Here is a 115,343-nt window from a genome sequence, read left to right on the forward strand (position 1 = left end):
AGCCGCATCGGTACTCGAGGCCAGCGAAGATCAGACCCTCGCGATCAGCCTGGCCGAGCACCGCGCGCCCGCCCTACTCGATCAGCACGAACGGTTGATCGAGAACCTCGTCTCGGCGGGCGCCATGAAGCGACTGGAAGAATCTCTGCCCGACGCCAAGGCGCTGGCGGTCAGGGCGCGTGCCGGGCAGGGCCTACTCCGTCCGGAACTTGCTGTGCTGGTGGCGCAGTCGAAGAACGTGCTGACGGCGGAATTGGGGGCGTCGACCGTCCCGGACAATCAGATCTTCGCCGATCGTCTCCCGCAGTACTTCCCGCTCTCCGTCGTCGAGGCAGCACCGGACGCGGTCCGCGCACATCGGTTGGGCCGCGACATCATCATCACCTCGGTGGTCGACGAACTGGTCAACCGCGTCGGACCCGGCGTGCTGTTCCGGCTCGAGGAACACCTCGGAGTCCACAGTCCGGAAGCGGCTCTGGCCTACGCAGTGGTCAGCGAAGTGCTCGGCACCGAGGAACTTCGGCGCGAGATCTTGAACTCGGAGCTGCGCGCCACCGAGCAGTTGCAGGCTCTCGATCGCTTGCAGCAGTTGTTGGAATCCGAAATGAGCTGGGTGTTGCGTCGTCCGGGAGCAGCCGGCCGGTTCACCGTGAACCCGCGCGCCGACATCGATCGGTGGGCAGCCCCGGTGCGGGAACTCACCGACGGTTTGTCGGCCAGCGAGCGCATCGAGGCGTCTTTCGGAGCGCTCGCCCTGGCAGACATTGCACTGCAGGAGAATACGACGGCCGCGGCCGCAGCCGCGATCTATCGGGAACTCTCCGACGCTCTCGATCTGGGCGATGTTCTCGGGGGCGTCGACGTTGCCGTCGGTGCCTCGCATTGGGAGGTCATGGGCAGCGCTGCCGTCCACGCCAGGTTGACGGCGCGTTTCGCAGACCTCGTGTCCGGAGCGCTCGGAGAAGGTATTCCGGAGGTCGTCGAGCTGTGGACCGCCGCCAATCCGCAAGCGGTGCGCCGGTTCACGGCTTTGATGTCGAGTGTGAGCCGCAGTGGAGCGCTGGACACCGCCCGTCTCTGCACGGTCGACGCCGAACTCGAACTACTCGTCCGCGGTGCGTCGAGCTTCGCTTCGGTGCATGCGGAGGAGCGTTCAGCGGCCCTCCCAGGCGAGTAGCGATAGCAGTAGTTCGGCTCTGACCCTGGCCTGCCCGAGGTCGCATTGCAGCAGTTCCTCGATGCGTGCGATGCGGCCTCGGAGGGTGTGCCGATGAACACCGAGTTCGGCTGCGGCCGATTCCCATTGGCCGTTTGCCTCGAGATAGGCGCGCAAAGACGCGGCCAGTGCGGTTCCGTGTGCCTGGTCGTGTTCCGTCAACACCGGGATGGTGTCCGCAGCCATGGCGATCAATGCCTCACGGGCAGACTCGGATGCCAGAATCGTCGAACCACTAAGAGCGTCGAACTCGAGAATACGCGCCGTAGCCGTCGTGAGGTTGGCCGCGGCGCGGGCCTGGACGAGTGCGCGGGGTGCGTCGAGAAGACGGTGAGGGGTGCTGATTCCGGCACGCACCGTCTTCGCCTCGGTGGGGGAGAGCTGCGCCAGTAGTGTTTTGGCAGTGTCGATTGTGTCGGTTCCGCGAAGGAGGACGGTCAGCGAACCGTCCTCGGATTGCGCGAACAATGGCCGGCCTGCTCGCGCGAGAGCGTTGTCGAGTTCGCGAAGAACGGGGCCGAGTCCGGATCCGCGAACGTGGACGACACGGACGTTGCCGTGCGTGTCGCTCGCTTCGTCCAAGTACGACGGCACACCGTCCTCGGGGATTCGGCCGTCGAGTAAGAGCCCGAAAGCCATGGCGTTGAGTCGAGTTCGCTCGGCCCGTAGTCGAACCGGTTTCTCGAGTTCGAGAGTGAGCAGCGAGACCGCATGCCCGAGCAACACTCTGTCGATATTGCTCAGGGGCCCGGCGCCCGCCATGGCGAGGTAGCCGTGCCAACTGTCGGTGACGCCGACGGGGGACAGTGTCAGCGTCCGTTCGGGTGTGCTCTGCGAGATCGACGCCGGAGCGTTGGGATCGCGGGTGGTGGCCGCGACCGCGCGAACCTCGGTGATCAACGACTTCTGGTTTGCCGGATGCACCGCGGTGATCCGATCACCGACAAACGCCACCGAAGTTTTTGTGGCCGTGGCTAGTTCACGCACGATCGCCGACACGCCACCGCGCAGTGCAACGCGGGTGATGCGCGTCTGTACTTCTGCCGCGCGGAGTACCGATTCGTATTCCTGCTGGCTCAGACGGGTCATCACCGCGCGCGTGACTGCCGCGAACGGGGTCGTGAACGGCACTTCCAGCAGGGGGAGTCCGCGGCTGCGGGCGGCGGCAATCAGGTCTGTGGGCACACTCTCGTGGGAAAGGCCGGTCCCGAAACCCAGAGCCGATACTTCTGCGGCGGCCAGACGGTCGATGTACTCGCTGTAGTCGGTGGCGTCCGCGCCCACCAGTGCCAGCCCGGTGGTGAGCACCAATTCGCCGCCGGAAAGCCACGGGGTGGGGTCCGTCAGCTCTGTGGCCTGCGCAAACGTGACGGGGTGGGTGGCAGCTGCTCGGTCGGTGAGCAGAGCCAGCGAGAGGTGTTTCTGGCGCAAGAGCCACGAGATCGGAACCGTCACCTGATCAAGGCTAGCTGTCGTTGCCGATATGGAGTAGCCCTGGAGCTCCGGGTATCCATTTCGGCAGTGCTTGCGATGCTTCGCGCGTCGCATACTCGAATGCAATACACAACCGAGAGGGTGGTCACATGAGTGCAATCGAATACCGGCTTCCGCAGGAGCGTCGCATCGTCACGGAGTTCCCGGGCCCGCGCTCGGCTGCGCTCGCCGAACGCCGTAAGAAGGTCGTCGGCGCCGGCGTCGCATCCACCCTCCCGGTCTACGTCGCCGACGCAGACGGCGGAGTCATCGTCGACGTCGACGGCAACTCGCTGATCGACCTCGGTGCCGGTATCGCGGTGACCAGCGTCGGCGCTTCCAACCCGGCCGTCGTGTCCGCCGTTCAGGAACAGGTCGCGCACTTCACCCACACCTGTTTCATGGTCGCTCCGTACGAGGGCTACGTCGAGGTCGCCGAGCGTCTCGCCGAGCTCACCCCCGGTGACCACGAGAAGCGTTCCGTGCTGTTCAACTCCGGCGCAGAAGCCGTCGAGAACGCCGTCAAGATCGCCCGTCACGCAACCGGTCGCGACGCAGTCGTCGTCTTCGACCACGCGTACCACGGCCGCACCAACCTCACGATGGCACTGACCTCGAAGTCCATGCCGTACAAGAGCGGCTTCGGTCCGTTCGCCCCCGAGGTCTACCGCGTCCCGATGTCCTACCCGTACCGCGAGGGCCTCAATGTCGACGGCTCCAAGATCACCGGTGAGCAGGCCGCACAGCGCGCCATCACGATGATCGAGAAGCAGGTCGGCGCTGCCAACACCGCCGCCATCCTCATCGAGCCCATTCAGGGTGAGGGTGGATTCATCGTTCCCGCAGAAGGCTTCCTCCCGACGCTCGTCGCGTGGGCCAAGGAGAACGGCGTCGTCTTCATCGCCGACGAGGTTCAGGCAGGCTTCGCTCGTACCGGCGCCTGGTTCGCCAGCGATCACGAGGGCATCGTCCCCGACCTGGTCACGCTCGCCAAGGGCATCGCAGGCGGCATGCCGCTCGCCGCTGTCACGGGCCGCGCCGAGCTCATCGACGCTGTCCACCCCGGCGGCCTCGGTGGCACCTACGGCGGTAACCCCGTCGCCTGCGCCGCTGCATTGGCGTCCATCGACCAGATGCGTGAGCTCGACCTCTGTGGCCGCGCACGCACCATCGAGTCGACCGTCGTCGGCCGAATGAACGCACTGGCAAAGGAACTCGACGTCATCGGTGACGTTCGCGGTCGCGGCGCGATGCTCGCCATCGAGTTGGTCAAGCCCGGTGGGCAGGAGCCGGACGCAGACATCACCAAGAAGATCGCCGCCGAATGCCTCGCTGCCGGCGTCGTGATCCTCACCTGCGGTACCTACGGCAACGTCATCCGTCTGCTCCCGCCGCTGGTCATCTCCGAAGAGCTGCTCGACGACGCGTTGACCGTCCTCGAGACCGCTATCCGCACTGCAGCACAGGGGAACTGACATGTCCAACGTCTCGGATCTTCTCGACTCGGTACCCAAGGGTCTCTGGCTCGGCGGCAAGCTCGTCCCGGCCGAGAAGACCTTTGCGGTCTACAACCCGGCAACGGGTGAGGAACTCGCCCAGGTAGCCGACGCCACCGCTGCCGACGGTATCCGTGCGCTCGACCTCGCCGCTGCGGCGCAGGAAGACTGGGCGGCCACTCCGGCACGTGTACGCGGCGAGATTCTGCGCACCGCCTTCGAATTGCTGCACGCCCGCGCCGAGGACTTCGCGCTGATGATGACCCTGGAAATGGGTAAGTCGTTGGCAGAGAGCCGCGGTGAGGTCAACTACGGCGGCGAATTCCTGCGCTGGTTCAGCGAGGAAGCAGTACGCATCGGCGGACGTTTCACGCAGGCTCCGGCCGGCAACGGTCGCATCCTGGTCACCAAGGAAGCCGTCGGACCGGTCCTCGCGATCACCCCGTGGAACTTCCCGCTCGCCATGGGCACACGCAAGATCGGACCGGCGCTGGCTGCCGGTTGCACCATCATCGTCAAGCCCGCCGAGGACACGCCGCTGACCATGCAGCTCCTCGGTCAGGTGTTCGCCGATGCCGGTCTGCCCGACGGTGTGCTCTCGATCCTCCCGACGTCCGACGCGGCTTCCATCAGTGGACCGCTGATGGAAGATGCGCGTCTGCGCAAGGTCACCTTCACCGGCTCCACTGGCGTCGGAAAGTTGTTGGTGCGCAATGCTGCTGACAAGCTGCTCCGCACGTCGATGGAACTCGGTGGCAATGCGCCGTTCATCGTCTTCGACGACGCCGACATCGACGCAGCTGTCGACGGCGCAATGCTCGCGAAGATGCGCAACGGCGGCGAGGCCTGCACCGCGGCCAACCGCATCTACGTCGCCAACTCGGTGCGCGAAGAGTTCACCGACAAGTTCACCGCCAAGGTTGCGGCCTTGAAGGTGGGCGCCGGTGACGCCGAGGGCACCAACATCGGACCGCTGATCAACACCAAGCAGCTCGCAACCGTCACCGGACTCGTCGACGACGCCGTGTCCAAGGGTGCTCGCGTTCGCACCGGTGGATCGGCACCCGAAGGCCCCGGCTTCTTCTTCACCCCGACGGTCCTCGACCAGGTGCCCGCCGACGCGCGCCTGCTGAAGGAAGAGATCTTCGGACCCGTTGCGGCAGTGGTCGGTTTCGACACCGAAGACGAAGCGATCGCGGCTGCGAACAACACCGAGTACGGTCTCGTGGCGTACTTCTACACTCGCGACATCGACCGTGCGATGCGCGTCTCGGCCAAGCTGGACACCGGCATGGTGGGCGTCAACCGCGGCGCGATCTCCGATGCTGCCGCGCCGTTCGGTGGGGTGAAGGAATCGGGCTTCGGCCGTGAAGGCGGAACCGAGGGTATCGACGAGTATCTCGATACAAAGTACGTAGCGCTCTAACTTGCTGTGCGCCTTTATTAACCGCGGGCGGTTAATAAAGGCGCACAGTTGTCTATTGACCCAACGGAGTCGGGCGGTAGTACTTGCCCTCGTGGTAGAGCAGCGGTGCGGCAGCGGATTCGTCGTCTTCTTCGGCGTGAACCCGCGTGACGAGTCCGATGACCAACGTGTGATCGCCGACAGGGATCAGCTGGTCGACCTTGACGCGCATCCAGCTGGGGGTGCCGTGCAGCACCGGTTCCCCGGTGTCGAGCACTGCCCACAGTGACTCGTCTGCAAAACGCTGATCGGCACTACGCGCAAAGCGCTGGGCCAGATGCTGCTGATGTTCGCCGAGAAGGTGGATCACCAAGGACTCGGCTGCCTTGAGTGCATTGATGCTCGACGACGTCTCCGCGATGTTGAACGAGACGAGCGGCGGCTCGAGGGAGACGGACGAGAACGAGGTGGCGGTGAAACCCACCGGGCCGGTACCCGAATCGAGGGTCACGACGGTGACACCGGCGGGGTGGCGGCGAAGCGCAGCGCGGTAGTCACCGGCGCAGATGCCGGTGGACAACTCGGGCGTCGCTGCTACTTCGGGGACGTCGGGGGTGGTGTGGCTGGAAACGGCATTCGGCTTGTCAGACAACGGGAACTCTCCGGCTGGAACTCGAGGTGTGCGGTGTGGTCGAGGTGACTGCGCTCGGCATACACAGACAGGCGTCGGTGCGGCACAGATCTACGTGCCGTCGACGCCAGTGGTTGCCGGCCGGGGTCCTGGTTGCAGTGCACATGGTGCGTCCAAATATAGGTGGACGCACGTCTGAGTGGTTTCGGACCGGGTTGGCTGAAGTGCTTCAGTCCATGTCGACGGCGAGGCCGGCGGTGATTCGGAGGAGTTCGGAGTACGTCGTGCGAAAGACGGTGTTGGGGTGCCCGGCGGCTGCCCACAACTCGGGGTACTGCTCGAGGGCGGTATCGATGTACGTCGGCAGGTTGGTGGGATGCCCGAGCGGAGCGACCCCACCGATCGGCTGGCCCGTCGCGGACTTCGCCATCTCCAGCGTCGCCCGCGTGAGCTTGCCTTCGAGGCGTTCGCCGGTGGCCTTCAGATTCACCTGATGTGCGCCGGAGACCAGCAGCAGGACCGGATCGTCGTCGAGAAGGAACACCAGTGACTTGGTGATCGCGCCTACCTCCACCCCGACGGCCGCCGCTGCCTCGGCCGCGGTGTGCGTGGCGTCGGGCTGCGTGACGATGACGCCGTGGTGACCCCGCGAGATCAGTGTTTCGGCGACGTGCGAGGCGTTGGGGTGGAGGAGGCTCGTCATGAGTTCAGACTAGGACTAGTCGGCGTTCGCCACAGCTGGAGTCGGCGTCGTGTCGGTGGACTTTCGGTTACGACGGATCGTGAAGCCGAACAGCATGACCGCACCGATCAGCGCGTACAGGAACAGCGTCAGAGCAGGCTGGCCGACGCCGACGTTGTTGAAGTAGACGATGCTCCGGACGCCTTCGGTGCCGGCGCCGGGTGTGATCCACCGGCCGATGGCGGCGTAGAACGAGGGAATCACGTTGGAGCCGAATGCGCCTCCCGCACTGGGATTGCCGAGGATCACGAAGACGGCGATAGCCAGCGGGACTGCCAGAACGCCGATGGCGGCGCGCAATCCGAGTGTGAACATGGCGGTGCCGAACACCACGGCTGTTCCCAGGATCCAGAGCGGGAACCAGTGGCCGGCGAAGGTTCCGAGTACGTGTGAGGTGATGAGGGCGCCGAGGGCTCCCGAGATGATCGAGTAGATCGCGATCACGCCCGTGTGTGCGCTTGCCTGGCGGAGAGTCTTCGGCGCACCGATGAACAGTCCGATGGCTGCCGCGAGGAGATAGCCGCCGACGACCCAGCCGACCGAGAGGTAGAAGCCGGAGAGGCCGCGGTTGTCGTGGGCTCCGACGGGGATCTCGTCGCGGACGACGAACTGTCGGTCCTGTGTCGCCTCGACCTTCGTGAACACCGCTTCGAGTGACGTAGCGATGGAGCTGCCGCCCGCGCTCGCGGTGATCAGGGTGTCCGGTCCGGCCGGGTTGATGACAAACGCGCCCTGGATCTCGCGGTCGTTGATCATGCGGCGAGCGGTCGCCGTGCTGTCGACCACCTGAGCGTCGAGCGGGCTGCCGTCGATGGCGTTGAGTTTGTCGGCGATCTGCTGATCCATGCCGTCGGGTGTGCCCTGATCGGCGATGACCGCGATTTCGATGTCTCGCGGAGTCGGCTGATGGAAGGCGGCGACGTAGCTGAGGATGAAGCCCATCTGCAGCAGGAGCACGCCGACGAACAACGCGGCCATCACCTTGGGTGCGCCGTACTTCACGAGCAGATTGTCGTGGTGGTGTTCGTCGTGGGTGGAGCTGTTGTCTGGTGCGGCGTGTGCCGGATGCGTAGTGGTCACGAAAGAGTCCTGATCTTGTCGAAAGTAAAGAGCTTGTCAATACCCGAGGTATTGAATACTCTAGGTATCGTGACTGAATCTCGTCAACCGGACTGGACTCCGGTAACCCGCCCCGGACGTGACGTGGTGCGGCAAAGACTGCTCGACGCTGCGGCGGAAGAGTTTGCGGAGCGCGGATTCAGTGCTGCACGTCTCACTGAAGTTGCTCGCCGAGCGGGCTTCACCAAGGGGGCTGTCTACTCCAACTTCGAGTCGAAACAGGATCTGTTCGCCGAACTGTTCGCGCAACGGTCTCTCGAACTGGCCGGCCGGGTGCTCGCCGAGATTGCCGGGATGAACCCGTCCGACGCGGCGGGCAAAGGTGGCGAGGCCATTGCCACGTGGATGGTCGACGACCCGGGGTGGTCGCTTCTCGTCCTCGAATTCGGAGTGCTCGCCGGGCGTGATCCGCAGATCGCTCAGGCGTACTTACGTGAGCGTCGCCACTTGCGCAGCCAACTCGTGGAGTTGATCGGCGAACGTGCCCGTGAATGGGGAGTGGACGATTCCTTTGACGTGCGGACAACCGCAATCTCGTTGATGGCGTTGATATCCGGGCTCGTTCTCGAACACTCCGTGGATCCGGAAGAGGTTGATCAGAGTGTCATGGGTGCCGCCGTGACGGCACTCTTCGCCGGCGCCGTCGCACGGGCAGGATTGTCCGCCGTCTGAGTTGCTCGGTTGACAGGCAACAGATTTGAGAACTACCCTCTGGGTGCAGTACCTCGTTAGGTGAGGCTTCTGCACGAACACAGGCCACTGATCTCACGACGTCGAGAGACGCCCAAGGTTAGGACAGATCTCCCCGGCTTAAGGGGTGATCCAAAGTGGCTTCCCGTTCTTGATCGGGACACGTCGTGCAGTGCCAAAACTCGGACGTGGAGGTGTTTTCGCAGCTTGATGCCGGTTTCTTCCGGCGAAGGCGAGAGTACGTCGATATTCGGTTCTCCTGGCGTGTGCTGTGCGCATGTACTTGTGTGGCGTCATCGGACGCCCCGAACTTTCAGGAGGTGACCATCGTGGACGACCCGCCGAGTCGATATTCGACCCATCCTTCTGTTCTTGCCGACGATGCTCACCCCGGTCTTTTGCTCTTCAGTCACTGACTCTTTGCATCCTCGGCTTCATCTGCGCGGCTTTGCCGCGACCGCTGACGACTTCCATTGTCGCTCAGCGCATTCTGCTGCCCTCATGCACTGGCATGGTCCGGCGTGTTCGGGCAGCCGAGGAGATTCGTCATGTCATTTTCCGTTCTCGCATTGCGGCCACGGCCCACGAGAAACAGTGCACAACAAACACATTCAACAGTCCTGGCAAAGGAAAGCGCACAGGAATTGGTCGACTTCTCGGCCTCGGACACGCGCACCGTTCTCGCGGATCTGACCACGACGGCCAACGGCCTTCGTGACGATCAGATCGACGATCTTCGTCGGCAATACGGGCGCAACGATGTCCGCCACGACCGCCCGGCGCCGGCAATCGTGCAGTTCGCGGAAGCCTTCAAGAACCCGTTCATCCTGATCCTGGTATTCCTCGCCCTGATCATGGTCGGGACCGACGTGGTCTGGGCGGACCCCGAGGACGGTCCTTCCTACGAGGGCATCATCACTCTCGGGTTGATGATCTTTGTCAGTGTCTCACTGAGGTTCTGGCAGGAATACCGTTCGAGTCGCGCCGCCGAGGCGCTCAAGGCGATGGTTACGACGACCGTCGCGGCCACCCGCAAGATCAACAACACCGTGGTCACGGCTGAGATTCCGATCGAGCAGTTACTGCCGGGGGATGTAGTCCAGCTTGCCGCCGGCGACATGATCCCGGCCGATGTCCGCATCATCCGGGCCAAGGATCTACAGGTCAATCAGTCCATGCTCAGCGGTGAATCGATGCCGGCCGAGAAGTCGGCGGACCCGTCGTCGGGGATCGACGTCGATCGGCTGCTCGAAGCCGAGAACATCGGGTTCATGGGTACTTCCGTCGTGTCGGGCAGTGGCACCGCCGTTGCGGTACACACCGGCAAGCGGACCTACTTCGGTGCCATGACAGCACAATTGGCGTCCAAGCGACCCGAAACCAGCTTCGACGTCGGGGTGCGCAGCGTCAGCTATCTGCTGATCAAGTTCATGCTGATCATGGTTCCCGCGGTGTTCATCATCAACGGACTGACCAAGGACTGGAGCCAAGCACTACTCTTCGGCGTCGCCACCGCCGTGGGGTTGACTCCGGAAATGTTGCCGCTCATCGTGACGGCGAACCTGGCCAAGGGTGCGCTCCACATGTCGCGCAAGAAGGTGATCGTCAAGCAGATCAACGCGATTCAGAACTTCGGTGCCATGGACGTTCTGTGCACGGACAAGACCGGAACTCTCACCGAGGACCGCATCGTTCTCGGTGAGCATCTCGATACTGCCGGACGTAAGTCCGAGGACGTATTGCGGCTAGCGGCGGTCAATTCCGTGAATCAGACCGGATTGCGCAGTCTTCTCGACGACGCGGTGATCGAGGCCGCCGGTCCCGAAGTGGTCGAGGAGATCTCGCGTCGGCACGGGTTGGTGGACGAGATTCCCTTCGACTTCAAGCGCCGTCGACTCTCCGTGGTGGTCGACCACGGAGACGCCGATCTGATCGTAACCAAAGGTGCAGTGGAAGAGCTCCTTTCGGTCTGTGAATCGGTGGAACTCGACGGGGTGACCCACCAATTGACACCGGGATGGCTGGCCCGAGTCGACCGTCTGGTCGCGGAGCTGAACGGTCAAGGCAAGCGAGTGCTTGCGGTGGCAACCAAGACAGTCGTCGAAGAGCAGCGCCGCGAGTACTCGACGGCCGACGAAGAGGGCATGACCCTGGTCGGTCTGCTGGCATTCCTCGACCCGCCGAAGGAATCTGCGGCCGGGGCGATCGAAGCCCTCGCGAGCCACGGAGTCGCGGTCAAGGTAGTGACGGGTGACAACGAACTGGTCGCCGAAACCGTCTGCGCCAAAGTCGGTATCGACGTGGGGACCGTTGTATCCGGCGCAGAGATCGAAGCGTTGAGCGACGACGCCCTCGACGAGTTGGTGCAGCGGACAACCGTATTCGCGAAGACGGATCCGATGCAGAAGGCACGCATTGTCGAATCGCTGCGCCGGGTCGGCCACACGGTTGGTTTCCTTGGTGACGGTGTCAACGACGCACCCGCACTGCGGGCTGCGGACGTCGGCATCTCCGTCGACACAGCGGCGGACATCGCCCGCGAATCCGCGGACATCATCTTGCTGGAGAAGGACCTCGGCGTACTCGAACAAGGAGTCATCGAAGGGCGTCGTACCTTCGGAAACATCCAGAAGTACATCAAGATGACTGCGTCGTCGAACTTCGGGAACGTCTTCTCGGTGCTCGTCGCCAGTGCCCTGCTGCCGTTCATCCCCATGATTCCCGTAGTTCTGTTGTTGCAGAACCTGATCTACGATCTCTCGATGCTCACGATCCCGTGGGACCGTGTCGACGACGACTTCCTCGCCAAGCCCCGCAAGTGGGAGACCAAGAGCCTTCGCCGGTTCATGGTGTTCATCGGCCCGATCAGTTCGATCTTCGACATCTCGACGTTCGCGCTGATGTGGTTCGTGTTCGCCGCCAACTCTCCCGAGCATGCAGCGCTGTTCCAATCGGGTTGGTTCATCGAGTCATTGATCTCGCAGACGCTGATCGTTCACATGATCCGCACCCGCAAGATCCCGTTCATCCAGTCGCGTGCATCGCTGCCGGTACTGCTCAGCACGGGCGCTGCCTGCGTCTTCGCGCTGGTGTTCCCGTTCACGTCCTGGGGTCATTCCCTCGGGTTGGTTTCACTGCCGTGGAACTACTTCCCGTGGCTGGTCCTCACCCTCGGGGCATACTGCGTCGTCACGCAGGTGGCCAAGGGAATGTTCATTCGTCGATTCGCGACCTGGCTCTAGGAGTTCACCGTGGAAATCCACGTCATCCTTGTGCGGATAGCGCTCGGGCTCGTCCTCGGCGCTGCCGTCGGGATCGAAAGGCAATGGCGCGCAAGGATGGCGGGTCTGCGAACCAACGCGTTGGTGAGCTTGGGTGCGACGCTCTTCGTCATCATGGGCGCGTACGGGTTTCAGGGCCCGGACGCCGATCCGACGCGCGTCGCAGCGCAGATCGTCTCGGGGATCGGTTTCCTCGGTGCTGGAGTGATCATGAAGCAGGGTGCGTCGGTCACCGGCCTGAACACTGCCGCCACTCTGTGGGCCACGGCCGCCGTCGGCGCACTGGCCGGAGGCGGAATGTACTGGGTCGCGGTGTTCGGGGCCGGCGCAATCATGTTGGCGAACACGCTGTTGAGGCCGTTGGGTCGGATGATGGATCACCAGCCTGCCCGAACCGGACGCGAAGAACCACCCGCGGACTACACCTTCGAGGTGACCTGTCACGGCGACGCCGAAGCTCACATCAGAGGTCTTACCGTGCAGTCCATTTCGAGGCCCGAGTTTCAGCTCCGGTCAGTGCAGTCCTTCGACATCCCGGACAGCGACCGCGTGCGGGTGGTGGCCGAACTGGCTGCCGCGGAGCGCGACGACGGACTCCTGGAATCCGCCGTCAGCCGACTTAGCCTGGAACCGTTGGTGACTCACGTTCGGTGGGAGGTGGAACCGTCGAAGTAGATTCGGGGTCGCTGTCAGTCAGCGCGCATGTTCTTGCGGCGCAAGTGAGTTCCCCGGTGCAATGTTCGCGCAGTTGGACGGTGCAGGCTTGCCGTTCAAGCGGTCGTCGACCCAGCCGAGCGCACCGGGGAGCCAGAGCATGGCGCCGAGGAAGTGGCTGATGGTGTCGTACTGGTCGTACTGAATCGCCAGGCCGGCGTCGCAGTACTTGCGTGCGAGGGTGCGGACGTCGCCCGTGATCATCACGCCGTCTCCCGCTCCGACACCGGGGCCGCCGGGTTGGGTGCCCTCGATGGTGCCGTTGGCCGCCTGCGCGATGAACATCGGAATGGTCGGTGTCGCCGCGGTGCCCATGTTGATCTTGTTCACGACATCGACGTACTCGGGAACCGTATTGGGATCGGCGTACTCGGGTTTGACCAGATCCTGCCAGGTCAGTCCGGGATACTGTGCCAGCACATTGCCGATGGACGCGTCTTCGAGTCGAGCCATGACGTCGCGTCCACGGTCGCTGAGATACTTCCCGAAATCGATGTCGTACGAACGCGCAACGCCGACGACTGCCATGCCGACAACGCCGCCCCACCCGATGCTTCCGCTTGCGTAGCGAAGGTTGTTGGCCGGATTGACCAGCACGCCGCCCTGCGCGGCGCCGATCAAGTTGTCGTTGATCTCCGGTGCATATGCGGGAGCGAGTATCGAAGCCCAGTTGGTGGCGATCGCTCCGCCGGAGTAACCCATCAGCGCGATCTCTGCGTCGTCGGTGATTCCGGTTTCCGGGACATCGCGGGCGGCACGCAGAGCGTCGAGCGTCATCATCCCGTATTCGGGTCCGGCAGCGAAGTTTGCATCCGGGCCCTCGGTGTCCGGGACGACGATCGTGTAGCCCAATGCGAAGAGCGGCCCGAACAAGGCTGCCTCGATGGACGTGAAGGTACCGCCGATGTTGAAGTTGCGTCCGCTGGGAGTCCAGTCGCCGATCGGGGTGTTACCCGCGATGGCTCGCGACGGGCTGTCGTCGGGGTTCAGCGAATCGTAAAAGGACTGGTACGAAACAACTTTGTTCGGTTGGGCGTTGGCCGGGCGCAGGATCGAGGTGACGTTGGCGGACGGCTGTCCCAGGGCGTCGGTTGATCGGTAGAGAACCTGGACTGCCTGTATCGGGGTCGGGATGTTGAGCACGGTGTACGGCACGGTGCGAGTCTCGAGTACCGCACCCGGGGCGTACGACGAGAGGGGTGCCGCGCCGTCGTAGCTGTAGAAACCGTCATCGGGGGACTTGGCAAGGACTGGCTGCGCGAGCGCTACCGGTGCGCCGACGCCTGTCAGTGCAAGCGCGAGTACTCCGACAACTGCGCGAGATAAGACCCTTGACGACATACTCGTCCTCCACATTGGTGTGCCACGCCCCACCCTGAGATCGCGGTGTGACGACCACCATATATTACTCGCGGGTAATGTGGGGATCGGTCAGATCGGGCGCAGGCTCGAGGTCTCGGCGTAGGAAGATTTCGGAGGGCTCGGCTGGGAGTAACAGAACTCCCGCGTCGGTGTATCCCATTGCGCGATAGAAGTTCTGGGCTGATTCGTCGGCGAGTGTGGAGGTGAGGACCTGCGAGTGTCCCGCGCGGCTCATGCGTTTTTCCCAATCTGTGACCAAAGCGCGCCCGATGCCTTGGCCGCGGTTCGAAGACAGGACGGTCAGCATGTTCATGAACGGAATCTCGTCCCAGAACAAGCCCCAGCGCAGCCATCCGATTGGATTACCGTTGTCCTCGGCGATGAGTATCCGGCCGCGTTGGACCACTGACGCGAGTTCCTCGGCAGCGACGTGCGAGTCGTGCTCACGTAAGAACGGCAAGTCTGTCTGCGCTGCGACGCGAATGTTCACCACAGAAGTCAGTATCGCCGTTCAGTCGGAGTTGATGGCGTTCGGCTTGGACAGGTAGACGACTCCGGGGATGTGGCTGGGGTCCGGCGGCAATTGGGAGTAGCCCGCTCGGGTGTACAGGCGAATGTTCCGCAGGCTCCTGCTTCCGGTGAACAGCTCGAAACGTGTGATGTGCTCCGGAGCGTTCTGTTCCACGTGCTGCAAGAGGCGTCGGCCGAGGCCGTTGCCCGCCAAGTCCGGTGCCACCATGAGGCGACCGATCTGCCATGCGGTTCCGTCCGCGGTTCCTCGCACGGCCCCGACGAGCCGGCCGCCGCGTCGTGCGGTCCAGACAGTCGACTCCTGAACCCAGGCTCGGACTGTGGGTAGGTCCTCGTGGAGCGGGGGTATGTCCATGCTGTTGTTGGAGATTGCTTCCGAGACCCAGCAACAGCGTTGTAGAACAAGGATTTCCGCTGCGTCCTCGTCCGTTGCGCGCTCTATGACTATCTCGTTCATGGTTTCCCTTACGAATAGGTTTTTCGCATCCGCAGGGCAATTGTTCACCCGCAGGCTGAATTTGACGCGCGGCTGAACAATTGGCTGTGAATGCAGAGAGTTTCAATTCAGGCATAACAAACAAAACGCCCGCAACCAATTGGTCGCGGGCGTTTCGTGAAAAGAACGTCAGACAGTTGCCGGAGTGTTCTCGTCCAACTTCGGATCTTCGTTCGCGATTCGCTTGTTGCGAATGAGGCTGCTGATGAAAGCAGCGCCGATCAAGAAGACACCGACCAGGCCGGTGATGATCTCGTTGATGTGAACGCCGATGGACACCATCAAGATGACGGCCAGAGCGCCGATGGCCCAGTGCGCACCGTGCTCGAGGTAGACGTAATCGGAGAGCGTGCCCTTGCGGACCAGGAAGACCGTGATGGAACGGACGAACATCGCGCCGACGAAGCCGAGGCCGAGGGCGATGATGATCGGGTCTGCTGTGATGGCGAATGCGCCGATGACGCCGTCGAAGGAGAAGGACGCGTCGAGGACCTCGAGGTAGAGGAACAGGAAGAAGCCGGCCTTACCGGTCGCTTTCGCGAGCTGCGTGGGGCCGCCGGACTTGGTGGTTTCTTCCTCTTCGCCTTCTTCCGGCAGATTGAACAGTTCACCCAATCCGTTGACCGCGATGTAGGTGATCATGCCCAGAACGCCCGAGATCATGACGGTGGAGACCTTGTCGTCAGCAGCGAGGAAAGAACCACTGAGAACCAGGACGATGCCGGCCACGACGACGGAGAGCTGATCGAGCTTGCCGATGCGAGCGAGCGGCTTCTCCAGCCAGGACAGCCAGGTGATCTCACGCTCTTCGAAGATGAATCCGAGGAAGAGCATCAGCAGGAACATGCCACCGAAGGCAGCGATCTGCGGGTGAGCGTCGGTGAGGATGGTTTCGTAGCTCGGCTCGCCGTTGGCGAAGTACGCGGCGTCGTCCGCAGGCGGGTTCAGTGCGAGGTCGAGTGCAGCTACGGGTCCGAGACCGGATGCAGCCCAGACGATCACGAGCGGGAACACCAGACGCATACCGAAGACGGCGATGATGACGCCGATGGTGAGGAAGATCTTCTGCCAGAATTCACTCATTCTTTGCAGAACAGTGGCGTTGATGACGGCGTTGTCGAAGGAAAGCGAGATTTCCAGAATCGACAGGATGATGACGAGGAACAGTGCCTCGGGTCCGCCGTAGATGAACGCAACGATCATCGCGAGGATCGAAATTGCGATGGATAAACCGAATATTCGCAGTACCACGGAGCGTGGCCCTTTCTAGTTGGTCAATGCAGAGTGGTTACTGCAAGCGGTCTCTCACCGCATCCGAACGTGAAAACGGGGAGGGTTCCACAGACTACTGCGGAACCTTCCCCGAGTCAGCTCGTCGAGAGCGAAGATCAGACGTTGACGCCGTAATCGCGCGCGATGCCCGCGAGGCCGGACGCGTAGCCCTGGCCGATTGCGCGGAACTTCCACTCTGCACCGTTGCGGTACAGCTCACCGAAGACCATGGCGGTCTCGGTGGAAGCGTCCTCGGAGAGGTCGTAACGAGCGAGCTCGTTGCCGTTCGACTTGTCGACGACGCGGATGTACGCGTTGCGGACCTGGCCGAAGGACTGCGAGCGAGCTTCTGCGTCGTAGATCGAGACGGGGAAGACAACGCTCTCGACCTCGGCGGGAACCGCTGCGAGGTTCACGTCGATCTGCTCGTCGTCGCCTTCGCCTTCGCCGTCCGTGTTGTCACCCTTGTGCTCGATCGAGCCGTCGGGCGAACGGAGGTTGTTGAAGAAGATGAAGTGCTGGTCGGAGAGGACCTTCTTGTTCGAGCCTGCGCCGATTGCGCTGGCGTCGAGGTCGAAAGCAGCTCCGGTGGTGGAACGTGCGTCCCAGCCCAGGCCGACGACCACTGCAGTCAGGTTCGGGGCCTCCTTCGTGAGAGAGACATTGCCGCCTTTGGTCAAGCTGACGCCCATTCAGGGGTCCTTTCAAGAGGAGAGACAAGGCCCACTACGACGCGAAGTCGTCTTGGGAGTGTGTTTACCTCCACCACCCTAACCGCAGTTCCGGTGTGTTCGCCGTAACAGCAGAATTACGAACCGAGAAGCGAAGTGCTGGACCCGTAGGATTCAATCGTGGTGGGAAGATGGTCGGAGCGCTTCAATCGGGGGGCAAGAGTGGGGGAGTCGGTCAGTCGTGCGCGGGAGGCGCAGACGGCCATGGTTTCGGCGTTCCTCGACATGGACAAGCGGCAGACCATCGCGTCGGCAGCAGTCGACGCTTCCGCCGAGCTGTACCCCGAGCGAGGGCTGCGCGCTGCGTGGGAACCCGTTCGGGATCGGTGCTTCCAGGCTGCGTCGGACTACCTCGACACATCCGAGCGCTATGGCAACGATCAGGTACTTCACCAGAACCCGAACGGTGCTCGGGCGGCGTTCGAAAAGTCGGTAGCCGAACTCGTCGAGGCGGCGAAGGGCGTCGACGCCTTCTACAACGGGCATCGTGCGCACCTCGAGCAGGCGACGGTCACGATGTCCGCCATTCCCGTCCTCGGCCAGCAGGCCCGAACCCTGGCGAACGCCGTCCGGGAAAAACTGGCTGCCACCGATCAGCGCTATCGCGAGTACCCGTCGGTGGTGACGGCCTCCGAACACCTCGACGACGCGGTTGCAGCGCTCGACAATGCGCGCTCATCCGGTCGCGCCGACGCAGTCCGCACGCGGGCCGAGAGTGTCCGCGAAGCGGTATCGGCGCTCGAGGAAGCATTGGCAGAAGCCCCGTCGACCCAGCACCGTGCCGAGATGACGATTTCCTCGGTCTCGACCAGGTTGTCGGCAGTGCGCACTCGAGTGGACCGCCTGGATCCGGCGTACTCCGCATTGCTGCGCGAGTTCAACGCCGCGAGTTCCGCTGACCTCGTCGACAACAGCAGTCGCAGCCGAGCGCATATCGATCAGGCCGACATCGATCTCAAGGAAGCGAAGCAGTCGCTGGCTGCGGGAAACCCCGAACATGCACTGGCTTTGATGGCCGAAGCCCGCGTGCACCTCGCCGACGCCGAAGCGTGTGCCGACGCCGTGACGGACCGTCTCGCTACTCTGCGTGCAGTCCGGGCAGATCCGAGCCAAAAGGAACGTGAGGTTCGTTTCCGGCTGAAAGACGCCCAGATGTTCGCTGTTAACCAAGGGTTGGTGGCGGAGTGGGGCTCCGTACTCGATGCTCAACTAGCAAGGATCGAGCGAGCGAGTGCGTCACTGTCGGGAACTCATCCGGACTACTGGTCGTATGTATTACAGCTGGACTCGGTATCGACGTTCATCACCGAAGTTGTCGAGAAGATGCGGGCGCGAGCCGGCAAAAACTGAATGGTCGGGCCGATCGGGGGATCGGAGTTGCTCGACGCGTTGTCACAGGGGGTCGTTTCATGGACTTGATTGCGGTTACAGAGAGAAGAGAAATGCAGCACTTTCAACATCTCGAGGATGACGTGCGGGAGCAACTGTTCCTGCATGCGCCTCGATCGTTCGCGGATTCCGACGAGAGGGATCTGCTCGCGATTGCTCTGGGTGCAACTCTCTACGTTCCTGCCACCCGGGCCGGGTTGGCCGGCATCGTGTCCAAGCGTGCGTCCGAGGGCGTCAGCTCGATGGTGCTCGATCTCGAGGATGCCGTCGCCGATCACGAGGTCGAATCGGCGCGAGCGAACGCGGTCGAAGCTCTCGACAAGATCGCGTCCACCGACGCCGTCGGCATGCTGCTGTTCGTGCGGGTTCGTGAAGTCGCGGACATCCACAAGGTCGCCGCGTCGTTGACCGAGGGGCGCGCCGCGCTCACCGGGTTCGTAATCCCCAAGTTCGGCAGCGAGTCCGGCCCCGTGTTCCTCGACGCCGTCGCGGACGCATCCGAGTTGCTGGGCAAGCATCTCTACGCGATGCCGGTACTCGAATCACCCGCGCTTGTGCACCGCGATACTCGCGATCTCGAGTTGCGCACCATCAGTGGGATTCTCGCGCAACACCGCGATCGAATCCTTGCCGTCCGCATCGGCGCCACCGACATGTGCAGCACCTTCGGCATCCGTCGTGACCGCGATCTGACCATCTACGACGTGCGCGTGGTGGTCGACGTCATCGCCGACATCGTCAACTATCTCGGGCGCGCGGACGGTTCGGGTTTTGTCATCACCGGGCCCGTGTGGGAGTACTTCGCCGATCACGAACGCATGTTCCGGCCGATGCTGCGCGCCACCCCGTTCGAGGAACACGACGCCGTCCGGTTCCGTCAGCATCTCGTCAGCCGCGACCTCGACGGTCTGCTCCGTGAGATCGCGCTGGACCGAGCCAACGGAATCCAGGGCAAGACGGTCATCCACCCGTCGCACGTCGCAGCGGTCAATGCATTGTCCGCCGTCACGCACGAGGAATATCACGATGCCCTCGACATTCTCGGTGCCGACGCCGGGGGAGTTCAGGCGTCCGGCTACCGGAACAAGATGAACGAGATGAAGCCGCACCGCAATTGGGCCCATCAGACTGCGCTCCGAGCTCACGTGTTCGGTGTGACCAACAAGGGAATCACGTTCGTCGAGTTGCTGACGGCGTTGGTCGATCGATGACAGAGGTTGTCCAGTCCCGGGACGTTCCCTGGGCTACAGCAGAATTCGGCTTGGACCTCGTTCACGGTGATTCGTCGCTCGGGCATTCGGTGCCCGATCTGGTGATCCCGGGTCTTCGGCGGAATCCGCGTCGCGCTCACCTGCTGGTGTCCACTGTGCTGGGAAAGCACGTGCCCACCGAGCCGTCCGTGGTCATCGGTGCTGCCGACGACCTCGGCGATCTGGTGCGGACAACCCTCGGTGAGGGTGTCGACGTCGTCGTGCTCGGGTTTGCCGAAACCGCAACAGGTTTGGGGCATTGCGTTGCGGCCCGTCTGCGCGCTCACTGCTACCTGCACTCGACTCGTCGCGACGTACCAGGTGCTACGACGCTCGCCGGGTTCGAGGAGGGGCACTCGCACGCCACGAGCCATCTGATGCAGCCGACGTCCGCCGAACTGTTCGAGAACGACCTGCCTCTGGTCCTCGTCGACGACGAGATCTCCACCGGCGCCACCGCGATCGATGCCATCCGGGCGCTGCACGGGCAATGCCCGCGAAGCCGCTACGTCGTGGCCTCGCTGGTGGACATGAGAACCGAGGAACACCGAGTCGCCGGCGAAGCCGCGGCGGCAGAGTTGAATGTACGAATCGACTACGTCTCTCTCGCTTCGGGTTCGACGGTCCTGCCCGACGGCCTGACCGAGCGCGTCACGGCGCTGGATGCTCCGGATCTCAATCCGATCGGTGACCGCCGTGGCACGCTGGCACGGATCGATCTGCCGTGGCCGGCACATGTCCCCGACGGTGGCAGGCACGGCTTTCTCGATGGCGACACCGCGGCATTCGAGTCAGCCGTCGAGGCAGCGGTGTCCATTCTCAAATCGTCGATCGACGCGTCGCGTGCTGTGATCGTGATCGGTCACGAGGAGTTGATGTACCTGCCACTGCGCATCGCTGCGGGCTTGGAAAGCTCTGGGCGAGCAGTTCGTTACCAGACCACAACTCGCTCACCCGCGTACGTCGTCGACGTGCCGGGATACCCGCTGCGTCGCGGGTTCACCTTTCCGGCGCCCGAACTGGGTGAGAACGACCCTCGATACGTCTACAACGCGCAGTGGCCTGATGCGGCGGTCGACGCCCTTGCGTTGCTGGTCATCGACGAGCCCGCCGACACCGATCGGTTGACGGCGATGGACGGAGTGGTCGAGGTGTTGCGGAACTCCGGCACCGACGTCCTGGTCGCCACCGTTCGCGGGGCCGATCCGTCGGCGCTGCGAGATTCCAGAGCAGGGAGCTCGTCATGAACGAACCATTGGTCGGGCCCGAATTCGGTTCGTACGCGCCGGGCGAAGTGAAGTGGCTGCTCAAGGATCTCTCGCACGTGGATCTCGAAGCGGATGTATCCGTGCGCGAGAAGCGTATTCAGTCGGGTGAGGCGCACTATGCCGAGTCTCTCCCCATCGAGTACCAACCCGATCAGGCATACCGGGATCTTTTCGAGACGGTGCTCGCCGAGAGCGCTCCACGGTTGGCGCGCGCTGTCGGGACCGTGATGGACCTGGTCTTGGCCGAGCGGGGGAGTGACATCACGCTGGTCTCACTCGCCCGGGCCGGAACACCGATCGGGATTCTGATGCGGCGCTGGGCCCAGCAGACCCGCGGGTTGACGTTGCCGCACTATGCGGTGTCCATCGTCCGTGGCAAAGGAATCGATTCCGTCGCACTCGATTATCTTGCGCACCATCACGACTCGGAGAACGTCGTCTTCGTCGACGGCTGGACGGGCAAGGGCGCCATCGCCCGCGAACTCGACGCAGCGTTGACGGAGTACCACGAGGCAGGCGGAGCGAAGTTCGACTCCGATCTGGCTGTTCTCGCCGACCCCGGACACTGCGTGCGAACGTACGGGACCCGTGACGACTTCCTGATCGCGTCGGCGTGCCTCAATTCGACGGTGTCCGGCTTGGTCTCACGAACTGTCCTCAACGACACCCTCATCGGGCCCGGCGATTTCCACGGCGCCAAGTTCTACGCCGACCTCGCCGACGTCGACGTTTCCAACAGGTTGCTCGACGTGGTCTCGGCCGAGTTCGATTCGGTTCGCGGCGACGCAGCGGATTCTCTTGCTGCAGTGCTCGATTCCGATCGGACGCCGACCTGGGCCGGTTGGGAGTCGGTGGAGAAGGTGCAGGCCGAGTACGGGATCTCGACGGTCAACTTCGTCAAACCCGGTGTCGGAGAAACAACCAGGGTGCTGCTGCGCCGGCTTCCCTGGAAGGTTCTGGTGCGCGAACTCGAAGCCCCGGAGCACGCACACATCCGGTTGTTGGCACAGGCCCGTGGGGTCCCGGTCGAGGTCGTCCCGGATCTCGCCTACTCGTGTGTCGGCCTGATCAAGGACATCACGTGAGCCGTGTGGACACCGCTGCGTCCCAGGTCCTGATCGCCACGGATCTGGACCGCACGATGATCTATTCGCAGGCCGCGATCGGCGGCGATCCCAGTGGCTCCGACCTGGATTCGGCACCGAGCCCGCTGTGCGTCGAGTACTACAACGGCGGTCCGCTCTCGCACATGAGCGTCGAATCGATCGAACTGCTGACTGCGCTCAGCTCGCGGGTTCCGGTGATTCCGACAACGACCCGGACCATCGCACAGTTTCAGCGGATCGATCTCCCCGGCGGACCGTGGAAGTACGCGATCACGAGCAACGGCGGAAACATCCTGGTGGACGGCGAAGCCGATCGCGAGTGGCGAAACGAGATCGACCGTTCGACCCGCAAGGCCGGCGCCGAGTTGCCGCAGGTTCAGGCGGAACTGGAATCGCGCATCGACTCGAGTTGGGTCAGCTCCATTCGTGTTGCCGACGATCTGTTTCCGTACCTGGTCGTCGATCTGGCCGTGATGCCGAGTGAATTCGAGACCGAATGGAATCACTGGTGTGTGGCGCGGGGCTGGAACGTCTCTCGTCAAGGCCGGAAGATCTACACGATGCCCGACGCTGTCTCGAAGTCACGCGCGCTGGCAGAGGTGCGCCGCAGACTGGTCGAGTCGGGTGATCTGGATCAGTCCGCCGTCGTGATCTCGGCTGGTGACGGCGCATTGGATGCGGACATGCTCGAATACTCCGATTTCGCGATCAGGCCCAGGCACGGTGAGCTGGAAGAACTGAATTGGCAACGGCCGACCGTTACTGTGACAGAAAGGTCCGGTATCGCAGCGAGCGCGGAGATCTTGCGGTGGTTCTCTTCCGCGCTCGGGTAATACACGCTCTCTATGAAGGGGATTTAGTTGTCTGTATCGCTTGCCAAAGGGCAGAACGGCCCGTTGGACGTCTCGGATGTAGTTGTCTCGGTTCAGCTGGCTGCGGCCGCTGACCTGTCTGCACTCCTCGTGACGAGCAACGGAAAAGTTCGTTCCGACGCCGACTTCGTCTTCTTCAACCAGCCGACCGGACCCGGCGTGCAATTGGTACCCAACCCGGGTGGCATTGCCTCACTCCGAGTCTCACTCGCCGGCGTACCCGCCGATATCGAGCAGGTTCGCGCCGTCATCACGCTCGACGACGCTTCGTCGAACTTCGGGCGCACTGCTGCACCGACCGCTCGGGTCTCCGATGCGGCCGGGAACGTGTTGTACGAGTACGTGATCGACGGCCTCACCACCGAGTCCATCGTCATCGCGCTCGAGGTGTACCGACGCCAGGGTGCATGGAAGGTGCGCGCCGTCGGCCAGGGGTACGCGGGTGGATTTGCCGCGCTGGTCACCGATCATGGTGTGTCCGTCGACGATGCACCACCGCCGCCTCCCACTCCGGTCGCGGCTCCGGCGCCGATCACCCCGCCCTCGTCCGTCGCTCCTACACCGCCGGCGTACAACCAGCCGCCGCAGCAGCAGCCTTCGTACAACGCGCCGCCGGTTCCGCCGGCCCCGCCCGCGTACAACCAGCCGCCTGCCTACAACCAGGGACCGACGCCGCCGGCCTACCCACCGGCGCAGCAGCCTGCGTACAACCAGCAGCCGACGTACAACCAGGCACCCCCGGCGCCTCCCGTGCAGAACCAGCCGCCGGCGCAGCAGCCCGAGGTGAGCCTGGTCAAGGGACGCCCCGTCAGCCTGACCAAGGGCCAGAAGGTCACACTCCGCAAGGAGGGCGGCGTCGCGCTCACCATGATCCAGATGGGTCTGGGTTGGGATCCGATCAAGAAGAGCGGCCTGTTCGGAAGCCGTACCGCCGACGTCGACCTCGACGCTTCGGCACTCCTGTACGCCGACGGCAACCTCGTCGACGTCTGCTACTACGGTCAGTTGACGTCCAAGGACGGCTCGGTCCGTCACATGGGTGACAACCTGACCGGCGACGGAGACGGCGACGACGAGGTCATGCTCGTCGATCTGCAGCGGGTCCCGGCTCACGTGACCACCGTGATCTTCACCGTGACCTCGTACCGCGGACACACGTTCGAGCAGGTCTCCAACGCTTTCTGCCGTCTCGTGGACAGCACCACCAACTCCGAGCTCGCTCGATACACGCTCCAGGGCGGCATGGCTTTCACCGGAATGGTGATGGCAAAGGTGTACCGCGTGAACGGTGAATGGAAGCTGCAGGCCATCGGTGAAGGTATCCAGGCCAAGCACGCAGGAGAAGCTGCGCCGCAGCTGGGCCGTTTCCTCACTGCTTGAGTCGAGACTGCATAGTCGAGATGAATCCGGTTCGGCGGTAGGTGATTTCGATCGCCGTCCGTCGAACCGGACATCGTTTCCCCCTCTGTGCGTTAACCTCATGCGGCATGTCGAGCCGTCAGTCGAGCGGCCGTGCGCGAGAGGACTTGGCACAGTAGATGATCATTCGAGGGAAACTTCTCGGTCGGGCGGCGGCTGTCGCAGGCGTTGTGCTGGCGCTCGTGAGCACCGGGATCGCGCAGGCTTCGGTGCCGCAGTCGGAAACGCTGTCAGGTGTATCCGGCACCGGGATCAAGTACGTCGCCCTCGGTGACTCCCGCGCCTCCGGCCCAAGGCTGGAACCGATGTACCCCGACGCCTGTTCGCGTTCGTACGAGAACTTCGCGGGCAAGATCTCTCGGGCACTCGAGGTCGCGGAGTTCGCCGACGTCTCTTGCAGCGCGGCACGCGCCGAGAACATCATCGACACTCCACAGCTGATTCCGAACTACTGGCCTGTCCAACTCGATGCCGTTCACCCGGACACCGACCTGATCACCATCTCGATCGGCGGCAACGACTCCAACAGCATCTTCCTCGGTCCCCTGTGCGTCGCTCCGGGGCCAGGAACCGATCGTGGATGCCGGTACGACCCGCTCGCGAATTCCGTCGCCCAATCCGGAATCGACCGGGCTGCCGGAGAATTGGATCGCATCCTGACCGCGGTCACGCAGCGCGCGCCTAACGCTCGCATCTACCTGATCGGTGAGGGCGGCATGATCTCCTCTCGCGGATGCTGGCCGAACATCCCGTTCTCCGACGCCGACGCAGCCTGGTTCATGGACTATTTCGCGCGCTACAACACGAAGTTCGACGAGGTCGCCCACGCCCACGGTGTGCGCACCGTCGACATTGCGGCGGCGAGCATCGCCGGCGGGCACGATGCGTGCGCGAGTGCAGATCAGCGTTGGTTCGAAGGCCTGTTCTCGGAGTCGACGGCGCAGCGCTTGCACTTCACGGACGCCGGGATGACCGCGGTGGCCGATCTAGTGGTGGCGGACCTGCAAGGCTGACCGAGAGAGCCCGGTCATGGCATAGTTCGCTGCTGTGGGTATGACTTTTGTTCCCGGACAGAACGCGCCGCTGCAGGCGCCCGTGGTGACGTTTCGAGCCGAGAGCCAGACGCCGTTCGACGTGTCGGCGCTGGTAGCGGACGCGAACCTGCGGGCATTGACGTCCGCGGACTTCGTTTTCTACAACCAACCGTCCACCGCTGGAGTGCAACTCGACGAGAGTGGCATTCGGGTGGAACTCGATCGACTTCACCCCGATGCGGCGGCCGTGTTGTGCATCGTGAGCGTGGATCCGGCAGCGACGGCCGCGGGAGCCTTTCGCACGGCCGGGCTCTCCGCCACCCTGAGCGATCAATCCGGTTCGGTCCTGGCCGAATTCGCGATCCCCACCGCAGGTACCGAGACAGCGGTCATCTGCTGGGAGCTGTACCGAAAGTCCGGTGCCTGGAAGATCCGGGCCGTCGGGCAGGGCTATGCGGGTGGTCTGGCGGAACTGATCTCGGTGCACGGCGTCGAGGTGGACGACGAGCCGGCACAACCAGCCCCGACAGCCGCGCCCGCGTGGGACTCCGCGGTGGAGCCGTTGGAGGTGGGCCGCGGCCTCGAGCGCGCGTGGATGATCTTCGAGGATGCCTCACGATCTGCCGCTTCCTTCGTCTCCAGCAGCGAGTACGCGCTTGCCCGTTTGGACGAAGATCTGACCGCTGCCGTCGCAGATCCGTCGTTGCGGAACTCGGCAGCGGGAGTGGCGGCGCGCGATGCCGCACAGAAGCGTCACGACGACCTCGTCTCACTCGCGCGGGACAATCACGCCCGCGACAGCGCTCAGCTTGCGCACGAACTCGGCGTGATCGACGGCGTGCTCCCACGGTCGATGGCGTCGTGGAAGTCGGTATCCTGGGCGGGTACAACCGATCCGGCCCAGATCACAGCCGTCAGCGACGGAATGCGTCTGGGTGAGCTGTCGGCTCCGGACCGCGGCACGCTCACCGTTCCCTACTGCGTCCCGCTCCCACTGCGTCGGCCCATCTGGGTGGACAGTACGTCGAGCAAAGCAGCGCTCGGTCTGATCAGTGCCGTCACCGTGCGCGTCATGGCAGCAGGCCCGATGCCGCTACTCGACGTCGTCGACCTGACCGGCTCGCTCACGCCACTGACCGACCGACTGGCACCGATGCTCGCGGGGCCGGTCATCACCACTCACACCGAGATCTCAGCGCGTCTGCGGGCACTCGCCGAAGCCGTCGACATGGGCGAACTCGCGCGAATGAGTGGCGTCGCAGATGGCCCGAGTTCCCTACGACTGTTGATCCTCAGCGATTTCCCGCACGGATATTCCGCCGAAGACGCACAGACCATCATGTTCCTCGCCGAACGCGGACCGGGAATCGGTTTGTCGATACTGATTGTCGGAGAGGACGAGTCGAACTTCGCGGAAGAATCCGTCGCCGCGCTGTCCGAGGGGTGCCAACATCTTTCGGCAGCAGGGCAGACGGAGGTTCACGATCCGTGGACCCGCACGCAATGGCACTTCACCCCGGACGTGCTCGACCCGATCTCCGAGTCGCGAATTCTGGCAGTGTTCGACCGCACCTAGCGGCCGATGGCGGATTGCCGAGCACACAGGCAGAGTGGTGGTACGACCACGCGCGGTGTGTGGCGGCAATACTCGAGGAGACTCATGGCATTCTGGGATCAGTTGAAGGCTAAGGCTCAGGAGATGAACGGCCAGCTCAAGACAAAGACCAGCCAGTTCCAGAACAAGGAATTCAAGAACGCGAGCATGGCAATGTGCGCGTTGATCGCCGCCGCAGACGGTTCGATCGATCCGTCGGAGCGTCAGAAGACCGCCGCGCTGATCATGAGCAACGAGTCGCTCGCGGTCTTCCCGCCGGACGAGCTTCGTGAGCAGTTCGACTGGTACTGCAGCAAGCTGTCCTCGGACTACGAGTTCGGCAAGGTCGAGGCAACCGCGACCATCGCCAAGCTCAAGTCGAAGCAGGATCAGGCCCGCGCGGTCATCCAGATCGGCATCATCATCGGCGGCGCGGACGGCAACTTCGACGAGCACGAGCGCGGCGTCGTACGCGACATGTGTTTTGCCGTCGGAATCTCTCCGGCAGAATTCGATCTCTGATCGATTCAGGGTATGAAAGCGGGTGCGGCGCGAAAGCGCTGCACCCGCTTTTCTTTTCAGTACTCGGGATAACCGTCCTCGGGCCCGAGCATGCGCTCGATCCTCGTCCGCGTGATCTTGGCGAGCTCGTCGACGCAGACCTTGCGCTCGACGGACCGTTCGTTGGACATGCGCTGGCCGATGTTCTCGAGCAGGTCGTCGGCGTCATGGCCGTGCGAACACCACAGATACCGGAAGCCGAAGTTTCGCTCGTACTCCTCGCCGGCGCGATAGATGGTAGCCATGACGGCGTCGTCCGGAACCCAGATCGAGCATTGCTCGAGGTGGGACGGCACGCTGTTCTTGCGCACGCCGATCGGTGGATGGCATTGCAGGGCGCGTTCGACGTCGACGTCCGAGAGGTTGAGAATCGCGTCCTCGGCTCGCGAGAGGATCTCCGCGTGATCGGCGAACGGGCGTCCGTCGCTGACCCACCCGGCCCACGTCAGCGAGCAGCAGCACTCGAACAGTGCGTGAACCGCCTTCTGTCGCGGTAGTTCGTTGAAGCGCTCCAACCCGATCGATTGATGTAGCAGCATGTGACCTCCCGGCCCGTTGTGCCTTCAGGCGCGCTCGCCATGCCGCGCGGTAACCAGATGCGCGGCCACTTCGATAATTCACTGCTTCACCTGGGAAAGGAAGGTTTGCTCACCGAGTTTTCAGGTTCTTAACGCGGCGTAACGAGCTGACCCACACAACGCAGAAGCCCCACCGGCGACAACCGGCGAGGCTCCAGACCGGGAATCTCTAGAAGGAAAAACCCGATCATGACTGACGCTATTCGCCGGCGGGCCTATATCCAGCCAAGGCGCTCGCGATCGCCATTGCCCTCGGCATCACCGCCTGGCGCATTCGTACATTGCTTCGGCCATCACCGGGACCGGTTCTACGAGCCGCACTCGAGGATGCGTGGAAGACGAGATTGCGGCCACCCACTGCTCCAGGAAACAAACGACGATCATCCACATTTCGCCACCATCGCTGCGGACGAGCGGCATCGCGCAGATTGTTGCCGACTGCCGCATAGACGCCGTGCTCGACGACCCACGATTCGAGCAGCCCCTACTAGGCGTAGTGGTGCCTGTAGCGTCCATGCCATGGGCTCCCGAAATTCCCGGCGATGGGGATATGCGCTGACGGCATTGGCGGTCATCGCGGCCGGTATCTCGGTCTTCGGCCCACAGAGCTTTCCGGGGCGAGAGCCGACATTCACCGGGGCCACAGCCTGGAACATCGATCCCGACGGTACCATCACTGAGATTACGGATTCGGACCTCGTTGCCGAAACCACGTTCGAGGACCCGCCGCCGCTCCGGGCAAGCGCAGTCGTCCGTGAGTTCCACGCCGAGGAAGGCTGGGGTGTACTCGACGCAGCCGAAATTCCCGGCGGTTGTTGGGTGTTCTACTCCGAGATTGTGGCGACTGGGTACCGCGTCCTGACTCCAGGCCAGCTAGTGGACCTTGAATATGAGGACCTTGTTGCGCAGTACGGTTCCGACGCGCACCAGGATGGCTACCGTTATCGTGCTACGTCCGTCCATCCGTGAGCCGCGCTGGTCTGGTAACGCGGATTTGGACCGCTTTAGGTGTGCGAAGTGGAATACCGGGAGTGCACCGACGGCGGACTCAGACATCCAGCATTCAAAGGTTTGCGCTCGACAAGTCCGCTGACGAAGTCAACCCGCCGGGTCGTCACTGATTCAGTGCAACAGCACAATTGAGGAAGGTTCGTTGTGGACAATTGGTGGTTGTACTGGAGCCCGTTTCCTCAGCCTGTCCGTGAGTGGCTGTGGATGATCGTGCAACAGATTTGGTCTGGCTGAGACCGTAGACCGGCGAGACTGGTCAGGAAGTCGGCGGTATCTGGCTGACCAGTGATTCGTACGATCGCTCTATTGCTCTTAGGACTTCGGCCGGTTCGATGTATTGGTTCTTCTCACGCAGCGCGTATTCCAGTTCTTCGCCATCGCGAACGCTTTCAGGCACCAGCACGTGCCATTTGTACCCCCGGGGTTGCAACCGGACTCCGGCCTCCGCGAGGTAGGAGTTGACGTCGTCGTTGACCATCCGCAGGTCTTCTTCGGTGTATGGCTCGAACCAGACTTCCTCGGGTTCCCTGCTCGGGTCACCGCGAGTAACCCGTACGGGCGGGTGCGCGGATGCCGGATGCGGTGTCCTGTAGCACCTGCTTGGCCCCGCAACCCACGCGGTCAGCGCTCCGTGTCCATTCGAAATGACGCTGACGTAGCGACCCACAGGCAGGGCACTGGGCACCTGACCGTCGACCTCGGACAATGGATACTCGCTCCAGTACTGCGCCATGTCGTCCATTATCGTGCGCGAGCTGTGATTTCGGCATTAAGGGAGCAGACGCAGCAAGGTGCAACGGATGCAATTGTTCTCTGCCGGAGTTGAATTCCCTAAGGAAATGCCGTTCACGTTGCATGGTAGTTTTCGTCGATGGATTCCGTCTCCTTGGTCCGCGTGACCGAAGCACTGAACGCTGCATGGGGACCCGATACGTGCGCTCCAGAAGACATCGGGGATTGGTCGGAGGAGAATCCCGCGCGCGGGCAATGTGCGACTACTGCGGTGGTGGTGCACGACTATTTCGGTGGTGACCTGGTTCGCGGCGAGGTGCACGTTCGAGGTGAACGAGTGGACTTTCACTGGTGGAACCGGTTACCGGACGGGTCGGCGATTGATCTCACGCGTGAACAATTTTCGGTGCAGGAGAGCGTGATCGGTGGTGTCTATGTTCCGCGTCCGACGGGTTGGACGCGGCTCGATTATGAATACTCACTCCTCTCAGGCCGAGTCGCCGAACACTTGAAGCGCTCACCCACAACATTTTTGGCGTCACAGGGTTGAACCTCACTGCACCAGATCGTCCGCGCGATGTCCTTGTGGATCGGCGATGGCGGTGCGCTTGGTTGGTCATGCCTCTTCGTGCGCATTCGAGCCCGAAGACACCCATCAATCGTGCACCGTGCCGCATCAATGCCCTCACTACGCATTTCCAGCCACACCTTGTGCGCGCCGTAGACCGAATAGTTCTCGGTATGCACGGCTGACCTCGGCTGTAAGTTCTTCGTCGTGCACGGTCCGCTGGCCCCTCGACTGCAGGAGCGGCACCCGAAGATGGTCGAACCGGTGTACCGGCACCCCCGGTTCGCGCAGAATGGTAGTCGGCGTACACGCGGATGAATCCGGGGAGCGGTGCAATGATCCGACGACGGCTCGGCCAAGTATTGATGGTGATCGCGCTCGCCTCCGCGGCCGTTTCGACCGCGCCCGTCCACGCGCAGGAACCGTCGTCAATCACGACGCCGGGGACAGTGACCGCGGCAACTTCCCTGCCGCACTCCTTCTGGATTCCCGGCGCTGCCAACGCATCAAAGCTCACGTACTGGTCCACGGGACCGCTGAACCAGCCCGCGTTGAGTACGGGCGCGCTCTTCCTGCCCCCCGGCGATCCACCCGACGGCGGCTGGCCGGTCATCTCGTGGGCTCACGGCACTGTAGGTATTTCCGACCAGTGCGCTCCCACCGTGACCGGGACCGTCGGCAGTCCATACCTCACGAACTGGCTCTCGCAGGGCTACGCGATCGTTGCCACCGACTACGTGGGGCTCGGCACGCCGGGAATCCACGCGTACCTGGACGGACCGTCGGCGGCGCACAGCGTGATCGACATGGTGCGTGCCGCGCGTGCGGTCGAACCGTCGCTCTCACCGCGGTGGTCGGCACTCGGACAGTCTCAGGGCGGGCAGGCCGCTATGGTCACGGCAGCGATCGCCACACGGTACGCACCCGAATTGGACTATCGGGGCGCGGTCGCGACCGGGGCGCCGTCCAATCTGGAGAACCTTGCACCACTCGTGGGGCCGGACTTTCCCCGCTTGCCACTGACCGGCAGCACCGTGTTCGTCTCGTACCTCTTGGCCGGACTCCGGGCGGCGCGACCCGATCTCGACATCGATCGCTACCTGACACCACGCGGCACGGATGCCCTGGCCCGAGCCGAAACCGACTGCTACCAGGACATGGCATCGGGCCTCGGCGACGTCACGATCGGCGATCTGGTGAACCGGCCCCTCGACGATCCCGCGGTGCTGGCTGCTGCTCGCGCCATGCTGGAGATCCCGACGACCGGGTACGACCGGCCAGTGTTCCTCGGACAGGGGCTGACGGACGAGATGGTGCCGGCACCGCTGGCTTTGAAACTCGCGGCCGAACTCGCCGCCAACCGCCAGCCAGTTACATTCCGCACATATCCGACCGGTCATATCGAGACGATGCGGGCAGCGCTCCCCGAAAGCCTCTCCTTCGTCCGGAATCTCTTCCAGCCGTAGGTGAATCATGCGTTTCGTGAGAGCCCGTCCGACCCACTTTTCATCTTCTCAGCACCGTCAGGAGTGCGCGGCTGACCGAGGATCTGCCGAAGCCGAGCGTTGCAGCTATGGCGTCGAGGCTCTTGCCCCCGCCGCAGGTTGGACCGCCACCGAACATCGGGAGCGAGGCGCGTCAATAACCATAGACCTCAACATCGCATGTCCTGGGGGGCCGCGGATCTAGACACGTACAGCGTCCAGGCGATCGACTTCGACGTTACGGATCGCTTGGGTACACAGGAAGCTGAATCCAGCGGGCTGCCAGGGGTGTGGTTCAGCGGACTGGAGGTACAGCACGGAAATATCGCTACAGCCACCCTATCCGCGCATACTTGTGCACCGCCCCACCTCGCCGGTCTTCAGGAAGAATTCGACTGTTCGGAGGCCGTCGACGGCATCGATCCATTCCAGCCGCAGTGCGATGCGACCAGGCGAACCGACTTTGACCGTTCTGCTGAAATATTCTTCCTGGCAACAAAATTCGACTGAACCTGGTCAGGAGATGACCTCGATCGCTAGTCCTCGTCCTCGTACTCCGGTTCGGGCTCATCCGCCCATGCCTGATATCCCGGACTCTTCAGATGCAGGTGGATCGCACTGACACCCCGGTTCAGTGTGATGACCGCGTTCGGCAGATCCCACCGGATAGTTGCCTCAGGTTCGGCGCTCGTGGCTGTCCCCAGGAGTGCAGTTAGTGCCACATCGAGGTTCGTGAATCCTTCGACCAGCAACGGACGCACCACGGTCATGGGCGTAGCATCATCTGCCACGTCCGTGACTAAGATCGAGATCGAATCCATTCTGTGTTGCCGCCCGAACATGTTCGCCGTCGGCCGGCTGACATGAAAGTTCGTCCGAATCGAGCCGCCAGCATGCCTGAGTTCGACGAGGTCCCATCCAGCCTGTGCGCAGAATGGTTCCAGGTCATCGACGGCCCAGGTCGAGTCGAATTCTGCGGCGAGGCGGACGATCCGGGTGGCGCCCTCGATGTCGACGTGCATGCGTGGATGCTATCTGCGAGTGTCAATATGACCTGTACCTGGAACGGACGCTCCTAGGAATTACACGCTGTCAGAGAACTCGGCCGCCGCGGAGGTAAACCTGCGCTGAACGCCGAGGTCAGAGATCCCGCGCCGAGTGTCGCAGCGGCGAGAACGCCAGTGTGCCTGCTGCGATGGCGAACACGATGGTGACGCCGATCAGGGTGGGGCGTTCGCCGATCGCACCGACCAACAGGCCTGCTGTCACGGCACCGAGGGCGGCCATGGTGCGGTTGACGGAACGCCGGGCGGCATTCACGCGCCCGAGAAGCTCATCCGGAGTGAGCGCTTGCCAATAGCCCATCTCGTTCGCGTTCTCCGCGCCTGCTGCCAAGCCCTGCAGGCCAAGAGCTGCGAAGAGAAGGAGATGGCCAACAAGTGTGTCGGTCGCGAAGGTAACGAGAAGCCAGGTGAGGGGATACAGCGAGCGGGCGAGGATGACCGTTCGTCCTGGTCCGATTCGCGTGCCGATCGCATGTGCACTGGACGCTCCGAGGAGGCTTGCGACACCGAACGTCGTCAGAAGCAGGCCGTATGTGTAGGCGCTGAACCCGAGTGAGCGGAGGGCGAAGAGAGACAGCACAGTCAACGCGGCTCCGTTGGCGAGGAACCACACGTGTGTCGATATTGCGAGCGGGTTGAGAGTGCGGTGGCGGTAGGTGAATCTCAGACCCTCACGCACTTCGTTCATCAGGTTGCGGGAGCGAGAAGCGGGTCGCGGCTCGTCTACGTCGAGACCGTAATTGAGTGCGGCATCAGCGAGATAGCTGATTGCGTCGACGGCAATCACTACGGGAGCGCCGAGCAGGCCTACGAGTGCGCCCCCGACCGTTGGCCCCAATGTCGTTGCTGCTGCGTCGGCTTGGTCGAGTCGAGCGTTTGCTTTCACCAGTTGGCTGCGTGGAACCAGCCGGGGTAACAAGGACTGCATCGCAGCGAAGCCGAACACCGAGAAGGAGCCGAACAACAGCAACGCGATGACCAGGACCCAGATGTGCAGAAGGCCGGCGAGCCACAGAAGCGGAACAGTGCCGAGTGCTACCGCTCGACCGACGCTGGCCCACACTAGGATTGGCTTGCGCCGCCACCGATCGACGTAAACCCCCGCGAACAACCCGAGCACCGCATAAGGAATCAACTGAGCCGCGTTCACCACACCGACTTCGAAGGGCGTCGCGTCTAGAAGCTGCACTACCAAAATGGGCATCGCCACCGCTGTCACCGACGAGCCGGCCGAACTGATCACCGCGGCCGTGAGGAAGCGGCGAAATGATGAACGATTGACGGCCGGAGAAACCTCACTCATCGCTTCTACTCACGATGCCGCCACATGTCCGACTCCGCAGGTCCGTCCCATGAAGGGGACTGTAGTCGAGCACGCCCGATATGGTGCTGAGCCCGGGACGGTTGTTTGGCATTGCGAAGTTGACAGAAGTACTCGACATGGCGACAGGGGAGCGACTCTGCCGATTCGAGGGAAGGCATCACCATGATCGAAACATGCTCTCCCACAAGCATTTTCGTGATATACCGCACTGAAGAACGCAACGGGTACGAGAATGAGTGCTTCACCCATTACGTCCAAGGCATGTTCCACCGCTGGATGTCAGGGCGCCACAGGATCTTCGGCCCTTTTCCTCGCACGCCAAGCCGTCGCCAGCGGCACCGTCGAATGCGCATTGGCTGTCGGCTTCGAGCAGATGAAACCCGGCGCACTCAAGCGGGTCTGGGACGACCGCCCAGCGCCGATGTTCCGTTTCGACGATCTGATGACCGAGATCCAAGGCGTCCACGACGCGCCGCGCACAGCCCAGATGTTCTATCGGAACCATGTCGACAATGCGGTGGCAAGACCGTCCTCGGTGCCTGGTGGGCAGATCTGGTCGGCTGCGGCAAGCACAGAAGCAGGTGCGTGACCCATGGCCACGCCGTGAGCGGCCCAGTCCAGCATTTCCAGGTCGTTGATGCCGTCACCGACGGCTAGGGTCCGTGTTGCGGCGACGCCCAGGTCGATGCGCAGCCTTTCCAGCATCGCAGCCTTGCTTACGCCGGCTGCGGTCAAGTCGGCCAGTGGTTCGTTTTCGTAGCACAGGCTTCGAATGCCGGGGAGATCGAGAGCAGACAAGACTTCGGTCAGCTCCTGCCCACTGCGTCCAGGCCAGTGGATCGCCAGTCGGGTGGTCGGCGTGGTCGCAAGTTCGTCGATATCGACCAGCTCGACCTCGCCATGGTGCATATCCGCGTCGTCGACACGGCCGGTTGCTCTGACCCCGATGCCCGGGTTCTCGGCTACGAAGATCGCGCCGGGTAGTTGTTCGCGTAGTGCCGCGATGGGAGTGCGTAAATCGAAGACCACTTGCTCCGCGATTTTCCCGGTTGCGGCATCGATCAGCACGGCCCCGTTGGAACAGATCGCGAACCCCGTCATGATGTCGAGCTCGAGTAGGAACGGTCGTGTGGCGGGGGCGAGTCTGCCGGTGCACAGCACGACGTGGGCTCCGGATCGAACAGCTGCCCGCACAGCCGATCTCACTGCGATGCTGATCGTTTCGTGCGCGAGCGGATTCGTGTCCTCCGCGACGTGCAGGGTGCCGTCAATGTCGAGGGCAATCATCATCGGGTGGCCGGATTCGAAAACCAAGGGTCATCCTTCGATAGTGTCAACTCGACAAAATTCATCGCTACAGGTCGTCGGACACGATCAACGGTGCCCACTGTCGGATGTTCGTCGCCCTCGGATCGCTCGGTGCTGTGATGACCATTGCGATGGCGCTGCTGTTCGTTGCGGCCGTTGTTGCCGTCGTCGATCCAGGAGAAGCTCTGCTCGGCGTGGTCGGGCTGTGACTCTATTGCCGGACCAAGATGAAGGGCGACGGCGTATCCATGACCGAATCGCGGAAGTGCTGAACGTCGCTCGCAGTACGTTGTGCCGAAACCTGTAGTAGCAAAAGTGAATTCGCTATGTCATTGGAAATGTTGCGTCTTCGCCGGCACTGATGTCGCCGGTTCGGCCTCGATGGATGTGCTTCCTACACTTCGATGGGGCGATTCGGGTGTGGGCCTGTGGTTGGCGCGCTGATTTCTGTGCGCCATTGCCTCGACCGCGGTGAGTGGGTAACGCAGCTGTCTGTCGAAGTGGGAGAGGGGCAGCTGCGTCGCGGGTTGCAGATCGTCAAGCCGCGGCCCTCGACGGCTCGTTGCGGTAACGCGACAGCCGGCCGTCGGTTCCGGTAAGCCGCCAGGACCAGAGGGTGAGCCGGGTGCGCATTCCGTTGGCGTCGGCGAGGCTCCGGACGTCTGCGCAGGACTCTGCAAGGAGTCGCCGGAAATCGGGGTTGCGCATCGAATAGGTCTCGCGCAGAACATTGCGGGGGATACCCAGCAACGTCGCGTCCTGCCGGCTCGGGACGACGATGGACCAAAACCCTATGCGCATGACTACAGGCGTGGTGAGGCCGAGTGCGAGGCGGTTGAATCGGCTCATGCGCGGAGCGTGATGGCGCAACCATGCATGGGCGAACCCGATGTGACGTGCTTCCTCGGCGAGATGGATCTGCATGATGCGGTCGGTGAGCGGGTGAATGCCACCGCCGCGCATGATGCTCTTCTGGATGTGGTCGATCGGCTCCTCTCCAGCGAGGATGATCTGAAAGAAGAAACTGGGCCACAGCGATCCCAGCGAACCGACCAGGGGAAGGCCTTGACAAGCCACGTTGGGGCACCGTGGACCTCCGGAGCCACCCGGTTGGTGAACTCCTGAAACATCTGGATGTGGTGTGTCTCTTCGGTGAGTTCGTGCATGAAGTAGCGGAATTCGGGGTTCTCGTTCGCCAGGCCCATCAAGAACTGGGTACCGCCGAGAAGGAGCAGTTGCTCGAACTGGGAGCCGGTCTTTGTTATAGATGCGAGCCGAATCCGGGCAACCCGCCGTTGTTCCTGGGGTGAGAGCGCGCGGTACCAGTCGGTGTGGGACAAGGGGTCGACCGCGGGGAGTGTCCATCTTGGGTCGTCCGCGGGGGCGGCGAACTCGGGCGAATTCCAGGCGATGTCTTTGAACGCCTCGAAGTGGAGCCCTGTCGAGGATGCCTCGGACAGTGTGCGCAGAGTGTCGTGGTAATCGCGATGTTCGTTGACGGTATTGCGCCCCGGAGTTAACCGGACAGATGGCGTGTTACGCCGCGTGCGACGAAGTGTTAGGAACTGCATTTCGGGCTCCTTTGTGGCATCTATCTCAGATGTGCCCACAGTAAACTAAGTGTGACTGCGCGTCCACAGTAACTGTATGAGTCTGCACGTCCACGGGTAAGTCCGGAAGGGCGAAAGGGGCACTCAATATCGCACCATGCACGCGGCTCTCGGCATTTGATGGTGGTGTGGGTCCTGCTGTCGAGACGACGGCGCTGGACGTGGTCGACGTTAGTCCGTTGTGTGCATCTGCCGACCTATACGGTGGGATAGGTGCAGGACGAGGTTCTCGCGATCTCGTCACGGTCGGTGTCCCGCTTGATCGGGTCGGAACTCACCTCGCCGAACTCGCGTCCCTGCACCGCGACGACATCCGAGGCGGCGCAGACAGCTGATCATGTGGATCGGCCCGCACGTCTTTCGTCATGCGACGGGGATCCGATGGCCCGTGGTTTGTTGCTCGGATGGCGATCGGTAACAGTGGAAATATCTCACCGGTAACTTTCAAGTTGTGTCAGTTCTCTTTCTTAAGTGACTGTGTAACAACTAGTTTCGATGGAAGTCGCTATCTGAATTGAAATTCTGGGCGGAAATGCACGACGACCAATGGCTCTGGCAGGGGTAACTGTGCGCGTCACCGATGGCGACGGAACCAACAGCGTCGAGATCGACATGCTCGTGACCGCCGACGCCATCACCGAAGTGCCGTCGGTTGGCTGAGACTTGTTCAGTGCCGAGCCCTGCAAGAGCGGAGTTTGCGTCGGGCGCTCCCGGTAGATCGGCGGTGGCCTTCTTGGTGTGATCGCGCTCTATACGGCACTGGCTTTAGTGGTGGGTGTTGCTGTCGCGGCGCGCCGTCCTGTGGGCGGAAGGAAGAATCTGGCCGACGTGTTCGGCGGGACCGAGCATGAAGCGGTCCAAGCCGGAACGCGTTGGGCTGTAGACGAGGTGGGCGCCCCAAGTGTGCATCGCCACCGCTGTCACCGACGAGCCGGCCGAACTGATCACCGCGGCCGTGAGGAAGCGGCGAAACGGTGAACGATTGACTGTCGGAGAAACCTCGCACATTGCTTCTGCTCACGATGCCGCCACAAATCCGACTCCACAGGACCGTCCTATGAAGGGGACTGTAGTCGAGCACTCTCGATATCGGTGCTGAGCCCGAGACGGTTGTTTGGCATTGCGAAGTTGATGGAAACACACGTCATGGTGGCAGGGGAGCGACTCTACCGACTCGCGGGAAGGCATCACCACGACCGAAACAGCTGCTCCCACACGCTGTGTCGTGATACCCCGCACCGGAGAACGCGGTGGTACGAGAACGAGGACTTCACCCACTACATCCAAGACAACGGCGGCCGCTGCTGCCTGCGAGAACCGATGGTCCAGCCGGACGCGGAATGGCTCGCGAACAACATGAACAGCGCCACGGAGTCCGAAACGCTGTTTGGCAGGTCAAGCGGACTGCGCGTGTTGCACCCACGCAGCGGCGTGCTCGCGGCCGGTGTTTAGCAGGTGCGCCGGGTGGTCCAGCTCTCCGGACGCGGCGCCGATCACGTGGGTGATCCGCGCTGAACCGCGCGGATCTTGCCATGTTCAGGCCGACACTGCCTGAATTAATGCGTTAGAACATGATTCGAGACGGTTTGCATCGGAACGGAATTCGGCTCACCTGCTCGGCAGTCAGTAAAGAAATCTCGACAGAGGTCAAGGCGCAGGCATACTAAGAGCCATGAGCTACAACCTGGCGTTCTGGGCGGGAGGCGATGATCTCGACCTCTCCCACGCCTACGCGCGGCTAAACGACGAGCAGCACGTGAGCGGCGTCGATGCTGTAGACCGCGATTGCATCTTGCAGGCATTTGTGGAGGATCTCCCAGGTTGGGCGTGGGACGGGCAGTTCTTGCGCCCGCCAGGGACTGCCGCGGAGGGCACCCCAATGTTCGATGTGTACATCGGTGAGCAATTGATCGAGTTCATTGGCTACGGATTCCAAAGCGAGCATGCGAATGCGGTCATCGACGCGATGCGCCCCCTCGGCTACCGACTCTTCGATCCACAGGTCGGTGAACGGTTCGCCTGAGCCGCCATCGCGGGCAGCGCGCCAGCCGATGGCTTCTTTGATCGGCAACCGTGCCACCCGATGGCTTCTTTGATCGGCAAGGTCGGGCACGTCTGAGTACTTCGAGTTTGCAATCCAAGTGCGAAAAATGATTGCCGATAACCAACATATGGTAAATGCCATGCACTGCAACGAATTACAATCCCACGCAGGTCCTGCCGAGCGATGTCGCGCTCTACCAGAGCGACAGTGGGAGGCCTCCGTCCTCGGGCGCCTGAATACGTTGATCGATGGTATCGGCGTCTTCGTTTCGAGCGATTGTGGTTCGAATGGCGGCGGCAATGGCGCGAGTGCGACCTGCAGGTCCGCGAACATCGCCAAGTGCCCCCAAAAATGGGGGCACGGCACGAAGATTCTGAGCGAGCGCACGGTGCATGGTGGTGGCGAAAACACCAGGTTCAGGCCGTCAGATAGCTGAATTACCTGCTTCAGACATGCGAAGGCGGGTGTGCTGTGGAGAGAATCCGCGAGGGTCTTACGGTCATGCGCGGTATCCGGTGGCCATGTCCAGCCGAGTTCATCGCGGGTAAACGCTCCGAAGCTTCGAAGAAAGCAAGGACATTCCGAGAAACCTCCTTGCTGGACGGAACGCTTCTGTCCGCAATCCCGAAAACTGTGTCTTTCGAGACCGTTGCCCCATAGACGTCCTGGAAGTGGTCGGACACTTCCCCGGTGGTTATTCCTTTTGCGGACAAGGACAATACGATCTCGTCGATATCGGCCAGGCGGCGTTGTCGCTTCTTGACGATCTGCGGGGCGAACGAGGAATCGATGTCCCGCGGGACACCGATCTCCGCCGATCTCCACCGGTACAGTCTCGGTGAAGACCGTTTTCGACCGGTACCGTTTCGAGAGTTTGCCGCTGCCCCGGTCGGCCGAGTCGTGCCTGTCGTAGCCGAGGTGCTCGGTCATCTCCGCATCCAAAGCGAGGACATTCTTGGCGAGTTGATTGAGCAGCCCGTTCGGGCCCATCAACTCCACGCCGTGCTCCTTGGCTTGTGCCAGAAGTTGCTCGGCCAGCTGTTTCTGATCCACCTCGGCCGCCATGGGATCCAGTGTTTCGGTCATGATCGATCCTTCTCGCCTAGCTCAGCTCGGCGTGTCGAACCAAGACCGAATCAACCGTTTATCTGATAGTTCCGATGACATATTCAGGAGCCATGATCACGCGACGAGCAAGCGTTCGAGTACGCGCAGTGCCGCGGACGTGGAGTCGGTGTTCGCGTTGTGGGCGAGCACCCATCGGTCGACTTCCGTGAGGACGGCGATCAGTAGGTGTAGTTGAAGCTCCAGGGGGGTGTCGAGGTCAATCTGGCCGAGGTCGCGGCCTCTTTCGAGTGCGTGTGTGAGCCAGGTCGTTATCGAGTGGCGAAGAGCGTCGAGCGTGGGTGAGGGCGGGACGTCGGCGGCGTGAAGCAGGCGTCCGACAATCTGGGTGCGTGGGTCCGAGGTGGCGGCGGTCTGGAGTTGATCACCGAGGTCACGTATCTGCGGCCAGAAGCTGTGCTGATCGAGTGAGTCGATGTTCGGTGGTATCACCGCTGCGCGCAGCGCGTCCATTCCGGCTTCCACGGCGCGCTCGAACAGTGTCGTTTTGTCCCCGAAGTAGTGGTAGAAGGAGCTCTTCGGGAATCGCGCCTCGGCCAGTATCGAGTTGAGCGAGGCCCGCTCGAAGCCGTGTGTTGCGAATGCGACGCCGGCGGCATCGAGTAGCGCGCGAGAGCGCACAGGGTCCAACGGTCGTGCGGGACGCGCCATCACGTTTCCTCCATCTCATTGTCGCCGGCTATCCGAGGTGGCCCGACGTTCCCATTGTCCAGGTGGGCCGACAGGAACTCCTTTGGCGTGTCGAAGTCATCGCATGGCAGTACTGTATTCTTGGACTAGGCAGTACATGAATGGAAGGGGTGCACGTGGAAGCGCAGACCGTACTAGTTGCCGGGGCGACGGGGTATATGGGTAGGTATCTGGTGCGTGAGCTCCATCAACGCGGCTATCGGGTGAGGGCGCTGGTGCGTTCACGCGATCGGGCAGAGGGCTCGGGGGCGTTCGGAGCTCCATCTCTAAGCGGCCTGGTAGACGAGTGGGTGATCGGAGACATCGGCGATCGCAGTACGATTCCAGGTCTGTGTCACGGTGTGCACCGGGTGGTTTCAGCGTTGGGTGTGACGAGGCAACACGCTGACCCCTGGGACATCGATTTTCGAGCAAACTTGCGTCTGCTGCAGTTGGCGGAGCAAGACTCGGTGTCGTCGTTTCTGTTTGTCAACGTCATGCATGTCCACGAGGGCACCTCGATGGTGATGCGGTCGAAGGCGGCGTTCGTGGAGGCGCTGCGGCGGAGCGAGGCGGCTTCGCAGATCGTCAATCCCTCGGGGTACTTCTCGGACGCTTCCGAGTTCCTCGACATGGCTCGTCGCGGCCTTGCGTTCGGCCTCGGTGCCGGAACTGCGCGACTGAACCCGATCCACGGCGCCGACCTCGCAGCCTTCTGTGTCGACCGACTCGGGGACGGGTCCGGTGAGTGGAATGTCGGTGGCCCGGACATCTACAGGTATCGCGACATCGTGGACTTGGCGTTCGCCGCGGTGGACAAGCGGCCCCGAATGGTCTCGGTCCCTGCCGGATTCGTCCGGCCTGTCATCTGGACCGCGGATCGCCTGGGGCCGCGCCCGTCGTCGCTGGCTCGATTCTTCATCGAAGGGCTCCAACGTGAGTCGGTGGGCGAGCGGACTGGCACTCACCGTCTCTCCGACTACTTCCGCGACCTCGTGTCAGCGGATCAGGAATCGTAATTGACCCTTTGCGCAGCGCATGACACTGCCAAGCCCTCACCCTGAGTAGTGCTGAGCCGTGCCTCGGGTGGTGAGGCGCTATCGCCTTCACACGATTAGAGCTGCGGAACAGGACATTTTCACGAAGAAACTTTCGCGGGGATAAACGAATCGATTCTGGTCGAACCCATGAGGGGAAACATGACTATCTTCTTCGACATCATGCTCGTACTCTGCGTCGTCTCCATAATAGTGTTTTCTGGATACGTTCTTTATCGCTTGGTGACAGACGAATCGAACCTGCGATAGCCAGTCGCTTCGACGTGTGGGTGCAGCGGGGGCCGATCGTCCTATAGATCCGCACCATCGCAATGGATTTCAGGGCGAGCCTCGCACGCAAGATGTGATATTCGCGAGTTTCGCCTGAATATAGGCACGCAGCACTTCTTTCTGTGCGATCTTCCCTGGTGCATGGCCTGGACCAACCCTCTGCTCATCGTTTGCCGCGTCAACCGACGTGGACGTGTGGCCGGCGGGACTGGTCGGGTTCGGCGCGGCGGAGGACCTCACGGGTCACGGGAGCTGTTTCGCCCTCACCGATGAACAGGAAGCGGAGCAGGTACATGATCGGGTTTCCCTCCGTCCACTCGAAGTAGACGTCGGGAATCACGCCGGTGATGTCTCTCGTCCGCAGGAGAACCGCCGCAATGGTGTTGGGGACGGCCGGGCTGTCGACCCAGAGGATCCGGTGCTCACCGCGCTGTCGGCCGTGGACGAGGAGGTCGGTGCTGAATTCGGAGGAGTCCGTGACGTTGACCTCGATGAAGATGATCGACTCCGCCTCCGGGATGTTGCTTTCGGCGCGCTGCTGCGATTCCTTCTGCCGATACTCGTCCTCGTCGAGACGATCGACGTCGTGCGCCACCATCGCGAGGTAACCCTTCTCGGCTGCCTCGGCGATGAATTGCAGCGCAGTCTCGTCGAATTCGACAGAGGTTGCCCGAAGTTCGAAGGCTCGCGAGATCCGGGAAAGGAAGGACACCACCATGATCGCGGCGATGAAGAACGACGCCACTTTCACACCGTCTGGACGTTCGAAGATGTTCGCGATCGTCGTGTAGACGAACAAAACTGCAACAAAACTGAACCCCACGAACAGTTTTCGCTGACCGTGCTTACGAGCGGACAGTGCAACGGCGACGGTCGCCGACGAGATGAGCACGAGGACACCGGTTGCGTACGCGGAACTCTGAGCGTCGACACCGGCGTCGAAGTAGATCGTGACAGTGATGGCGATGACGCTGAACACGAGGACCAGCGGACGCACGGCTCGGGCCCACGACGGCGCCATGCCGTAGCGGGGGAGATACCTCGGAACAAGATTGAGCAACCCTGCCATTGCCGACGCACCGGCAAACCAAAGGATCAGGATCGTGCTGAGATCGTAGACGGTTCCGAAGATCTCACCCAGATAGTCGTGGGCGAGAAAGGCAAGCGCGCGACCGTTGGCAGCGCCTCCGGGTTGGAACTCGTTTTCTGGGATCAGGATGGTGGTGACCAGGCTCGACGTCAGCAGGAATCCGCTCATGATCAGCGCCGCAGTGGTGAGCAGGCGCCGTGCGCCTTTGATTCGGCCACGTGGATTCTGTTCGGTGTCGTGCGGATCGCCCTTGATCTGCGGCATGACCGCGACGCCGGTTTCGAAGCCGGACAGACCGAGAGCCAACTTCGGGAAGACGATCAGCGCGATCAGGATCATCATCGCCGGGTTTCCGTGCTCGGTGGTCATGGCGCGCGTCCGGTCGGTGACCAACGACGGCGCGGTCGCGATGTGCCACAGACCTACGGAGATGACCACCACGTTCAAGGCGAGGTAGACGGCGACCAATCCGACCGCGATACCGATCGCTTCGGTGAATCCGCGGAGGAAGACCGCAGCGAGGAGCGCGAGCAGAACCAGGGTGACGGCGACGGTGTGTCCGGAGAGAAAGGTTGGAGCAAAAGGGTTCTCGACGAGGTGCGCCGTGGCATCGGCAGCCGAGAGCGTCATAGTGATGAGGAAATCGGTGGCCGCGAAGCCGAGAAGCACGAGAACGAAGATCTTGCCGCGCCACTTGGGCAGCAGCTTCTCGAGCATGGCGATCGAACCCTCGCCATGCGGACTCTCGCGAGCCACTCGCCGGTAGACCGGTAGAGCGCCGAAGAGTGTCAGCAGGATCAATACGACTGTCGCGATGGGAGCCAACGTGCCGGCCGCCAGTGCCGCGATACCGGGTTGGTAACCGAGAGTGGAGAAGTAATCGACACCCGTCAGACACATCACCTTCCACCACGGGTGGCGCTTCTCCTTCTTCGGCGCCATCCGGTGTGGCCCCAGATGTCCGGCTGGTTCCTCGGTGATGTCCGCGAGCAGCCAGGCCTCGGTGCGTTGTTTCACAGACGGAGCCGTGTTGTCGGCCGGGACCTCGTTGTCGGCTGCGGTCACCACGGCGTCACGGCTTCAGATAGACATCGTTGAGCGTGACAGTCCGCAGGTTTCGGCTCCGGATGATGTCCACCAGTTGCGGATACACGTGGGTCACGGGCAGATAGTTGAGGTGTCCGATCACGATGGCCCCCGGATTGAAGTACTGGTTCGCCATTTGGAGGATGTACTCCTCGGTGATCAACGAAGAATCCGACAGTGACCCGTACCAGAGGGTGGGCACGGTGTAGCCGACGCTCGCGGCCACGGAATCGACTGTCGCGTTGTGCCTTCCGTAAGGCGGCCGAAAGTACGGCGCCGCGTCCACGCCGTAGGTGTTGCGCAGGAACGTGCCGTTCTTCGTCAGCTCGTCGGCGATCTGCTGCTTCGGCACGGACGTCAGATCCGGGTGCGAGTAGGTGTGATTGCCGAGCTGAATTTGTCCGCTCTCGACCAGCGGTCTGAGAAGTCCGGCGTTTTCGGTCCACGAGTTGTATTGCCCGTTGACGAAGTACGTCAAACGGATGCCGGTGTCTTTTGCGAACTGTGTGTAGAGGCGCACGACTTCGGAGCTGGCTCCGTCGTCAACCGTCAGGGCAAACAGATCCCCACCGCCGGGTAACGCGGTCAACGATCCGCCGGCGGGCAGCGGCACCCGGGCAGACGGCGGTGGAGGCGGCAACAAGGCAGGCGGGAGATCCGGGACAGGGACGGGGTCGGTTGGTTCGTCGGCTGCAGCGATTGCCGTCCCGACCGAACGTGACGAACACGCGGTTCCCATGGTCACCGCGGCGGTTCCGGTCAGAGTTGCTGCTGCGAGGGCACTGAGGAAGCGTCGGCGGTCCACAGGGCGGAGCCTAGAGCAGATTTGCCTAATTCGGACTTCATTCTCAGCGTTCTTTCAGCGAAAGACCAGCCGTGTCCGGTATCGACAGGTTCTACTCAGGAACGGTGGATAGCGTGTCGGCCGTGGAACCGCGACCTCGACACTCGGCAACCAGGCACAGGCGTAGGCGTCAACCGCAGCGGTCGACGCTCTCGGTGGGGCGCAAGCTGGCGGCGGCGTCCCTGTCGACGACGATTCTGGTGGGCGTCGGAATCGGGTGGTACGTGCAGTCGGATCTGACGTCGGGGCTGTACCGGTCGGATGCGCTCTCCGCCCTCGGTGAGGACGCCGGAAGTTCTCTCGACGGGGATACCAACATCTTGTTGATCGGGCTCGACAGTCGCAAAGCGATGGACGGCAGCGACCTGCCGGCTGAGTTCGTCACCGACAAGCTGCATGCGGGGGACAGTGATGTGGGTGGGTACAACACGAACACGCTTATCCTGCTCCATGTTCCGGGCGATGGCGGCAAGGCCAGTGCAGTGGCGATCCCACGCGACGACTACGTCGCGGTACCCGGCTACGGAATGGCCAAGATCAAGGAAGCGTACGGAATGGCGAAGGCTGATGCGGACGCCAAACTCGTAGCGGACGGTGTGACGGATCCTGCTGCACGAGAACAACAAGCGCGTGAAGTCGGAAGACGGTCGACACTGACCACCGTGCAGAATCTGCTCAAGGTTCCGATCGATCACTTTGCCGAAGTGAACCTGATGGGCTTCTACGACGTCGTCTCGGCTATCGGCCCCGTTCAGGTGTGCCTCAACAATCCGGTGCAGGATGACTTCTCGGGCGCCAACTTCCCGGCCGGAGTTCAGACTCTCGATGCGTCACAGGCACTTTCGTTTGTCCGTCAACGCCACGGCCTGGACAACGGGGACTTGGATCGCACCCACCGGCAGCAGGCTTTCATCAGCGCGGTGATCGCCAACTTGAAGGGCTCCGGCGTCATCGGAAACATTCCGAAGATGACGGCACTGGCCGACGTGGTGAAGAAGGACGTGGTGATCGATTCTGCCATGGATCCCGTTCGATTCGCTTCTCAGGCAAGCGCTCTCGCAGGTGGGAACATCGACTTCTACACCCTGCCCATCGAGGGATACGAGACCGTCGACGGCCAGGACGTCAACATGGTCGATCCGGCGCGTCTGCGTAGTGAAGTGTCGCGGATCTTCGCGGGAGGTGACTCGGCATCTGCACCTGTGATGGACACTGCTGTCTCGACCGGGAACGAAGTTGTGGATATCCGCAACGGAACCGCGACGGACGGGTTGGGCGCCGCGTTGGCAGCGGCGACGAAAGCGTCGGGAGTCGAAGTCGGAGAGGTGAGCACCGCAGTTGCGACGGCAAAGTCGGTGGTCAGCTATGGAGTCGGCGCCAAAGCCGTCGCAGAGGCGCTGGCCGAGCGGTTGGGCGTGGCCGCAGTGCCTAACGAGCAGGCAGCGGCCGAATCAGTGTCTGTACTGATCGGTGAGGACAATGCGCAGACCGTGTTCTCGGCCGCTCCGGCGCAGTCGGACTCGTCGGTATCCGCCGGCACCGTTCCCGATACGGGAGCGCAGGGATCACCCATCCGGGCCGACGCGAATGGCGGCATTCCCTGTGTGGACTGACTCTCAGGTAATTCGCACCAAACTCACGCTGACTTCTTCGATCTGCGGGTCTACATTGGAGAAGTCGAACTCAGTCGGGTACTTCACCTTTGGGGTACCTGACTGAGATTGCGTAGTTGAAAGGATCACCGACATGGCTACAACAGCAGCGGTACAGAATCCGACACGCTCACGTGCCAGGACCATGTCCTTGTCCGAGTACGTGGCCGAGCATCCGGCGCAGCGCGTTTTCCCACCGACCAGTGAGCGGGCGGCCAGGATGGCGATGCTCATCATGTTCGCCCTGATGGCCGTCACCCTCGTCGTACTGGTACTTGACGAGGCAGGAATCTTCGGATGAAGGCAGCGGTCTTCGGCTGAGCCTGACCTTTAGTTACTCTTGAGTAATGACTGAACAGAAGAGCTGGAATGCGTTCACCGTCGAGCGCGAAGACAACATCGCCCAGGTGACGCTGATCGGGCCGAGCAAGGGCAACGCGATGGGGCCGGATTTCTGGAGTGAACTCCCCGAAATCTTCGCCGACCTCGACGCCGACCCCGAGGTGCGTGCAATCGTCATCGCCGGTTCCGGCAAGCACTTCTCGTTCGGACTGGACCTGCCGGCGATGAGCGGTGAATTCGGTGCCGTCCTCGCAGACAAGGCTCAGGCAGGTCCGCGCACCAAATTCCACGACATGATCAAGCGCATGCAGTCGGGCATCAATGCCGTCGCAGACTGCCGCAAGCCCGTCGTCGCGGCTGTGCAGGGTTGGTGCATCGGCGGCGGCGTCGACCTCATCACGGCGGCGGACATCCGCTACGCAAGTGCCGACGCCAAGTTCAGCATCCGCGAGGTCAAGGTCGCGATCGTCGCAGACATGGGCAGCCTCGCGCGGCTGCCCGCGATCATCGGTGACGGACACCTGCGTGAGTTGGCTCTGACCGGCAAGGACATCGACGCAGCGCGCGCCGAGAAGATCGGTCTCGTCAACGACGTGTTCGAAGATGCCGACGCGGTACTGGCCGCGGCGCGCGCGACCGCCAAGGAGATTGCGCTCAACCCGCCGCTCGTCGTCCACGGGATCAAGGACGTGCTCGATCACACCCGCAGTGCGAGCGTGAACGACAGCCTTCGCTACGTCGCAGCCTGGAACGCGGCGTTCCTGCCTTCGCAGGATCTGACCGAGGCCATCACCGCCGTCTTCCAGAAGCGCCCGCCGGTCTTCCAGGGTGAGTAGGAACTGCAAGGGTGAGTAGGAACTGCAAGGGCGAGTAAAAACAGCACAAAAATCCCCGCACATCTTCCGATGTGCGGGGATTTTCGTTAGGCCTGAGAACTCGAGCTCAGTGACCGCCGTTGGCAGCGAGACGCTTGATCGAAGCCTCGATCTCGGCCTCTGCCTCGGCGCGGCCGACCCAGTTGGCTGCCTCGACGTGCTTGTTCGGCTCGAGGTCCTTGTAGTGGACGAAGAAGTGCTTGATCGCATCGAGCTCGAACTGTGAGATGTCACCCAGATCCTGGATGTGATCCCAGCGGGGGTCGCCGGCCGGAACGCAGAGGACCTTGTCGTCTCCGCCGGCCTCGTCGACCATCTTGAACATCGCGACTGCGCGAGCCTCGACGATGACGCCGGGGAAGACCGACTCGGGGAGCAGGACCATGGCGTCGAGCGGATCGCCGTCCTCACCCAGGGTGTTTTCGATGAAGCCGTAGTCGGCCGGGTAGCCGAAAGCTGTGTAGAGGTAGCGATCGAGTTTGACGCGACCGGTTACGTGGTCGACCTCGTACTTGTTGCGCTGACCCTTGGGGATCTCGATGGTGACGTCGAACTCCACGCCGATTCCTCGCTGTCGTGTCGGTAATGATTCGTCGGAAGGATATCGGGTCAAGGATAAGGTTGCCTGACCACCCAGTAGGCAGAGCACAGACGGAGGGGCGTTGGCGGGCCAAGGAAAGAAGAAGATCGGCTCGTTGGAAGAGAGTCGACGGCGTAACTTCCGCATCCTTCTGGCGGTCGGTGCAGTGGTTGTACTGGCCGTCGCCGGAGTTGTCGTCGTGAAACTCGGTACGTCGAACGACACCGCGGGCAGCGCGACCGTGACTACGTCGCCGCAGCCTGCGCTCGTGACGCCGTCACCTCAGGTGGTGCCCGTCCCGACGGACGCACCGATCCCGAGCGCGTCGGGAATCGCAGCGGCGATCGGCCCGGCCGTGGCCAACCCGGATCTGGGGAAGTTCACCGGAGTAGTCGCTGATGCGCTCACCGGAAACATTCTCTGGAGCACGGACCCGTCGACGCCGATGACGCCCGCGTCCACGACAAAGGTGCTGACCGCATCGGCGGCACTGCTGAAGTTGCCGCTCGACCACCGGCTGTCCACGACGGTGGTTCCCGGAGCGAGCCCCGGGCAGGTCGTTCTGGTCGGCGGCGGTGACCCGACGCTGACGGCCACGCCGAAGGGGCAGAGCGGGTACTACGCCAACGCAGCGCACATCGCGGATCTCGTCGACCAGATCAAAGCCTCCGGTACGCCGGTGACCAGCGTCGTGGTCGACTCGAGCTTGTTCAAGGGCGACAACATGGCCACCGGCTGGTTCCCCGCTGACATCGCGGCCGGCTACATCACCCCGATCGAATCGGTGATGATCGAAGGTGGTCGGTACGACGGCACTCAAGACGAGTCGCCGCGTTCGGAAACTCCCGCGTTGGACGCGGGCAAGGTGCTCGCTCAGGCGCTCGGTGTCGATCCCGCCAACGTGAGTCTCGGCGCGGCGCCTGCCGGTGCCAAGCCGATCGCCACCGTGCAGTCGGCGCCGCTGAGCGACCGGCTGCTGCAGATGATGGAACATTCCGACAACGTGCTCGCCGAGACCATCGGGCGTGAGGTCGCGATTGCCTCCGGAATCGAAGCCTCGTTCACCGGAGCCGTCGACGCGACCGGCAAGACCTTGCAGGCGGCCGGGTTCGACTACACCGGAGTTTCGCTGCACGATTCCAGCGGGTTGTCCGTCGACGATCTCATTCCCGCTCAGGTACTCGATCGCGTCATGACGGCTGCGGCCGGTGACGGTGATCCGAAACTGCGCCCCCTGCTGGACTACCTTCCGGTGGCCGGCGGAACAGGAAGTTTGTCCGACCGCTACGCGTCCGGAAACCGAACCGGTGCGGGTTGGGTGCGGGCCAAGACGGGAACTCTGTCGACGGCCAGCGCGTTGTCAGGGTTCGTGGTCGATCAGAACGGGCGAGTGCTCACCTTCGCACTGATGTCCAATGACCGGCCGCCAGAAGTGAGCCGTCCTGCCCTGGACGCGATTGCCGGAGCATTGAGGAATTGCGGGTGCCAATAGTGGCCGAAAAGACTCCACAAGATGATGAAGCCTCGGCTCCGCTCGGTGGTGCCGTCGACTGGAGTCTTGCCGCCAAAGCCGGGATAAAACTGGCGCGCGGCGGCCCCGCGATGTCTCGCTACACGGCCGAGACGGCAACCGCAGAACTCGCCGAAGCGTCCAAGCGCGCAGAACTGCCGGTTCGTGAAGTGACCGGGCTGGCCGACGGTCTACCGGTCCCGGCCGCTGACGTGCTTGACCGGGCCGGGTGGATCACGGCGGCCTCGCGGTCGATGGCACATCTCACCGGCGCCGACCCTGACGGCAGTGGCAATCTCATCGTCGGAAAGCCGGCGGGCCTGCAGGCCGGCGCCATGCTGGCGTACCTGTCTTCGGCGATCCTCGGGCAGTACGACCCGTTCACCGGCGAGCACGGCACCCTGCTTCTGGTCACACCGAACATCGTCTCCGTCGAACGGTCCCTTCGGCTGAACCCGAGTGACTTCCGGTTGTGGGTCTGCCTGCACGAGGTCACGCACCGGGTCCAGTTCTCGTCCTCGCCGTGGCTCGCGGAGTACATGAAGGAATCCGTCGAAACGCTTGGTGCGACGGTGGACGAGTCGATGACCGACGTTGTCGGGCGCCTTGCTGCAGAGCTGCGCTCGCGGAAGGAACCCGACTCCAGTGACGGTGCGACGGCGGGCGGCATCATCGGGCTGCTGCGCGCCTCGCAGGCGGAGCCTCAGCGTGACGCGCTGGATCGGATGCTTGTACTCGGCACCCTCCTCGAAGGGCATGCAGACCACGTGATGGACGCCGTCGGCCCCGCCGTGGTGCCGTCGGTGGCAACGATCCGCGCGGCCTTCGACAAGCGTCGGCAGCGCAAGTCCAACCCCGTGCAGCGGATCATCAAGATGCTTCTCGGCATGGACGCCAAGATGGCGCAGTACGTGCGCGGCAAGGCCTTCGTCGACGCGGTGGTTCTCAAGGTCGGCATGGAGCAGTTCAACACCATCTGGACCGGGCCCGAGACCTTGCCGTTGCTCGACGAGATCGACAATCCCGACGCGTGGGTAAAGCGCGTTCTCGGCTAGATGCTGCTGCCTGAGACGCCTGCCCTCCTGGCGCTGCGACAGGCCGTGCGGGCGTGGACGCTCGCATTCGAGCCGCGGCGCCGTGTGGTCGTCGCCCTGTCCGGGGGCGCCGATTCATTGGCGTTGACCGCAGCAGCGGTGGCGGAAGCCGATTCGGTCGACGCGTTGATCGTGGACCATCGCCTGCAAGTCGGTTCCGATGCCGTCGCACGCTCGGCCGCAGACCAGGCGCTGGCGCTGGGTTGCCGGACCGCGACGGTCCTGACCGTCGACGTAGCCGATGGTGGGAGTCTCGAGGCCGCTGCGCGTGAGGCTCGGTACAACGCCCTAAACGCCAGGGCTGACCTCCCGGTTCTGCTCGGACACACGCTCGACGATCAGGCCGAGACCGTGCTTCTCGGACTCTCGCGCGGGTCCGGTGGGCGATCGATTCAAGGTATGGCTGCATTCGACGCTCCCTGGGGACGGCCGCTACTCGGCATCCGGCGATCGGTGACCAGGGCGGCCTGCGTCGACCTGGGCATCACGCCGTGGGAGGACCCGCACAACAACAATCCCGAGTTCACTCGCGTGCGTCTGCGGCACGAGGCGTTGCCGCTGCTCGAAGAAATCCTCGGCGGGGGAGTTCCCGAAGCGTTGGCCCGAACCGCGACGCAGTTGCGTGAAGACGGCGAGGCGCTCGACGAGTACGCCGAAGCCCTACTCCTACGGGTTGTCGTCGACGGAGAAGTGGAAGTGGACACACTTGCCGAAGCGCCCACCGCAATCCGTCGACGCGCTCTGCGGGCCTGGCTCCTGCAGGGCGGCGCAAAAGCATTGACGGACAAACAGTTACGCGCAGTCGACGCCCTGGTGACCGACTGGCGGGGGCAAGGCGGCGTCGCGATCGGGGGCGGAACACCGGAGGCGAGGTTGGTGGCGGCCCGGCGACGTGGCAGGCTGATCCTCGGATTCGAAGACCGACGAAGGGTTTGACGCGTGTACGAGGGCGACATCGCATCGGTACTGATCTCCGAAGAACAGATCCGTGCACGAACGGCGGAACTGGCTGAGGACATCGCCAAGCGTTACCCGGCAGGCGCCCCCGAAGGGGATCTCCTGCTGATCGGCGTCCTCAAGGGAGCGGTCTTCTTCATGACCGACTTCGCCCGCGCCCTGCCGATCCCGTCGCAGATGGAATTCATGGCCGTGAGCTCCTACGGATCCTCGACCTCGTCTTCGGGCGTCGTCCGCATCCTCAAGGACCTCGACAAGGACATCGCCGGTCGCCACGTGCTGATCGTCGAAGACATCATCGACTCCGGTCTCACGCTGTCGTGGCTGATGCGCAACCTCAAGACACGTAATCCCGCTTCGCTCGAGGTCGTCACATTGCTCCGCAAGCCCGACGCGGTCAAGATCGACGTCGATGTCCGCGACGTGGGCTTCGACATCCCCAACGAGTTCGTCGTCGGTTACGGCCTCGACTACGCCGAGCGGTACCGCGATCTGCCGTACATCGGCACCCTGGACCCCGAGGTCTACGGCGGCTGAGCCTGCTCGCCGGTAACACCACTGACTCGTCCACCGATAGCGTCGCTGTCGCCTTCGACCGTGGAGGCAGCTTGGACGAGCACGGAGGTATCGGGCCTGATGGGTCTCATGGACGGGTTGATCGGTAACGCTGGAAAGATCGATCCCGCTGCGGCGCACCACGAATACGCGCGTCTGCTCGGACACGGGGAGCAGGTTCATGCGGCGTATCAGTTGGTTCGCGACGCATTTCTGTTCACGAATCGGCGACTCTTGATGGTCGACAAGCAGGGGCTGACGGGTCGCAAGATCGAGTACCACAGTGTGCCGTACCGGTCGATCACCCACTTCGCGGTCGAGACAGCCGGAACCTTCGATCTCGACGCCGAGCTGAAGATATGGATCTCGGGGAACGCGACACCGATCCAGAAACAGTTCACCAAGCAGGTCGACATCTACGAAGTCCAGGCGATCCTGTCGCATTTTGTCGTGTCCTGATGTGCAGCTGAGCTCCCTCGCCAAGACGTACTGTCGGTCCCATATGAAACCGTTGGGTCGGTTGGGATCGACGAGGCGAGGGAGTTTTGGTGACAACTGCCAACAGAGATGCAGAAAGATCGCTCGACGAGGTCGTCTGGGACGCGATCGACGAAGACACGAATCTGCCTGATGCAGCGAAGTATCTCGTTCTTGCAGCACTCGAGGGTGATGATGCGCTCAGCAAGCAGATTGGCGGTACGGAGCAGCTCAGAACCCGACCCGAAACCGCCAGCGGCCCAGCAGAAGAACCAGTTGGAGCATTCCTTACATCTATCTCGGTCGCCGGCTTCCGCGGCATCGGACCGAAAGCCGTTCTCGATCTGCATCCTGCGCCTGGCATCACGATCGTCAGTGGACGCAACGGGTCGGGTAAGTCGAGTTTTGCGGAAGCTCTTGAATTTGCAGTTACCAGCTCGAGCTACCGGTGGAAAAACAAGGCGAAATTATGGGCTGACAGCTGGCGAAACCTGCACAGCCCGGATCCATGCGAGGTGCGCGTTGGGCTGACCGTCGAGGGTTCCGAACCGACCGTCGTCGCCGTCGACTGGCCGATCGGTGCCACGTTGCACGACAACGAAGCGTGGACCCAGACGGGCAAACAGAAGCGCACTGTCGGTACCGATGAACTCGGATGGAAGTCCGCCGTCGAGCTGCATCGGCCGATCTTGTCTTACGACGAGATCGGAGGGCTGGTCGAGGACAGCCCGTCCACGCTGTACGACGCACTTGCAAAGCTATTGGGACTGGACGAGATCGCGGACGCCGAGAAACGGCTCACCGCCGCGCTGAAGTCTGCCAAGACTGCGCGTCAGTGCGCGAATGAGGAGCTGCGTCAACTCAAGGAAATTGTCGCCGAATCAGCAGACGAGCGTGCACAAACCGCCGTCACTCAGTTGAAGAAGCGGACTCACGATCTCGACGAGGTGCTTGCGCTCGCCACAGGCTCTGGTTCGGCTGTTGCGTCCACCCTGTCTGGTCTGCGCAGGTGCGCGAATCTGGCGGTCCCACAGAAGCCGGCGATTCACATGGTTGTCGCCGATCTTCGGGTTGCGGTCGCCGACACCGTCGAGCACGCTGGCGATGCTTTGTCGGTAGTGGAACAGCGCAGCGATATCCTCGATAGAGCCATTCAATTGCACAGTGAGACAGGCGCAATCGAGTGCCCGGTATGTGCGGCGGGGGTGCTCGACGACGCCTGGGCTACGCAATCCCGAACGCGCCTCGCGGAACAGAACAGCAAGCTGGGGAAGTATCGGAAGTCTCGACGCGATCTTGACAACGCATGTCGGGCAGCAATGGAATTGCTGAACGAGCTGGTGCGTCTGGAAACGGTCGAGGGTCCGGAATTGGAGTCGTTGATCCGGTACCGAGACTCAGTGGCCGCTGCCCAAGGTGCGCCGACCGGGGTAACCGAGCTCGCCGAGCACATCGAGAAGACCTTGCCTGCGGTGATCGACGCTGCGAACGCCGTGCGCGAAGAGGCGGCGGTCGCAATCGCCGAGCAGGAAGACACCTGGGCTCCGATCGCGGGTCGTTTGATGACGTGGGTCAACCTCGAGCGTGACGCACGATTGAGTGATGACACCGTCAAAGCCCTGGATGCGGCGAAGAGGTGGGTAGCCGCCCATGCGGCAGAACTGCGGAATCAGAGACTCGAGCCGATCGCGGAGCAGGCGCGCGAGATTTGGTCGGAGCTCAGGCAGGAAAGCAACGTCGACATCGGGTCGATCAGCCTGGAAGGCAGCAATACTCGACGCAGGGCGGTGCTGAAAGGGTCGGTGGACGGAGTGCCGACCGAAGCATTGGCGGTGATGAGTCAGGGGGAGTTGCACGCTCTGGCGCTTGCACTGTTCATTCCGCGTGCGACCACACCGAACAGTCCGTTCCGCTTCATCGTTCTCGATGATCCGATTCAGGCGATGGACCCGGCCAAGATCGACGGGTTCATCCGAGTTTTGTCGAAGCTGTCGGAGACACGGCAGGTCATCGTGTTCTCCCACGACGACCGATTGGCCACTGCGATACGGCAACTTGCGGTGAATGCGCGACTGGTCGAGGTTGCACGTGAGACCGGATCGCAGGTCTGTGTCGCAGAGACGCTGAACCAGGCGACCCGCTATGTGGACGACGTCCGCGCGCTGGTGCTCGACGAGAACGTTCCCGACGAGGTCAAGCGCCGAGCGGCACCAGGTTTGTTCCGGTTGGCCTTGGAATCCGCGGCGCAGCAGGTGTATTACGCAAAGCAGCACAAGGCGGGCGAGAGTCGGGTCGATACCGAGAACCGGTGGACGTCGGTGAAAAAGACGCGGGCCAAGATCGCGCTCGCGGTGTACGGCGATGCCGAGAAGCCTTTGTCGCAGTGGCAAATTCTGCGAGAAGGGCGCAAAGCGACGCTCAACATTGCCAACGCCGGCTCGCATGTCGGGGCCGACATGTCGATCACGAGGAGCGAAGTGAATGACCTCAGGAAGACGGTCGACGGGATCCTCGCGGAATGACAACACAGATGCCGCCGGCTGTCGTGCTGCGAAATGCGGAGCTACTGCTCGATGGAAGTGTCGGTGCTGCTGGAAGTTCGGCACGGTTGGCTGCTTTTCTGGCCAGGCAGGCATTGGAGGAACTGGTAGCCGAACGGTGTATCGCGCTGAATGCCGAAGCGCCGCAAGCAAGCATGCGCTCGCGATTGGTGATACTGCGTTCCCTCGACACACCGGCACGTGCCGACGCCGCAGCAGTGGCATGGAACAGATTGAGCAATGTCTGTCATCACCATGCGTATGAACTTGCGCCGACCGTCGCCGAGGTGCGGCATTTGTGTGGAGTTGTTGCCGTCCTGTTGGAGAGCGGCTGACTCGAAGCTGATGACGGGAACCGAGACAGGGGCAAACATATTTGTGCGTGCTCGGATAGCGTGAGCGCGACGTAACCGAGGAAGGCTCGATGTGGTCGACAATGACAATGTAATTCCGGTGTGGACGCTTGCTACAAAGCAGGCGGAGGTGCCCGCTATTCCGGACGAGGGAACCATGACGCCCGACCGACTGGCGGAGTTGCGGACAGTCCTGGCGGTGTTGGCCGAGACCCCGATCGCAACACTCGAGGCGCATCCGCTTCCGAAGTCGATCGACCTCGATCGAGGGATCTCCCTGGATAGTGCGAGTCCACTGGCTACCCATCTGTCGCAGCTGATCAGCCAGACATCCAAAGCTTCGTCGAGTTCAGCGGTCGCGAGTGGCGAGACGTTGTACCGCATGGTTGTCCCGGCAAAAGTCGCCGCGCAAGTTGGCAGTGGGCTGGTGAAACCGATGACGTCCAAGGCGGCGGCGGGTGGCGTGCACAGTGCGCTTATCGGATCTTCGGGGATTGCTGCGCAGGCCTCGTTCGTGCCTGTTGCAGGACAGGCAGCCGCGGTTGGTGCCGCTGGCGGGTCCGCCGCGACGGCAGGTCTTGCAGCAGCCAGTGCGGGTGCACTGACAGTCGCGGCTCCCCTGGTGTTGATGGCAGTCGCGGTTGGTGTCAGCGCCCACGCCGACCACAAGCGTGAACTCGCAATCGAGAACATCACCAAGTTACTCGAGAAGCTCCACGATGACGCGTTGCAAAAGGAACGTAACTCCCTGAACGGATGTCGGGGCGCGATCGACACTGCGACTGCGATTCTGCTCGATCAGGGACGCATCGGCGCGTCAGTTGGACTGGACTCCGCCGTACACGCGATCAGTGTCGGTATGGCGGATGCCGAAGGGCGACTGAAGAAATGGCAGCAGGGACTCGACGCATTGAAGACCGGTCGCGTCGAGCTCGATACTCTGCGAAAAGCGTTCACCGGAATCGACGAGGACGGTGGCGAGTTCCGCGCCCACCTCGAGCTTGCCGCACTCGCTATCGCGCTCAAGAAGCGTGTGATCGTCCTTCAAGCTGTGGAGCACGCTCAGATGGACGAAGCCAACCCTTTCGAGAGCTTCACTCGCGCGTTGAAGAGCGATCAGCAGCGTGTCGCGAAGTTGGAGTCGGGCATCGCGTCACTGCTCATGGGACTTTCCGAGCTGAGGCTTGACCGATCCCACGGTGTTCGTGATTTTGTGTTCAAGTCGAGTGAAGTCGACAAGATGCTGCGGACCGCATACCTGTTGCGGGAGTTGGGAGATGGGGTCGCAATGTCGGACAACGAATCCGACGTGGCGATCGAGATCGCAAGACGGCGTGATGGATCGGTTGTCGTCTTTCCCGCCCTGGCCGCCTAGTCCGAGCTGACTCGCACCGCAAATGAGCACGTAGCAGCCACTGGGTTCGTCGGTGGCTGCTACAGGTCCAGCCTCAGAGCGTCAGCAGCTTCTTCTGGACCTTGCCCATAGCGTTGCGCGGCAAGCTGTCCACCAGACAAACCTGACGAGGGCGCTTGTGGATCGACAGCGATTCGGCGACGAAGTCCGAAACCACCGCGCAGTCGGCTACATCTCCGACGATGAAGGCGACTATGCGCTGGCCGAGATCGTCGTCCGGCACACCGACGACGGCGGCCTCGCGAACACCGGGGTATGCCAGAAGTGCCTGTTCCACCTCGCCTGCACCGATGCGGTATCCACCGGACTTGATCATGTCGACCGACTCGCGACCTACGATGCGGTGGAATCCGCTGTCGTCGATCACCGCGACGTCGCCGGTGCGGAACCAGCCGTCTTCGGTCATGGATTCCGCTGTCTTCGAGGGGTTCCCGAGGTACTCGTCGAAGAGAACGGCGCCCGCAACTTCCAGTTGCCCAAGCTGCTCTCCGTCGTGCGCCGACAATTCGCCGTTCTCGCCGCGCAACCTCGTCCTGACTCCCGGAACGGCGTGCCCGACCCAACCCGGGCGACGTTCGCCGTCGTGCGTCGTGCTGACGGTGATGAGGGTTTCACTCATTCCGTAGCGCTCGACGGGAGCCAACCCGGTCAGCGATTTCATCCGCTCGAACAATGGAACCGGAAGTGGTGCACTTCCGGACACGAGCAAGCGCGCGGATCGCAATGCTGCTGCCGCCGAGGGCTCACCGCACACGCGTGACCAGACGGTCGGAACACCGAAGTACAACGAGCCACCCGCTGCGGCATACGAATCCGGAGTTGGTCTGAAGGTATGAATCAGCGGCGAACCCACGCGCAAGGCGCCCAACACGCCGAGAATCAACCCGTGGACGTGGAAGAGGGGCAGTCCGTGGACGAGTGTGTCCTCTGGCGTCCAATTCCACACATGAGCGAGCGCGTCGAGATCCGCAGCGATCGATGCTCGCGAGAGGACAACGCCTTTCGGAGCTCCGGTGGTTCCTGAGGTGTACATGATCAGTGCGGTAGCTGCCGCGCTCGGTTCGGGATAGGACGTCGCAGATCGCGCGTGAATATCGATGGGAATCAACGGGATACTCGAATCCGACGGTCCGTCTCCGAGTATCAGTTCGGCCTGGGAATCGGCGATGATGTGCTGACGTTCGAGCGGGCCGGAGTCCGGCGGGATCGGGACCACGGCAACACCGGCGATCAGTGCGCCGGCGACGGCGACCACTGTCTCGAGGCCGGCGGCGGCTTGTACTGCCACTCGCTGTGCACCGTGGATTCGATCGGCGACCGCGGTGGCGGCGGCAAACAAGTCGGCGCGAGAGAAGGTTGCGCCTTCGCCGAAACTGACCGCCGCTCCGTGATCGTCGAAGATGCGGGGGTCGAGGGAGCGCAGAAGTGTGGATTCGCTGTTCATCGCGAGTTCCCTTTCTTTGAGCGAAGATTTAGACGGACCATGGAACAACGAACAGCAGCCAGGCGAGAATCGGCGTCACCACCATGATGGTCATGCCCCACCGCATCGTCAGCCCGAACACCACGTCGCGTTCTTCCGGAGCGGCGTTCGCGACCACCAGCGCGCCGTTGGTCGAGAACGGACTGCAATCGACCAGAGACGAGGAGATTGCCAGCGCGATGACCAGACCGGTTGCATTGACCTGACCGGTCATGAGGAATGGAATTGCCAAAGGGATGAGTGCGCCGAGGATTCCCGTGGTGGATGCAAACGCCGACACGATCGCGCCGATCAGGCAGATCAAGAAGGCTGCGAGAAGTGGAATCCCCACGTGTGCAACAGAATTCCCGAGCCACTGGACGGTGTTCTGGTTCTGCAGAAGAGCGACGTACGTGACGATTCCGCCGATGAGGAGCACGGTGCCCCAGCTGATCTTGTCGACGGCGCCGCGGGCGGAGGCCGGGAAGATCAGGGTGAGAAGTACCGCGACGGTCAGTGCGGTGAAGTCGACGTCAAGGTCGAAGACCAAGGCGCCGAGTGCAAGCGACGCCAGTCCGAGCAGGGTGAGTCGCCGCTCGAGGTTGAGTGCTCCCTCGTGCGGAGCGGTCCCACCCGAGGACTTGCCGCCACCCTTCGAGCTGTCGCCGGAACCCGAACCGGTGATGGTGTCGCCACCGCCAGACGCGTTGCCGACTGCGCTGACGAGCACGCGCTCCGAGGCGCCGCGTGCAATCAATGCGCGACCGCCGAACGAGACGTACGCGATTGCGGCAACAACGGCCGCGGCTGCGAAGGTCGAGACGAACAGCAAGGCCGGGCTCGACGGGAGGCCGTTCTGACGCATGACGTCGTTGGTGATCACACCGAAGATTCCGATAGGGGAGAAGCTGCCCGCCGTTGCGCCCTGGACGACCATGAAGCCCATCAGCATGGGGTGGATCCGGTAGCGGGTGGCGAAGCCCATTGCCACGGGCGCGATGATGGCGACGGCAGCGGGACTGACCGCGCCCATGGCGGTGACGGCCGCGCACACCGCGAACATCGCCCACGGCACGAGGGCCACTCGTCCTCTGACCGCGCGGACTGCCGCATGAATGATCCAGTCGACCGTGCCGTTGTTTCTGGCCAGCGCGAACAGGTAGGTGACGCCGACCAGGATGACGAAGAGGCTGGCCGGGAAGCCGTCGAGGATCTCGCTGGTATCGACGGTGAAGACCAGTGTCCCGACGACGAAGGCAGCCACCAGGGCGAGCGCACCCATGTTCACCGACCTCACGGTGGATATGACGAACACCAGGACAAGTACTGACAGGGCTATGACATTTGCCATCGAACTCTCAATCCGTTCGCGACCAGCTTGTGGTCTGCATCACTTGGAATTGGCCTAGCCTCTCTGCCACTGCTCCATTTGTCAAGTACACTCCGAGGCATGAATTCGACGTCATCGCCCGGCTCGCGCTCGGGCCTGCCCGGACGATTGAAGCGTCCGCGCCTGTACGAGCAGTTGGCCGAGCACATTTCGAATTTCATCGAGGCTCAAGGCCTTTCGCCCGGCGATCGGCTTCCTCCCGAACGCAGCCTGGCTGCCGAACTCGGCGTGAGTCGCGCGTCGCTGGCTCAAGCGCTCGTGGCCCTCGAGATTCGGGGCAGAGTCGAAATTCAGCACGGTAACGGTGCAGTGATTCGTGAAGCTCCGACGCCCGACGCGGGCCGCTCTGCGGACTCGGGAGTGCGGCTACAGGACCGAACCGTCGACGAACTGACTGCCGCCAGGGAGGCGATCATGGCCGGCCTGGCTCGGGCGGCGGCGTCGAATCCCAACGCTGCGCTTCGGGTCGCGATGTTGACCGACGACGGGACCGCGAGAAACTTCGCCGAGACATGGCGCTGCGTCAGGCACCTGGCCGGTGGCGGCTTATTGGCTGATCTCGACGACACCATCGCCAAGCAGGCGGACGTGCCCGAGTCCTCGGCGCGACTGTCTGCGCGACTCGATCAGCTCGCCCACCGGATCATCGACGGTGACCAATCGGGCGCCGCTGACGCTGTTGCGGGAATCCTCTCCGAAACGGCCTGACGAATAACGACGGACGAGCGTCGGAAAAGCGCACGATAACCACTATGAGCATGTTCGCTCACAGGAAACTGTGCTGCGACGTAGCCCGGGAACCTGATCGGCAATGCGCACGTTGAACACAGTGACGACCGTTCCAACCAAGCGGCACGGCCGCTGGCGGGCATCGATGGGGCCGATCGCGGTAACCTGCAGGTGTCCGGTTGGCAGCCGGAAGGCGACCTGGCAGACCCGCACTCTCGAAAGGACCGGCCACATCGGCCGACCTGTATGAACCGTAAGACTGTGTTCCGTAACGTGCTACTCGTAGCCGTCGTGCTGTTGGTGATCTATGCCTTCAGCTACTTCAGCAACGACACCCGCGACTTCAAGACCGTCGACACCTCGGTCGCGATCTCCCAACTCGACGCCAAGAATGTTGAGTCGGCGCAGATCGACGACCGTGAGCAGCAGGTTCGTCTGTGGCTCAAGAACGGCAACGACGCCACCGACGGTAAGACGCAGATCCTGGCGAAGTACCCCGCGAGTGCGTCGGAGCAGATCTTCGACAAGGTCGAAGGCGCCGGTGCGGACAAGTTCAACACGACAGTCACTCAGGAGAGCTGGCTGACGTCGATCCTTCTGTTCGTGCTGCCGATGATCATTCTGTTCGGCATCTTCTTCTTCGTCATGAACCGGATGCAGGGCGGCGGTGGTCGCGGCGGAGTCATGGGATTCGGTAAGTCGAAGGCCAAGCAGCTCACCAAGGACATGCCGAAAACCACGTTCGCCGACGTCGCCGGTGCGGACGAGGCTGTCGAAGAGCTGTACGAGATCAAGGACTTCCTGCAGAACCCGGCTCGCTACCAGGCGCTCGGCGCCAAGATTCCGCGCGGTGTGCTGCTGTACGGCCCTCCCGGAACCGGTAAGACGCTGCTCGCTCGCGCTGTCGCAGGCGAAGCCGGCGTCCCGTTCTTCACCATCTCCGGTTCTGACTTCGTCGAGATGTTCGTCGGTGTCGGTGCTTCGCGTGTTCGCGACATGTTCGAGCAGGCCAAGCAGAACAGCCCCTGCATCATCTTCGTCGACGAGATCGACGCCGTCGGTCGTCAGCGCGGCGCAGGCCTGGGCGGCGGACACGACGAGCGCGAGCAGACACTCAACCAGTTGCTCGTCGAGATGGACGGCTTCGGTGATCGCACCGGCATCATCTTGATCGCCGCAACCAACCGCCCCGACATCCTCGACCCCGCACTGCTGCGTCCGGGACGCTTCGATCGCCAGATTCCGGTCGGCGCCCCCGACCTCGCCGGTCGCCGCGCGATCCTGCGCGTGCACTCGCAGGGCAAGCCGATCGATCCCAACGCCGACCTCGAAGGTCTCGCCAAGCGGACCGTCGGAATGTCGGGTGCTGATCTCGCCAACGTCATCAACGAGGCTGCGCTGCTCACCGCACGCGAAAACGGAACCGTCATCACCGAAGCCTCGCTCGAGGAATCGGTGGACCGTGTTGTCGGTGGACCGCGGCGTAAGAGTCGCATCATCAGCGAGCACGAGAAGAAGATCACGGCGTACCACGAGGGCGGTCACACGCTGGCTGCTTGGGCAATGCCTGACATCGAGCCGGTCTACAAGGTCACGATCCTCGCTCGCGGACGCACCGGCGGCCACGCGATGACCGTGCCCGAGGACGACAAGGGTTTGATGACGCGTTCGGAGATGATCGCTCGTCTCGTCATGGCAATGGGTGGACGCGCCGCCGAGGAGTTGGTGTTCCACGAGCCCACCACCGGAGCGTCGTCCGATATCGACATGGCGACCAAGATCGCCCGCGCGATGGTCACCGAATACGGCATGAGTGCCAAGCTCGGCGCGGTTCGCTACGGACAGGAGGGCGGGGATCCGTTCCTCGGCCGTTCGATGGGCGTTCAGTCCGACTACTCACACGAGATCGCCCGTGAAATCGACGAAGAGGTGCGCAACCTCATCGAGGCAGCGCACACCGAAGCGTGGGCAATCCTCAACGAGTACCGCGATGCGCTCGACCTCATCGCTACCGAACTGCTCGAGCGTGAGACGTTGACTCGCAAGGACCTCGAGAAGATCCTTGCCGGCGTCGAAAAGCGTCCGCGCATCACGGCTTTCAACGATTTCGGTGGGCGCACGCCTTCGGATCGTCCGCCGGTGAAGACTCCTCGCGAACTCGCGATCGAGCGCGGCGAAACCTGGCCGGAGCCCGCTGCCGCACCTGTTCTCGTCAAGGCAGGTGCACCCAACAGCGGTGCACCCAACGGTGGTCTCCCCAACAACGGTGGTCTCCCCAACAACGGCAACCAGGGACCCTCGAACGGCTACGCACAGCCTTCGTACCCGCAGCCGAGTGCTCCGCAGCAGACTCCGCAACCGGGAACACCCGACTACGGAGCGCCCGCCGGATGGTCGGCACCGGGTTGGCCTCCGCGTGAGAACCCGTCGCCGACGTACCCCGGACAGCAGTCGGGTGGGTACACCGGTGGACAGAATCCGACCCCGCCGAACCAGTCGCAGGGCCAGTACGGTCAGCCCCAACACGGTCAGCCCCAGCCCGATCAGGGGCAGTACGGTCAACCGCACCCGGGGCAGCAGGCGTACCCGGAGCAGCCGCATCCCGGCCGCCGTTACCCCGCGCAGCCCGATTACCCGGTGCAGTACCCGGACAGTGGACCCTTCGCCGATCCGAACCGGGGAAACCCGACCGGCGAAAACCAGTGGCAGAGCCCCGCACCGGAACAGCCGCAAACTCCTCCGCCGCACCATTCGGCTGAGGACGAGGGACCGAGCACCGTTCGCTGGGACGGACCGGACGGATCTCGCTGACCTTGCGCCACTAGGCTCTGCGGCGGGGACCTGTGAACAATTCTCGAGGAGAGTTCGGTTGTCGGTGAATGATGTGGCCAGTGAACTGGTGTCGCTCGGAACGGGCCGCCCGTTCGATCAGGCGCGGGCAGAGGCTGCCGTACGGGAATTGTTGATCGCGGTCGGTGAAGATCCGGAGCGCCCAGGCCTGCTCGATACGCCGGCCCGGGTTGCGCGCTCGTACAAGGAGATCTTCGCGGGTCTGTACTCCGAACCTGACGACGCGTTGAACACAACTTTCGACGAGGGTCACCAGGAGTTGGTGCTCGTGCGAGACATTCCGATGTTCTCGACGTGCGAGCACCACCTGGTGTCCTTCCACGGTGTTGCTCACGTTGGCTACATCCCGGGAAAGTCGGGCAAGGTCACCGGTTTGTCGAAGCTCGCGCGCGTCGTCGACCTGTACGCCAAGCGTCCGCAGGTTCAAGAACGCCTGACCAGTCAGATCGCGGATGCTTTGATGCGCAAGCTCGACCCGCGCGGAGCCATCGTCGTCATCGAAGCCGAGCATCTGTGCATGGCGATGCGCGGTATCCGCAAGCCCGGAGCCAGCACGACCACGTCTGCGGTTCGTGGGCTCCTGCAATCCAGCGCGGCCTCGCGGTCCGAAGCGCTGGACCTCATCCTGCGTAAGTGAGCAAGATGTCCGCGGCTCCCGTTGCAGGCAGCGATCCGGCCCGGATGGTCGTGATGGGGATTCTGAACGTCACCGCCGATTCGTTTTCCGACGGTGGTCAATTTCTCGATCGTGACGCGGCGATCGCTCGCGGACTCGAACTGCAACGCATCGGCGTCGACATCGTCGACGTCGGCGGCGAGTCGACGCGCCCCGGAGCCACCCGCGTCGATCCGAAACTCGAGGCGGACCGAATTGCCCCGGTGATCGAAGAACTCGTGGCAGCCGGAATTCGCGTCAGCGTCGACACGATGCGTGCTTCCGTCGCCGCCGCCGCGATCGAAGCGGGCGCAGGCATCGTCAACGACGTATCGGGCGGTCGCGCAGACCCCGACATGGCCTCCGTTGTGGCCGACGCCGGAGTGCCCTGGATCCTCATGCATTGGCGCTCGGCCGGCGACTACGTCCATCGTGGCAGCGCCGATCACTACGACGACGTGGTCCGCGACGTCCGTGACGAACTGCTGTCGCAGGTCGATCTGGCGTTGAAAGCAGGGGTCGATTCGTCGTCGATCATCCTCGACCCCGGCCTCGGGTTCGCTAAGAACGCCGACCACAACTGGGCACTGTTGCGAGCACTACCCGAGTTCAACGCGACCGGATTCCCGGTACTGGTCGGCGCTTCCCGAAAGCGGTTCCTCGGGTCTCTGCTCAGCGATCCCGACGGCAATCCGCGTCCACCCGGTGGCCGCGAGACTGCGACGGCCGTGGTCTCCGCCCTTGCAGCGCGCGAAGGCGCCTGGGGAGTTCGGGTGCACGACGCACAAGCCTCGCTCGACGCCATTGCCGTGGTCGACGCCTGGAACCGTGGACGAGAAAGGGCCTGACATGGGGGACCGAATCGAATTGCGCGGACTGAAGGTTCGCGGCAATCACGGAGTGTTCGACCACGAGAAGCGTGACGGTCAGGACTTCTTCATCGACATCACCGTATGGATGGACTTGGCTCCCGCCGCGGCGTCGGACGACCTGACTCAGACCCTGCACTACGGCGAGTTGGCGGAAGCCGCCGCAGCGATAGTCGCCGGCCCGTCGCGCGATCTCATCGAGACCGTCGCCGCGGAGATCGCCGACGACGTCATGAAAGATTCGCGAGTCGAGAGCGTCGAGGTTGTTGTCCACAAACCGTCGGCACCGATTCCGCTGGTTTTTGCGGACGTCGCCGTCGTCGCACATCGGACCAGATCGGCATGACGCGCGCTGTTCTGTCGATCGGTTCCAACATCGGCGACAGTGTGGCTCACCTACAGTCCGTTGTCGACGGGTTGGGCAGCGCCGTCGTTGCTGTCTCACCGGTCTACTCGACCGCGCCGTGGGGTGGCGTCGAGCAGCAGGATTTCTACAACGCGGTGGTGGTGGTCGACGATCCCGAAGCCGATGCCGCTGAATGGCTTCGCCGCTCGCAAGCTCTCGAGGAAGCCGCAGACCGGGTGCGCGAACAGCGGTGGGGGCCGCGGAGCCTGGACGTGGACGTAGTCGACTGCGAAGGCGTCGTCAGTTCCGATCCCGTGCTCACACTTCCGCATCCGCGCGCGCATCTTCGGGCATTCGTTCTCGTTCCCTGGCTGGACGTCGAGCCTGACGCGACGCTGATCGTCGACGGCCAGGAGTTGCCGGTGGCACAAATTCTCGACGGCCTCGATCGCACTGAGCGCGAAGGTGTCCGCACTACCGATGTGGTGCTTGCGCGGTGACCGAAAACGACAAGGGTTTGAAGCCGACCCGGATCAGTGAACTCGCGGTACTCGCCGCAGTGGCGGCCGTGGCCACCTGGATTCTGATTCGCGTGTTCTACGGTTCGATGCCGCCCATCCCTGTTTATGCGGGAGCGTCGCTGTACTTCGTGGCCGTTGCCGAGGCCGTCTTCGCTTTTGTCATTCGTTCACGCGTCAAGAACCGGCAGGTCGGCGACGGGCTCAGACAGCTTCATCCGATCACCGCCGCCCGAGCGCTGGCATTGGCCAAAGCATCCGCTTTGGTCGGTTCAGCTACCGTCGGTGTCTGGGTCGGAGTGCTGGTGTATCTCATCCCACAGCGCTCGGTTCTGCAGGCTGCAGCCTCCGACACGCCGGGCGCGTGGGTGGGGTTGGGCGCCGCAATTGCGCTGGTAGCGGCAGCTCTGTGGCTCGAACATTGTTGCAAGACGCCGGAAGATACACCTGACGAGCCTGCGCACTGACAGCCTGGTCGGCAAATCACCCACCGAGGTACGTGGCGACCCCGGTCTCGGCAAGTACCCTGGCAACCATGACAAATTCTGGTCGATCGAAGTCTGCGCGCCGAAGCAAGCGCAGCGCGAGCCAGATGATCATTGCTGCTCTTCTGGCACTTGCTGTCATTGCTTCGCTGTTTCTGATTTTCAGTAACAGCGTTCAGCTTCTTCGGGTGGGTCTGGTCGTCGCTCTGTGGGCAGCCACCCTCGGCGCTATCGCCATGACCAAGTATCGGCGTGAGTCGGCACTGGACAAAGCCAAGGTTGCCGATCTGCAGACCGTGTACGAACTGCAGCTCGAACGTGAAATTTCTGCTCGACGCGAGTACGAACTGAGCGTCGAAGGTCGCGTGCGACGTGAGGTGACCGCGGACGCGGAGGAGCTGGCCGGGTTGCGCGCCGAATTGGTGGCGCTGCGCCGAAACCTCGAAGCACTGTTCGAAGGTGGGCTGCTGCCCGAACAGACCGCGCTCAAGACCGATTCGACGCGAGTGCCGGAACTTGGCGGTAGTTCGTACGGCGCGTACCAGCCGGCACCGTCGGGGTTGTACGTTCCCGGCGCCGGCCAGAGCGGGCCCAGCCAACCGGCACCGAACGTCGGCGGCTTGGCTTCGCCCAACGACGATCCGGTGACTGCTGAGACAACCGTCGTGTTCGCGGAGACGTCGTGGCGTGACAGCAGCTTCGTGGCGCCGCGCGTCATCCCGACCCAGAAGTCTCGAGAGACGCAGAAGCCACAAGAGACGCAGAAGCCCCAGAGCGGGAACCAAGCACCGAGTTCTCCGGTGAGTTCCTCGCCGACACGAACGGTGAAAGACGTTTCGGTGAAGAAGGATTCGGAGCCGGTCGCGCCGGTCGAGCCTGAAGTCAAGGCTCCCGCCCAGGCCCCGAACATCGAAGATGCCGTCATCGAAGACGCTGTCGTCGAAGAGGTGCCCGAGGTTGTTCCCGCGGTTGTTCCCGAAGCTGTCGCGGAAGCTGAACCCGAATCCGCTGCGGAGCCTGACGCGGAGCCGCGACGTCGTCGCCGTGCTGCTCCGGAAGATGCCGCCAGTGGTGCTCATTCCAACGGATTGACCGTCGCCGAAATCATGGCGAATCTGAGTTCGAACAACCCGTCCGAAGGCTCCGGTCGACGCCGTCGCCGAGAGGACTGAGTCGCAGATCACTCGCCCGGCCATGGCATGACGGTTCGGGCGAAGGATATCCTCGGACGCAGAACGTCTGGTACCCGCCGAGCGGGACTGGAACGAACGAGAGGAATCCGGTGACTTCCTTCGGGATCACTAATGGACCTGCACCTGCGCGATTGACGGTAGGAATTGTCTCCGCAGGCCGGGTCGGAACAGCTGTCGGTGCCGCATTGGAGCGAGCCGGTCATGTTGTCAGCGCTTGCTCCGCCGTCTCCAGCGCCTCGGTCGCCCGCGCTGTGAAGCGGCTTCCCGATACCGAAATTCTTCCGGCTGCCGACGTCGCAGCTCGTTCGGAGTTGCTGATTCTCGCCGTTCCTGACGATCAGCTTGCGGATCTTGTTCGAGGTCTGGCGGCCACCCATGCCGTCAAGCCGGGCACGCTCGTCGCCCATACGTCCGGTGCCAACGGGATCGCGATCCTGACTCCACTCACCGAACTGGGCGCACTACCCCTGGCTATCCATCCGGCGATGACGTTCACCGGTCACGACGAGGACACCGCACGGCTGTCGTCGGCATGCTTCGGAATCACCGCTGCCGACGACATCGGTTACGCGATCGCGCAGTCACTGGTCCTCGAGATCGGCGGCGAGCCCGTCCGAGTGCGCGAGGAGAACCGCGCGCTCTACCACGCCGCACTGGCTCACGGCAGTAATCACCTGGTCACGCTCGTGGTCGACGCCGTCGAGGCCCTGCGAGCGTCGTTGCAAGGTGACGAGCTGCTCGGTCAGCAGTTGGTCGACGGCGATCCGGGTGGAGTGGCCGAGCGAGTCCTGCAGCCGCTGCTGTCGGCGGCCTTGGACAACGCGCTACGACGCGGTCCCTCGGCGTTGACCGGCCCGGTGGCACGCGGCGACGCTGCTGCTGTCGACACACATTTGCGCGTACTGACAGACCTGGATCCGGAGCTCGCTGCCGGCTATCGGGCGATGTCCTTGCGATCGGCCCAGCGGGTGGGCGCCCCCACCGAATTGTTCGACATCTTGACTGAAACGGGAGGTGACCGTCGTGAGTGATCTGCAGGGCGGATACAAGCGCGGCGAACTGACGGTGCACCACGATCCGGACAAGCTTCGGCGCGTCTCGCGGGCACTGCGAGGTGTCGGGCGTCAGGTGGCGCTCGTTCCGACGATGGGTGCGCTGCATGCCGGCCACATCGAACTGGTTCGTCAGGCCAAGGTCACCGGCGCCGTCGTGATCGTTTCCATCTTCGTGAACCCGCTCCAGTTCGGTGCCGGCGAAGATCTGGACGCGTACCCGCGCACTCTCGATGCGGATCTCGACCTGTTGCGCGCCGAGGGCGTCGAATTGGTGTTCGCGCCGAGCGCCAAGACGATGTACCCGCGTGGTCAGCGCACCACCATCGTGCCGGGCCCGTTGGGTAGCGAACTCGAAGGCGGAGCGCGCCCCACTCACTTCGCGGGAATGCTGACGGTAGTGGCGAAGTTGCTGCAGATCGCGGTACCCAATCACGCGTACTTCGGTGAGAAGGACTACCAGCAGCTGACGCTCATCCGTCAGATGGTGTGGGATCTCAACTTCGATGTACAGATCATCGGAGTTCCGACGGTTCGCGAGTTCGACGGTCTCGCGTTGTCCTCTCGCAATCGCTACCTCGACGAGAACCAGCGCGCGGCAGCGGTCGCGCTGTCCGCCGCTCTGATCGCCGGTGCACACGCGGCGGCTGGGGGAGCGGAAGCAATCCTGGAAACCGCACGCGCTGTTCTGGCAGCTGTTCCGGAAATCGAGGTCGACTACCTCGAGGTTCGGGGCGTCGATCTGGGCCCCGCGCCCGAGCGAGGTGACGGTCGACTGTTGGTGGCCGCCAAGCTCGGAACCACCCGTTTGATCGACAACGTCGGTGTCGCGGTGGGAACCGGCTTCCTCGAGCGTGACACCGACCCATCCGCCGACGCCATCGACGACCTGCTGTCTCACTGAGCACTTTTCACGAGTAAGGACCTGGATATGTTTCGCACGATGATGAAGTCGAAGATCCACCGCGCCACCGTGACTCACGCCGACCTGCATTACGTCGGCTCCGTCACCGTCGACCAGGATCTGATGGACGCCGCAGACCTCCTCGAAGGCGAACAGGTGTGCATCGTCGACATCGACAACGGTGCGCGTCTCGAGACGTACGTCATTGCCGGCGAGCGCGGAACTGGTGTCATCGGAATCAACGGTGCGGCAGCGCATCTGGTCAAGCCAGGCGACCTGGTCATCCTCATCGCCTACGGCGTGATGAACGAGCAGGAAGTCAAGGAGTACTCCCCGCGCGTAGTCTTCGTCGATGCCGACAACAAGCAGATCGAACTCGGTTCCGACCCGGCTCACGCGCCGGAGGGTTCGGGTCTGATCACCCCACGCATGCTGTCGACGCTCGAGGCCTCGCGCGAATCCAGCCTGGTGTAATCCATGCTGCTCACGGTCGACGTCCGGAACACCAACATCGTTCTCGGTCTGTTCTCCGGGACTGGTGAGTATTCGAAGCTGTTGCAGGACTGGCGAATGCGAACCGATCCTCGGATGACTGCCGACGAGTTGGCGTTGACCTTCCGTGGGCTGTTGGGTTCTCATGTCGATCAGATCACCGGCGTTGCGGCGCTGTCGACAGTGCCGTCCGTCTTGCGTGAAATCCGTGTGATGCTCGAGCGGTACTGGGGTCACGTTCCCCATGTGGTGGTCGAACCGGGTATTCGCACCGGTGTGCCACTGCTGGTGGACAACCCCAAAGAGGTGGGAGCCGACCGGATCGTCAACAGCCTTGCCGCTCACCATCTTTACGAGGGGCCGTGCATTGTCGTGGACTTCGGTACGTCGACCTGTGTCGACGTCGTTTCCGCCAAGGGTGAGTTTCTGGGCGGCTGCATCGCGCCCGGACTCGAGATCTCGACCGATGCCTTGGCGTCGCAGTCCGCTGCGCTGCGCAAGGTCGAATTGGTGCGCCCGCGTTCGGTGGTCGGCAAGAATACCGTCGAATGCATGCAGTCCGGTGCGGTATTCGGCTTTGCAGGCCTCGTCGACGGATTGGTCAACCGCGTCCGCGACGAACTACCGGAGTTCGGTGGTGACGACGTCTCCGTGATCGCGACCGGGGACAGCGCACCGCTGATCATTCCCGAGTCCGACACCATCGATCACCTCGAACGGGACCTCACCCTCGAGGGGCTGAGGTTGGTCTTCGAGCGCAATCAGGCGCGTCGTGGATCCGGTCGACGACCCGTCGCCTGATCGATGGTTTCGTTCCAGCGGTTTCGCGATTGCAAAAGTTATGCCACAATGGTGCTCGTGAATCGCTGCATGGGTGCTCAGGAGTGTTGTCGAGGCTGACCGCTGCCTTGACCAATTCACATTCCTTGGAGCTAGCTCGTGCTATCCACATATTCTGCAGATCTCTCTGTTTTGGCCCCGACTCTTACTGCTGACCGTGCTGTTTCCGCAGGTCGTAGCGCTAACCGTGGGGCGTCCGGACGTCGCCCGAGTGGTGCGTCGTTGCCTACCCGCCTTCGCCCGGCCGATCTGCTGCGTCTGACCGACGAGGGAGCAAACGGCGTGCTCGACGGCCGTTTCGATCACCTCATCCCCGACACCTTCCCGACGCTCGACCGTTGGTCCACCCGCTTGCACGCGGACGACGACGTCGATGTGTGGCTCATCAGTTGGGTGCCCGAACGCAACACCGAATTGCACGACCACGCAGGCTCGTTCGGTGCCTTGACCGTCCTCAGTGGTTCGCTCACCGAATTCCGTTGGGCCGGTGACGCCCTGGTGGAACGCCAGCTCGACGCCGGCGATCAGGCTTCGTTCCCGCTCGGATGGGTTCACGATGTCGTGCGTTCGACGGATGCTCCCGGTGCTCCGATCGAAATCAGCTCTGATGCACCGACTCTGAGCGTTCACGCCTACTCGCCGCCGCTGACGGCAATGTCCTTCTACGAAGTGACGGATCACCGGACACTTCGCCGCACCCGTACCGAGCTGACCGACCTGCCCGAGGGGGGCACCAAATGACCATCGACCAAATGCTCGACGACGCTCGCGCACAGATCGATCGTATGTACGTCTTCCAGCTCACCGAAGCCTTCCACCGCGGCGCGATCTTCGTCGACATTCGCCCGCAGGCGCAGCGCGCCATCGAGGGAACTCTTCCCGGTGCACTCGCGATCGAGCGGAACGTGCTCGAATGGCGCCTCGACCCCACCAGCAGCGCACACCTCGCGTTGGCCACCGACCACGACGTCGAGTGGGTGATCGTCTGCTCCGAGGGCTACACCTCGAGCCTGGCCGCAGCGTCGTTGCAGCAGTTGGGTCTGCACAAGGCCACCGATCTCGTGGGCGGGTACCAGGCGATCAAGGCCGCCGGCCTGCTCGGTGCGCTCAGCGGAGTTCGTCATTGCTCCCGCGAGTTGGCGGCGGTTTCGGCTCATTGAGGTATTTGCTGTGCGCCTTTATTAACCGCGGGCGGTTAATAAAGGCGCACAGCGGGTCTGGCGGTACATCTTCGGGCTCATTCCGTGATGACGGGTGAACGCGGTTGTGAGGGCAAAGGGGCTCGAGTAGCCCACTTCTCGCGCGATCGACGACACCGTTCGTGCCGGGTCTGCGAGCAGATCCGCCGCCACCGACAAGCGCCACTCGGTCAGATAGCCAACCGGTCCGATCCCCATGAGGCTGGTGAACCTGCGCGCGAAGGCCGCTCGCGAACAGCCGGACTCCTGGGCCAAAGCCGCGACCGTCCAGGGGTGCTCCGGCCGATTGTGTATGAGCCGCAAGGCATGCCCGATGACGGGATCCTCGTAGGCCTTGATCCAACGCGGCGATCGATCCGGGTTCGCCGCGAACCACGTACGGACCGCCGAGATCAGAACCAGGTCGAGGAGCCTGTCCAACAACACTTCCTGCCCTGGCCCGTCCGCGGCGATTTGTTGTTCCAGAAGCGTCGTCATCGGCGTGGTTTCCATGCTGCGACGGACTACCGCGACGGGTATCAGGCTGTCGAGGATCTGACGGCTGACATAGGAGTCCAAACGGTATGTGCCCGTGAGCATGACGGTCTGACCACTGGTCGAGTTGCCCCAGGTGCGAACGCCGAGAACCGACATGTCCTCGAGTGCTGTGCCGTCGACCGCAGCGCAATTCTGTGCTTCGTCGATCAGTACGTGGACTGGTGTGTCCGGGTGATCGGCGACCGTATACGGATCGGGGCCGCGCAACAGTGCAACGTCGCCGGCCTCGAGATCTTCTGTCTGTCCGGTGTCGGAGACGACGACCGCGCTGCCTCGAACCAGAACCAGCACGGTGATCGGTGCGTGGTCCTCGATACGTAATGACCACGGTGGATCGAGCAGCGAGCGCAGTAGAAAAGCGCCCTCCGCCCGCGATCCCGCCAGCATCATCGACAATGCATCCATGCTTCGACGGTAGACGCTGGCGTATGTTTTTGCGACCTTCGGCTATGGATCGTATTGACGCTCCGCGGTCGAATGAGTGCATGACGACAACAAGCGACATTCAATCGGCAGTAGTGATCGGTGGTACCGGTAAGACCGGTGCGCGCGTTGCGCAGAGGCTGACGGCGGTGGGAATCCGTACCCGAATCGCATCGAGAACATCCGGGGCGCGTTTCGACTGGAACGATCAGACGACGTGGCAGCCAGCAGTGTCCGGCGTCGACGTGGCATATGTGACGTATGCGCCAGATCTGGCTGTTCCGGAATCGAGCGCCCACATCGAGGAGTTCGCGGAGCTTGCGTACCGCGAAGGGGTTCGTCGCATGGTGCTCCTGTCCGGGCGCGGTGAACCGGCGGCGCAGAAAGCCGAGCAGGTTCTCGCCGACAGCGGTCTGGAATGGGCTGTGGTGCGGGCCAGTTGGTTTGCCCAGAACTTCAGTGAGGGGTACCTACTCGATCCGATTCGGGAAGGCCACCTGGCACTTCCGGTCGGTGAGGTGGGGGAGCCGTTCATCGACGTCGACGATCTCGCCGACGTGGCGGTGGCCGCATTGACTCGAACCGACCTCCTTGGCCGAGTTCTCGAGGTGACAGGTCCGGAGTTGCTCACTTTCGCGGCGGCGGTGGATGCGATTTCGACGGCGTCGGGTCGTCTCGTGACATTCGAAAGAATTGGACTCAAACAGTTTTCCGACGGCATGGCGGAGGTCGGCGTCCCGAGTGACGTCGTGGAGTTACTCAGGTACCTGTTTGCCGAGGTTCTCGACGGACGAAATCAAAGTGTGACCGGCGTCGTCGAAGAGGTCCTGGAACGACCCGCTCGAGATTTCACCACTTTTGCCGCCGAGGCTGCCCGAACGGGGGTCTGGTCGTGAAGAAATCCGAGATTTTCTTGGAGCTGCTGCTCGGGGTGACTGCGCTCGGCGCGCTCGTCGCCGGTGGTGCGTTGTTTGCCTTCTCGTCCTTCGTGATGCCCGCTCTGCGGTCGGTCGATGCACATACCGCGATCACGTCGATGCAGGCGATCAACGTCGAAGCGCCGCGTAGTGCGTTGATGCTGCCGCTGGTCGGATCGGCGCTCACCGCGATCGCCGCTGGAATCTGGGCAGCGATCTCCAGACCGGACGGCTGGGTCCTTGCTGTCGTCGGTTGCGTCGGGGTGCTCGCGTCCTTCGCGGTGACCGCGATCTACCACGTCCCTCGCAACGACGCGTTTGCCTCGGTCAGCACTACCGACGCGGCCGCATGGGCGTCGTACGAGGCGGGTTGGACTATGTGGAATCACGTTCGGGTCGGGCTGTACCTGCTGTCGGGAATCGTGCTCGCGGTGGCCGCGGTGCTACCAGCAACAAACGCGGTGGACACGGCCCAGTAGTCTTGTACCCCGTGAGTGATGTAGAAGCCCAGCCAGTCGACGACACCCCCGAGCAGCTCCGTATCCGGCGCGAGAAGCGTGAACGGATCCTCGCGCAGGGGCAGGAGGCGTACCCGGTTTCGGTCGATCGCACCCACACGCTCGCGCAGATCCGCGCGGAGTACCCGGAACTCGAGCCGGACACGGCGACTGGTGTGCTGGTCGGCGTCGTCGGCCGCGTCATCTTCATGCGCAACACCGGCAAGTTGTGCTTCGCGACTCTGCAGGAAGGCGACGGTACCCAGCTGCAGGCCATGATCAGCCTCGCCGGCGTCGGCGAAGAGGCACTGGCTGCCTGGAAGTCCGACGTCGACCTCGGCGACTTCGTCTTCATCCACGGTGAGGTCATCAGCTCCCGTCGCGGCGAGCTCAGCGTGATGGCCGACGCGTGGCAGATCGCGTCCAAGTCGCTGCGCCCCCTGCCGGTTGCTCACAAGGAAATGAGCGAAGAGTCCCGGGTGCGTCAGCGCTACGCGGATCTGATCGTTCGCCCCGAGGCTCGGGACAACGCCCGCAAGCGCGTCGCAGTTGTCCGTGCGCTGCGCAATGCACTCGAGAGCCGCGGCTTCCTCGAGGTCGAGACGCCGATGCTGCAGACGCTGCACGGCGGCGCGGCAGCTCGCCCGTTCGTCACGCACTCGAACGCCCTCGACATCGACCTGTACCTGCGTATCGCGCCGGAACTGTTCCTCAAGCGTTGCGTCGTCGGCGGTATCGAGAAGGTCTTCGAGATCAACCGCAACTTCCGCAACGAGGGCGTCGACTCCACCCACTCGCCCGAGTTCGCGATGCTCGAGACGTACGAGGCCTACGGCACGTACGACGATTCCGCGAAGATGATTCGTGAACTCGTCCAGGAAGTTGCGCAGGAAGCATTCGGCACGCAGGTCCTCACCCTCGCCGACGGTTCCGAGTACGACGTCAGTGGCGAGTGGCAGGTTCTCGAGATGTACCCGTCGCTGTCGGCTGCCATCGGCACCGAGGTCACGCCGGATACAACGGTCGACGAGCTTCTCGCTCTGGCGGAGAAGGTCGGCCTCGAGGTTCCCAAGGACAAGGGCTACGGCCACGGCAAGCTCGTCGAGGAGCTGTGGGAACACCAGTGCGGCGATCAGCTGTACGTGCCGACGTTCGTCCGTGACTTCCCGGTCGAGACGTCGCCCCTGACCCGTGATCACCGCAGCAAGAAGGGTGTCACCGAGAAGTGGGACCTGTACATCCGCGGATTCGAGTTGGCGACAGGCTACTCCGAACTTGTCGACCCGGTCATCCAGCGTGAGCGCTTTGTCGACCAGGCGCGCCTCGCGTCGGCAGGCGACGACGAAGCGATGGTGCTGGACGAGGAGTTCCTCGCCGCGATGGAACAGGGCATGCCGCCGACCACCGGCACCGGCATGGGAATCGATCGACTGCTGATGGCTTTGACTGGTCTCGGTATTCGCGAGACGATCCTCTTCCCGATCGTTCGTCCGTCCGCTCGCTAGCTTTACTTCGATCAAGGTTCGGCCGCACATGTTGCGGCTGAACCTTTTTCAGTTGGGGCGCTCCCAAGGTATTCGATAGTTCCCAACGACATTCGCCTGCGGCAAAGGATTCATCCATGCGCGGTCGCCCGAGTTTCGGACTTACGAATTGTTGCGATGATTTGGTCGATCGTGCCCTGGTTGAGTGCGTCAGGTAGTCCCTGATCCGACTGGACAAGGAAGACCATGACCTCGGCTGTGGAGTATCCGGGTGTGGTGACGACATCGAATTGTGCTGAGGGCGGATCGCATTCGTTGTCCGCCGGGATATTTGTGACGGTTGCGGTGTACCGGATCGCAGGGCGTCCGGAGATGGTGAAATTCGTGGGTCCGCCGTAAGCGATACTGGCGAGAGTGCTGTTCTTGGAGGCGAAGATTGCGCTCGGTAGAGGTCTTTTCTCGAGCCGTCGTCTGTCATGATTCCCCCGTCTGGATGCATCCCCCGATGCGTCGCGAGGAGTGTATCGGCACTGTCCTTGTCGCAAGACAAGTCGACCGGCATACCCGGCGGCGAGAAGTCCCAATCATCCTGACGATCCAAGACAGGACGTTTGTCCAGGTGCTATTGTCGCTGCTTATCGGAGGATCTGGGGAGGAATGGTCGTGGTGAAAAAGGTTGTTGTCACGATGGTTGACGATCTGGACAAAAAATCGCCCGCGGACGAAACTGTGGAGTTTTCCGTCGACGGAGTTGCTTACGAAATCGATCTCACCGCCGCCCACGCCGCGGAACTGCGCGATGCACTGAAAAAGTGGATTCCTCATGCGAGAAAGTCGAATTCCGCCAAATCAGTCAACGGAGCGGTGACCAAATCCCGTCCCGTTGCGGACCGCGATCAGAGTGCCGCCATCCGCGAATGGGCCAAGGGTGCCGGCTTCGAGATTTCGGCCCGCGGTCGTATTTCCACCGAGGTGCGCCGAGCCTACGAAAAGGCCGTCTGAAATGGATCGCGAATGGATTCGGGCGCATTTTGCCGAAACGGATTGATAACGCGTTCTAGTTTGTTAGCGTCTGCACGGTTCGCATCTCTCGTAGAGGAGTCGGTCGTGCACAGAAACAGGTTGTTCGGGGGCGTGGTTCTTGCCGCTCTGATGCTCGTCGGGTTCACCTCCGTGGCTTCGGCTCAGGCCCCGTTGTCCGTGCCCAATGCCTTCCTTGCCGGTGTTCCTCAGGAGTTGGGAAATCCTGGCGGTTCAGCTCCGGGATCCAATGACTTTTCGTGTAAACCGACTGCCGAACATCCCAATCCGGTTGTGCTCGTTCACGGAACGGGTGGAAACAGGCAGACCAACTGGGCCACCTATGCGCCGTTGCTCGCCAACGAGGGCTACTGCGTCTTCGCGCTGACATACGGCAACTTCCCCGAGCAGCCGTGGCCGTTGTCGGCCATCGGTGGAATGCAGGAAATTCCTTCCAGCGCAGCGCAATTGTCGAATTTTGTCGATCAAGTACTTGATGCCACGGGTGCTACATCGGTAGATCTGATCGGACATTCCCAGGGCACCATCATCAACGGGTACTACGCGAAGTTCCTCGGTGGTGCCGACAAAGTGGACAACATCGTCTCGGTGGCGTCGCTGTGGAAGGGAACGCTCGGAAACGAGCAGGCAAGTGTCGGCCGCAGCCTTCGCGAACTCGGGGTATCCGAGGCAGCGCAGGCCGGATTCCCGATCTGCAAGGCATGTCTGAACATGGGGGCAGGCTCGGAGTTCATCGAAAATCTCCGTGCGGGAGGCGTTTACGCGCCGGGTGTTCACTATACGAACATCACGACCCGCTACGACGAACTGGTGCTGCCGTATACAAATGGGCTGGAGCCTGGGCCGAACGCCACCAACATCGTCGTCCAGGACGGTTGTGAGCAAGACATCTCCGATCACCTGGCAATCGCGGCATCGCTGCGCGCCGCGACTTTTGCTCTCAATGCACTCGACCCCGCGCATCAGCGGCCGGTACCTTGCAACTCGGTATTGCCCGTCGTGGGTTGATCACTATGCGGAGGCCTTCGGTGGGGATTCGAACATGCGTGGGCGCTCTCGCTGTGGCGGGAGCCGTGGCCGCGTCCGCGCCGTCTCTTGCGTCAGCGAACGAACCTCTTCCCGTTCCGTCCGGTTTCCTCAGTGGAATCGCCCTCGAAGCGACCAACCCGGGCGGATCGGCCCCTGGCACCAACGACTTCTCGTGCACGCCTTCCGCTGCTCATCCTGATCCAGTCGTCCTGGTGCACGGGACGGCGGCCAACCGTCAGACCAATTGGGGCGTACTCGCACCCGTACTGGCCAACGAGGGATACTGCGTTTTTGCGCTCACCTTCGGGAATCGAACGGACCAGCCGTGGCCGATTTCCGCAGCCGGCGGTCTCGCACCACTCGGAGACAGCGCAGGGCAGCTGTCGGACTTCGTCGACGACGTTCTCTCTGCGACGGGTGCCTCGAAGGTCGACCTGATCGGGCACTCCCAGGGGACGACGGTCAGTGCCTACTACGCCAAGTTCCTCGGCGGTGACACGCACGTTTCCAAGATCGTCTCCATCGCTCCGTTGTGGGACGGCTCGGAGGTCGGCCCGCCGGAAGGCGTCGGGGGACCGGATTTCGACAACGCCAGCTTCGTCACCGAACTGCGCGACGCGGGCGTCTACTCCGATGACGTCGAGTACACCAACATCGTGACTCGATTCGATCAAGTGGTCGTTCCGTACAGCAGCGGAATACTGGCCGCGTCGAACGCGTCGAACATAGTTGTTCAGGACGGTTGCGAGCAGGACCTGTCGGATCACATCGCGCTGGTGGCGTCGCAGCGAACGGCGACTCTGACGCTCAACGCGCTGGATCCGTCGAATCCGCGTGAGGTGCCGTGCGCTCGGGTACTCCCGATATTCGGCTGATCAGGCGTCGAAAATCGCTGTTCGCTTCAGGCGTACAGGAACCGGGAAACGATTCCCTCAGCTGCGACGTTGTGAACGGTAAGCAGTCCGGCTTCCGCCGCCAATCGGGTGGAGGAGCAGCAGGTGGACTTCGCGCCCTCTAGAGTAATAAGTGGGGTCGTGCAACCTTTGTCGATTCGTGGACGTCAGTCCGCTGACCGGCGAGGCGATCAGTCTGTAGTGCCGGAGCGAAACGCGGCGACCAGGGACGAGACATCCGGTCTCGAACCTGCCCGCCGGAGAGTGTGAGGGAGAGCGATGTTCGAGAGGTTCACCGATCGCGCGCGGCGCGTTGTTGTCCTGGCTCAAGAAGAAGCCAGGATGCTCAACCACAACTACATCGGCACGGAGCACATCCTTCTCGGCCTCATTCACGAGGGCGAAGGTGTCGCAGCCAAGTCGTTGGAGTCGTTGGGTATCTCCCTCGAGGGAGTCCGCAGCCAGGTCGAGGAGATCATCGGCCAGGGCCAGCAGGCTCCGTCCGGTCACATCCCCTTCACACCGCGCGCCAAGAAAGTCCTCGAGCTGAGTCTGCGCGAAGCGCTGCAGCTCGGACACAACTACATCGGTACGGAGCACATCCTGCTCGGTCTCATCCGTGAGGGTGAGGGCGTAGCAGCCCAGGTTCTGGTCAAGCTCGGTGCCGATCTCAACCGCGTCCGCCAGCAGGTCATCCAGCTGCTGTCGGGCTACCAGGGCAAAGAGCCCACCGAAACCGGTGGCACCCGCGGAGAGGCCGGCACGCCGTCCACCTCGCTCGTGCTCGACCAGTTCGGTCGCAACCTGACGCAAGCTGCCCTCGAAGGCAAGCTGGACCCGGTCATCGGCCGCTCGAAGGAAATCGAGCGTGTCATGCAGGTTCTCTCGCGTCGTACCAAGAACAACCCGGTTCTCATCGGTGAACCCGGTGTCGGTAAGACCGCTGTGGTCGAGGGCCTGGCTCAGGCAATCGTCAACGGTGAGGTCCCCGAGACCCTCAAGGACAAGCAGCTGTACACGCTCGACCTCGGGTCGCTCGTGGCCGGCAGCCGTTACCGCGGTGACTTCGAAGAGCGCCTGAAGAAGGTTCTCAAGGAGATCAACACCCGCGGCGACATCATCCTGTTCATCGACGAGCTGCACACCCTCGTGGGTGCGGGCGCGGCCGAGGGCGCTATCGACGCGGCCTCCATCCTCAAGCCCAAGCTTGCTCGCGGTGAGCTGCAGACCATCGGTGCCACCACGCTCGACGAGTACCGCAAGTACATCGAGAAGGATGCTGCCCTCGAGCGTCGTTTCCAGCCCGTTCAGGTGGGCGAGCCGACCGTCGAGCACACCATCGAGATCCTCAAGGGTCTTCGTGACCGCTACGAGGCTCACCACCGTGTCTCCATCACGGACGGTGCTCTCGTGGCAGCGGCGACGCTGGCCGACCGCTACATCAACGACCGCTTCTTGCCGGACAAGGCGATCGACCTCATCGACGAGGCGGGCGCGCGAATGCGCATCCGCCGGATGACTGCACCGCCGGACCTGCGCGAATTCGACGATCGCATCGCCGACGCGCGTCGCGAGAAGGAGTCCGCGATCGACGCGCAGGACTTCGAGAAGGCTGCGAACCTGCGTGACAAGGAGAAGACCCTCGTTGCTCAGCGCGCTGAGCGTGAGAAGCAGTGGCGTGCGGGCGACCTGGACGTCATTGCCGAGGTCGACGACGAGCAGATCGCCGAGGTTCTGGGCAACTGGACCGGTATCCCCGTCTTCAAGCTCACCGAGGAGGAGACCACTCGTCTGCTCCGCATGGAAGAGGAACTGCACAAGCGGATCATCGGCCAGGAAGAGGCGGTCAAGTCCGTCTCGAAGGCGATCCGTCGTACGCGTGCAGGTCTGAAGGATCCCAAGCGTCCCTCGGGCTCGTTCATCTTCGCCGGCCCGTCCGGTGTCGGTAAGACGGAGCTCGCGAAGTCGCTCGCCAACTTCCTGTTCGGCGACGACGACGCTCTGATCCAGATCGACATGGGCGAGTTCCACGACCGCTTCACCGCTTCGCGTCTGTTCGGTGCCCCTCCCGGGTACGTCGGGTACGAAGAGGGTGGCCAGCTCACCGAGAAGGTGCGCCGCAAGCCGTTCAGCGTCGTGCTGTTCGACGAGATCGAGAAGGCACACCAGGAGATCTACAACACCCTCCTGCAGGTGCTCGAGGACGGCCGTCTCACCGACGGTCAGGGACGTACCGTCGACTTCAAGAACACGGTGCTGATCTTCACGTCCAACCTCGGTACGTCGGACATCTCCAAGGCAGTCGGCCTGGGCTTCAGCTCGGGAACGGGCACGGAGTCGAACTACGAGCGCATGAAGCTCAAGGTTCACGATGAGCTGAAGAAGCACTTCCGTCCCGAGTTCTTGAACCGTATCGACGACATCGTCGTCTTCCATCAGCTCACGAACGAGCAGATCGTTCAGATGGTCGACCTGATGCTCGCTCGCGTCGAGGCGGCACTCAAGAACAAGGACATGGCCATGGAGGTCACCGACAAGGCCAAGTCGCTTCTGGCCAAGCGCGGATTCGATCCGGTACTGGGTGCACGACCGCTGCGTCGCACCATCCAGCGCGAGATCGAGGACCAGATGTCCGAGAAGATCCTCTTCGGAGAGATCGGACCCGGCCACATCGTGCTCGTCGACGTCGAGAACTGGGACGGCGAAGGCTCGGGTGAGGACGCGAAGTTCACGTTCACGCCCACCAAGAAGCCGATCGACGTGCCGGACGCACCGCCGATCGAGCTGACCAAGGCCGGCGAAAGCGAAAGCGCAGCAGAGTAGTACAGCAGAGTAGGTAACGAACGGGCGGCACCTCACCGGTGCCGCCCGTTTCGTGTATCACGGGAGAGGGCGTACACATGAACGACATCGAACTGGGTCACCTGCGCCGTTGCGTCGAATTGGCAACGGAAGCATTGGATGCCGGCGACGAACCTTTCGGTTCCGTCCTGGCAGCGGCCGACGGAACATTTCTGGCGGAGGACCGAAACCGGATCGCGGGCGGCGACAACACTCGCCACCCCGAGTTCGAGCTGGCTCGGTGGGCGGCTCAGTACCTGACGCCGGAAGAGCGTTCGACGGCAACGGTATTCACCTCGGGAGAGCACTGCGCGATGTGTTCGGCCGCGCACGCGTGGGTGGGCCTCGGACGTATCGTCTACATCTGCTCTTCGGCTCAACTCGGCGACTGGCTCGCGGAGTGGGGTGTGTCCCCGGCGCCGGTGAAGTCTCTGTCCGTCAACGAGGTTGCGCCGAACGTCCCGGTCGAAGGCCCGGTGCCGGAGTTGGTTCCGCTGGTGCGAGAACTGCATCGGAAGTTGCATTCGCCGAGTGCTTGACGGGCACACACAAACGGGCGGCACCTCGCTGGAGGTGCCGCCCGTTTGCGTGTGAAGTCAGGAAACTGCGTCGACCGCTCGAACCTTCTCTCGCAGTTCACCCTTGACGACCTTGCCGCTTGCATTGCGCGGCAGTGCTTCCACGACGACGATGTCCTTCGGGTGCTTGTAGCGCGCGAGACGATCGTTGAGGAAGCTGCTCAGCTCCTCGATGGTCAGGTCCACGGCTGAACCTGGCGCCATCGCGACGATCGCTACCGGCACCTCGCCCCACTTGGTGTCGGGGCGACCGACGACGGCCGCTTCGACGATCAATTCGTGTTCGTAGAGAACGTTTTCCACCTCCGCGCAGTAGATGTTCTCTCCGCCGGAGATGATCATGTCCTTCTTGCGATCCACGACGTAGACGAAGCCTTCGTCGTCGACTCGAACGAGATCGCCGGAGTGGAACCATCCACCGTGGAAGGCGTCAGCGGTGGCGGTGGGGTTGTTCCAGTATTCGCTCATCATCGTGGGCCCGCGGTAGACGATTTCACCGATTTCACCGGGTGCCACGTCGTCCATGTTCTCGTCGACGACCCTGGCCGAGATGGTCGGGATGACCCGACCGACGGATCCGAGCTTACGAATCGCATCCTCGCCGTCGAGAACGCAAGTGATGGGCGACATCTCGGTCTGACCGAAGACCGCGACATTGAATGCGTCCGGGAAGGTTTCGGCCATTGCCCGCAGGATCGTATCGGACGACGGTGCGGCGCCCCACGAGATGTTCTTCAGCGACAGTGCTCGAGGTTGCGCCTTCTGTACTGCGCACACGGCCTGCCATTGCACGGGCACGAGGAACAAGCTGGTGACCTTCTCGGCTTCGAGAATGTCGAGTAGTTGACCCGGGTCGAATGCGCCGACCGGATGGATCACCGTGGTCGTGCCGAGTTGCAGGCTCGGCGCTATGGAACCGAGGGCTGCGATGTGGAACATGGGCGACGCGCAGAAGCCGATGGAATCGGCATTGAACAGGTGGAAGGCCCTGATACAGGTCAATGCTTGCGAAGACAGGTTGGAGTGGGAGAGCACCGAGCCCTTGGGGCGACCGGTGGTTCCGGAGGTGTACATGATGAGTGCAGGAGTGTCGTCCGGGATGTCGACGAACGCGTGCGACTCGCCCTCTTCGCTGATCAAGTCCTCGTAATTCAGGCTGTCACCCTCGGCGGGGGCGCCTACGGTGATGGAGATGTCGATACCCTCGGACGCGGCTCGCGCAGCTCCTGCCAACGGAGCCAACGGTCCTTCGGCGACAATGACTTTGGAGCCGGAGTCGTTTGCCAGATAAGCGACCTCGGGTGGTGTCAGACGGAAGTTCACCGGAACAGCGATGGCGCCCAGTGCGTTGGTCGCGAGCACGACCTCGAGGTATTCGGGGCGGTTGAGCATCAGGATGAGCACGCGGTCGCCGAAGCTGACGCCGCGTCGGGCAAGAGCGTCCGCCAGCTTCTCGACGCGTGCGTCGAGGGTGCTCCAGGTGATGGAATCGCCCAGGAATCGCAGTGCGGTGCGATCGGGAATCATCTGCGCATGCCTGGCGATCTGATTGTTCCAGTTGGTGCGGCGTGAACGCTGCGCCTCGGAGACTGCATCGGTGGAGGCCATCGATGGGTTCCTCTCATGCGTGGGTGATTGTGTGACTCAGGCTACAGTGAGCCGTCGATTCGTACAGTGGTTTTGTTAACGAAAATTCGCAGTGATTACTTGAAGTGGGGCGCGCGTTTCTGCAGCATCGCCATCGCGCCTTCTTTGAAGTCCTCGCCAGTGAGAAGTTCTGCCTGGCCGGTATTTTCGAGCTCCAGCGCAGCATCGAGGCGGTCCAGTGTCGCCGCATTGAGCGCGCGCTTGGTGAGTTCGAGGGCGCGTCGGGGAGCCTTCGACGTGCGATCGACGACGGAGTCGACGAGTGCGTCGAACGCGTCGTCGGCGACGGTGCGGGACACGAGCCCGAATCGCTCTGCGTCCTCGGCGGAAACTCGCTCGCCCAGCAATGCCATCTCGGCCGCTCGGGCACGTCCGATCGCTGCCGGTACCAACGCACTGGCGCCGCCGTCGGGCATCAGGCCGATGTTGACGAAGGAGAGGAGGAAATAGGCGCTCGATGCGGCGTACGTCAGGTCCGCGGCTAGAGCGATGGACACTCCGACGCCGGCGGCCGGGCCGTTGACCGCGGCGATCACCGGGACCGGGGCGCTGGTGATGGCGCGAATCAGCGACGTCGCCGCATCCATGACGACTTTCGGGTCTGCGGGGTTGACGGCCGCTGCGGCGAGGTCGGCTCCGGTGCAGAACGCTCGACCGGATCCGGTGATGACGATGGTGCGAACGGCCGGGTCTGCGCCGCCGTCGTGGACGGCAGCTGCGAAAGCAGTCATCGTGGGCAGATCGATCGCGTTCATCCGCTTCGGGCGGTCGAAGGTCAATCGCAGTACACCGTCGGTGATTTCGGAGCGAAAGCCCGTCTCGGCGGTGGCGGTCATGCCGCGCTCACAGCGGTGACGAATCCGGAAAGCCGTGAGGTGATGAGGTGTTCGGCCTCCGAGACCATGCGGTCGATCATGTCTGCGACGGTCGGGATGTCGTTGATCAATCCTTGGCTCTGTCCGGCGGACCAGATGCCTGCATCGAGGTCGCCGTCCTCGAAGACCTTGCGTCCGCGGGCTCCGGCTACCAGATGCTGAATGTCGCTGAACTGCGCATCGCCACGTGCTTCGATGTCGACGACCTCGGCACTGATCGCATTCGCGGCTACGCGCGCGGTGTTGTGAAGGGTCCGGAAGATGAGCTTGGTGTCGCGTTCGGTGTTTGCGACAATCTGCTCTTTAACCGATTGTGCGACAGGGGATTCCACGGTACACATGAAGCGAGTTCCCATGTTGACGCCGTCTGCTCCGAGCGCAAGCGCCGCGACGAGTCCACGTGAATCTGCGATTCCGCCTGAAGCGATCACCGGAATCGTGAGTTGCTGCGTGGCCGCCGGAATCAGAATGAGCCCTGGTATGTCGTCCTCGCCTGGGTGCCCGGCGCATTCGAAGCCGTCGATGCTGACGGCGTCGACGCCCAGTCTCTCGGCCTTGACCGCATGTCGAACTGCAGTGCACTTGTGGATAACCTTCACGTCTGCGTCCTTGAAATGCGGAAGATGATCGATCGGATTGGAACCGGCGGTTTCGACGATCTTGATCCCGGATTCGATGATCGCCTGGCGGTATTCGGCGTACGGCGGCGGCGTGATCGACGGCAGAATAGTGAGATTGACGCCGAAAGGCTTGTCGGTGAGATCGCGGGTTCGAGCAATTTCCTTGACGAGGTCTTCCGGTGTGGGTTGAGTGAGGCCCGTCAAGAACCCGAGGGCGCCGGAATTTGCCGTGGCCGCAACAAGTTCTGCCCGTCCCACCCACATCATGCCCCCTTGCACGATGGGATGGTCAACGCCGAACATTTCGGTGAAGCGAGTGCGAATCATCTGCTCACAACTACTTTCTTACGGTCGGTCATTCGGCATCGAACCCTCTTGCCGGCGAAGAAAACTTCACGCCGCAGGGAACGAGCCCGCCAGCGGACTACGTGCGAGGTTGTGCGAATCGTGACTAACATAACACCGCTGAGAGAGCGGGTGTCAAGACTCTTTTCCGGAATCCGTCCGCCGCTACAACTGCGTTGTAGGGTTTCGGGTGAAGCAGTACCGGGCGCGAATTGCGACCTTCGCGACGGTTAACATGATCCGTTCGGACTCGCGCCCGTGGAAGTGCGGTGCAGCGGACGAAGGCAGTGCAAGAGAAAGCAACGGAAGTGGAGGGTCAGGTGCCCGGACAGACACGCGTCTCCGTGCGTGGCGGCGACCCTGCACCACGGACGCGTCCGAAGAATCGGAAGGCGCAAATCGCGGCCGCTGCTGCGGAAGCATTCAGCGAACGTGGCTACCACGCGGTGGGCATCGACGAGATCGCAGCGAAGGTCGGAATTTCCGGTCCGGCCCTCTATCGTCATTTCCCCACGAAATACGCCCTGTTCGTCTACACCGTGAACAACCTGACGCAGGCGTTGTTGGATGCCAGCGATCCAGCTGTGCACGGAAACGAAAATCCACGCGAGCAGTTGAACTCCACAATGGTGGGTGTCATCCGCGCGACGATCGAGAATCGGCGCCGGGGAGGGCTCTACCGATGGGAGGGCAGGTATCTGGTCGACGAGGATCGTGAGCAATTGCGGGTGGGAATGCGCACGCTCAATCTTCGGATCGCCGAGCCGCTGGCAGCGGTTCGTCCGGAACTCGACCCGGCGGATGTAGAACTCATCGCGCCCGCCGTGCTCAGTGTGATCGCCAGTATCACCGGTCATCGATCCGCGTTGTCCGCCAAGCAGATCGAAGCGCTGATTCTTGCGGCATGCTGGTCCGTCATCGGCGTCGAATTGCCCGCTGCCGAGGAGGACGGCGCGAGGGCAGGGGCGTCCGAACGCAAAACAGGCCTCGTACGGACGTCGAAACGCGAAGTGCTGCTTCAGGAAGCAGTGTTGCTGTTCTATCAGCGCGGCTACCACGACGTGAGCATCGAGGAGATCGGTGCCGCGGCGGGTATCAACGCGTCGAGTGTGTATCGGCACTTCGCGAGCAAGGCCGACCTTCTTGCTGCGGCCTTCCACCGTGCGTCCGATCGTCTGACTATGACGTTGGGCTCGGCGTTGGCTGAGTCGGAGACTCCTCTCGCGGCCGTCGAGACGTTGGCGAAGATGTACGTCGAGGTTTCGTTCGGAACCAGCGAACTGTTGGCCGTGTACTTTGCCGAGATCGGCAGTTTGCCGGATCGATCACGGACCGAGTTGCGCAACATTCAGCGTTTGAACGTCGAGGAGTGGGCGCACTTGTGTGTCGAGGCGCGTCCGGAGTTGTCGATCGTCCAAGCGCGGTTTCTCGTCCACGCGGCGCTCGGACTGGTCTTCGACATCGGCCGAATCGTGCACTTTTCCTCGGAGAACTCCGCGCAGGCCCGCGTCGAGAAACTGCTGTCCGCGACGCTCCTCGGGTAGTCCCGCCCGAAACAGTAGGTGTGACTTCACGTATCGCGGGTAGGTTCGTGATCGCAAGGCGTTCACCGAATCATGTGAAGACGGAAGTAGGGACAGCAATGCCAACTCGTACCGCACGCACCGCCTGGAACGGCACCCTCGAGGCCGGATCGGGACAGGTGGAACTCACCAGCTCGGGCGTCGCCACCTTCGACGTGTCGTTCCCCAAGCGCGCAGCTGAGGAGGCCGGCGGAACCACCAGCCCCGAGGAACTCATCGCCGCGGCGCATTCGTCCTGCTACGCGATGCAGTTGTCGGCCCTGATCGCCGAGGCCGGCGGGACCCCCCAGAGCCTCGACATCACCGCGGACGTGTCACTCGGCCCCGACACGGTCGGATTCAAGCTCACCGGAATCAAGCTCACCGTTCGCGCCGAGGTCGACGGCCTCGACGCCGACGGTTTTGCCAAGGTTGCCCAGGCGGCCAAGGAAACCTGCCCGGTCAGCAAGGCGCTGACCGGCGTCGACATCACGTTGGATGCGGCCCTGGACTGATCATCTCGCGCTCGGGCGCCCCCTCCGGCGCCCGAGTGCGGTTGTGTGTGACGACCAGGTAGCTCGCGAACAGGATCGGGAGCACCCACAGGTCCGAGGGATCGCGATAGACCAGGATCGGCAAGAGATCTCCGCGGAATCCTCCTGCGGTCAGGCGGAGAAACCCGATCACCCACTCGTATGCGTCGCCGATCGGCGGTATCACCTTCACGGCGGCGAAGCCGATCCCCGTGACTGCGATGGACCAGGCGATCGCTGCTCGCCCCACCAGACTTCGCCTGAGCACCTCGAGAACCGAGAGCAGAAGCAGGGGAAGCAGGAACACACCGGCGACGTCGGACAGCTTGCCCGTCATCGTGTTCCCGAATGCCCCTTTGAGTACGTGGTCGTTGATCAAGATGACGGCCACCGAGACCAGTGCCCACGGATTCAGCAGCAGATCGCCCGGACGGTTCACGACAGGTTGATGGTTGCCGAGCCGGACGAGAACAGATCGCACTTGAACTGAAGGCGCAGACCGGTGGCGGCTTCGGGGACCTCGTACGCCAATTCGCCTCGTTTGGCAGCGCCCGGCGCGAGCTCTCCGTCGACACTCGACGTGCTGCTGTCGGTGAACGTGATGTTGTACGACTTGTTTGCCGAGTCCTGCAGTTCGAAGCACATCATCGACGAGACCGTCGACGGCTTGTCACTGTTGTTGGTGACCTCGGTGTCGACCACGACGTAGCGGTTTCCGGGATCAGCGGTGATGAACTGATTGGTCGAGACGTAGGGATCTACGACGCCGTGTACCTGGACGCGCCAGTCGCCCAGTTCGACGACGTCACCGATTCCGAAGGCGGCCGCAGGTGCGGCGGAAGAACCGTTGTCGTCGACCTTCTTCGCTTCGTCGGTCTCGCCCGAGGCGATGGTTGCGAACAGGGCTGCGCCGACGGCGAGGAGGGCGAGGGGAGTGCGGAGTGATCGCATGATGTGCGCCTTTCGAGAGTTGGTATGGCACAAGTCAACGATGTGAGGACTGCTCACCGCTTCGGTCGAAAGATCGGTCCGCCTCATCCTTTCGGTCGGAGCCTGGCGGTTCGTCCACCCGTTCGGCTGATTCGAGGCGTCGGTGGCGGTGGATACGCTTGCTCGGTGATCACCACCAAAGGAACCGTTGTGCGACGACGCGTATGGACTACCGCCGCTGTCGCGTTCAGCCTTTTCTGTTCCTTCATGACGGTGGGCATCGCAGGCGCGTCGGGAAATATGCCACCGGTATTGGTCGGTATCGGGTTCGTCCTGGGCGTGGCCGGTGGGATATCGCTTGTGTGGCGCCATCAGTATCCCTGGGTGGTTCTGGCGATCACGCTGGTCGGCCCGTTGTTCTTCCCCACCGATGCGACGGCGGCGCTCATCGCATTGTTCGCCGTTGCTCGAATCGCGCGTGGGCCTCGGCTTGCTGCCGCTGCGGCAGCTGTCTTCGTCGCGTGCGGAATTTCGTTGACCTACGACGCTTTTCGCAATCGTGAGTACTCCGTTCTCACGATGGGAACGATGAAACCCAAGGACGGTTCGGCGGTCGTTCAATACGACGTCGCCATCTGGATCCCGTGGCTCGTCGCAGCCGTCATGGCCGGCATCGTCGTGGCGCTCTCGCTCCTGATTCGGACCAGAACCGAACTCGTCGAGGCCGAACACGTACGGGATCTTGCCACCGAGAAAACAGACGTGATGCGCGACGAGATGATTCGCACCGAGGAACGAACGCGGATCGCGCGCGACATGCACGACACGATCGCGGCCAGTCTGAGCCGGATTTCGTTGTTCGCCGGTGGGTTACAGGTCAGCGCGGCAGACAATCCCGAGAAGGTCGTCAACACCGCTGCGATGATCAGAACCACCGCGCACGAGGCTTTGGACGAATTGAAGGGAATCGTCGGAGTGCTCAGGGGAAGCGGTGATCGCCGCGAACACGGCGGGCACCAGGGGATCGACGCGATCGGCGATCTGGTCAACGGTGCACGCGCCGCGGGCATTCACTGCCGTCTCGAATCGGAGTTGCTCCCGGGTGATGTCGGAATGCTGGCGGGGCACGTCTGTTATCGCGTCGTTCAGGAATCGTTGACCAACGTCCAGAAGTACGCGAGCGACCAGATGCTCGTCGTTTCGGTGACCGGGTCGCCGCACGACGGAATTCGTATCCTCGCACGCAACAAGCTGAGCGAGCTTGCACCCATGACGTCGATCGGTTCGCGGTCCGGCTTACGCGGGTTGGCCGAACAGGCAAGAGAAATCGGCGGCAAGGTGGAGGCAGGCGCGCTGGGGGACGATTTCCTCGTCAGTTGCTGGGTGCCCTGGTCGTCGTAACCCTCCCACCCTCCGACTGTCGGGGGCTCTGGGTAATCTGAGCGCACTATGGACGCTGACTCGCGCATCACAGTTTTGATCGTCGACAACGACGCCTGGGTTCGGCGCGGAATGAAGGACATCCTGGAAGCAGCGCCGGACATCGTGGTGGTTGCCGAGGCCGAGGACGGCGATCAGGTCGCAGCCAAAGTCACTCGGTTTCGTCCGCACGTGGTGCTGATGGATCTGAAGATGGCACGGGTCGGTGGCTTGGAGGCCACCCGAGAGTTGATGACCATGAGCAATCCGCCGAAGGTCATCGCGATGACCGCCTTCGACGTCGACGACATGGTCGTGCAAGCGGTCGAGGCGGGCGCGCACAGTTTCCTGAGCAAGGACGCGGCCCCACAGGCGTTCCAGCAGGCAGTACGGGTGGTGGCGTCGGACCACTCGTTGTTCAGCTCCGATTCTCTACGTGCCATCGTGGCCTCGGCGCCGCGTCGGCAAGCACCCGACCTGACTCCCCTCGCTTCGCTCACCGAGCGTGAGCGCGAAGTGCTGACAATCCTGGCGACAGGCGCGGCCAACAGCGTCATCGCGGAGCGACTGTACCTCGGTGAGACCACCGTCAAGACGCATATCTCCTCGTTGTTCGCCAAGCTCGGTGTGCCCAACCGGGTGAGTGCGTCGTTGATCGCGTTCCGGTGTGGCCTGGTGACGTGACTCGGGACTAATCCCGACCCTGTTCGTTGTTGCACCTTCGGTGACTGATCAAATCGTGATTGACCAAGACGTGACCATCGAAGTGTGGTCTGACGTCGCTTGTCCGTGGTGCTACATCGGAAAGACCAGGTTCCTCTCGGCGCTGGATCGTTTCGAGAACAAGGACCGCGTCAACGTCATCTGGCGCTCGTACCAGCTCGCTCCGGAGACCCCGGTGGGAGAGGGCCGAACCGAACTCGACGCCTTGGTCGAGATGAAGGGGATGGCGCCTGATCAGGTACGTCAGATGTTCGCCCACGTCAGCGCGACGGCCGCCGAGGTCGGGTTGACCTTGGACTTCGACACCGTGATCGCCGCCAATACCTTTGATGCGCACAGGTTGCTGCATCTCGCGGGTAAGCGGCAGAACGAACTCCTCGAAGCGCTGTTCAAAGCGCACTTCAGCGACGGCAAGGTGATCGACGACCGTGAGGTGCTGGTCGAGCTGGCCGTGAGCGTCGGCCTCGACGCCGATGTCGTGCGCGAGCAACTGGGCTCCGATGCCGCAGCGGAGGCTGTCCGCGAAGATCTCTCCATGGCCCGCCAACTGCAGGTCAGCGGCGTTCCGTTCTTTGTCGCGAACCGTGCGGTTGCCGTGTCCGGCGCTCAGCCCGAAGAGGTGTTTCTGCAGTTGCTCACTCAGGCCTCCGAACCGGCCTGAGTAAGGCGAGCGGCACGCACAGCCGGGGCGTTCGAAAACGGCAACAGATGTGCGCCGTTCACGGGGCAGGACAACGTCACGTGCGCTGCATCGATGAACCGGTACGGCTGCGCTGCAACAACTCCGGCAAGGTTCTTGCGCAGACGCGACATCTCGGCCCGCGCGGTCACCGTGCGGGCCGGGTCACCGAAAAGATCCTGCGCCAACCGCGATGCGGTCAGTCCACGCCTCTCGGATCCGAGGAGAAACAGAATCTCCGCATGCCGCTGGGTCGGGGAGTAGGCCCATTCGCCCAACCCCGACGTGACGGTCACCGACATGTTCTCGGAATCGCGCAGATCGATATGCACCGTGGGCACACTGATTTTCTCGCCGGTGGCGATCGGCCGGACCACCCACCCGCCGGGAAGTGGATCCAGTTCGCACAGACCCAAAGCGGGGAACCACGTCCTGCCGGGAGCCAAAGCCGCGGGGAGCAGCACGCGCGAGCGATGAGGTAGCGCATCGACCGCCGCTACCCAGCCATGAGTATCGATCACCAATGCCGGTGATCCGCTACGAGCAAGCATCGGCCCTGCAACAGAACGCAATTGATCGAGATTGTCCCGATGCTTGTCGCGCAGGTGTGATTGCGCGAGGCGTGCGACGGCGTCGACCAGAGCGAGTGTGGTGGGGTGGACGGTCTTGGCGGGACCACTGATGTCGACGACGCCGATGACACGGTCGTCCCGCGGATCGCGGATGGGTGCCCCCGCGCAGGTCCACGGATGATGGCTGCGCGCATAGTGTTCCGCCGAGAAGATCTGAACCGCCTGTCGTGACACCAATGCCGTTCCGATGGCGTTGGTGCCGACGCTGTCCTCGGCCCAGTTCGCGCCCTCGACAAATCCCAGACGCGCAGCTTGGTCCAGTACTCGATGGGACCCGCTGCGCCACAGTACAGTTCCGCGAAGATCTGCGACGACCATGATGTTCTCACCGCTCGCGGTAACCGATTCGAGTCCACGCGTCACGTCGTCGAGCACGTCGTACAGTCCGGACTCACGACGACGGAGATCGAGTTCGGCGACGTCCATGGACGGTTCGACCCGGTTGTGTTCGGGGTCGATACCTAACTCGCGCAGGCGTTGCCACGATTGGCGGACCACGTCCCTGGGGCGGGCCGGTGCGCGGTCTCCGGCCATCGTCGCGTCGTACACCGCGGCGAGGGTCCTCGCGTAGTCGCGAGGATCCTCGCCGGGCGGCATCGCGGGCTCGGGCAACCGCTTTTTCAGCGAAGATACCGTTTTCAGCGAAGACACCGCTTTCAGTGAAGACACCGCGGTCAGCGGTAGACGAGGCCGCCGTCGATGAGACCGGCCTGACCGGTCATGTAGTCGGAATCGGGCCCGGCAAGGTACGAGACGAAACCGGCGACATCGTCGGGGGTTTCAGCTCGACCCAGCGCAATTCCGCCGACGAACTTCTCGTAGGTGGCGCCCTCTGGTGCACCGGTCAATTCGGCGAACCTCTTGTCGATCGTCACCCACATGTCGGTGCCTACGACGCCGGGGCAGTACGCGTTGACGGTGATTCCGTCGGACGCGTATTCCTTGGCTGCAGCCTGAGTGAGGGCCCTGACCGCGAATTTTGTTGCGCTGTAAACACCTAACATGGCGAACCCGTCGTGACCGGCGATGGATGACGCGTTGATGATCTTTCCGCGCTGACCGAGCGCTTGGAACTTTGCTGCTGCAGCTTGAATTCCCCACAGGACGCCGTCGACGTTGACGCTCCAGATCTTGGAGACCTCTTCCGGCGTCGCGTCGGAGATCGGGCCGACGAGAGCGATTCCCGCGTTGTTGACGATGACGTCGAATCCGCCCAATTCCTGGTGTGCATGTTCGACGGCTGCGTGAACCCGCGCGCGATCGCTGACGTCGGCGACAAACGTCGTTGCACGACGGCCGATCTGTCTGATCTCGTCGGCAACCGCATCCAGCTTGGTTTGGTCGAGGTCGACCAACGCGATGTCGGCGCCGTCGTGGGCGAGGCGGAGAGCGATTCCGCGTCCGATGCCTTGGCCGGCGCCGGTGACCAGTACTACCTTGCCCGTGATGCTCATGCAGTTTCTCCTCGTAAGCAGTGAACCGGTTGCCTGGGAACCGGTGAGTGATTTGTATGTGACGGCGACCACAATGCGGAAGGGTTGCACCGTGTTGCAATTCCGGAAAATCGGACAGCAGTTGCAACCCTCGGCAACCCTCCCGGTACCCCGCGCGGCGGTTCCATAGTTGCGCCACCACTTCGCGAATCATCTTGCGAGACAATCTGGGAGAGGGCACATGACCGCTACAGTCGACACACCCACGGAACCGGCCACGCCGAGCCGACAACCGTCACGCCGCTGGATCGGGTTCGGGATCGCGAACCTCGTGATCGTTCTCGTGCTGGCCGTGGCGAGTTGGTACCTTCTGGCCGATCCGACCACCAGTCCCTGGAGTTTCTATCCTCTGCCGTTCAACGCGGCGCTTTTCTGGGCAATCCTTTTTGTTGTGTTCATCGGCTTCAATTGCGAGTTCGCCGGCTTCGATCGACTCCCACAGCCGGCGAAAGGCCTGGCGATCATGGTCGCGACCGCGGCCTTCGCCGTCGTCGTGACGTGGCTCCTGGCAAACGGCTTGGGGAGTTTGTACCCGGATTTCGCGGCCGATCGTGAGGGCGGCCTCGGATATTTCGCGGGTGCGCTGTTCGTGCTCTTCGGCTTCGGGACCTGGGTGATGGTGGTCCTGAACTGGCAGCATTGGCCGTGGACTTCCCTGGGGATGAAGCAGCCGTTGGTGGGTTTGTGTGAGATCGCGTTTGTCGCCGTCCCGACGCTGGCGCTGTACTTCGTGTTCGGTCTGCCGTCCGTGTCGCTGTCCGCCACGGATCCGTTGATGACCGTCGACACCGTGCTCGGGTGGTTCTACTGCGTCGTGGTGGTTGTGATCCTGACTGGCCAGACGCTCGACAACTGGCCGTGGCGACTGTTCGGCGGCGGGGGTAAGACGGCGCTCGCAGCCACGATCGGTAACTTCGCCGTGGGAACCGGCTTGTACTTCGTGGCGCTTCCAGTGGTTAAGGCACTTTTGGGAAGCGATGCCGTTGCCGAGTTGGGTGGTGTGGTCCATCAGTTCCCGGCGCAGCTCGGTGTGTGCTGGGCATTCTGGATGATCTTCTGGGCCAACGCCTTCGGTAACAAACCCACGGGCTTTGCGGACGGGGTCAACCTGGCGATCCGCGCGCTGCTCACGTTTGTGCTCGCGGTGGTCACATTCTTGTTCTATTACCGCTTTGCAGCAGAGCACATTCTTCACGAGCCGGCAGTTGTCGACGGATTGCACGGCAATGCACTGGGTTTCGTGGATTGGGCCGTGTTGTGGACGCTGTTCTACGTCGTGGGATTTCAGTCGCTGGGACTCGGCAGATTCAAGCCTGCTGAGGGGTGAGTCGGTTGCCCGCACCTCGGTGCGGGTAACCGGTATCGGACGCCGGCACCGCGTCCACTGATTGCAACAGACTGCAACGCTTGTGACCGGGGCCACTTATGGGATGTGCTGTGTGTCACATTCACAAACAAGGAGAAGTGATGACGCAAACCATCGATTCCGCAGTCACCCCCGAGGTGAAGTTGACGGCGGTGACACCTCAGGAGCGCGTCGACGCCTGGCTGGCGGATTTCGAGTCGGCCCTCGCGGCTCGTGACATCGAGCGTGTGGCAGGCAAATTCGCACTCGACAGCTTCTGGCGAGACCTGGTGTCGTTCACCTGGAACATCAAGACCGTCGAGGGTCGCGAGCAGATCGCCGACATGCTCTCCGCGCGACTCGACGACACCGATCCTTCGGGATTTCGGACGACCGAGACACCCGACGAGGCCGACGGCGTCACGTCAGCCTGGATCGAGTTCGAGACTGCAACCGGTCGCGCGCACGGGCACCTTCGTTTGAAGGGAGATGAAGGTTGGACCCTGCTGACGTCGCTGCAGGAGTTGAAGGGACACGAAGAAGGCAAGGGCACTCGTCGTCCGCGCGGCGCCAAGCATGGGGCAGACCCGAACCGCATCACGTGGGCCGAGCAGAAGGAGATCGAAGACCGCGAACTCGGTTACACCACACAGCCTTACGTCGTGATCGTCGGCGGCGGCCAGGGCGGCATCGCGCTCGGCGCCCGGATGCGTCAGCTCGGAGTACCGGCCATCGTGATCGACAGCCACGAGCGACCCGGCGATCAGTGGCGCGGACGCTACAAGTCCCTGTGCCTGCACGATCCGGTTTGGTACGACCACCTGCCCTACATGCCGTTCCCCGACAACTGGCCGGTGTTCGCGCCCAAGGACAAGATCGGCGACTGGCTCGAGATGTACACCAAGGTCATGGAGGTTCCGTACTGGAGTTCCACGACCTGCACCTCGGCGTCGTTCGACGAGAAGACCCAGGAATGGACCGTCGAGGTCAACCGCAACGGCGAGAAGTTGACGTTGCGTCCCAAGCAGTTGGTGATGGCGACGGGTATGTCCGGCAAGGCCAACGTTCCGACGTTCCCCGGGCAGGACAAGTTCCTCGGCGATCAGCACCACTCGAGCAAGCACCCCGGCCCGGATCAGTACGTGGGCAAGAAGGTCGTCGTGATCGGGGCCAACAACTCCTCGCACGACATCTGCGGCGCACTGTGGGAGAACGGTATCGACGTCACGATGGTGCAGCGCAGCTCGACGCACATCGTGAAGTCGGATTCGCTGATGGATTTGGGCTTGGGCGATCTGTACTCGGAGCGAGCACTGGCCGCCGGCATGACGACACACAAGGCGGACCTCACGTTCGGTTCGCTGCCGTACCGGATCATGCACGAATTCCAGATCCCGGTTTACGACGCAATCCGTGAGCGCGACAAGGATTTCTACGATCGCCTCGAGAAGGCGGGCTTCGAGCACGACTGGGGCGACGACGGTTCGGGCCTGTTCATGAAGTACCTACGCCGTGGCTCGGGCTACTACATCGATGTCGGCGCTGCCGAACTGGTTGCCAATGGAGACATCAAGCTCGCGCACGGCAATGTTCGTGAGCTGACCGAGAACAGCGTGATTCTCGAAGACGGTACGGAATTGCCTGCCGACGTGGTGGTCTACGCGACCGGCTACGGCTCGATGAACGGCTGGGTGGCGGACCTGATCGGTCAGGACACCGCCGACAAGGTCGGCAAGGTGTGGGGCCTGGGGTCGAACACCACCAAGGATCCGGGACCGTGGGAAGGCGAGCAGCGCAACATGTGGAAGCCGACGCAGCAGGAAGCGCTGTGGTTCCACGGAGGCAATCTGCATCAGTCGCGCCACTACTCGCTGTACTTGGCGTTGCAATTGAAGGCGCGTTACGAGGGCATCCCGACGCCGGTGTACGGACTGCAAGAAGTGCATCATCTGAGCTGAAAAAGAACTGCTGTGCGCCTTTATTAACCGCGGGAGGTTAATAAAGGCGCACAGCAGGTTCAGCGAAGGGCGTACTTCTTTGCTACTTCGGTGTTCTTGGTCGCGCGCTCGGTAAGGAAGGCGAATGCCAACCCGAGTACGAGCCAGAGCGTCGCCTGCGTAGCGAGCGAGGAAAGTCGGAACTCCCACAGCAGAGTTGCCGGGAAGTCCTCGCCCACCTCGTTGATGCCGGGAAGCGAGACGTAACCGATCGTGGCGATCACCAGGAACGCAGCCACCGGAGCAGCGATGCGCACGCTGAGGAACTCGTGCCCGGAAACTGCCTTTGCCGCCGCTGCTGCCGCGGTGACGGACAGCAGCCCGAGAATCACGGCGGCCAGCCACAGCAGTGTGCGCTGGTTGATGGTGTCGGGATCTCCGACGGCCGGCGGATTGGCCGGGTACTTGAAAAAGGGGACAGCCTCGATAGCCAGCCAACCACCGACGGCGATGGTGATCGCCAACAACGGCCCGGACATTCCGGTGAGTCGTCGAGCGTAATTGGCAACGACCGAGAAGATCGCCCCGAGTGCCAGTCCGGCAAGCGCTGTGGCCAGGAACAGCCCGGCGCGCTGCCCGTCGCGGCTCACCAGTGGTTCTTCTTCGTCACCGTGCGAATGCCCAGCGGCTTCGCCGGAAACCTCACCGGTGGCGGTGTTGGCTTCTTCGATCGCAATGGCAGCGTTGACGTGCGGTTCACCCAGCACGAATGCAACTCCGCCGGCAAGGATGCCTGCGATCAGACCAGCCAACAAACCACGAATGAGAAGCTTCGTGAAATTGTCGACTAGTGGCACGGCAGGCCCATCAAGTGTCGACCGTCGTGCATCAATTCATGCATGTACATGCCGGTGCGAGAGATAGCGCCCTGGTCGAATCCGACCAGGTAGAGAGCCAGCATCGCGAACAGAACTACTGCAGCGGCGAGGAAAGCAAGACGAGTCGAATCGATCGACGTATCGGGAGAATAGGCGAGAGCCATCGAAGCCTCCTGGGATTTTCGCGTCCCCTAGGTCCATGCGATGGCCGAAGTGTCTGGCTGTCGAAATAGTCGTGCCGAAAAAGGCACTTCACCTCGAATTACAGTGGCGCGACCGCTCCGGGCTTTCACCGGATTCCTGTCGGACCATCGCGTTTACATGCGAACTTTTGCACTACAGCCCGCACCGTGTCAACGCGTGAAGCCGAGATGACCGTCGATTGTGCCCGCCAAGGCAGGCACAATCGCTCGAGATCAGCTCTTTGCGGCGACGTCCAGGACAACTTCGAATTCGAGCAACGACGCACCCGAAGCGACGGGCTTCGCGCGCTCGCCGGAATGGGCTTCACGGGCGGGGCCGTCACGCCAATCGGCGAACGCCTGCTCGGACTCCCATTGGGTCACCACGAAGTAGCGGCTCTCACCGGCGGTGGGGCGGAGGAGTTGGAATCCGAGAAAGCCCGGGGAGTTCTCGACTGCGTGAGCGCGTGCTGCGAAGCGCTTCTCCAGTTCGGGGCCGGCGCCCTCGGGGACCTCGATTGCATTGATCTTCACGACTGCCATGCAAGCGACATTACCCGCGCACCTTCACCGCGTACCGTGACACTCGTGTTGCATGACGAAGGTGGAACGGGACAACCGATTCTGTTGTTGCACGGCCTCATGGGCAGCTCCCGAACGTGGCGACGCCAGGTGCCGTGGATCCGCGAGTTCGGCCACGTCTACACCTTCGACGCTGCCGGTCACGGCAGGCCGGCGCCAGCGGCACTGACTACCGAGGCATTCGTCGAGGACCTGACATCGGCGGTTGCGTCCATCGAGGAGCCGATGATCGTGATCGGTCATTCGATGGGGGCTCTGCATGCGTGGTGCTTCGCCGCCGCGCATCCCGAAAAGGTTTGTGCGCTGGTCCTCGAAGACATGGCCCCGGACTTTCGTGGACGCACCGCTGCGGACTGGGCGCAGATGATCTCGGCGTGGCCGCAGCCGTTTGCTTCCGAGGAGGCGATGAAGGAATTCTTCGGCCCCGTCGCCGGCCAGTACTTTCTCGATTCTTTCGACCGCCGCGACGACGGGTGGTACCTGCACGGCGACGTGTCGACCTTCCGCGACATCTCGGAGGAGTGGGGCACGAGGCATTTCTGGGATCAGTGGAAGGCGATCGAGGTGCCGACCTTGCTGATCGAGGGAGAGTTCACCATCACCCCGAGGGACAGATGCGAGAGATGGCCGAGAGGCCGGGAACTCGGTACGTACGTATTGCCGATGCAGGCCACCTGGTCCACGACGATCAACCGCAGCGCTATCGCGAAGTGGTGACGGAATTCCTTCAGACCGTGAGCTGACTTCGGATCGACGCGCCCACCTGCTCCAGCTCGACGGCTCGCCTGGCGAGGAGTCCAGCAGCGAACTTCGCCTTGTCGCCGCGATGGCGGGGGACGACGTGCAGGTGCGAGTGGAACACGGTTTGGCCCGCGGCACGCCCGTCGTTGACGAGAAAGTTGACTCCGTCAGCGGCGATGTCGCAGCGGCGTAGAGCTCCGGCGATGAGCGTGCCGACGCGGAACATCTCTGCGCCTTCGTGACTTTCGAGAGCATCGAGGTTCTCTGCATGACGCTTGGGGACCACCAGGGTGTGTCCGCGACTCACCGGCCGTGCATCGAGGAATGCGAGAGTTGTCTCGCTCTCGTGAACGAGAATCGCCGGCTCGGTCAGCGCGACGATCTTGCAGAAGACGCAGGAATCGGTGCTCATGCCTACAGAATGTAGTCCGAAATCAGATCCGACCCCGACTACAGCAAGCGCAGTTGGCGTGCCCTCGTGATCGCTTCGTTTCGATTGTGTACGTCGAGCTTCTTGTAGAGAGTGCGCAGTTGAGTCTTGACGGTGTTGACGGACACGTACAGTTTGTCGGCCATCGCAGCCGACCCCATGCCGAGCGCCAGGAGTGAGAGGACTTTCTGTTCGCGTTCGGTCAGCTCCACGATATGTACGAATTCCGGAAAAGATTCCGCAGGAGCCCTTTTCGAGAATTCGGCCAGTGCACGCGATTTCGTTTCGGCCATCGATTCGAGTTTCTCGACGTCCGACGATGCGATGGTCGCGAACGAACGTAGAAGTCCGGTCTGATCCGCGATGCTGCACGCTCTGGACCACTCCTGAGAGGCGAGGCGTGGCTCACCCAGCTCGGAGTGGGCAACCGCTTGCACCAGAAGCGATTCCATCTGTGCCCGCGGATAGGATACGCCAGACCAGTCGAACTGGTGACACAGCGCCACCGCGGCCTCGTTCTGGCCGATCCGCTGACGTAAACGCGCCACCGACGTGAGCGTCCACGGGTTGGCTGCAGGATCGATGATCTCCTTGGCCAGTGCTACGGCATTGTTCCCCTGTCCGAGAGCGAGCAAGAGATCGATCTCTGCGGATTGCAACAGAGGAAGCGCGAAAGATGTAGCCGTGTACTGCTTGGAATGTGCTTCGATCGCATTGTGGAGCAACAGTAGTGCCGCAGTGTGGTCGCCGGAGGTCAAGGCGAATTGGCAATGCGCATAGACGACGAATGCCCACAGTTCCTCGGTGTCGGACGGAAGACCGAGTTCGGTCAATGCGAGACGTGCGTCGTCGAAGTCGAGTGTGTCGAGAGCAGTGAGCGCCCGTGCTGTCAGGCCGGCGATCTTGACCACAGGTTCGAGCCAACCGCCGGGGTCCGGATGCTTCTGTTCGAGTTCGGACCAGTGTGTGGCCTGCCGCGGCTCACCAGCCAGCGCCCAATTCAGGGCGGCACTTCCCGCAGAGTTACGAGCGATGAAGTCGACTCCATGAGACAGGGCGCCGTGGTACGCCATTCGAGCCTTGATCGTGGATTCTGTGAACCTGCCGCTCAATTGAAAATTGATCGCCCATTGAAGTCGCATGAGAGGGAGCTGTGCGCTGACCGCTTCCGGGTTGTTCTCCAGCGCACTGCGACTGAGATGAGACAGGCGCCTGGTGGTTTCTGCTGCGAGCCCGTACTCGCCTGCCATCCTGAGCATGATCGATTGAACGCAGGCAATGCTCAAGGCGTCCTTCGCGCCGGCTTCAGCGCCGAGAGCCCACAGTTCTGCCGGCGATTCGGGTAGCAAGTCGACTACCGTCGAGCGCTCGCTCGGATGCATCGTGAACAATGCGCGCCCTGCCTCCACGGCAGAGTGTTTGTCCGCTGCTTCCGCCGGAATCCGTTGGAGAGCAGAGCGAACCGAGTCCAGATTGTGGACGATCATCGTCACCCAGTGTTGCTCGACGATGTCTACTGCCAGGGTCCAGTTCTGTGCCTCGACCGCGTAGTCCAGCGCCGACGCGTGATGACCGTGGTCGAGTCGGTTGTGTGCGAGGAACGAAAGACGTTGCGCCGGATCGACTCCAGCGCGCTTTTGGTGCGCGAGTATCGATCGACGAATGGCGGGAGGCAGCTCCCAGGTTTCTTCGGCTTCGGTCTCGACCCGTGACAACAACCCGGCTGTCTCCAGTATCGCCAGGCGCACGCGAATCTGATGAACGGTCTCGCCATCCTCAGGGTGTTGGGACTCGAACAGCATGGCGGCGATGTCGACGGTGATCGATCGCGCAAAGGCCGTCGCGAGCAAGAACTCGAGTTGTTCCACATGATCAGCGGTCATGAGAACGGATTTGTTCACGTAGTCGTCGATCGCCTGCGCGATGTTCTTCCTGATCATCTGCTCGCGGTTGCGGCTACCCGATGTCTGGACGGCGGGAACGGCGACACGAACCAGCGCTGGCAGCCCACCTGTCAGGGATGTGATTTGTTCGGCATCACCGTCAGTCGTGTGTACGTCAGCTTGTGCGAGCAAATGGGCGGTATCGGCTCTCGTGAACAACAGCTCACTCGCGCTTATCACCTCGTGGTCCGTGTCGAGCAGGTACGGCTCGGAGAACATGCCGAAGCCCGAGAGCGTGACCACGAGGTCCAGGTTGTGGCAGAGGGCGAGGAGTTCGATCAACTGATCGTCCAACTCTGGTTCCGATATCAGATCCGGCCTGATCAGCACGAGCAGCACGGGGCGGCTGAGGGCGTTCAGGGATTTGGCGACAGCGGTGAAAGGATCGGCGAGATCGTCGACGTCGGGCAGTGCGATTCCGGCAGCGTGGATTCGATCGAGGACAACGGCCCAGAAATCTTCGAGTGTCGACGAGGGCCGTGGGGCCGAGACCCAGACGAGTATTCGTTCGGATGCCAAATGGGCGCGCAGCCACGATGCGATCAACGACGATTTCCCGTGGCCGTTCGGTGCACGGACGATGGTCAGCGCGGCACGTCGGTCAAGTTTGTCGAAGAGCGCTTGCCGGGGAATCGACGTCGCGAGGGTGCGCCTTTCGGGAATAGCTGCCCAGTCGTGGCCGTCCATCCCGAACATCAACGCGGACCCTTTCTGCTTTCGCGCCCCGCAATGATTGAAGAGTTTGGGCGGATTGTCTCGATCCATCTATCTACAGGGAGGAGCGTAGCTGGTGCGAATCCAGAGCGTGCCATCCCGGGCAATTCACCCGGGAATTCACCCCGGCTGAGAGAAGTTCACCCACACAATCACGCCGTCACCATTGGCTTTCGAGTCCCTCGAGCGACTTCTATTGAACGTAGCTCGGGATTCGCCAAATGTGGCCGCGAGCGCCTGTCGGAGGCCCGAGAGTCAGACATCGAAGGAGCGTCGTGAGAACTCGTCTGTCAGAGGTGCGGTCGAAGGCCGTTGTCGTCGGACTCCGGCCGAGAGCGTGGCGCCGAGGAGTGCGAGGTATCGGCATAGTTGTCGTGACCGGAGCTCTGGTGGTCGGCGCTGCTGCGCTCGGCTTGCTGCCGATGCAGTCGGATGTTCGATTGGCGGCCGAGGGAGAGTTCGTGCCTCCCTTCGCCGTCGAGCTGACGGTGATTGACGGTGCACCGCCCTTCGATCCCGCTGACGGTCCAGGGCTCGATTCGGGACCGTCCAACGGCATTGTCCGAGAGGGTGATCCGGTGACGTATGTCATCGACATCGGTGTCCGGGGCAACCCGCTCTCCGACGTGGTCGTGCAACTTCCGGTGCCTCGAGGTTTCGTTCTGCCGTCCGTGCCTGATTACTGCGGAGACGGCTCGGGTGTCGACGAGGTCGGATTACATTGCCTGATAGGCAATCTGGAAGCGGACCGGTACTTCACCCGAACGGCGACGATGACTGCGGGAAAGCGGGAAGACGCCGACGGTCTACCGATCGCTGCACTGGTCACCGCAGATCGGGGGGCGGTTCGCGTGCGGTCGGGCGATGTCACGGTGCGGGTGGCGACCACCCCGGGAGTGTGTGATCCGTACGGGATTTCTGTTGGTGGTCAGAGAAGCCAGTGGGCTGCTGTCTCGGCAGATGGACGAATCTCAGGTCTGGTGACATCGGGCATCTCGGAGGCGGTGGTGATCGACGGCGTCGATCAATGCGGGCACGCGACAGCGCGGACGGTGAAACCGTTCGAGGGTCACTTCTCGTTTGTCGGACTGCTACCGGGGACGTATCGCGTCACGGTCGACGGCCGAGCGCCGGTGGATGTGGTGCTGGAACCAGGTGCAATGGCGGTCGGTGGCCTGACGTTCTGATACTGCTTCGCAGGAATGGCAACACTCGTAACAGTCAGTAGCAGTCAATGGAGGATCCAGTGCGTGAAAGCCTGGGCGTTGTATTCGAAAATCAGTCAATTTCAACAGCTCTCGTAGATGCGGACACACCCCTTCTTGGCTCGATCGACGAGTTCCGTCACCCCTGGGGTGCAGACGGGACTGTTCCCTCTCCGCAAGCGTCGGCGCGCGCACTCGCCTCCGCGGCCGAGGTCGCCACCGGTCGAGCCCTGCGCTCGAATCTGTGCCCCACCGTCGTCGGAGTGATGTGCGAGCGTGCGGACATGCGCGAACTTGTCTCGGATTCGTTGTCCTCCAGTCCTTTCGAGAACATCGAGTTGGTCAACGGTCTCGACGCACGGCTTGCCTACCTGCGGACGGTCGACGCTCTCATTGGTGTTTCGCCGATTCTCGCGTTCTGGCCGGACGGCAGTGAGACCGTGATCGCGGCCGTCGACCCGAAAGCAGGCGTCGTGGACTCGGCGCATCGTTACGACACGGCCGAGTTGCTTGCGGACAGCTCGACATTTGCTGCGACATTGGACCTCCTCGTCGCCGAACGAGACCCTGTGCCCAAGATGCTCGTCGCGATGCTCGTGAAGGAAGACTCTCGGCAGCCGTCCGCGGAAGCCGCTGAACTGGCAGGTCTCGGCTTCCTGTTTCTCGGCGAGCGGACCCAACTGGCGATAGGGGCTGCGCTGGTAGCGGCCGATCGCGGAAGCGAAGTTCGGTCCGGTGACGGCATGGCTGTCCGGCCCGTCAACAGGGTCCGGTGGGCGGCGGCAATAGTACTGCCGCTTCTACTCATCTTGACGGGGTTGCTGATCGCGCTGTCCCCAGACGGGTCGCGCGCGGTGTCCACGGATAGCCCGAACATCGGCGCCGAGTCGGCGACCTCCACCAGCGGGCCCCCGTCCGGCGCTGCCCTACAGATTCCGACACTTGCGCCTTGCGATCCAGTGGTGCCTGCCGTTCCTGCAGTACTTCGGCGTTCTGATCCGGAAGTCGCACCGCTCCAGACCGACGAACCCACAGCCGAAGAATGCACCCCGCTGCGAGTCGGCTAAGCCGTACCCTCTCCGGCCAGCGCAAACAGGCCGTCGTCGGTCTGCTCGACCAGTCCGTCGACCAGCAGTGAATGCAACGCACGGTCACGCTGACCCGGATCGGCCGGCCAGACGATGTCGAGTTGCGCGCGCTCGACCGGACGGTGACTCTCGCGAAGAACGGCCATCAATTTTCCACGAACCTGGCGATCTGTGCCCGCGAACTTCTGCACCTTCTTGGGTGGTCCGGTGTGTGCCGGTTTGCCCGAAGCGACCCACGCGCAGTTCGGCAAAGGGCAGTTCTCGCAGTTCGGGTTCCGCGCCGTGCAGATCAGTGCACCGAGTTCCATGAGAGCTGCGCTGTAGGTGGCGGCGCGCGCACGCGTCCTCGGCAGCAGCGCCGCGACGTCGGCGAGGTCTCGCGTGTTGGACGGGTTCCCGGGTTCCGCATTGCCGTGGACGGCTCGCGCAACTACGCGTCGTACGTTGGTGTCCACCACAGGCACTCGCTGTCCGTAGGCGAAACACGCGACGGCGCGGGCGGTGTACGAACCGATTCCCGGTAGCGAGAGCAGGGTATCGACGTCTTCCGGGACCACGTCACCGTGCTCGGCAGCCAGGACGCCCGCGCATTCGTGTAACCGCAGCGCGCGTCGTGGATAACCGAGTTTGCCCCACGCGCGAAGCACCTCTGCCTGGCTCGACGCTGCCATCGCCGACGGCACCGGCCAGCGCTCGACCCACTCTTCCCAGATTGGCGCAACGCGCACCACCGGCGTCTGCTGGAGCATGATCTCGCTCATCAGGATCTGCCAGGCACTGACGCCCTCGCGTCGCCACGGCAGGTCGCGAGCCGTCTCGGAGTACCACTTCAGCAGCACCGAAGATTCCACTGCCACTGCTACCGACACACTCCTCGAACCTTGCGCTCCCGGTCGACGAAGGAGACGTCGACTTGTGGGGGCCACTTTATCGGCAGTCGCCGACACGGCTGTCTTTGACGCCCGACCGCCGGGTCACAACAACTGCACGTTACTCAGTTTCCACTCGCCGTCCTCGCGGACCAGCGAAAGTTGCATCCGGTTGCGGTCGATTCTCGGATCGGGGGAGTTGGTGTTCGTGATCGTCTGATCGAGGAACACGAGAACCTCGGCGTTGTCGCGATCACTGCTCGCCAGCCCGGCTGAAATGATCTGAGCGGACGAGGTCGCCTGATACTGCACGATCATGTTCTGAAGGTTGGCTGCCACCTGGGCGTACTGACCGGCGAATTCGCCGACAGAATTGTCACGGACCACGGAGAGATTCTGATCGAGGTTCTGGAAGTTGTACGTCGCAAGATCAGTGGCGAATTGCCGTCCGCTGTCCAGGGCGCTGATACGCGCGTTTTCGTCGACCGATTTCTGCCAGGTCGCGAATGCGCCCCATCCGAGCGCCGCGACCACGACCAGGGCGCCGGCAACGATCGCTACGGTCTGCTTGCGAAGCCGCTTGGGCTTGTCGACGATTGTGGGCGTCTGGGGTTCGGTTGTCTCGGTCATTGCGTTCCTTGTACTAGTAGTGCGGCAAACGAGTTGTCACCGAGAACGGTGTTCTGACCACCGTTGAGGCCCAGACGAATCGACGTTCCGTCACCGGCTGCGACCGTTCCGAGGGCAGGATCGTATTCAGCAACCCCGTCGATCGTTCCAGTTCCGGTGGGGACGTTCTGCGATCCGCGATTCTGGATCCGGCCCGACTGGTCCGCGCAGTGTTGGTTCTTGTCGAGCGTGGTCGGTGAGGTGTCCTGTACCGATCGCCGGGGCGTGTCGTAGATACAGACCGGTCCGAGTGCTGTGATCAGATCAAGCTGTGCCCGTCCGTCTTTGACGATACTTCCGAACTTCTCGAATCCTTTGGGCACCACCACCAACAAGGCATCGACGGCGGGCATCCGTGCAGTGACGATCTGAGTGGAGACGAGAGAATTGGCCAACAGCAGACTGAACGGCTCACGACTCTGTTCGATGAGAGGCAGTATCTGATTGTCGAGAACACTCGGGCTTCGATCGAGGAGTGTGCGCAGTTGCGGATCGGAGTTTCGTACCTGATCTGTCAATTGGCGAAGTGTGAGTGCAACTTCGGGAAGAGCGTCAACATTTTCCTCGTTCGCAGTGAACAGTGAGCGCGAGTTCTCGACGAGTGTGTTGACACGCGGTTGATCGGATTGGACAGTGCGCGCGAGCACGTCGAAGTTGTCGACGAGCGCCTGCAGATCCGGACCCAATCCGTTCAATCCCTCGCCGAGTTCGTGCGAGAGGGTTCGCAGGTCTGCCGGATCGACGGTGTCGGCAGCAGCGTTGAAATTCGCAATCACGGTTCCCAACGCGACCGGGATCGAAGTGCGCTCAGTCGGAACAACGGAACCTTCAACCAGATACGGGCCGCCGTCGGTCTGCGAGGACAACTGAACTTTCAATACCGGAACGGCGGTGTCCTGGCTGATGGCCACATGCGAATCGTTGGGGATCTGTTTGTCGGCGGCGATGCTCAACGTCATCACGACGAGGTCCTGGGCAGAGTCCACCTCCACCGACTCGACGTCGCCGACGGTGACTCCGCGATAGGCCACTTCCGAACCGGGAGCGATTCCGGCCGCGTTCTCCAATTCGACGATGACCGAGAAGGTTCCGGTGAACGGATCTCCGGCACCGACTTGCCGGAGTACGTACGTCGTGCTGACCACCGCGATGAGGAGAAAGGCGGCGATCTCGAAATAGACGGTTCGGTTCTTCATCGCGTTCCTCCTTGCAGGGGTGTCGTGATCGGCAGTTCCCGATCGGAGGCGGGCAGAGGTGGCAGTGGCGGTGCGGCGCCCGGGATTATCTCGTTGAGCACTCCGGTCACGGTGCCCTCGACATCGACGTCGAGGTCGATGTTCACGTAATCGCCTGGGCTGGCACGCTCGAGGAGCACTCTTGCGTTGTCCAGGTTGGCCATCGTCTCACCCAGTGTCGGCCCCATTGCCGAGAACTGGTCGAGGATGGGTGACAGTCGTCCGGTGATCTCGGAAATCTGGTCGGCCGACTGGTCGAGTACGGAATTGGTTGCGGTACTGAGCCGATCGGTTTCGTCGAGTAGATCGAGGAGCGGTTGTCGTTGGTCGGCGATCACGCCCAATGCGGGTGTGAGTGTGCGCAAGCCTTCGTCGATGGTGGCGCTCTCGTCTCCGATCAGAGCGCTGAGCCGGTTCAGTGAATCCAGTGCCGAATTGATCGATTCCTTTCGGTCGTCAAGTGTTCCGAGAAAAGTGTCAAGGCGTGCAAGCAGATCGCGGATCGTCTCCTCCCTGCCGTCGAGAATCTGATCAGCCTCACTGACGATGTTCTTGACCTGCGCCAACCCACTGCCGTTCAACAGAGTTCCGACGGCGCCGAGCAGTTGTGCGACATCGGGTCCGCGCACGGTCTCCGATCGCTCGATGGTGGAACCTGGTTCGAGAATGGGGCCCGCTGGATCGACCGGAACTTCGAGGTTGACGAACGCATCGCCGATCGGGGTCGACAGTTCGATCCGAGCGCGGGTGCCGACAGGTAGTTCGATGTCCGACGCGATTTCGGTATGTACCACGGCTGCAAAGGTTTGCGCGCTCATCGACGTGACTCTGCCGACCACTGCCTGGCCGATCCGCACCTCGCCGCCGACGGGAAGTAACGACGCGTCGACGAATTCCATGTTCAGCGGGTACGACTCTCCTGGCAGACCGCGTCCGAGGGGGAGGTGCTGGAAGTTGAGACTGCAGCCGGTCAATGGCGCGGCGATGACAAGTGCCACGACAACGCTCACCACGGACTTGTTCGACGCCATCAGTTACCCCCACCGAGGATGCGTGCCAGGTCGGAGCTGCCTGCCGAAGGAAATTCGATGGGATTGACGATTCCCGGCCCTGTGCACAGCGGTATCGGCATCTTCTCGCACAGTTCTCTCGTCGTGTCGAACTGTGAGAGATCGGTGGCGACGTTCAATCGTGCTCTGGCTCGGCCTTCTTCGGTGACGAGGTTGGCGACGTTCTCGAATCCCGTTGGTGCCGTTTCGATGATCTCGCGCAGTTGATCCTGTTTGGTCGCGACTGCACCGGCCAACTGTGCGAGCGTACCCAGATCGGCGGTGACCGCCTCGCCGTGTTCGGCGAGTAGCGCTGAGACCTGTCCGAGCAACGTGGTCAGGGAATCGAGCGCCCCGCTGATGTCTTCTCGCTGGGCGCTGAACGTGCGGGCGGTGACTGTCACCGAGTTCGACAGAGAGTCGACCTTGGTCTGGTTGTCCGCGATCAACTGCACGAGGGTGTTCAGGTTCTTCACCAGTTCGGAGATGTCGGGACTTGCACCCGCCAGTACCGAACTGGCCTGTGAGATGGACCGAACGGCATCGTTGAATGCTTGCCCGTTGCCGTCCAACGCGTGGGCGCCTTCTCCGATGAGGTCACCGATCCCGCCGCCGTCGGCGCCAGGGCCGAGCGCCACCGTCAATTCGTTCACCGATGCGGTGAGTTGGTCCCACGTCAGCGGGGAGTGAGTGCGTTCGAGAGGGATCACCGCGCCGTCGGTGAGGAACTCACCGTCCTCGTAGCCGGGGCCGAGTTCGATCGTGCGGTCACTGATGACCGAGGGAGACAGGACCCAGGCCTGCGCGTCGGCGGGTATACGTGTTCCGGATGGCAGGCTCAGCGCCACTCGTACCCGGGACCCTTCCGGCGTGACGCTCTCGACCCTCCCGCTGGGAACTCCCAGAATCGTCACTGTGTTCCCGGTGAAGATAGCGTCGGTCGAGGTGAATTCGGCGGTGAGAGTGAGTCTGTGTTCGTCACGCGTGACGACCAGGACGGCACCGATCGCGCAGATCACTATCGCTGCCAGCACGGCGAGTTTCTTGACGGTCGTGGTCATCGACACCCCTGAACGAGCCCGACGACGCACAACCAGTTGTCCGGGATGAGGGTGGAGGGTGAGTTGAGGTCGAGCCAGTTGCCGTTACCGGTTGCGTTGGTGACGTAGCGGACGCTGGGGGCGAAGTTGTCGAGCAGTGTGGTCAGTGATTGTTCGTTCTCGGACAGAACTCCCGTCACCACGTGGATGTCTCCCATGACCGAGTCGATCAAAGCCTGGTTGTCGCCCAGGAACTGGGCAAGTGTGGTGCTCAACTGATTGAGGTCTTGTACAAGCGCATTCAGCACATCTCGCCGGTCGGCGATCGTGGACATCACCAGATCCGCATTCCCCAGAAGGGTTTCCAGAGTGTCCTTCTGCTCGATCAGTGTTGCGGTCGTCTGCTGCGCTCCGGTGAGAAGGGAACGGAGCGCAACGTCGTTGTCGTTGACTACTCCGGAGAGTGCGTCGATTCCCTCGAGTGAGCGGCGAATGAGTTCGGGATCGTCCGGTGAGTTGTCGGACACCACGGTCAGCATGTTTCGCAGTTGTTGCAGATCAAGGTTTTCCGACGTGGATTGTGCTCCTCGACCGAGATCGTCGAGAGTGAAGGGAACGCTCGTGTTCTCGATGGGGATGGTCGAACCTGCGGGTAACGAGCGCGATCCGTTCGGAGTGACGTCGAGCGAGCGTCGGCCGAGCAGAGTCGAGATCTTGATGTCCGCACGGGAGTCTTCGCCGAGAGTGACGCCGTCGTCGAGTCGGAAGGTGACTTCAACCGAGTTGCCGCTGACCGCCAACGAGGTGACCACCCCGCTCGGGACTCCCGCGACGTTGACCGGATCGTCCTGCGTCAACCCGGTGGCGTTGGCAAAGACGGCGTGGTACTCGTTGGTCTTGACCTTCAAGATCAGTTGAGGGACAACGAGTGCGGCCAGAACCACACCGACTCCGACGAGGATGCAGATGATTCCGTTGCGGACCGGGTTCTTGACGGTGAGCCAGTTCATCGGCACACCGCCGAACGCTCGGGGCCGCCGAGGGTCACCGATTGGTCCAGCGCGCTGAGCCGGAAGTTGCAGATGTAGATGTTCGCCCAGCTTCCGTAGCTCATCGCGATCCCCAACTGGGTGAACAGTTGATCGAAAGCGGTGATACCGGTCGCCAGCGACTCACGATTGTCGACGACGACGCGAGCCGACTGATCGATCGAAGTCAGCGCGCCAGCCAAGTCCGGTTCCACGCCCGTCACCAAGTCCTGAAGTGAAGAAGTCAGGGCGCCTGCGGAATCCACTGCGGCCGAGATCTGTTGGCGGTCCTGTGCCAAACCGCCGACCAGTGCGTCGAGCGTGTTGATCATCTCGACGAAGTTGGGTCGATTCGTCGTGGTCACGGTAAGGACCCGGTCGAGGTTGTTCAGTAGTTGGTCCAAGATCGCGTCCCGGGACGTCAAGTTCTCGGTGACGGCAACAGTGCGCTCCAGCAGGCTTTCGATGGTGGAACCTTGTCCTTGGAATACCTGGACGACCTGTGCGGCAAGCTCGTTGACTTCTGCGGGGTCAAGTGCGTCGAACAGGGGACGGAATCCGCCGAGGATGTCGGTGAGGTCGATCGCCGGCTGAGTCTGTTCCACGGGAATTGTGGCCCCGGGGGAGAGGTAGTTGCCTGTTGCGCGTTCGGCCTGTCCGGGTTCGATCGAAATTGTTCGCGCTCCCAACAGGTCTGCGTACCTCACCACAGCGCGACCGTCGGACGGAATACGTTGTGCAGATTCGAGTTCGAAGCCGACGACGGCTTGGTTGTTCACCAACTCGACGCTGTCGACGCGCCCTACTCGCACCCCGGCGATCTGAACATCGCTGCCGGTGACCAGGCCGGAGGCATTGACGAAGACGGCCCGGTACTGCGAACTAGACCCGGAGACTGGGTTGATCAGAGTGCTCACCACAACCACGGTGGCGAGAATCGACAGTGCAGCAAACAGTCCGAACCTGATCAGAGATTTCTTCACGCTCATCCGCCCATCACCGTCGTGCCGCGAAATACCGGCCCCGCCACGAGAGTGTCCAAAGCTGTACCGCCCTGGGTGAGAGCCGAGATCAGGGACTGTTCGGCAGGGCTGCCGACCGGGCCGACGGTTCCGCCGAACGCGGTCGCGGCGGCAGGACAGTTGGGTCCGCGGGTTCCGTCGTACTGTGGGCAGTCGGTCTTTCCGTACGGATACAGATCTGTGACGGACAGCCGTAGATCGGTGCTGAGCCACGGACCATGCGCCAACGCGGGCGGGAGCTTGATCGTGAGATTGCGCAGGCCGTTGTAGAAGGTCGTGATGTGGTCCGGCCGCGAAGTGATTGCGCCGGTCAGGGAATCGGCGTCGTCGACCAAGGTGATCATGCGGTCGCGATTGTCACCGATCAGACTCGTGGCAGCAGCTCCCGTGCTGGTGCCGGCACGCAGAAGCCCCGCCAACCCGTCGGATTTCTCGACGACGGTCTTGGATGTGGTGATGGAGTTCTCGAATGCGGCGAGCATGTCCGGCGCACTCGTCGAGAGACTGTCGGCGAGGGTGGCTATGTCGTCGAGGTCGTCACCGAGTCCGTTGATGACGGGCTGCGCACCGACCAACGCTTGGTGGACTGAATCGAGCGATTCGCCGATCTGGTTTCCCTTGCCGCTCAACGCGTCCGAGACTGCCGTGAGTGCGGCGTTGATGTCGGCGGGGTCGAGGGAAGAAACGAGCGAGTAGATCCGTGAGATCGATTGGTAGAGCTGGACCGCGACTTCGGACTGATCGGATACCAACTCGGTACCCGGCACGAGAGCAGGACCACGCGAGAGTCCGTCAGGTTGAATCAGGTCTACGAAGAAGTCGCCGAAGATGTTGCGGGGCATCAGTCGCACCTGACTTGTCGACGGTATGTCCTCGAACGCTCCCTCGTCGATCGCGAGTGAGACAGTCGAAGCGGTGGTGCCCGGCTCGATCTCGGCCACAGCGCCGACGACGACGCCGCGGTACTGTACCGAGGATCCGACTCGCAGCGCACCGGCACTGGCGGGGACGACAGCACTGACCTGCGGCGTGGAACCGGTGGAGTCCGTACCTCTGCTGAACAAGAAGACGTAGGCGAGGATCAGGATGACCACGGCGAGTAAACCCCGCAGTGCCAGGGTGATTCGGCTGGAATTCGTGACGATCATCCGGTCAGCCCGGGTACGTGAGGTTTGAGTCCCCACAGCGCAATGGTCATCGCGACGTCGGTGAACGCAAGGAAGACGATGCTGGTGCGCAACGCTCGTCCGGCGGCTCGTCCGACGCCTTCGGGTCCACCCGTCGCGGTGTAACCGTAGTAGCAGTGCACGAGGGTCACGACGACCGCGAACACCATGACTTTTATCAAGGACAACCAGATGTCGTTGGGAGAGAGGAAAAGACTGAAGTAGTAGCCGTACGTTCCCTCCGACTGGCCTTTGACCCGGATCACCGCAAGCGCCGTTGCCATGTACGAAGCAAACAGGCCGACCAGGTACAGCGGGACCACCGCGATGAGCGCCGCGATCATTCGGGTGGTGACCAGGTACCGCAGCGAGGGAATCGCCATGACTTCGAGCGCGTCGATTTCCTCGGAGATCCGCATCGCTCCGAGCTGCGCGGTGAATCCGGTTCCGACCTTGGCTGCCAGGGTGATTGCGGCAACGAGTGGTGCCACCTCGCGAGTATTCGCGATGGCGGACATCACGCCGGACAGCGGTGCGAGGCCGACGAGGTTGAGTCCGCGGTAGCCCTCGAGTCCGATCTGGGAACCGGCGAAGAACGAGATCGCGAAGATCACGACGACGCTGCCGCCTCCGGCGAGCAGGGTGCCCGAACCGAATGCCACCTGGGCGACGAGACGGGCGACTTCACGCCAATAGCGCTTGAGGGTTGCCGGAATCGAGGTGATGACACGCGCGTGGAACGTGAACTGATCGCCGAGCCGACTCAGGCCGTCGACGGTCCGCGAACTGACCCTCTTGGCACGAATTGCGATGGGCAGGTGCATCAATAGGCACCTTTCACCGAGACGAACAGTGGGTAGAACTGAGTAATTGCGAGGTTGGCGACAAACACGAGGACAAACGAGAGCACGACGGTCTCGTTGACTGCGTCGCCGACGCCTTGAGCTCCGCGCTTGACGGTCAGGCCCTTGTAGCAGGCCACGATTCCCGAGATGAGAGCAAAGGCAACGGCTTTGATGCCGGAGACGACGAAGTCGCTGGGTTGACTGAATTGAACGAGATTGCGCAGGAAACTCTGTGCGTTGCCGTCGAGTATCAGGACGTGAACGAAGAGGCTTGCGCCCAAACCGATTACGAGAACTATCGAGTTCAGTAGGAGGCAGACGACGGCAATGGCGATCATCCGGGGTACGACCAGGCGTTCGAGCACGGGTAGACCGAGCACTTCGAGTGCATCGATTTCCTCGCGTATCGTTCGCGCTCCCAAATCTGCGCAGATTGCGGAACCGCCGACACCGGCGATGATCAGGGCGCACACCAGGGGGCCGGCCTGTCCGATGATGAGGAACGCGACGACGGCACCGCTGTACGCACCCGCACCGATTTGATCTGCGAGCGCACCGATCTGCAGTGCTACCCCGACACCGAGGGGAATCATCACCAGAGCGGACGCGACCGAGGTGACGTGGGCGAGAAACCACATCTGGTCGAGCGCCTCACGCCAGGCGAGACGCTTGTGTCGAAGAGATGTGAACGCCGCAACGCACACGCGAACGGTGAAGGTGAAGAGCAGTCCGATCTCGGAGAGCAGGTTCGAGAACATGTTCGTCTTGGCGGGGAGACGGCAGTTGTTTCCCCGGTTGTTCCATTCCCGGTCGTCGTAGCTTCGGTG

General features: G+C 62.6%; 108 protein-coding genes, 4 pseudogenes and 2 riboswitches (2 of these 114 running past the window's edge). Of the genes and pseudogenes, 65 read left to right on the forward strand and 47 right to left on the reverse strand.

The window, feature by feature from the left end:
- Positions 1-1,177, forward strand: the 3' end of a protein-coding gene (locus tag EHW12_RS02985; protein ID WP_125050265.1) for an NAD-glutamate dehydrogenase domain-containing protein. 2,030 nt of this gene lie to the left of the window's left edge; only the last 1,177 of its 3,207 coding nucleotides appear in the window; its start codon lies off the left edge, out of view; its stop codon occupies positions 1,175-1,177.
- Here EHW12_RS02985 and EHW12_RS02990 read toward each other — a convergent pair.
- Entirely contained in the window at positions 1,154-2,671 is a 1,518-nt protein-coding gene (locus EHW12_RS02990) for a PucR family transcriptional regulator (RefSeq protein WP_064111427.1), read from the reverse strand. The genes EHW12_RS02985 and EHW12_RS02990 overlap by 24 nt on opposite strands.
- A gap of 128 nt (positions 2,672-2,799) precedes the next feature.
- On the opposite strand from EHW12_RS02990, the gene gabT reads away from it, so the two are divergent.
- A complete protein-coding gene (gene gabT, locus EHW12_RS02995) occupies positions 2,800-4,164 on the forward strand; it encodes a 4-aminobutyrate--2-oxoglutarate transaminase (RefSeq protein WP_125050266.1) in 1,365 nt (454 codons plus the stop codon).
- Position 4,165: 1 nt separating this feature from the next.
- Positions 4,166-5,611, forward strand: coding sequence for an NAD-dependent succinate-semialdehyde dehydrogenase (locus EHW12_RS03000; protein WP_042922728.1), 1,446 nt, complete (start codon positions 4,166-4,168; stop codon positions 5,609-5,611).
- A 52-nt stretch (positions 5,612-5,663) separates the two neighbouring features.
- On the opposite strand, the gene dszD is transcribed toward EHW12_RS03000, so the two are convergent.
- The 3 genes from dszD to EHW12_RS03015 all read right to left on the reverse strand — a co-directional run bounded on the left by dszD (position 5,664) and on the right by EHW12_RS03015 (position 8,043).
- A complete protein-coding gene (dszD, locus tag EHW12_RS03005) occupies positions 5,664-6,242 on the reverse strand; it encodes an NADH:FMN oxidoreductase DszD (RefSeq protein WP_003941189.1) in 579 nt (192 codons plus the stop codon).
- Between the two features lie 208 nt (positions 6,243-6,450).
- On the reverse strand, positions 6,451-6,924 hold the full coding sequence (locus tag EHW12_RS03010; protein ID WP_042922726.1) for a YbaK/EbsC family protein: 474 nt from the start codon (positions 6,922-6,924) through the stop codon (positions 6,451-6,453).
- A gap of 15 nt (positions 6,925-6,939) precedes the next feature.
- On the reverse strand, positions 6,940-8,043 hold the full coding sequence (locus EHW12_RS03015; protein WP_003941129.1) for a membrane protein: 1,104 nt from the start codon (positions 8,041-8,043) through the stop codon (positions 6,940-6,942).
- A gap of 126 nt (positions 8,044-8,169) precedes the next feature.
- Between EHW12_RS03015 and EHW12_RS03020 the strand changes: the two genes are divergently transcribed.
- The 3 genes from EHW12_RS03020 to EHW12_RS03030 all read left to right on the forward strand — a co-directional run bounded on the left by EHW12_RS03020 (position 8,170) and on the right by EHW12_RS03030 (position 12,728).
- The gene (locus tag EHW12_RS03020) at positions 8,170-8,754 is read left to right on the forward strand and encodes a TetR/AcrR family transcriptional regulator (RefSeq protein WP_037129354.1); all 585 of its coding nucleotides are present in this window, start codon (positions 8,170-8,172) and stop codon (positions 8,752-8,754) included.
- A 45-nt stretch (positions 8,755-8,799) separates the two neighbouring features.
- Positions 8,800-8,973, forward strand: a riboswitch (M-box (ykoK) riboswitch).
- 347 nt (positions 8,974-9,320) lie between these two features.
- Positions 9,321-12,014, forward strand: a complete 2,694-nt coding sequence (gene mgtA / locus EHW12_RS03025) for a magnesium-translocating P-type ATPase (protein ID WP_073512078.1) — start codon at positions 9,321-9,323, stop codon at positions 12,012-12,014.
- 9 nt (positions 12,015-12,023) lie between these two features.
- A complete protein-coding gene (locus tag EHW12_RS03030; RefSeq protein WP_003941187.1) occupies positions 12,024-12,728 on the forward strand; it encodes an MgtC/SapB family protein in 705 nt (234 codons plus the stop codon).
- A gap of 18 nt (positions 12,729-12,746) precedes the next feature.
- On the opposite strand, the gene EHW12_RS03035 is transcribed toward EHW12_RS03030, so the two are convergent.
- The 5 genes from EHW12_RS03035 to EHW12_RS03055 form a co-directional block, all read right to left on the reverse strand.
- Positions 12,747-14,108 (reverse strand): lipase family protein, encoded by a 1,362-nt coding sequence (locus EHW12_RS03035; protein ID WP_042922723.1) that lies wholly within the window; start codon positions 14,106-14,108, stop codon positions 12,747-12,749.
- A 64-nt stretch (positions 14,109-14,172) separates the two neighbouring features.
- Positions 14,173-14,622 carry a GNAT family N-acetyltransferase gene (locus EHW12_RS03040; protein WP_125050267.1) on the reverse strand — a complete coding sequence of 150 codons (450 nt, stop codon included), beginning with the start codon at positions 14,620-14,622 and terminating at the stop codon, positions 14,173-14,175.
- 18 nt (positions 14,623-14,640) lie between these two features.
- Complete coding sequence (locus EHW12_RS03045) at positions 14,641-15,117, reverse strand: GNAT family N-acetyltransferase (RefSeq protein WP_042922718.1); 477 nt, start codon at positions 15,115-15,117, stop codon at positions 14,641-14,643.
- Between the two features lie 168 nt (positions 15,118-15,285).
- A complete protein-coding gene (locus EHW12_RS03050; RefSeq protein WP_125050268.1) occupies positions 15,286-16,407 on the reverse strand; it encodes a DUF475 domain-containing protein in 1,122 nt (373 codons plus the stop codon).
- A 137-nt stretch (positions 16,408-16,544) separates the two neighbouring features.
- Positions 16,545-17,120, reverse strand: coding sequence for a TerD family protein (locus EHW12_RS03055; protein ID WP_003941199.1), 576 nt, complete (start codon positions 17,118-17,120; stop codon positions 16,545-16,547).
- Between the two features lie 243 nt (positions 17,121-17,363).
- Here EHW12_RS03055 and EHW12_RS03060 point away from each other — a divergent pair, with 243 nt between their 5' ends.
- The 9 genes from EHW12_RS03060 (at position 17,364) to EHW12_RS03100 (ending at position 27,613) form a co-directional block, all read left to right on the forward strand.
- On the forward strand, positions 17,364-18,509 hold the full coding sequence (locus EHW12_RS03060; protein ID WP_007727045.1) for a hypothetical protein: 1,146 nt from the start codon (positions 17,364-17,366) through the stop codon (positions 18,507-18,509).
- Positions 18,510-18,601: 92 nt separating this feature from the next.
- Positions 18,602-19,759 carry an HpcH/HpaI aldolase/citrate lyase family protein gene (locus EHW12_RS03065; RefSeq protein WP_164490546.1) on the forward strand — a complete coding sequence of 386 codons (1,158 nt, stop codon included), beginning with the start codon at positions 18,602-18,604 and terminating at the stop codon, positions 19,757-19,759.
- Entirely contained in the window at positions 19,756-21,045 is a 1,290-nt protein-coding gene (locus tag EHW12_RS03070) for a phosphoribosyltransferase family protein (protein WP_054827720.1), read from the forward strand. The genes EHW12_RS03065 and EHW12_RS03070 overlap by 4 nt, the downstream gene beginning before the upstream one ends.
- Entirely contained in the window at positions 21,042-22,151 is a 1,110-nt protein-coding gene (locus tag EHW12_RS03075) for a cysteine protease StiP family protein (RefSeq protein WP_003941082.1), read from the forward strand. Before EHW12_RS03070 ends, EHW12_RS03075 begins: the two co-directional genes overlap by 4 nt.
- A 56-nt stretch (positions 22,152-22,207) precedes the next feature.
- Positions 22,208-23,005 carry a hypothetical protein gene (locus EHW12_RS03080; protein WP_054827728.1) on the forward strand — a complete coding sequence of 266 codons (798 nt, stop codon included), beginning with the start codon at positions 22,208-22,210 and terminating at the stop codon, positions 23,003-23,005.
- Positions 23,006-23,032: 27 nt separating this feature from the next.
- On the forward strand, positions 23,033-24,424 hold the full coding sequence (locus EHW12_RS03085) for a TerD family protein (protein WP_125050270.1): 1,392 nt from the start codon (positions 23,033-23,035) through the stop codon (positions 24,422-24,424).
- A 158-nt stretch (positions 24,425-24,582) separates the two neighbouring features.
- Positions 24,583-25,476, forward strand: a complete 894-nt coding sequence (locus tag EHW12_RS03090; RefSeq protein ID WP_125050271.1) for an SGNH/GDSL hydrolase family protein — start codon at positions 24,583-24,585, stop codon at positions 25,474-25,476.
- Positions 25,477-25,516: 40 nt separating this feature from the next.
- Positions 25,517-27,073: a TerD family protein gene (locus EHW12_RS03095; RefSeq protein WP_007727036.1), complete on the forward strand. Its 1,557-nt coding sequence runs from the start codon at positions 25,517-25,519 to the stop codon at positions 27,071-27,073.
- An 84-nt stretch (positions 27,074-27,157) separates the two neighbouring features.
- Positions 27,158-27,613, forward strand: coding sequence for a TerB family tellurite resistance protein (locus EHW12_RS03100; protein WP_003941110.1), 456 nt, complete (start codon positions 27,158-27,160; stop codon positions 27,611-27,613).
- 56 nt (positions 27,614-27,669) lie between these two features.
- Here EHW12_RS03100 and EHW12_RS03105 read toward each other — a convergent pair whose 3' ends face one another.
- Positions 27,670-28,191 (reverse strand): 2-oxo-4-hydroxy-4-carboxy-5-ureidoimidazoline decarboxylase, encoded by a 522-nt coding sequence (locus tag EHW12_RS03105; RefSeq protein ID WP_054826198.1) that lies wholly within the window; start codon positions 28,189-28,191, stop codon positions 27,670-27,672.
- Positions 28,192-28,749: 558 nt separating this feature from the next.
- Between EHW12_RS03105 and EHW12_RS03110 the strand changes: the two genes are divergently transcribed.
- Entirely contained in the window at positions 28,750-29,199 is a 450-nt protein-coding gene (locus EHW12_RS03110; RefSeq protein ID WP_003941092.1) for a hypothetical protein, read from the forward strand.
- Between the two features lie 298 nt (positions 29,200-29,497).
- Here EHW12_RS03110 and EHW12_RS03120 read toward each other — a convergent pair whose 3' ends face one another.
- Entirely contained in the window at positions 29,498-29,974 is a 477-nt protein-coding gene (locus tag EHW12_RS03120) for a DUF5956 family protein (RefSeq protein WP_125050272.1), read from the reverse strand.
- A gap of 138 nt (positions 29,975-30,112) precedes the next feature.
- Here EHW12_RS03120 and EHW12_RS03125 point away from each other — a divergent pair, with 138 nt between their 5' ends.
- Positions 30,113-30,523 carry a hypothetical protein gene (locus EHW12_RS03125; RefSeq protein WP_125050273.1) on the forward strand — a complete coding sequence of 137 codons (411 nt, stop codon included), beginning with the start codon at positions 30,113-30,115 and terminating at the stop codon, positions 30,521-30,523.
- Between the two features lie 353 nt (positions 30,524-30,876).
- A complete protein-coding gene (locus EHW12_RS03130) occupies positions 30,877-32,007 on the forward strand; it encodes a lipase family protein (protein ID WP_125050274.1) in 1,131 nt (376 codons plus the stop codon).
- 554 nt (positions 32,008-32,561) lie between these two features.
- On the opposite strand, the gene EHW12_RS03135 is transcribed toward EHW12_RS03130, so the two are convergent.
- Together EHW12_RS03135 and EHW12_RS03140 are read right to left on the reverse strand one after the other, a co-directional pair.
- Positions 32,562-33,047: a DUF6301 family protein gene (locus EHW12_RS03135; RefSeq protein ID WP_125050275.1), complete on the reverse strand. Its 486-nt coding sequence runs from the start codon at positions 33,045-33,047 to the stop codon at positions 32,562-32,564.
- 118 nt (positions 33,048-33,165) lie between these two features.
- The gene (locus EHW12_RS03140) at positions 33,166-34,392 is read right to left on the reverse strand and encodes an MFS transporter (RefSeq protein WP_125050276.1); all 1,227 of its coding nucleotides are present in this window, start codon (positions 34,390-34,392) and stop codon (positions 33,166-33,168) included.
- A 307-nt stretch (positions 34,393-34,699) separates the two neighbouring features.
- Between EHW12_RS03140 and EHW12_RS35060 the strand changes: the two are divergent.
- Positions 34,700-34,906, forward strand: a pseudogene (locus EHW12_RS35060) (lipid-transfer protein); the annotation flags it as partial.
- Here EHW12_RS35060 and EHW12_RS03150 read toward each other — a convergent pair.
- Positions 34,906-35,727, reverse strand: coding sequence for an HAD-IIB family hydrolase (locus EHW12_RS03150; protein WP_125050277.1), 822 nt, complete (start codon positions 35,725-35,727; stop codon positions 34,906-34,908). The pseudogene EHW12_RS35060 and the gene EHW12_RS03150 overlap by 1 nt on opposite strands.
- An 80-nt stretch (positions 35,728-35,807) precedes the next feature.
- Between EHW12_RS03150 and EHW12_RS35775 the strand changes: the two genes are divergently transcribed.
- Positions 35,808-35,930, forward strand: coding sequence for a hypothetical protein (locus tag EHW12_RS35775; protein ID WP_265154581.1), 123 nt, complete (start codon positions 35,808-35,810; stop codon positions 35,928-35,930).
- A gap of 328 nt (positions 35,931-36,258) precedes the next feature.
- On the opposite strand, the gene EHW12_RS35065 is transcribed toward EHW12_RS35775, so the two are convergent.
- The 3 genes and pseudogenes from EHW12_RS35065 to EHW12_RS03165 form a co-directional block, all read right to left on the reverse strand.
- Entirely contained in the window at positions 36,259-36,798 is a 540-nt protein-coding gene (locus EHW12_RS35065; RefSeq protein ID WP_241199086.1) for a diiron oxygenase, read from the reverse strand.
- A 20-nt stretch (positions 36,799-36,818) separates the two neighbouring features.
- Positions 36,819-37,292 (reverse strand): annotated as a pseudogene (locus EHW12_RS35780) (diiron oxygenase); the annotation flags it as partial.
- A gap of 804 nt (positions 37,293-38,096) precedes the next feature.
- Complete coding sequence (locus tag EHW12_RS03165; RefSeq protein WP_042451999.1) at positions 38,097-38,339, reverse strand: hypothetical protein; 243 nt, start codon at positions 38,337-38,339, stop codon at positions 38,097-38,099.
- A 664-nt stretch (positions 38,340-39,003) separates the two neighbouring features.
- Between EHW12_RS03165 and EHW12_RS35070 the strand changes: the two genes are divergently transcribed.
- On the forward strand, positions 39,004-39,354 hold the full coding sequence (locus EHW12_RS35070) for a hypothetical protein (protein ID WP_125050278.1): 351 nt from the start codon (positions 39,004-39,006) through the stop codon (positions 39,352-39,354).
- A gap of 650 nt (positions 39,355-40,004) precedes the next feature.
- Here the strand turns inward: EHW12_RS35070 and EHW12_RS35075 are convergent.
- Together EHW12_RS35075 and EHW12_RS03180 are read right to left on the reverse strand one after the other, a co-directional pair.
- Positions 40,005-40,461, reverse strand: a pseudogene (locus tag EHW12_RS35075) (transposase); the annotation flags it as partial.
- Between the two features lie 96 nt (positions 40,462-40,557).
- The gene (locus EHW12_RS03180) at positions 40,558-41,151 is read right to left on the reverse strand and encodes a TetR/AcrR family transcriptional regulator (protein ID WP_021333814.1); all 594 of its coding nucleotides are present in this window, start codon (positions 41,149-41,151) and stop codon (positions 40,558-40,560) included.
- 155 nt (positions 41,152-41,306) lie between these two features.
- On the opposite strand from EHW12_RS03180, the gene EHW12_RS03185 reads away from it, so the two are divergent.
- Complete coding sequence (locus tag EHW12_RS03185) at positions 41,307-42,188, forward strand: NAD(P)H-binding protein (RefSeq protein ID WP_164490547.1); 882 nt, start codon at positions 41,307-41,309, stop codon at positions 42,186-42,188.
- Positions 42,189-42,675: 487 nt separating this feature from the next.
- Here the strand turns inward: EHW12_RS03185 and EHW12_RS03190 are convergent, their stop codons facing one another.
- Both EHW12_RS03190 and EHW12_RS03195 read right to left on the reverse strand, forming a co-directional pair.
- Entirely contained in the window at positions 42,676-44,655 is a 1,980-nt protein-coding gene (locus EHW12_RS03190; protein ID WP_125050280.1) for an amino acid permease, read from the reverse strand.
- Positions 44,656-44,659: 4 nt separating this feature from the next.
- Entirely contained in the window at positions 44,660-45,478 is an 819-nt protein-coding gene (locus tag EHW12_RS03195; RefSeq protein ID WP_003941121.1) for a polysaccharide deacetylase family protein, read from the reverse strand.
- Positions 45,479-45,600: 122 nt separating this feature from the next.
- Between EHW12_RS03195 and EHW12_RS03200 the strand changes: the two genes are divergently transcribed.
- The 3 genes from EHW12_RS03200 (at position 45,601) to EHW12_RS03210 (ending at position 48,347) form a co-directional block, all read left to right on the forward strand.
- Positions 45,601-47,130: an LCP family protein gene (locus EHW12_RS03200; RefSeq protein ID WP_241199087.1), complete on the forward strand. Its 1,530-nt coding sequence runs from the start codon at positions 45,601-45,603 to the stop codon at positions 47,128-47,130.
- Positions 47,131-47,263: 133 nt separating this feature from the next.
- On the forward strand, positions 47,264-47,470 hold the full coding sequence (locus tag EHW12_RS03205) for a hypothetical protein (protein ID WP_124568973.1): 207 nt from the start codon (positions 47,264-47,266) through the stop codon (positions 47,468-47,470).
- Between the two features lie 46 nt (positions 47,471-47,516).
- The gene (locus EHW12_RS03210; RefSeq protein ID WP_007727023.1) at positions 47,517-48,347 is read left to right on the forward strand and encodes a crotonase/enoyl-CoA hydratase family protein; all 831 of its coding nucleotides are present in this window, start codon (positions 47,517-47,519) and stop codon (positions 48,345-48,347) included.
- Between the two features lie 106 nt (positions 48,348-48,453).
- On the opposite strand, the gene EHW12_RS03215 is transcribed toward EHW12_RS03210, so the two are convergent.
- Positions 48,454-48,945: an inorganic diphosphatase gene (locus tag EHW12_RS03215; RefSeq protein ID WP_003941181.1), complete on the reverse strand. Its 492-nt coding sequence runs from the start codon at positions 48,943-48,945 to the stop codon at positions 48,454-48,456.
- Positions 48,946-49,048: 103 nt separating this feature from the next.
- Here EHW12_RS03215 and dacB point away from each other — a divergent pair, with 103 nt between their 5' ends.
- The 8 genes from dacB (at position 49,049) to EHW12_RS03255 (ending at position 57,827) form a co-directional block, all read left to right on the forward strand.
- On the forward strand, positions 49,049-50,458 hold the full coding sequence (gene dacB / locus EHW12_RS03220; RefSeq protein ID WP_125050282.1) for a D-alanyl-D-alanine carboxypeptidase/D-alanyl-D-alanine-endopeptidase: 1,410 nt from the start codon (positions 49,049-49,051) through the stop codon (positions 50,456-50,458).
- Positions 50,458-51,531: a zinc-dependent metalloprotease gene (locus tag EHW12_RS03225; protein WP_019746776.1), complete on the forward strand. Its 1,074-nt coding sequence runs from the start codon at positions 50,458-50,460 to the stop codon at positions 51,529-51,531. Before dacB ends, EHW12_RS03225 begins: the two co-directional genes overlap by 1 nt.
- Complete coding sequence (tilS, locus tag EHW12_RS03230) at positions 51,532-52,506, forward strand: tRNA lysidine(34) synthetase TilS (protein ID WP_125050283.1); 975 nt, start codon at positions 51,532-51,534, stop codon at positions 52,504-52,506.
- A gap of 3 nt (positions 52,507-52,509) precedes the next feature.
- Entirely contained in the window at positions 52,510-53,064 is a 555-nt protein-coding gene (gene hpt / locus EHW12_RS03235) for a hypoxanthine phosphoribosyltransferase (protein ID WP_003941159.1), read from the forward strand.
- 99 nt (positions 53,065-53,163) lie between these two features.
- Positions 53,164-53,541: a PH domain-containing protein gene (locus EHW12_RS03240; RefSeq protein ID WP_030534814.1), complete on the forward strand. Its 378-nt coding sequence runs from the start codon at positions 53,164-53,166 to the stop codon at positions 53,539-53,541.
- Positions 53,542-53,630: 89 nt separating this feature from the next.
- Positions 53,631-56,081, forward strand: coding sequence for an AAA family ATPase (locus EHW12_RS03245; protein ID WP_125050284.1), 2,451 nt, complete (start codon positions 53,631-53,633; stop codon positions 56,079-56,081).
- Positions 56,078-56,434: a hypothetical protein gene (locus EHW12_RS03250; protein WP_230587424.1), complete on the forward strand. Its 357-nt coding sequence runs from the start codon at positions 56,078-56,080 to the stop codon at positions 56,432-56,434. The genes EHW12_RS03245 and EHW12_RS03250 overlap by 4 nt, the downstream gene beginning before the upstream one ends.
- A 91-nt stretch (positions 56,435-56,525) precedes the next feature.
- Positions 56,526-57,827, forward strand: a complete 1,302-nt coding sequence (locus EHW12_RS03255) for a hypothetical protein (protein WP_042451975.1) — start codon at positions 56,526-56,528, stop codon at positions 57,825-57,827.
- Positions 57,828-57,900: 73 nt separating this feature from the next.
- Here the strand turns inward: EHW12_RS03255 and EHW12_RS03260 are convergent, their stop codons facing one another.
- Both EHW12_RS03260 and EHW12_RS03265 read right to left on the reverse strand, forming a co-directional pair.
- A complete protein-coding gene (locus EHW12_RS03260; protein ID WP_125050285.1) occupies positions 57,901-59,310 on the reverse strand; it encodes an acyl-CoA synthetase in 1,410 nt (469 codons plus the stop codon).
- A 28-nt stretch (positions 59,311-59,338) separates the two neighbouring features.
- The gene (locus tag EHW12_RS03265; protein ID WP_125050286.1) at positions 59,339-60,679 is read right to left on the reverse strand and encodes an SLC13 family permease; all 1,341 of its coding nucleotides are present in this window, start codon (positions 60,677-60,679) and stop codon (positions 59,339-59,341) included.
- A gap of 99 nt (positions 60,680-60,778) precedes the next feature.
- Between EHW12_RS03265 and EHW12_RS03270 the strand changes: the two genes are divergently transcribed.
- The 14 genes from EHW12_RS03270 to EHW12_RS03335 all read left to right on the forward strand — a co-directional run bounded on the left by EHW12_RS03270 (position 60,779) and on the right by EHW12_RS03335 (position 72,811).
- The gene (locus tag EHW12_RS03270) at positions 60,779-61,426 is read left to right on the forward strand and encodes a GntR family transcriptional regulator (protein ID WP_007727006.1); all 648 of its coding nucleotides are present in this window, start codon (positions 60,779-60,781) and stop codon (positions 61,424-61,426) included.
- 267 nt (positions 61,427-61,693) lie between these two features.
- On the forward strand, positions 61,694-64,258 hold the full coding sequence (gene ftsH / locus EHW12_RS03275) for an ATP-dependent zinc metalloprotease FtsH (RefSeq protein WP_064075117.1): 2,565 nt from the start codon (positions 61,694-61,696) through the stop codon (positions 64,256-64,258).
- 58 nt (positions 64,259-64,316) lie between these two features.
- Positions 64,317-64,934, forward strand: a complete 618-nt coding sequence (gene folE, locus EHW12_RS03280) for a GTP cyclohydrolase I FolE (RefSeq protein WP_019746783.1) — start codon at positions 64,317-64,319, stop codon at positions 64,932-64,934.
- A gap of 5 nt (positions 64,935-64,939) precedes the next feature.
- Positions 64,940-65,800, forward strand: a complete 861-nt coding sequence (gene folP / locus EHW12_RS03285) for a dihydropteroate synthase (RefSeq protein ID WP_020968349.1) — start codon at positions 64,940-64,942, stop codon at positions 65,798-65,800.
- Between the two features lies 1 nt (position 65,801).
- Entirely contained in the window at positions 65,802-66,167 is a 366-nt protein-coding gene (folB, locus tag EHW12_RS03290) for a dihydroneopterin aldolase (protein ID WP_003945780.1), read from the forward strand.
- Complete coding sequence (folK, locus tag EHW12_RS03295) at positions 66,164-66,667, forward strand: 2-amino-4-hydroxy-6-hydroxymethyldihydropteridine diphosphokinase (protein WP_064075118.1); 504 nt, start codon at positions 66,164-66,166, stop codon at positions 66,665-66,667. The genes folB and folK overlap by 4 nt, the downstream gene beginning before the upstream one ends.
- Before the next feature lie 17 nt (positions 66,668-66,684).
- Entirely contained in the window at positions 66,685-67,152 is a 468-nt protein-coding gene (locus EHW12_RS03300) for a DUF3180 domain-containing protein (protein WP_153213529.1), read from the forward strand.
- 68 nt (positions 67,153-67,220) lie between these two features.
- Positions 67,221-68,342: a DUF6779 domain-containing protein gene (locus tag EHW12_RS03305; RefSeq protein WP_179090775.1), complete on the forward strand. Its 1,122-nt coding sequence runs from the start codon at positions 67,221-67,223 to the stop codon at positions 68,340-68,342.
- 110 nt (positions 68,343-68,452) lie between these two features.
- Positions 68,453-69,394 carry a DUF2520 domain-containing protein gene (locus EHW12_RS03310; protein ID WP_003945822.1) on the forward strand — a complete coding sequence of 314 codons (942 nt, stop codon included), beginning with the start codon at positions 68,453-68,455 and terminating at the stop codon, positions 69,392-69,394.
- Entirely contained in the window at positions 69,387-70,319 is a 933-nt protein-coding gene (gene panC / locus EHW12_RS03315; RefSeq protein WP_180279602.1) for a pantoate--beta-alanine ligase, read from the forward strand. Before EHW12_RS03310 ends, panC begins: the two co-directional genes overlap by 8 nt.
- A 27-nt stretch (positions 70,320-70,346) precedes the next feature.
- A complete protein-coding gene (gene panD, locus EHW12_RS03320; protein WP_003945761.1) occupies positions 70,347-70,793 on the forward strand; it encodes an aspartate 1-decarboxylase in 447 nt (148 codons plus the stop codon).
- 3 nt (positions 70,794-70,796) lie between these two features.
- Positions 70,797-71,612, forward strand: a complete 816-nt coding sequence (locus tag EHW12_RS03325) for a type III pantothenate kinase (RefSeq protein WP_007726991.1) — start codon at positions 70,797-70,799, stop codon at positions 71,610-71,612.
- Positions 71,613-71,873: 261 nt separating this feature from the next.
- The gene (locus EHW12_RS03330; RefSeq protein ID WP_007726989.1) at positions 71,874-72,392 is read left to right on the forward strand and encodes a cysteine dioxygenase family protein; all 519 of its coding nucleotides are present in this window, start codon (positions 71,874-71,876) and stop codon (positions 72,390-72,392) included.
- Entirely contained in the window at positions 72,389-72,811 is a 423-nt protein-coding gene (locus EHW12_RS03335) for a rhodanese-like domain-containing protein (RefSeq protein WP_003945445.1), read from the forward strand. Before EHW12_RS03330 ends, EHW12_RS03335 begins: the two co-directional genes overlap by 4 nt.
- A 21-nt stretch (positions 72,812-72,832) precedes the next feature.
- On the opposite strand, the gene EHW12_RS03340 is transcribed toward EHW12_RS03335, so the two are convergent.
- Positions 72,833-73,792, reverse strand: a complete 960-nt coding sequence (locus EHW12_RS03340) for an AraC family transcriptional regulator (protein ID WP_070161946.1) — start codon at positions 73,790-73,792, stop codon at positions 72,833-72,835.
- An 80-nt stretch (positions 73,793-73,872) separates the two neighbouring features.
- On the opposite strand from EHW12_RS03340, the gene EHW12_RS03345 reads away from it, so the two are divergent.
- The 8 genes from EHW12_RS03345 to EHW12_RS03380 all read left to right on the forward strand — a co-directional run bounded on the left by EHW12_RS03345 (position 73,873) and on the right by EHW12_RS03380 (position 83,051).
- Positions 73,873-74,706 carry an NAD(P)H-binding protein gene (locus EHW12_RS03345; RefSeq protein ID WP_073512057.1) on the forward strand — a complete coding sequence of 278 codons (834 nt, stop codon included), beginning with the start codon at positions 73,873-73,875 and terminating at the stop codon, positions 74,704-74,706.
- A complete protein-coding gene (locus EHW12_RS03350) occupies positions 74,703-75,206 on the forward strand; it encodes an anthrone oxygenase family protein (protein ID WP_054826783.1) in 504 nt (167 codons plus the stop codon). Before EHW12_RS03345 ends, EHW12_RS03350 begins: the two co-directional genes overlap by 4 nt.
- Positions 75,207-75,217: 11 nt before the next feature.
- On the forward strand, positions 75,218-76,729 hold the full coding sequence (gene lysS / locus EHW12_RS03355; protein WP_003945834.1) for a lysine--tRNA ligase: 1,512 nt from the start codon (positions 75,218-75,220) through the stop codon (positions 76,727-76,729).
- 642 nt (positions 76,730-77,371) lie between these two features.
- Positions 77,372-77,710 carry an Lsr2 family protein gene (locus tag EHW12_RS03360; protein ID WP_003945673.1) on the forward strand — a complete coding sequence of 113 codons (339 nt, stop codon included), beginning with the start codon at positions 77,372-77,374 and terminating at the stop codon, positions 77,708-77,710.
- 150 nt (positions 77,711-77,860) lie between these two features.
- Positions 77,861-78,757, forward strand: a complete 897-nt coding sequence (locus EHW12_RS03365) for an alpha/beta fold hydrolase (protein WP_164490609.1) — start codon at positions 77,861-77,863, stop codon at positions 78,755-78,757.
- A gap of 38 nt (positions 78,758-78,795) precedes the next feature.
- Complete coding sequence (locus tag EHW12_RS03370) at positions 78,796-79,653, forward strand: alpha/beta fold hydrolase (RefSeq protein WP_054187905.1); 858 nt, start codon at positions 78,796-78,798, stop codon at positions 79,651-79,653.
- A 297-nt stretch (positions 79,654-79,950) separates the two neighbouring features.
- Positions 79,951-82,494, forward strand: a complete 2,544-nt coding sequence (locus EHW12_RS03375) for an ATP-dependent Clp protease ATP-binding subunit (protein WP_003945604.1) — start codon at positions 79,951-79,953, stop codon at positions 82,492-82,494.
- Positions 82,495-82,571: 77 nt separating this feature from the next.
- Entirely contained in the window at positions 82,572-83,051 is a 480-nt protein-coding gene (locus EHW12_RS03380; RefSeq protein WP_054825400.1) for a nucleoside deaminase, read from the forward strand.
- Positions 83,052-83,108: 57 nt separating this feature from the next.
- Here EHW12_RS03380 and fadD5 read toward each other — a convergent pair whose 3' ends face one another.
- The 3 genes from fadD5 to EHW12_RS03395 form a co-directional block, all read right to left on the reverse strand.
- The gene (fadD5, locus tag EHW12_RS03385; RefSeq protein ID WP_125050288.1) at positions 83,109-84,698 is read right to left on the reverse strand and encodes a fatty-acid--CoA ligase FadD5; all 1,590 of its coding nucleotides are present in this window, start codon (positions 84,696-84,698) and stop codon (positions 83,109-83,111) included.
- 95 nt (positions 84,699-84,793) lie between these two features.
- Positions 84,794-85,573 (reverse strand): enoyl-CoA hydratase, encoded by a 780-nt coding sequence (locus EHW12_RS03390; protein ID WP_003945899.1) that lies wholly within the window; start codon positions 85,571-85,573, stop codon positions 84,794-84,796.
- Positions 85,570-86,559, reverse strand: coding sequence for a nitronate monooxygenase family protein (locus EHW12_RS03395; protein WP_063315059.1), 990 nt, complete (start codon positions 86,557-86,559; stop codon positions 85,570-85,572). Before EHW12_RS03395 ends, EHW12_RS03390 begins: the two co-directional genes overlap by 4 nt.
- 338 nt (positions 86,560-86,897) lie before the next feature.
- Between EHW12_RS03395 and EHW12_RS03400 the strand changes: the two genes are divergently transcribed.
- Together EHW12_RS03400 and EHW12_RS03405 are read left to right on the forward strand one after the other, a co-directional pair.
- A complete protein-coding gene (locus tag EHW12_RS03400; protein ID WP_042923747.1) occupies positions 86,898-88,121 on the forward strand; it encodes a TetR/AcrR family transcriptional regulator in 1,224 nt (407 codons plus the stop codon).
- Between the two features lie 98 nt (positions 88,122-88,219).
- A complete protein-coding gene (locus EHW12_RS03405) occupies positions 88,220-88,654 on the forward strand; it encodes an OsmC family protein (RefSeq protein WP_007726950.1) in 435 nt (144 codons plus the stop codon).
- Here EHW12_RS03405 and EHW12_RS03410 read toward each other — a convergent pair.
- A complete protein-coding gene (locus EHW12_RS03410) occupies positions 88,629-89,111 on the reverse strand; it encodes a hypothetical protein (protein WP_064111334.1) in 483 nt (160 codons plus the stop codon). The genes EHW12_RS03405 and EHW12_RS03410 overlap by 26 nt on opposite strands.
- Positions 89,108-89,623 carry a DUF4352 domain-containing protein gene (locus EHW12_RS03415; protein ID WP_003945701.1) on the reverse strand — a complete coding sequence of 172 codons (516 nt, stop codon included), beginning with the start codon at positions 89,621-89,623 and terminating at the stop codon, positions 89,108-89,110. The genes EHW12_RS03410 and EHW12_RS03415 overlap by 4 nt, the downstream gene beginning before the upstream one ends.
- A gap of 24 nt (positions 89,624-89,647) precedes the next feature.
- On the opposite strand from EHW12_RS03415, the gene EHW12_RS03420 reads away from it, so the two are divergent.
- From EHW12_RS03420 to EHW12_RS03430, 3 genes are read left to right on the forward strand one after another with little or no spacing between them, the layout of a single operon-like run.
- On the forward strand, positions 89,648-91,003 hold the full coding sequence (locus tag EHW12_RS03420) for a histidine kinase (RefSeq protein WP_042923593.1): 1,356 nt from the start codon (positions 89,648-89,650) through the stop codon (positions 91,001-91,003).
- Between the two features lie 48 nt (positions 91,004-91,051).
- Positions 91,052-91,705, forward strand: a complete 654-nt coding sequence (locus EHW12_RS03425) for a response regulator transcription factor (protein WP_042451934.1) — start codon at positions 91,052-91,054, stop codon at positions 91,703-91,705.
- A gap of 55 nt (positions 91,706-91,760) precedes the next feature.
- Complete coding sequence (locus EHW12_RS03430) at positions 91,761-92,405, forward strand: DsbA family oxidoreductase (protein WP_241199088.1); 645 nt, start codon at positions 91,761-91,763, stop codon at positions 92,403-92,405.
- Here the strand turns inward: EHW12_RS03430 and EHW12_RS03435 are convergent.
- Both EHW12_RS03435 and EHW12_RS03440 read right to left on the reverse strand, forming a co-directional pair.
- A complete protein-coding gene (locus EHW12_RS03435) occupies positions 92,384-93,652 on the reverse strand; it encodes a GAF domain-containing protein (protein ID WP_125052520.1) in 1,269 nt (422 codons plus the stop codon). The two genes, EHW12_RS03430 and EHW12_RS03435, sit on opposite strands and share 22 nt — an antisense overlap.
- Before the next feature lie 77 nt (positions 93,653-93,729).
- Entirely contained in the window at positions 93,730-94,509 is a 780-nt protein-coding gene (locus tag EHW12_RS03440; protein WP_054826788.1) for an acetoin reductase, read from the reverse strand.
- Between the two features lie 220 nt (positions 94,510-94,729).
- On the opposite strand from EHW12_RS03440, the gene EHW12_RS03445 reads away from it, so the two are divergent.
- Positions 94,730-95,875, forward strand: coding sequence for a hypothetical protein (locus EHW12_RS03445; RefSeq protein WP_125050289.1), 1,146 nt, complete (start codon positions 94,730-94,732; stop codon positions 95,873-95,875).
- Positions 95,876-96,015: 140 nt separating this feature from the next.
- Positions 96,016-97,851 (forward strand): NAD(P)/FAD-dependent oxidoreductase, encoded by a 1,836-nt coding sequence (locus EHW12_RS03450; protein WP_007726929.1) that lies wholly within the window; start codon positions 96,016-96,018, stop codon positions 97,849-97,851.
- 59 nt (positions 97,852-97,910) lie between these two features.
- Here EHW12_RS03450 and EHW12_RS03455 read toward each other — a convergent pair whose 3' ends face one another.
- The 3 genes from EHW12_RS03455 to mhuD all read right to left on the reverse strand — a co-directional run bounded on the left by EHW12_RS03455 (position 97,911) and on the right by mhuD (position 99,433).
- Positions 97,911-98,687 carry a CbtA family protein gene (locus tag EHW12_RS03455; protein ID WP_058039257.1) on the reverse strand — a complete coding sequence of 259 codons (777 nt, stop codon included), beginning with the start codon at positions 98,685-98,687 and terminating at the stop codon, positions 97,911-97,913.
- Positions 98,678-98,872, reverse strand: coding sequence for a CbtB domain-containing protein (locus EHW12_RS03460; protein ID WP_003945915.1), 195 nt, complete (start codon positions 98,870-98,872; stop codon positions 98,678-98,680). The genes EHW12_RS03455 and EHW12_RS03460 overlap by 10 nt, the downstream gene beginning before the upstream one ends.
- A 24-nt stretch (positions 98,873-98,896) precedes the next feature.
- A riboswitch (cobalamin riboswitch) is annotated at positions 98,897-99,036 on the reverse strand.
- 88 nt (positions 99,037-99,124) lie between these two features.
- Positions 99,125-99,433, reverse strand: coding sequence for a mycobilin-forming heme oxygenase MhuD (gene mhuD, locus EHW12_RS03465; RefSeq protein ID WP_007726927.1), 309 nt, complete (start codon positions 99,431-99,433; stop codon positions 99,125-99,127).
- Between the two features lie 45 nt (positions 99,434-99,478).
- Here mhuD and EHW12_RS03470 point away from each other — a divergent pair.
- Positions 99,479-100,215 (forward strand): annotated as a pseudogene (locus EHW12_RS03470) (alpha/beta hydrolase).
- Here EHW12_RS03470 and EHW12_RS03475 read toward each other — a convergent pair.
- Together EHW12_RS03475 and EHW12_RS03480 are read right to left on the reverse strand one after the other, a co-directional pair.
- Complete coding sequence (locus EHW12_RS03475) at positions 100,200-100,625, reverse strand: HIT domain-containing protein (protein WP_003945905.1); 426 nt, start codon at positions 100,623-100,625, stop codon at positions 100,200-100,202. The pseudogene EHW12_RS03470 and the gene EHW12_RS03475 overlap by 16 nt on opposite strands.
- Positions 100,626-100,663: 38 nt before the next feature.
- Entirely contained in the window at positions 100,664-103,351 is a 2,688-nt protein-coding gene (locus EHW12_RS03480) for a LuxR C-terminal-related transcriptional regulator (RefSeq protein WP_082893266.1), read from the reverse strand.
- 224 nt (positions 103,352-103,575) lie between these two features.
- Here EHW12_RS03480 and EHW12_RS03485 point away from each other — a divergent pair, with 224 nt between their 5' ends.
- Both EHW12_RS03485 and EHW12_RS03490 read left to right on the forward strand, forming a co-directional pair.
- Complete coding sequence (locus EHW12_RS03485) at positions 103,576-104,487, forward strand: hypothetical protein (protein ID WP_063315057.1); 912 nt, start codon at positions 103,576-103,578, stop codon at positions 104,485-104,487.
- 59 nt (positions 104,488-104,546) lie between these two features.
- A complete protein-coding gene (locus tag EHW12_RS03490; protein ID WP_241199089.1) occupies positions 104,547-105,572 on the forward strand; it encodes a hypothetical protein in 1,026 nt (341 codons plus the stop codon).
- Here EHW12_RS03490 and EHW12_RS03495 read toward each other — a convergent pair.
- The 10 genes from EHW12_RS03495 to EHW12_RS03540 all read right to left on the reverse strand — a co-directional run.
- On the reverse strand, positions 105,569-106,450 hold the full coding sequence (locus tag EHW12_RS03495) for an A/G-specific adenine glycosylase (RefSeq protein ID WP_007726916.1): 882 nt from the start codon (positions 106,448-106,450) through the stop codon (positions 105,569-105,571). The genes EHW12_RS03490 and EHW12_RS03495 overlap by 4 nt on opposite strands.
- A 117-nt stretch (positions 106,451-106,567) precedes the next feature.
- Positions 106,568-107,092, reverse strand: a complete 525-nt coding sequence (locus tag EHW12_RS03500; RefSeq protein ID WP_042451875.1) for a hypothetical protein — start codon at positions 107,090-107,092, stop codon at positions 106,568-106,570.
- Positions 107,089-108,327 carry an MlaD family protein gene (locus EHW12_RS03505; protein ID WP_042923604.1) on the reverse strand — a complete coding sequence of 413 codons (1,239 nt, stop codon included), beginning with the start codon at positions 108,325-108,327 and terminating at the stop codon, positions 107,089-107,091. Before EHW12_RS03505 ends, EHW12_RS03500 begins: the two co-directional genes overlap by 4 nt.
- On the reverse strand, positions 108,324-109,397 hold the full coding sequence (locus EHW12_RS03510) for an MCE family protein (RefSeq protein ID WP_042451872.1): 1,074 nt from the start codon (positions 109,395-109,397) through the stop codon (positions 108,324-108,326). The genes EHW12_RS03505 and EHW12_RS03510 overlap by 4 nt, the downstream gene beginning before the upstream one ends.
- The gene (locus EHW12_RS03515) at positions 109,397-110,476 is read right to left on the reverse strand and encodes an MCE family protein (protein ID WP_050656747.1); all 1,080 of its coding nucleotides are present in this window, start codon (positions 110,474-110,476) and stop codon (positions 109,397-109,399) included. Before EHW12_RS03515 ends, EHW12_RS03510 begins: the two co-directional genes overlap by 1 nt.
- Entirely contained in the window at positions 110,473-111,465 is a 993-nt protein-coding gene (locus EHW12_RS03520) for an MCE family protein (RefSeq protein ID WP_063892124.1), read from the reverse strand. Before EHW12_RS03520 ends, EHW12_RS03515 begins: the two co-directional genes overlap by 4 nt.
- Positions 111,462-112,472 (reverse strand): MlaD family protein, encoded by a 1,011-nt coding sequence (locus EHW12_RS03525; protein WP_076948563.1) that lies wholly within the window; start codon positions 112,470-112,472, stop codon positions 111,462-111,464. The genes EHW12_RS03520 and EHW12_RS03525 overlap by 4 nt, the downstream gene beginning before the upstream one ends.
- The gene (locus EHW12_RS03530) at positions 112,469-113,653 is read right to left on the reverse strand and encodes an MCE family protein (RefSeq protein WP_125050291.1); all 1,185 of its coding nucleotides are present in this window, start codon (positions 113,651-113,653) and stop codon (positions 112,469-112,471) included. Before EHW12_RS03530 ends, EHW12_RS03525 begins: the two co-directional genes overlap by 4 nt.
- On the reverse strand, positions 113,650-114,495 hold the full coding sequence (locus EHW12_RS03535; RefSeq protein ID WP_003945610.1) for an ABC transporter permease: 846 nt from the start codon (positions 114,493-114,495) through the stop codon (positions 113,650-113,652). Before EHW12_RS03535 ends, EHW12_RS03530 begins: the two co-directional genes overlap by 4 nt.
- Positions 114,495-115,343, reverse strand: the 3' portion of a protein-coding gene (locus EHW12_RS03540) for an ABC transporter permease (RefSeq protein WP_241199090.1). It continues 54 nt past the right edge of the window; 849 of the gene's 903 nt are visible here — the last part of the coding sequence; the start codon falls outside the window, past its right edge; its stop codon occupies positions 114,495-114,497. The genes EHW12_RS03535 and EHW12_RS03540 overlap by 1 nt, the downstream gene beginning before the upstream one ends.

The sequence above is a fragment of the Rhodococcus sp. NJ-530 genome, assembly GCF_003860625.1.
Classification (GTDB): Bacteria; Actinomycetota; Actinomycetes; order Mycobacteriales; family Mycobacteriaceae; genus Rhodococcus_F; species Rhodococcus_F qingshengii.

Bases quoted from the DNA above. Each gene is read 5' to 3' on its own strand.
- gabT (WP_125050266.1), top strand. From the start codon at position 2,800: ATGAGTGCAATCGAATACCGGCTTCCGCAGGAGCGTCGCATCGTCACG.
- EHW12_RS03000 (WP_042922728.1), top strand. From the start codon at position 4,166: ATGTCCAACGTCTCGGATCTTCTCGACTCGGTACCCAAGGGTCTCTGG.
- EHW12_RS03010 (WP_042922726.1), bottom strand. From the start codon at position 6,924: ATGACGAGCCTCCTCCACCCCAACGCCTCGCACGTCGCCGAAACACTG.
- mgtA (WP_073512078.1), top strand. From the start codon at position 9,321: ATGTCATTTTCCGTTCTCGCATTGCGGCCACGGCCCACGAGAAACAGT.
- EHW12_RS03035 (WP_042922723.1), bottom strand. From the start codon at position 14,108: ATGTCGTCAAGGGTCTTATCTCGCGCAGTTGTCGGAGTACTCGCGCTT.
- EHW12_RS03045 (WP_042922718.1), bottom strand. From the start codon at position 15,117: ATGAACGAGATAGTCATAGAGCGCGCAACGGACGAGGACGCAGCGGAA.
- EHW12_RS03055 (WP_003941199.1), bottom strand. From the start codon at position 17,120: ATGGGCGTCAGCTTGACCAAAGGCGGCAATGTCTCTCTCACGAAGGAG.
- EHW12_RS03060 (WP_007727045.1), top strand. From the start codon at position 17,364: ATGGTTTCGGCGTTCCTCGACATGGACAAGCGGCAGACCATCGCGTCG.
- EHW12_RS03065 (WP_164490546.1), top strand. From the start codon at position 18,602: ATGCAGCACTTTCAACATCTCGAGGATGACGTGCGGGAGCAACTGTTC.
- EHW12_RS03070 (WP_054827720.1), top strand. From the start codon at position 19,756: ATGACAGAGGTTGTCCAGTCCCGGGACGTTCCCTGGGCTACAGCAGAA.
- EHW12_RS03075 (WP_003941082.1), top strand. From the start codon at position 21,042: ATGAACGAACCATTGGTCGGGCCCGAATTCGGTTCGTACGCGCCGGGC.
- EHW12_RS03080 (WP_054827728.1), top strand. From the start codon at position 22,208: ATGATCTATTCGCAGGCCGCGATCGGCGGCGATCCCAGTGGCTCCGAC.
- EHW12_RS03090 (WP_125050271.1), top strand. From the start codon at position 24,583: ATGATCATTCGAGGGAAACTTCTCGGTCGGGCGGCGGCTGTCGCAGGC.
- EHW12_RS03095 (WP_007727036.1), top strand. From the start codon at position 25,517: ATGACTTTTGTTCCCGGACAGAACGCGCCGCTGCAGGCGCCCGTGGTG.
- EHW12_RS03100 (WP_003941110.1), top strand. From the start codon at position 27,158: ATGGCATTCTGGGATCAGTTGAAGGCTAAGGCTCAGGAGATGAACGGC.
- EHW12_RS03105 (WP_054826198.1), bottom strand. From the start codon at position 28,191: ATGCTGCTACATCAATCGATCGGGTTGGAGCGCTTCAACGAACTACCG.
- EHW12_RS03110 (WP_003941092.1), top strand. From the start codon at position 28,750: ATGGGCTCCCGAAATTCCCGGCGATGGGGATATGCGCTGACGGCATTG.
- EHW12_RS03120 (WP_125050272.1), bottom strand. From the start codon at position 29,974: ATGGCGCAGTACTGGAGCGAGTATCCATTGTCCGAGGTCGACGGTCAG.
- EHW12_RS03125 (WP_125050273.1), top strand. From the start codon at position 30,113: ATGGATTCCGTCTCCTTGGTCCGCGTGACCGAAGCACTGAACGCTGCA.
- EHW12_RS03130 (WP_125050274.1), top strand. From the start codon at position 30,877: ATGATCCGACGACGGCTCGGCCAAGTATTGATGGTGATCGCGCTCGCC.
- EHW12_RS03135 (WP_125050275.1), bottom strand. From the start codon at position 33,047: ATGCACGTCGACATCGAGGGCGCCACCCGGATCGTCCGCCTCGCCGCA.
- EHW12_RS03140 (WP_125050276.1), bottom strand. From the start codon at position 34,392: ATGAGTGAGGTTTCTCCGGCCGTCAATCGTTCATCATTTCGCCGCTTC.
- EHW12_RS35775 (WP_265154581.1), top strand. From the start codon at position 35,808: ATGTTCGTCGCCCTCGGATCGCTCGGTGCTGTGATGACCATTGCGATG.
- EHW12_RS03165 (WP_042451999.1), bottom strand. From the start codon at position 38,339: ATGTGCGAGGTTTCTCCGACAGTCAATCGTTCACCGTTTCGCCGCTTC.
- EHW12_RS35070 (WP_125050278.1), top strand. From the start codon at position 39,004: ATGAGCTACAACCTGGCGTTCTGGGCGGGAGGCGATGATCTCGACCTC.
- EHW12_RS03180 (WP_021333814.1), bottom strand. From the start codon at position 41,151: ATGGCGCGTCCCGCACGACCGTTGGACCCTGTGCGCTCTCGCGCGCTA.
- EHW12_RS03205 (WP_124568973.1), top strand. From the start codon at position 47,264: ATGGCTACAACAGCAGCGGTACAGAATCCGACACGCTCACGTGCCAGG.
- EHW12_RS03210 (WP_007727023.1), top strand. From the start codon at position 47,517: ATGACTGAACAGAAGAGCTGGAATGCGTTCACCGTCGAGCGCGAAGAC.
- tilS (WP_125050283.1), top strand. From the start codon at position 51,532: ATGCTGCTGCCTGAGACGCCTGCCCTCCTGGCGCTGCGACAGGCCGTG.
- EHW12_RS03240 (WP_030534814.1), top strand. From the start codon at position 53,164: ATGGGTCTCATGGACGGGTTGATCGGTAACGCTGGAAAGATCGATCCC.
- EHW12_RS03250 (WP_230587424.1), top strand. From the start codon at position 56,078: ATGACAACACAGATGCCGCCGGCTGTCGTGCTGCGAAATGCGGAGCTA.
- EHW12_RS03260 (WP_125050285.1), bottom strand. From the start codon at position 59,310: ATGAACAGCGAATCCACACTTCTGCGCTCCCTCGACCCCCGCATCTTC.
- EHW12_RS03265 (WP_125050286.1), bottom strand. From the start codon at position 60,679: ATGGCAAATGTCATAGCCCTGTCAGTACTTGTCCTGGTGTTCGTCATA.
- EHW12_RS03270 (WP_007727006.1), top strand. From the start codon at position 60,779: ATGAATTCGACGTCATCGCCCGGCTCGCGCTCGGGCCTGCCCGGACGA.
- ftsH (WP_064075117.1), top strand. From the start codon at position 61,694: ATGAACCGTAAGACTGTGTTCCGTAACGTGCTACTCGTAGCCGTCGTG.
- folP (WP_020968349.1), top strand. From the start codon at position 64,940: ATGTCCGCGGCTCCCGTTGCAGGCAGCGATCCGGCCCGGATGGTCGTG.
- folB (WP_003945780.1), top strand. From the start codon at position 65,802: ATGGGGGACCGAATCGAATTGCGCGGACTGAAGGTTCGCGGCAATCAC.
- folK (WP_064075118.1), top strand. From the start codon at position 66,164: ATGACGCGCGCTGTTCTGTCGATCGGTTCCAACATCGGCGACAGTGTG.
- EHW12_RS03305 (WP_179090775.1), top strand. From the start codon at position 67,221: ATGACAAATTCTGGTCGATCGAAGTCTGCGCGCCGAAGCAAGCGCAGC.
- panD (WP_003945761.1), top strand. From the start codon at position 70,347: ATGTTTCGCACGATGATGAAGTCGAAGATCCACCGCGCCACCGTGACT.
- EHW12_RS03325 (WP_007726991.1), top strand. From the start codon at position 70,797: ATGCTGCTCACGGTCGACGTCCGGAACACCAACATCGTTCTCGGTCTG.
- EHW12_RS03335 (WP_003945445.1), top strand. From the start codon at position 72,389: ATGACCATCGACCAAATGCTCGACGACGCTCGCGCACAGATCGATCGT.
- EHW12_RS03340 (WP_070161946.1), bottom strand. From the start codon at position 73,792: ATGGATGCATTGTCGATGATGCTGGCGGGATCGCGGGCGGAGGGCGCT.
- EHW12_RS03345 (WP_073512057.1), top strand. From the start codon at position 73,873: ATGACGACAACAAGCGACATTCAATCGGCAGTAGTGATCGGTGGTACC.
- EHW12_RS03365 (WP_164490609.1), top strand. From the start codon at position 77,861: ATGCTCGTCGGGTTCACCTCCGTGGCTTCGGCTCAGGCCCCGTTGTCC.
- EHW12_RS03375 (WP_003945604.1), top strand. From the start codon at position 79,951: ATGTTCGAGAGGTTCACCGATCGCGCGCGGCGCGTTGTTGTCCTGGCT.
- EHW12_RS03380 (WP_054825400.1), top strand. From the start codon at position 82,572: ATGAACGACATCGAACTGGGTCACCTGCGCCGTTGCGTCGAATTGGCA.
- fadD5 (WP_125050288.1), bottom strand. From the start codon at position 84,698: ATGGCCTCCACCGATGCAGTCTCCGAGGCGCAGCGTTCACGCCGCACC.
- EHW12_RS03390 (WP_003945899.1), bottom strand. From the start codon at position 85,573: ATGACCGCCACCGCCGAGACGGGCTTTCGCTCCGAAATCACCGACGGT.
- EHW12_RS03395 (WP_063315059.1), bottom strand. From the start codon at position 86,559: ATGATTCGCACTCGCTTCACCGAAATGTTCGGCGTTGACCATCCCATC.
- EHW12_RS03405 (WP_007726950.1), top strand. From the start codon at position 88,220: ATGCCAACTCGTACCGCACGCACCGCCTGGAACGGCACCCTCGAGGCC.
- EHW12_RS03415 (WP_003945701.1), bottom strand. From the start codon at position 89,623: ATGCGATCACTCCGCACTCCCCTCGCCCTCCTCGCCGTCGGCGCAGCC.
- EHW12_RS03420 (WP_042923593.1), top strand. From the start codon at position 89,648: ATGGCACAAGTCAACGATGTGAGGACTGCTCACCGCTTCGGTCGAAAG.
- EHW12_RS03425 (WP_042451934.1), top strand. From the start codon at position 91,052: ATGGACGCTGACTCGCGCATCACAGTTTTGATCGTCGACAACGACGCC.
- EHW12_RS03435 (WP_125052520.1), bottom strand. From the start codon at position 93,652: ATGCCGCCCGGCGAGGATCCTCGCGACTACGCGAGGACCCTCGCCGCG.
- EHW12_RS03440 (WP_054826788.1), bottom strand. From the start codon at position 94,509: ATGAGCATCACGGGCAAGGTAGTACTGGTCACCGGCGCCGGCCAAGGC.
- EHW12_RS03445 (WP_125050289.1), top strand. From the start codon at position 94,730: ATGACCGCTACAGTCGACACACCCACGGAACCGGCCACGCCGAGCCGA.
- EHW12_RS03450 (WP_007726929.1), top strand. From the start codon at position 96,016: ATGACGCAAACCATCGATTCCGCAGTCACCCCCGAGGTGAAGTTGACG.
- EHW12_RS03460 (WP_003945915.1), bottom strand. From the start codon at position 98,872: ATGGCTCTCGCCTATTCTCCCGATACGTCGATCGATTCGACTCGTCTT.
- mhuD (WP_007726927.1), bottom strand. From the start codon at position 99,433: ATGGCAGTCGTGAAGATCAATGCAATCGAGGTCCCCGAGGGCGCCGGC.
- EHW12_RS03475 (WP_003945905.1), bottom strand. From the start codon at position 100,625: ATGAGCACCGATTCCTGCGTCTTCTGCAAGATCGTCGCGCTGACCGAG.
- EHW12_RS03480 (WP_082893266.1), bottom strand. From the start codon at position 103,351: ATGGATCGAGACAATCCGCCCAAACTCTTCAATCATTGCGGGGCGCGA.
- EHW12_RS03500 (WP_042451875.1), bottom strand. From the start codon at position 107,092: ATGACCGAGACAACCGAACCCCAGACGCCCACAATCGTCGACAAGCCC.
- EHW12_RS03505 (WP_042923604.1), bottom strand. From the start codon at position 108,327: ATGAAGAACCGAACCGTCTATTTCGAGATCGCCGCCTTTCTCCTCATC.
- EHW12_RS03510 (WP_042451872.1), bottom strand. From the start codon at position 109,397: ATGGCGTCGAACAAGTCCGTGGTGAGCGTTGTCGTGGCACTTGTCATC.
- EHW12_RS03515 (WP_050656747.1), bottom strand. From the start codon at position 110,476: ATGACCACGACCGTCAAGAAACTCGCCGTGCTGGCAGCGATAGTGATC.
- EHW12_RS03520 (WP_063892124.1), bottom strand. From the start codon at position 111,465: ATGAACTGGCTCACCGTCAAGAACCCGGTCCGCAACGGAATCATCTGC.
- EHW12_RS03525 (WP_076948563.1), bottom strand. From the start codon at position 112,472: ATGAGCGTGAAGAAATCTCTGATCAGGTTCGGACTGTTTGCTGCACTG.
- EHW12_RS03530 (WP_125050291.1), bottom strand. From the start codon at position 113,653: ATGATCGTCACGAATTCCAGCCGAATCACCCTGGCACTGCGGGGTTTA.
- EHW12_RS03535 (WP_003945610.1), bottom strand. From the start codon at position 114,495: ATGCACCTGCCCATCGCAATTCGTGCCAAGAGGGTCAGTTCGCGGACC.